Annotated in this window: 115 protein-coding genes, 2 tRNA genes and 4 pseudogenes (2 of these 121 cut by a window edge); 56 read left to right on the top strand and 65 right to left on the bottom strand. The window is 66.7% G+C overall.

Annotated elements, in window-relative coordinates:
• The 12 genes from F6X38_RS05475 to F6X38_RS05420 all read right to left on the bottom strand — a co-directional run.
• Positions 1 to 146, bottom strand: partial view of a baseplate J/gp47 family protein gene (locus tag F6X38_RS05475; RefSeq protein ID WP_150968587.1) — the beginning only. Its footprint begins 2,389 nt before the window's first position; 146 of the gene's 2,535 nt are visible here — the first part of the coding sequence; it begins with the start codon at positions 144 to 146; its stop codon lies beyond the left edge, outside the window.
• Positions 146 to 580, bottom strand: coding sequence for a GPW/gp25 family protein (locus F6X38_RS05470; RefSeq protein WP_150968586.1), 435 nt, complete (start codon positions 578 to 580; stop codon positions 146 to 148). Before F6X38_RS05470 ends, F6X38_RS05475 begins: the two co-directional genes overlap by 1 nt.
• 1 nt (position 581) lies before the next feature.
• Complete coding sequence (locus F6X38_RS05465) at positions 582 to 923, bottom strand: hypothetical protein (protein ID WP_150968585.1); 342 nt, start codon at positions 921 to 923, stop codon at positions 582 to 584.
• A 3-nt stretch (positions 924 to 926) separates the two neighbouring features.
• On the bottom strand, positions 927 to 2,423 hold the full coding sequence (locus F6X38_RS05460) for a phage baseplate assembly protein V (RefSeq protein ID WP_150968584.1): 1,497 nt from the start codon (positions 2,421 to 2,423) through the stop codon (positions 927 to 929).
• Entirely contained in the window at positions 2,420 to 3,214 is a 795-nt protein-coding gene (locus tag F6X38_RS05455) for a CIS tube protein (protein ID WP_150968582.1), read from the bottom strand. Before F6X38_RS05455 ends, F6X38_RS05460 begins: the two co-directional genes overlap by 4 nt.
• Positions 3,202 to 3,336, bottom strand: coding sequence for a hypothetical protein (locus F6X38_RS24075; RefSeq protein ID WP_281353050.1), 135 nt, complete (start codon positions 3,334 to 3,336; stop codon positions 3,202 to 3,204). Before F6X38_RS24075 ends, F6X38_RS05455 begins: the two co-directional genes overlap by 13 nt.
• A 968-nt stretch (positions 3,337 to 4,304) precedes the next feature.
• On the bottom strand, positions 4,305 to 4,763 hold the full coding sequence (locus F6X38_RS05445; protein ID WP_150968580.1) for a phage tail protein: 459 nt from the start codon (positions 4,761 to 4,763) through the stop codon (positions 4,305 to 4,307).
• 16 nt (positions 4,764 to 4,779) lie between these two features.
• The gene (locus F6X38_RS05440) at positions 4,780 to 5,979 is read right to left on the bottom strand and encodes a phage tail sheath family protein (protein ID WP_150968578.1); all 1,200 of its coding nucleotides are present in this window, start codon (positions 5,977 to 5,979) and stop codon (positions 4,780 to 4,782) included.
• Between the two features lie 4 nt (positions 5,980 to 5,983).
• Positions 5,984 to 6,646: a hypothetical protein gene (locus F6X38_RS05435; protein ID WP_150968576.1), complete on the bottom strand. Its 663-nt coding sequence runs from the start codon at positions 6,644 to 6,646 to the stop codon at positions 5,984 to 5,986.
• Between the two features lie 97 nt (positions 6,647 to 6,743).
• Complete coding sequence (locus F6X38_RS05430) at positions 6,744 to 7,097, bottom strand: hypothetical protein (RefSeq protein ID WP_150968574.1); 354 nt, start codon at positions 7,095 to 7,097, stop codon at positions 6,744 to 6,746.
• A gap of 1,236 nt (positions 7,098 to 8,333) precedes the next feature.
• Entirely contained in the window at positions 8,334 to 9,128 is a 795-nt protein-coding gene (locus tag F6X38_RS05425; protein WP_150968572.1) for a hypothetical protein, read from the bottom strand.
• A 258-nt stretch (positions 9,129 to 9,386) separates the two neighbouring features.
• A complete protein-coding gene (locus F6X38_RS05420; RefSeq protein WP_150968570.1) occupies positions 9,387 to 10,007 on the bottom strand; it encodes a recombinase family protein in 621 nt (206 codons plus the stop codon).
• A gap of 302 nt (positions 10,008 to 10,309) precedes the next feature.
• On the opposite strand from F6X38_RS05420, the gene F6X38_RS05415 reads away from it, so the two are divergent.
• The gene (locus F6X38_RS05415; protein WP_150968568.1) at positions 10,310 to 14,893 is read left to right on the top strand and encodes a beta strand repeat-containing protein; all 4,584 of its coding nucleotides are present in this window, start codon (positions 10,310 to 10,312) and stop codon (positions 14,891 to 14,893) included.
• Positions 14,894 to 15,089: 196 nt separating this feature from the next.
• Here the strand turns inward: F6X38_RS05415 and F6X38_RS05410 are convergent, their stop codons facing one another.
• Positions 15,090 to 15,491, bottom strand: coding sequence for a DUF4373 domain-containing protein (locus tag F6X38_RS05410; protein ID WP_150968566.1), 402 nt, complete (start codon positions 15,489 to 15,491; stop codon positions 15,090 to 15,092).
• Between the two features lie 116 nt (positions 15,492 to 15,607).
• On the opposite strand from F6X38_RS05410, the gene F6X38_RS05405 reads away from it, so the two are divergent.
• Positions 15,608 to 15,874, top strand: coding sequence for a helix-turn-helix domain-containing protein (locus F6X38_RS05405; protein WP_150968564.1), 267 nt, complete (start codon positions 15,608 to 15,610; stop codon positions 15,872 to 15,874).
• A 232-nt stretch (positions 15,875 to 16,106) separates the two neighbouring features.
• Positions 16,107 to 16,421, top strand: a pseudogene (locus F6X38_RS05400) (ATP-binding protein); the annotation flags it as partial.
• On the opposite strand, the gene F6X38_RS23645 reads toward F6X38_RS05400, so the two are convergent.
• The 9 genes from F6X38_RS23645 to F6X38_RS05345 form a co-directional block, all read right to left on the bottom strand.
• Positions 16,349 to 16,624 (bottom strand): hypothetical protein, encoded by a 276-nt coding sequence (locus F6X38_RS23645; protein ID WP_202617944.1) that lies wholly within the window; start codon positions 16,622 to 16,624, stop codon positions 16,349 to 16,351. The pseudogene F6X38_RS05400 and the gene F6X38_RS23645 sit on opposite strands and share 73 nt — an antisense overlap.
• 81 nt (positions 16,625 to 16,705) lie before the next feature.
• Complete coding sequence (locus F6X38_RS05395) at positions 16,706 to 17,302, bottom strand: RNA-guided endonuclease InsQ/TnpB family protein (protein ID WP_161992633.1); 597 nt, start codon at positions 17,300 to 17,302, stop codon at positions 16,706 to 16,708.
• Between the two features lie 62 nt (positions 17,303 to 17,364).
• Positions 17,365 to 17,751 carry an HNH endonuclease gene (locus tag F6X38_RS05390; RefSeq protein WP_161992632.1) on the bottom strand — a complete coding sequence of 129 codons (387 nt, stop codon included), beginning with the start codon at positions 17,749 to 17,751 and terminating at the stop codon, positions 17,365 to 17,367.
• Complete coding sequence (locus F6X38_RS23285) at positions 17,748 to 18,257, bottom strand: hypothetical protein (protein WP_161992631.1); 510 nt, start codon at positions 18,255 to 18,257, stop codon at positions 17,748 to 17,750. Before F6X38_RS23285 ends, F6X38_RS05390 begins: the two co-directional genes overlap by 4 nt.
• Positions 18,250 to 19,245 (bottom strand): MarR family transcriptional regulator, encoded by a 996-nt coding sequence (locus F6X38_RS05385; RefSeq protein WP_150968558.1) that lies wholly within the window; start codon positions 19,243 to 19,245, stop codon positions 18,250 to 18,252. Before F6X38_RS05385 ends, F6X38_RS23285 begins: the two co-directional genes overlap by 8 nt.
• The gene (locus tag F6X38_RS24260) at positions 19,242 to 23,498 is read right to left on the bottom strand and encodes a Hint domain-containing protein (protein ID WP_425482822.1); all 4,257 of its coding nucleotides are present in this window, start codon (positions 23,496 to 23,498) and stop codon (positions 19,242 to 19,244) included. Before F6X38_RS24260 ends, F6X38_RS05385 begins: the two co-directional genes overlap by 4 nt.
• A gap of 683 nt (positions 23,499 to 24,181) precedes the next feature.
• Entirely contained in the window at positions 24,182 to 24,517 is a 336-nt protein-coding gene (locus F6X38_RS05355) for a LexA family protein (RefSeq protein WP_150968552.1), read from the bottom strand.
• Complete coding sequence (locus tag F6X38_RS05350) at positions 24,514 to 24,975, bottom strand: hypothetical protein (RefSeq protein ID WP_150968550.1); 462 nt, start codon at positions 24,973 to 24,975, stop codon at positions 24,514 to 24,516. The genes F6X38_RS05355 and F6X38_RS05350 overlap by 4 nt, the downstream gene beginning before the upstream one ends.
• Positions 24,972 to 25,442, bottom strand: coding sequence for a helix-turn-helix domain-containing protein (locus tag F6X38_RS05345; RefSeq protein WP_246191210.1), 471 nt, complete (start codon positions 25,440 to 25,442; stop codon positions 24,972 to 24,974). The genes F6X38_RS05350 and F6X38_RS05345 overlap by 4 nt, the downstream gene beginning before the upstream one ends.
• On the opposite strand from F6X38_RS05345, the pseudogene F6X38_RS05340 reads away from it, so the two are divergent.
• Together F6X38_RS05340 and F6X38_RS05335 are read left to right on the top strand one after the other, a co-directional pair.
• Positions 25,399 to 25,527 (top strand): annotated as a pseudogene (locus tag F6X38_RS05340) (DUF2312 domain-containing protein); the annotation flags it as partial. The gene F6X38_RS05345 and the pseudogene F6X38_RS05340 sit on opposite strands and share 44 nt — an antisense overlap.
• Positions 25,527 to 25,790, top strand: a complete 264-nt coding sequence (locus F6X38_RS05335; protein WP_150968544.1) for a helix-turn-helix domain-containing protein — start codon at positions 25,527 to 25,529, stop codon at positions 25,788 to 25,790. The pseudogene F6X38_RS05340 and the gene F6X38_RS05335, both read left to right, overlap by 1 nt.
• Before the next feature lie 17 nt (positions 25,791 to 25,807).
• Here the strand turns inward: F6X38_RS05335 and F6X38_RS05330 are convergent, their stop codons facing one another.
• Positions 25,808 to 26,284, bottom strand: coding sequence for a hypothetical protein (locus F6X38_RS05330; RefSeq protein WP_150968542.1), 477 nt, complete (start codon positions 26,282 to 26,284; stop codon positions 25,808 to 25,810).
• 191 nt (positions 26,285 to 26,475) lie between these two features.
• Between F6X38_RS05330 and F6X38_RS05325 the strand changes: the two genes are divergently transcribed.
• A complete protein-coding gene (locus F6X38_RS05325) occupies positions 26,476 to 26,700 on the top strand; it encodes a hypothetical protein (RefSeq protein ID WP_150968540.1) in 225 nt (74 codons plus the stop codon).
• Here F6X38_RS05325 and F6X38_RS05320 read toward each other — a convergent pair.
• From F6X38_RS05320 to F6X38_RS23640, 3 genes are all read right to left on the bottom strand, one after another.
• Positions 26,688 to 27,020 (bottom strand): DUF3572 family protein, encoded by a 333-nt coding sequence (locus tag F6X38_RS05320; protein ID WP_150968538.1) that lies wholly within the window; start codon positions 27,018 to 27,020, stop codon positions 26,688 to 26,690. The genes F6X38_RS05325 and F6X38_RS05320 overlap by 13 nt on opposite strands.
• The gene (locus F6X38_RS05315; protein ID WP_150968536.1) at positions 27,017 to 27,211 is read right to left on the bottom strand and encodes a hypothetical protein; all 195 of its coding nucleotides are present in this window, start codon (positions 27,209 to 27,211) and stop codon (positions 27,017 to 27,019) included. The genes F6X38_RS05320 and F6X38_RS05315 overlap by 4 nt, the downstream gene beginning before the upstream one ends.
• 137 nt (positions 27,212 to 27,348) lie before the next feature.
• Entirely contained in the window at positions 27,349 to 28,350 is a 1,002-nt protein-coding gene (locus F6X38_RS23640) for an eCIS core domain-containing protein (RefSeq protein WP_202617936.1), read from the bottom strand.
• 190 nt (positions 28,351 to 28,540) lie between these two features.
• Here F6X38_RS23640 and F6X38_RS05305 point away from each other — a divergent pair, with 190 nt between their 5' ends.
• From F6X38_RS05305 to F6X38_RS05295, 3 genes are all read left to right on the top strand, one after another.
• The gene (locus F6X38_RS05305; protein ID WP_150968534.1) at positions 28,541 to 28,984 is read left to right on the top strand and encodes a LexA family protein; all 444 of its coding nucleotides are present in this window, start codon (positions 28,541 to 28,543) and stop codon (positions 28,982 to 28,984) included.
• 15 nt (positions 28,985 to 28,999) lie between these two features.
• Complete coding sequence (locus F6X38_RS05300; RefSeq protein ID WP_150968532.1) at positions 29,000 to 29,629, top strand: DUF805 domain-containing protein; 630 nt, start codon at positions 29,000 to 29,002, stop codon at positions 29,627 to 29,629.
• A 320-nt stretch (positions 29,630 to 29,949) separates the two neighbouring features.
• Positions 29,950 to 33,045 (top strand): phosphorylase family protein, encoded by a 3,096-nt coding sequence (locus tag F6X38_RS05295; RefSeq protein WP_161992627.1) that lies wholly within the window; start codon positions 29,950 to 29,952, stop codon positions 33,043 to 33,045.
• A gap of 231 nt (positions 33,046 to 33,276) precedes the next feature.
• Here F6X38_RS05295 and F6X38_RS05290 read toward each other — a convergent pair whose 3' ends face one another.
• The 5 genes from F6X38_RS05290 to F6X38_RS05270 all read right to left on the bottom strand — a co-directional run bounded on the left by F6X38_RS05290 (position 33,277) and on the right by F6X38_RS05270 (position 37,169).
• Positions 33,277 to 33,822, bottom strand: coding sequence for a recombinase family protein (locus F6X38_RS05290; protein ID WP_150968528.1), 546 nt, complete (start codon positions 33,820 to 33,822; stop codon positions 33,277 to 33,279).
• Positions 33,823 to 33,984: 162 nt separating this feature from the next.
• Positions 33,985 to 35,016 carry a reverse transcriptase family protein gene (locus tag F6X38_RS05285; RefSeq protein WP_150968526.1) on the bottom strand — a complete coding sequence of 344 codons (1,032 nt, stop codon included), beginning with the start codon at positions 35,014 to 35,016 and terminating at the stop codon, positions 33,985 to 33,987.
• A gap of 481 nt (positions 35,017 to 35,497) precedes the next feature.
• Positions 35,498 to 36,310 (bottom strand): phosphoribosyltransferase-like protein, encoded by an 813-nt coding sequence (locus F6X38_RS05280; protein ID WP_150968524.1) that lies wholly within the window; start codon positions 36,308 to 36,310, stop codon positions 35,498 to 35,500.
• Positions 36,311 to 36,670: 360 nt separating this feature from the next.
• Positions 36,671 to 36,868 (bottom strand): hypothetical protein, encoded by a 198-nt coding sequence (locus tag F6X38_RS05275; protein WP_150968522.1) that lies wholly within the window; start codon positions 36,866 to 36,868, stop codon positions 36,671 to 36,673.
• Positions 36,869 to 37,079: 211 nt separating this feature from the next.
• A tRNA-Ser gene (locus F6X38_RS05270) sits at positions 37,080 to 37,169 on the bottom strand.
• A gap of 438 nt (positions 37,170 to 37,607) precedes the next feature.
• On the opposite strand from F6X38_RS05270, the pseudogene rplU reads away from it, so the two are divergent.
• The 14 genes and pseudogenes from rplU to F6X38_RS05200 form a co-directional block, all read left to right on the top strand.
• A pseudogene (rplU, locus tag F6X38_RS05265) lies at positions 37,608 to 38,000 on the top strand (50S ribosomal protein L21); the annotation flags it as partial.
• Positions 38,001 to 38,254: 254 nt separating this feature from the next.
• Positions 38,255 to 38,524: a 50S ribosomal protein L27 gene (gene rpmA / locus F6X38_RS05260; protein WP_150968519.1), complete on the top strand. Its 270-nt coding sequence runs from the start codon at positions 38,255 to 38,257 to the stop codon at positions 38,522 to 38,524.
• A 142-nt stretch (positions 38,525 to 38,666) separates the two neighbouring features.
• Positions 38,667 to 39,251, top strand: coding sequence for a GNAT family N-acetyltransferase (locus F6X38_RS05255; RefSeq protein WP_150968517.1), 585 nt, complete (start codon positions 38,667 to 38,669; stop codon positions 39,249 to 39,251).
• On the top strand, positions 39,248 to 39,796 hold the full coding sequence (locus F6X38_RS05250) for a DUF3833 family protein (protein WP_161992626.1): 549 nt from the start codon (positions 39,248 to 39,250) through the stop codon (positions 39,794 to 39,796). Before F6X38_RS05255 ends, F6X38_RS05250 begins: the two co-directional genes overlap by 4 nt.
• Before the next feature lie 33 nt (positions 39,797 to 39,829).
• The gene (obgE, locus tag F6X38_RS05245) at positions 39,830 to 40,891 is read left to right on the top strand and encodes a GTPase ObgE (protein WP_150968513.1); all 1,062 of its coding nucleotides are present in this window, start codon (positions 39,830 to 39,832) and stop codon (positions 40,889 to 40,891) included.
• Positions 40,888 to 42,054 carry a glutamate 5-kinase gene (proB, locus tag F6X38_RS05240; RefSeq protein WP_246191209.1) on the top strand — a complete coding sequence of 389 codons (1,167 nt, stop codon included), beginning with the start codon at positions 40,888 to 40,890 and terminating at the stop codon, positions 42,052 to 42,054. Before obgE ends, proB begins: the two co-directional genes overlap by 4 nt.
• A 14-nt stretch (positions 42,055 to 42,068) precedes the next feature.
• Positions 42,069 to 43,343, top strand: a complete 1,275-nt coding sequence (locus tag F6X38_RS05235; protein WP_150968509.1) for a glutamate-5-semialdehyde dehydrogenase — start codon at positions 42,069 to 42,071, stop codon at positions 43,341 to 43,343.
• Positions 43,340 to 43,951 (top strand): nicotinate-nucleotide adenylyltransferase, encoded by a 612-nt coding sequence (locus F6X38_RS05230; RefSeq protein ID WP_202617935.1) that lies wholly within the window; start codon positions 43,340 to 43,342, stop codon positions 43,949 to 43,951. The genes F6X38_RS05235 and F6X38_RS05230 overlap by 4 nt, the downstream gene beginning before the upstream one ends.
• Before the next feature lie 122 nt (positions 43,952 to 44,073).
• Positions 44,074 to 44,505 carry a ribosome silencing factor gene (gene rsfS, locus F6X38_RS05225; protein ID WP_150968507.1) on the top strand — a complete coding sequence of 144 codons (432 nt, stop codon included), beginning with the start codon at positions 44,074 to 44,076 and terminating at the stop codon, positions 44,503 to 44,505.
• Positions 44,506 to 44,539: 34 nt separating this feature from the next.
• Positions 44,540 to 45,022, top strand: a complete 483-nt coding sequence (gene rlmH / locus F6X38_RS05220; RefSeq protein WP_150968505.1) for a 23S rRNA (pseudouridine(1915)-N(3))-methyltransferase RlmH — start codon at positions 44,540 to 44,542, stop codon at positions 45,020 to 45,022.
• A gap of 192 nt (positions 45,023 to 45,214) precedes the next feature.
• A complete protein-coding gene (locus tag F6X38_RS05215) occupies positions 45,215 to 46,753 on the top strand; it encodes a murein hydrolase activator EnvC family protein (protein ID WP_150968503.1) in 1,539 nt (512 codons plus the stop codon).
• Positions 46,743 to 48,086, top strand: a complete 1,344-nt coding sequence (locus F6X38_RS05210; RefSeq protein ID WP_150968501.1) for a S41 family peptidase — start codon at positions 46,743 to 46,745, stop codon at positions 48,084 to 48,086. The genes F6X38_RS05215 and F6X38_RS05210 overlap by 11 nt, the downstream gene beginning before the upstream one ends.
• A gap of 108 nt (positions 48,087 to 48,194) precedes the next feature.
• Complete coding sequence (locus tag F6X38_RS05205) at positions 48,195 to 49,424, top strand: divergent polysaccharide deacetylase family protein (RefSeq protein ID WP_150968499.1); 1,230 nt, start codon at positions 48,195 to 48,197, stop codon at positions 49,422 to 49,424.
• Between the two features lie 68 nt (positions 49,425 to 49,492).
• Positions 49,493 to 50,440: an aminoglycoside phosphotransferase family protein gene (locus tag F6X38_RS05200; RefSeq protein ID WP_150968766.1), complete on the top strand. Its 948-nt coding sequence runs from the start codon at positions 49,493 to 49,495 to the stop codon at positions 50,438 to 50,440.
• 16 nt (positions 50,441 to 50,456) lie between these two features.
• On the opposite strand, the gene F6X38_RS05195 is transcribed toward F6X38_RS05200, so the two are convergent.
• Positions 50,457 to 50,834, bottom strand: a complete 378-nt coding sequence (locus F6X38_RS05195; RefSeq protein WP_150968497.1) for a winged helix-turn-helix transcriptional regulator — start codon at positions 50,832 to 50,834, stop codon at positions 50,457 to 50,459.
• A 95-nt stretch (positions 50,835 to 50,929) separates the two neighbouring features.
• Here F6X38_RS05195 and F6X38_RS05190 point away from each other — a divergent pair, with 95 nt between their 5' ends.
• The gene (locus F6X38_RS05190; RefSeq protein ID WP_150968495.1) at positions 50,930 to 51,793 is read left to right on the top strand and encodes an SDR family oxidoreductase; all 864 of its coding nucleotides are present in this window, start codon (positions 50,930 to 50,932) and stop codon (positions 51,791 to 51,793) included.
• A gap of 73 nt (positions 51,794 to 51,866) precedes the next feature.
• A complete protein-coding gene (locus tag F6X38_RS05185; RefSeq protein ID WP_150968493.1) occupies positions 51,867 to 52,385 on the top strand; it encodes an RNA pyrophosphohydrolase in 519 nt (172 codons plus the stop codon).
• 5 nt (positions 52,386 to 52,390) lie between these two features.
• On the opposite strand, the gene lepB is transcribed toward F6X38_RS05185, so the two are convergent.
• The 10 genes from lepB to F6X38_RS05135 form a co-directional block, all read right to left on the bottom strand.
• Positions 52,391 to 53,101 carry a signal peptidase I gene (lepB, locus tag F6X38_RS05180; protein ID WP_161992625.1) on the bottom strand — a complete coding sequence of 237 codons (711 nt, stop codon included), beginning with the start codon at positions 53,099 to 53,101 and terminating at the stop codon, positions 52,391 to 52,393.
• 13 nt (positions 53,102 to 53,114) lie between these two features.
• Complete coding sequence (locus tag F6X38_RS05175) at positions 53,115 to 53,519, bottom strand: F0F1 ATP synthase subunit epsilon (protein ID WP_150968489.1); 405 nt, start codon at positions 53,517 to 53,519, stop codon at positions 53,115 to 53,117.
• 3 nt (positions 53,520 to 53,522) lie between these two features.
• Positions 53,523 to 54,974 (bottom strand): F0F1 ATP synthase subunit beta, encoded by a 1,452-nt coding sequence (atpD, locus tag F6X38_RS05170; RefSeq protein WP_150968487.1) that lies wholly within the window; start codon positions 54,972 to 54,974, stop codon positions 53,523 to 53,525.
• Positions 54,975 to 54,996: 22 nt separating this feature from the next.
• The gene (locus tag F6X38_RS05165) at positions 54,997 to 55,893 is read right to left on the bottom strand and encodes a F0F1 ATP synthase subunit gamma (RefSeq protein WP_150968485.1); all 897 of its coding nucleotides are present in this window, start codon (positions 55,891 to 55,893) and stop codon (positions 54,997 to 54,999) included.
• 33 nt (positions 55,894 to 55,926) lie between these two features.
• Complete coding sequence (gene atpA, locus F6X38_RS05160) at positions 55,927 to 57,456, bottom strand: F0F1 ATP synthase subunit alpha (protein ID WP_150968483.1); 1,530 nt, start codon at positions 57,454 to 57,456, stop codon at positions 55,927 to 55,929.
• Positions 57,456 to 58,016: a F0F1 ATP synthase subunit delta gene (locus F6X38_RS05155; RefSeq protein ID WP_150968481.1), complete on the bottom strand. Its 561-nt coding sequence runs from the start codon at positions 58,014 to 58,016 to the stop codon at positions 57,456 to 57,458. Before F6X38_RS05155 ends, atpA begins: the two co-directional genes overlap by 1 nt.
• 205 nt (positions 58,017 to 58,221) lie before the next feature.
• Positions 58,222 to 58,617 (bottom strand): AGROH133_08824 family phage infection protein, encoded by a 396-nt coding sequence (locus F6X38_RS05150; protein WP_150968479.1) that lies wholly within the window; start codon positions 58,615 to 58,617, stop codon positions 58,222 to 58,224.
• Between the two features lie 52 nt (positions 58,618 to 58,669).
• Positions 58,670 to 58,978, bottom strand: coding sequence for a type II toxin-antitoxin system RelE/ParE family toxin (locus F6X38_RS05145; protein WP_150968477.1), 309 nt, complete (start codon positions 58,976 to 58,978; stop codon positions 58,670 to 58,672).
• A complete protein-coding gene (locus F6X38_RS05140; RefSeq protein ID WP_150968476.1) occupies positions 58,975 to 59,202 on the bottom strand; it encodes a hypothetical protein in 228 nt (75 codons plus the stop codon). The genes F6X38_RS05145 and F6X38_RS05140 overlap by 4 nt, the downstream gene beginning before the upstream one ends.
• Positions 59,203 to 59,242: 40 nt before the next feature.
• Positions 59,243 to 61,471 carry a primosomal protein N' gene (locus F6X38_RS05135; RefSeq protein WP_150968475.1) on the bottom strand — a complete coding sequence of 743 codons (2,229 nt, stop codon included), beginning with the start codon at positions 61,469 to 61,471 and terminating at the stop codon, positions 59,243 to 59,245.
• A 74-nt stretch (positions 61,472 to 61,545) separates the two neighbouring features.
• Here F6X38_RS05135 and F6X38_RS05130 point away from each other — a divergent pair, with 74 nt between their 5' ends.
• A complete protein-coding gene (locus F6X38_RS05130) occupies positions 61,546 to 62,247 on the top strand; it encodes an SDR family oxidoreductase (RefSeq protein WP_150968474.1) in 702 nt (233 codons plus the stop codon).
• Between the two features lie 3 nt (positions 62,248 to 62,250).
• On the opposite strand, the gene F6X38_RS05125 is transcribed toward F6X38_RS05130, so the two are convergent.
• The gene (locus tag F6X38_RS05125) at positions 62,251 to 63,030 is read right to left on the bottom strand and encodes a succinate dehydrogenase iron-sulfur subunit (protein WP_150968473.1); all 780 of its coding nucleotides are present in this window, start codon (positions 63,028 to 63,030) and stop codon (positions 62,251 to 62,253) included.
• A gap of 165 nt (positions 63,031 to 63,195) precedes the next feature.
• Here F6X38_RS05125 and ade point away from each other — a divergent pair, with 165 nt between their 5' ends.
• Together ade and F6X38_RS05115 are read left to right on the top strand one after the other, a co-directional pair.
• Positions 63,196 to 64,911, top strand: coding sequence for an adenine deaminase (gene ade / locus F6X38_RS05120; RefSeq protein WP_150968472.1), 1,716 nt, complete (start codon positions 63,196 to 63,198; stop codon positions 64,909 to 64,911).
• A gap of 66 nt (positions 64,912 to 64,977) precedes the next feature.
• The gene (locus tag F6X38_RS05115) at positions 64,978 to 66,411 is read left to right on the top strand and encodes an aspartate aminotransferase family protein (RefSeq protein ID WP_246191208.1); all 1,434 of its coding nucleotides are present in this window, start codon (positions 64,978 to 64,980) and stop codon (positions 66,409 to 66,411) included.
• Between the two features lie 11 nt (positions 66,412 to 66,422).
• Here the strand turns inward: F6X38_RS05115 and F6X38_RS05110 are convergent, their stop codons facing one another.
• The 6 genes from F6X38_RS05110 to F6X38_RS05085 form a co-directional block, all read right to left on the bottom strand.
• Positions 66,423 to 66,653: a BrnA antitoxin family protein gene (locus F6X38_RS05110; protein WP_202617934.1), complete on the bottom strand. Its 231-nt coding sequence runs from the start codon at positions 66,651 to 66,653 to the stop codon at positions 66,423 to 66,425.
• A 7-nt stretch (positions 66,654 to 66,660) separates the two neighbouring features.
• Entirely contained in the window at positions 66,661 to 66,942 is a 282-nt protein-coding gene (locus F6X38_RS05105) for a BrnT family toxin (RefSeq protein ID WP_150968470.1), read from the bottom strand.
• 31 nt (positions 66,943 to 66,973) lie between these two features.
• On the bottom strand, positions 66,974 to 68,821 hold the full coding sequence (gene sdhA, locus F6X38_RS05100; protein ID WP_150968469.1) for a succinate dehydrogenase flavoprotein subunit: 1,848 nt from the start codon (positions 68,819 to 68,821) through the stop codon (positions 66,974 to 66,976).
• A 4-nt stretch (positions 68,822 to 68,825) separates the two neighbouring features.
• Complete coding sequence (gene sdhD / locus F6X38_RS05095; RefSeq protein WP_150968468.1) at positions 68,826 to 69,206, bottom strand: succinate dehydrogenase, hydrophobic membrane anchor protein; 381 nt, start codon at positions 69,204 to 69,206, stop codon at positions 68,826 to 68,828.
• A gap of 15 nt (positions 69,207 to 69,221) precedes the next feature.
• Positions 69,222 to 69,620, bottom strand: a complete 399-nt coding sequence (sdhC, locus tag F6X38_RS05090; protein ID WP_150968467.1) for a succinate dehydrogenase, cytochrome b556 subunit — start codon at positions 69,618 to 69,620, stop codon at positions 69,222 to 69,224.
• 154 nt (positions 69,621 to 69,774) lie between these two features.
• A complete protein-coding gene (locus tag F6X38_RS05085; protein WP_150968466.1) occupies positions 69,775 to 70,242 on the bottom strand; it encodes a GNAT family N-acetyltransferase in 468 nt (155 codons plus the stop codon).
• 180 nt (positions 70,243 to 70,422) lie between these two features.
• Here F6X38_RS05085 and F6X38_RS05080 point away from each other — a divergent pair, with 180 nt between their 5' ends.
• Positions 70,423 to 70,866, top strand: a complete 444-nt coding sequence (locus F6X38_RS05080; RefSeq protein ID WP_150968465.1) for a TadE/TadG family type IV pilus assembly protein — start codon at positions 70,423 to 70,425, stop codon at positions 70,864 to 70,866.
• On the top strand, positions 70,863 to 72,509 hold the full coding sequence (locus F6X38_RS05075) for a pilus assembly protein TadG-related protein (RefSeq protein WP_150968464.1): 1,647 nt from the start codon (positions 70,863 to 70,865) through the stop codon (positions 72,507 to 72,509). The genes F6X38_RS05080 and F6X38_RS05075 overlap by 4 nt, the downstream gene beginning before the upstream one ends.
• A gap of 36 nt (positions 72,510 to 72,545) precedes the next feature.
• Here the strand turns inward: F6X38_RS05075 and tal are convergent, their stop codons facing one another.
• The 3 genes from tal to F6X38_RS05060 form a co-directional block, all read right to left on the bottom strand.
• Positions 72,546 to 73,529 carry a transaldolase gene (tal, locus tag F6X38_RS05070; protein WP_150968463.1) on the bottom strand — a complete coding sequence of 328 codons (984 nt, stop codon included), beginning with the start codon at positions 73,527 to 73,529 and terminating at the stop codon, positions 72,546 to 72,548.
• Positions 73,530 to 73,624: 95 nt separating this feature from the next.
• Positions 73,625 to 73,840: a hypothetical protein gene (locus F6X38_RS05065; RefSeq protein WP_150968462.1), complete on the bottom strand. Its 216-nt coding sequence runs from the start codon at positions 73,838 to 73,840 to the stop codon at positions 73,625 to 73,627.
• Between the two features lie 82 nt (positions 73,841 to 73,922).
• Positions 73,923 to 75,728 carry an aminopeptidase P family protein gene (locus F6X38_RS05060; protein WP_150968461.1) on the bottom strand — a complete coding sequence of 602 codons (1,806 nt, stop codon included), beginning with the start codon at positions 75,726 to 75,728 and terminating at the stop codon, positions 73,923 to 73,925.
• 66 nt (positions 75,729 to 75,794) lie between these two features.
• On the opposite strand from F6X38_RS05060, the gene hmuQ reads away from it, so the two are divergent.
• The gene (gene hmuQ, locus F6X38_RS05055) at positions 75,795 to 76,115 is read left to right on the top strand and encodes a heme-degrading protein HmuQ (RefSeq protein ID WP_150968460.1); all 321 of its coding nucleotides are present in this window, start codon (positions 75,795 to 75,797) and stop codon (positions 76,113 to 76,115) included.
• A gap of 6 nt (positions 76,116 to 76,121) precedes the next feature.
• Here the strand turns inward: hmuQ and F6X38_RS05050 are convergent, their stop codons facing one another.
• A complete protein-coding gene (locus F6X38_RS05050; RefSeq protein ID WP_150968459.1) occupies positions 76,122 to 77,153 on the bottom strand; it encodes a glycosyltransferase family 4 protein in 1,032 nt (343 codons plus the stop codon).
• Positions 77,154 to 77,267: 114 nt separating this feature from the next.
• Between F6X38_RS05050 and F6X38_RS05045 the strand changes: the two genes are divergently transcribed.
• From F6X38_RS05045 to F6X38_RS04990, 13 genes and pseudogenes are all read left to right on the top strand, one after another.
• Positions 77,268 to 78,446, top strand: a complete 1,179-nt coding sequence (locus F6X38_RS05045; RefSeq protein WP_150968458.1) for an NAD-dependent epimerase/dehydratase family protein — start codon at positions 77,268 to 77,270, stop codon at positions 78,444 to 78,446.
• A gap of 56 nt (positions 78,447 to 78,502) precedes the next feature.
• Positions 78,503 to 79,033, top strand: a complete 531-nt coding sequence (locus F6X38_RS05040) for a FecR domain-containing protein (protein WP_150968457.1) — start codon at positions 78,503 to 78,505, stop codon at positions 79,031 to 79,033.
• Complete coding sequence (locus F6X38_RS05035) at positions 79,030 to 80,877, top strand: CHASE2 domain-containing protein (protein WP_150968456.1); 1,848 nt, start codon at positions 79,030 to 79,032, stop codon at positions 80,875 to 80,877. Before F6X38_RS05040 ends, F6X38_RS05035 begins: the two co-directional genes overlap by 4 nt.
• A 90-nt stretch (positions 80,878 to 80,967) precedes the next feature.
• Entirely contained in the window at positions 80,968 to 82,440 is a 1,473-nt protein-coding gene (locus tag F6X38_RS05030; RefSeq protein WP_246191207.1) for an alkaline phosphatase D family protein, read from the top strand.
• Positions 82,441 to 82,504: 64 nt separating this feature from the next.
• Positions 82,505 to 82,978, top strand: a complete 474-nt coding sequence (locus F6X38_RS05025) for a CYTH domain-containing protein (RefSeq protein WP_150968455.1) — start codon at positions 82,505 to 82,507, stop codon at positions 82,976 to 82,978.
• Positions 82,975 to 83,877: a CHAD domain-containing protein gene (locus F6X38_RS05020; RefSeq protein ID WP_150968454.1), complete on the top strand. Its 903-nt coding sequence runs from the start codon at positions 82,975 to 82,977 to the stop codon at positions 83,875 to 83,877. Before F6X38_RS05025 ends, F6X38_RS05020 begins: the two co-directional genes overlap by 4 nt.
• Before the next feature lie 25 nt (positions 83,878 to 83,902).
• Positions 83,903 to 85,705: a translation elongation factor 4 gene (gene lepA / locus F6X38_RS05015; RefSeq protein ID WP_150968453.1), complete on the top strand. Its 1,803-nt coding sequence runs from the start codon at positions 83,903 to 83,905 to the stop codon at positions 85,703 to 85,705.
• Positions 85,706 to 85,963: 258 nt separating this feature from the next.
• Positions 85,964 to 86,236 (top strand): annotated as a pseudogene (locus tag F6X38_RS05010) (GIY-YIG nuclease family protein); the annotation flags it as partial.
• Between the two features lie 197 nt (positions 86,237 to 86,433).
• Positions 86,434 to 86,655 (top strand): DUF2283 domain-containing protein, encoded by a 222-nt coding sequence (locus F6X38_RS05005; protein WP_246191206.1) that lies wholly within the window; start codon positions 86,434 to 86,436, stop codon positions 86,653 to 86,655.
• Positions 86,656 to 86,729: 74 nt separating this feature from the next.
• Positions 86,730 to 86,855, top strand: coding sequence for a hypothetical protein (locus F6X38_RS24070; RefSeq protein ID WP_281353049.1), 126 nt, complete (start codon positions 86,730 to 86,732; stop codon positions 86,853 to 86,855).
• A 72-nt stretch (positions 86,856 to 86,927) separates the two neighbouring features.
• Entirely contained in the window at positions 86,928 to 87,059 is a 132-nt protein-coding gene (locus F6X38_RS05000; RefSeq protein WP_150968451.1) for a DUF2283 domain-containing protein, read from the top strand.
• A gap of 84 nt (positions 87,060 to 87,143) precedes the next feature.
• Entirely contained in the window at positions 87,144 to 87,431 is a 288-nt protein-coding gene (locus F6X38_RS04995; RefSeq protein WP_150968450.1) for a type II toxin-antitoxin system RelE/ParE family toxin, read from the top strand.
• Positions 87,431 to 87,733 carry a HigA family addiction module antitoxin gene (locus F6X38_RS04990; protein WP_150968449.1) on the top strand — a complete coding sequence of 101 codons (303 nt, stop codon included), beginning with the start codon at positions 87,431 to 87,433 and terminating at the stop codon, positions 87,731 to 87,733. Before F6X38_RS04995 ends, F6X38_RS04990 begins: the two co-directional genes overlap by 1 nt.
• A 12-nt stretch (positions 87,734 to 87,745) precedes the next feature.
• On the opposite strand, the gene F6X38_RS04985 is transcribed toward F6X38_RS04990, so the two are convergent.
• Positions 87,746 to 88,636 carry a hypothetical protein gene (locus F6X38_RS04985; protein WP_202617933.1) on the bottom strand — a complete coding sequence of 297 codons (891 nt, stop codon included), beginning with the start codon at positions 88,634 to 88,636 and terminating at the stop codon, positions 87,746 to 87,748.
• Positions 88,637 to 88,744: 108 nt separating this feature from the next.
• Between F6X38_RS04985 and F6X38_RS23635 the strand changes: the two genes are divergently transcribed.
• Both F6X38_RS23635 and F6X38_RS04980 read left to right on the top strand, forming a co-directional pair.
• Positions 88,745 to 88,936, top strand: coding sequence for a hypothetical protein (locus F6X38_RS23635; protein WP_202617932.1), 192 nt, complete (start codon positions 88,745 to 88,747; stop codon positions 88,934 to 88,936).
• 627 nt (positions 88,937 to 89,563) lie between these two features.
• Complete coding sequence (locus F6X38_RS04980; protein WP_246191205.1) at positions 89,564 to 90,838, top strand: Hsp70 family protein; 1,275 nt, start codon at positions 89,564 to 89,566, stop codon at positions 90,836 to 90,838.
• A 10-nt stretch (positions 90,839 to 90,848) separates the two neighbouring features.
• On the opposite strand, the gene F6X38_RS04975 is transcribed toward F6X38_RS04980, so the two are convergent.
• On the bottom strand, positions 90,849 to 91,523 hold the full coding sequence (locus F6X38_RS04975) for a DUF7002 family protein (RefSeq protein WP_150968447.1): 675 nt from the start codon (positions 91,521 to 91,523) through the stop codon (positions 90,849 to 90,851).
• A gap of 88 nt (positions 91,524 to 91,611) precedes the next feature.
• Between F6X38_RS04975 and F6X38_RS04970 the strand changes: the two genes are divergently transcribed.
• From F6X38_RS04970 to F6X38_RS04960, 3 genes are all read left to right on the top strand, one after another.
• A complete protein-coding gene (locus F6X38_RS04970) occupies positions 91,612 to 92,037 on the top strand; it encodes a GlcG/HbpS family heme-binding protein (protein ID WP_150968446.1) in 426 nt (141 codons plus the stop codon).
• 170 nt (positions 92,038 to 92,207) lie between these two features.
• A complete protein-coding gene (cysG, locus tag F6X38_RS04965) occupies positions 92,208 to 93,632 on the top strand; it encodes a siroheme synthase CysG (protein WP_150968762.1) in 1,425 nt (474 codons plus the stop codon).
• Between the two features lie 5 nt (positions 93,633 to 93,637).
• A complete protein-coding gene (locus F6X38_RS04960) occupies positions 93,638 to 94,279 on the top strand; it encodes a nucleoside/nucleotide kinase family protein (RefSeq protein WP_150968445.1) in 642 nt (213 codons plus the stop codon).
• Between the two features lie 163 nt (positions 94,280 to 94,442).
• Here F6X38_RS04960 and F6X38_RS04955 read toward each other — a convergent pair whose 3' ends face one another.
• The 3 genes from F6X38_RS04955 to F6X38_RS04945 form a co-directional block, all read right to left on the bottom strand.
• Positions 94,443 to 94,754 carry a plasmid stabilization protein gene (locus F6X38_RS04955; protein WP_150968444.1) on the bottom strand — a complete coding sequence of 104 codons (312 nt, stop codon included), beginning with the start codon at positions 94,752 to 94,754 and terminating at the stop codon, positions 94,443 to 94,445.
• Between the two features lie 17 nt (positions 94,755 to 94,771).
• Complete coding sequence (locus tag F6X38_RS04950; RefSeq protein ID WP_150968443.1) at positions 94,772 to 95,278, bottom strand: YciE/YciF ferroxidase family protein; 507 nt, start codon at positions 95,276 to 95,278, stop codon at positions 94,772 to 94,774.
• Positions 95,279 to 95,386: 108 nt separating this feature from the next.
• Positions 95,387 to 95,812, bottom strand: coding sequence for a winged helix-turn-helix transcriptional regulator (locus F6X38_RS04945; protein ID WP_150968442.1), 426 nt, complete (start codon positions 95,810 to 95,812; stop codon positions 95,387 to 95,389).
• Between the two features lie 56 nt (positions 95,813 to 95,868).
• Here F6X38_RS04945 and F6X38_RS04940 point away from each other — a divergent pair, with 56 nt between their 5' ends.
• On the top strand, positions 95,869 to 96,480 hold the full coding sequence (locus tag F6X38_RS04940) for an FMN-dependent NADH-azoreductase (RefSeq protein ID WP_150968441.1): 612 nt from the start codon (positions 95,869 to 95,871) through the stop codon (positions 96,478 to 96,480).
• A 68-nt stretch (positions 96,481 to 96,548) separates the two neighbouring features.
• Here F6X38_RS04940 and F6X38_RS04935 read toward each other — a convergent pair whose 3' ends face one another.
• From F6X38_RS04935 to F6X38_RS04920, 4 genes are all read right to left on the bottom strand, one after another.
• Complete coding sequence (locus F6X38_RS04935; protein ID WP_150968440.1) at positions 96,549 to 97,493, bottom strand: substrate-binding domain-containing protein; 945 nt, start codon at positions 97,491 to 97,493, stop codon at positions 96,549 to 96,551.
• A gap of 79 nt (positions 97,494 to 97,572) precedes the next feature.
• Positions 97,573 to 98,574, bottom strand: coding sequence for an ABC transporter permease (locus F6X38_RS04930; RefSeq protein WP_150968439.1), 1,002 nt, complete (start codon positions 98,572 to 98,574; stop codon positions 97,573 to 97,575).
• A complete protein-coding gene (locus tag F6X38_RS04925; protein WP_425482825.1) occupies positions 98,571 to 100,124 on the bottom strand; it encodes a sugar ABC transporter ATP-binding protein in 1,554 nt (517 codons plus the stop codon). Before F6X38_RS04925 ends, F6X38_RS04930 begins: the two co-directional genes overlap by 4 nt.
• A 183-nt stretch (positions 100,125 to 100,307) precedes the next feature.
• The gene (locus F6X38_RS04920) at positions 100,308 to 101,138 is read right to left on the bottom strand and encodes an aldo/keto reductase (RefSeq protein WP_150968437.1); all 831 of its coding nucleotides are present in this window, start codon (positions 101,136 to 101,138) and stop codon (positions 100,308 to 100,310) included.
• Between the two features lie 210 nt (positions 101,139 to 101,348).
• Here F6X38_RS04920 and F6X38_RS04915 point away from each other — a divergent pair, with 210 nt between their 5' ends.
• Positions 101,349 to 102,866: an MDR family MFS transporter gene (locus F6X38_RS04915; RefSeq protein WP_150968436.1), complete on the top strand. Its 1,518-nt coding sequence runs from the start codon at positions 101,349 to 101,351 to the stop codon at positions 102,864 to 102,866.
• 378 nt (positions 102,867 to 103,244) lie between these two features.
• On the opposite strand, the gene F6X38_RS04910 is transcribed toward F6X38_RS04915, so the two are convergent.
• Positions 103,245 to 103,320 (bottom strand) — tRNA-Ala (locus tag F6X38_RS04910).
• A gap of 169 nt (positions 103,321 to 103,489) precedes the next feature.
• Between F6X38_RS04910 and F6X38_RS04905 the strand changes: the two genes are divergently transcribed.
• Positions 103,490 to 103,792: a YggT family protein gene (locus tag F6X38_RS04905; RefSeq protein ID WP_150968435.1), complete on the top strand. Its 303-nt coding sequence runs from the start codon at positions 103,490 to 103,492 to the stop codon at positions 103,790 to 103,792.
• A 70-nt stretch (positions 103,793 to 103,862) separates the two neighbouring features.
• Here F6X38_RS04905 and ppa read toward each other — a convergent pair whose 3' ends face one another.
• On the bottom strand, positions 103,863 to 104,414 hold the full coding sequence (gene ppa / locus F6X38_RS04900; protein WP_150968434.1) for an inorganic diphosphatase: 552 nt from the start codon (positions 104,412 to 104,414) through the stop codon (positions 103,863 to 103,865).
• 105 nt (positions 104,415 to 104,519) lie between these two features.
• Here ppa and F6X38_RS04895 point away from each other — a divergent pair, with 105 nt between their 5' ends.
• On the top strand, positions 104,520 to 105,113 hold the full coding sequence (locus F6X38_RS04895) for a DUF2585 domain-containing protein (protein WP_150968761.1): 594 nt from the start codon (positions 104,520 to 104,522) through the stop codon (positions 105,111 to 105,113).
• Between the two features lie 7 nt (positions 105,114 to 105,120).
• Here the strand turns inward: F6X38_RS04895 and F6X38_RS04890 are convergent, their stop codons facing one another.
• A complete protein-coding gene (locus tag F6X38_RS04890) occupies positions 105,121 to 105,627 on the bottom strand; it encodes a GNAT family N-acetyltransferase (protein ID WP_150968433.1) in 507 nt (168 codons plus the stop codon).
• 142 nt (positions 105,628 to 105,769) lie between these two features.
• Here F6X38_RS04890 and F6X38_RS04885 point away from each other — a divergent pair, with 142 nt between their 5' ends.
• The 3 genes in view from F6X38_RS04885 to F6X38_RS04875 are tightly spaced (at most 56 nt apart) and all read left to right on the top strand, a layout consistent with a single transcriptional unit that may run on beyond the window.
• On the top strand, positions 105,770 to 106,744 hold the full coding sequence (locus tag F6X38_RS04885; protein WP_161992623.1) for a sugar ABC transporter substrate-binding protein: 975 nt from the start codon (positions 105,770 to 105,772) through the stop codon (positions 106,742 to 106,744).
• Positions 106,745 to 106,798: 54 nt separating this feature from the next.
• Entirely contained in the window at positions 106,799 to 108,955 is a 2,157-nt protein-coding gene (locus tag F6X38_RS04880) for a methyl-accepting chemotaxis protein (RefSeq protein ID WP_150968431.1), read from the top strand.
• A 56-nt stretch (positions 108,956 to 109,011) separates the two neighbouring features.
• On the top strand, positions 109,012 to 110,376 hold the 5' portion of the coding sequence (locus tag F6X38_RS04875) for a flavin monoamine oxidase family protein (protein WP_150968430.1). 297 nt of this gene lie beyond the right edge of the window; 1,365 of the gene's 1,662 nt are visible here — the first part of the coding sequence; the start codon lies at positions 109,012 to 109,014; the stop codon falls past the right edge of the window.

The raw sequence follows: 110,376 nt of genomic DNA, 5'->3' as shown, positions 1-110,376 counted from the left end.
AAGGCGAAGAGTTCCAGCAGGATGACACCGGGATCGCCGGGCGAGAAATCGTTCCAGGCGGGGCTCCGCTTCTTGATGAGATCGAGAGCCTCGAGCTTCAGGCCTTCGGAGGTGCGATCGTCGAGGGACGGGAGGGGGAGGGGCATCAGCCGCCCTCCGACATCAGATCGAGACTCATCGTCAGCGTTTCGCGCCGCTGGGTGGTGCGGACCCGGTAGTCGAGCCGGATCTCCAGCACGCTGCCCGACGCATCCAGCGCGGAGCGGCCGGCCGCGAGCCTGACGACGTCGATCCGCGGCTCGAAGCGGCGCAGCGCCTGGCCGACGTAATGGATCGCAAGCCCCGCCGTCGTCGCGTCGTTGCCGAGAAAGACCAGCCGGTTGAGCGGGCAGCCGTAATCCGGTCGAATCACCCGCTCGCCGGGTCGCGTCGAGAGCAGCATCACGATGGCCTGCCGGATCGCATCGTCGCCGGTGACCGTCGCGATCCCGCCGGAAGCGACGGGGAACGGACCCGCGGCGAACACCGAGCCCGTTTCCGCTCCCGCACCCAGATTGAGGAAGCGCCAGCCGCTGATCATGCTAGGCCCCGCACGTCACGATATCCTGGCCGGGCTTGGCGACGCTGTAGCGGCCGGTGGCGCCCTGGCTCCAGTCGGTGCTGCCGGCCGTCGTATCGAGGCAAAGTCGCCGTCCGTCGATCGCGACGAACTTCGAGTAGCTTCGGTCGTCGACGCCCGTCGTATGACGGCAGGGCGGCGTCGTCGGCGTCAGCATCGGGCAGGCGGCGATCGTCCGGCCGCGCGGGTCGTCGTCGACGAGAACCGGAACCGCGCCGATCCTCACCCACTCCTGCCGCGCTTTCATGGCGACCACGCCGCCATGGCTGCAGAGGAGAAGCGCTTTCCCGGTCAGCACCAGCATCCCTCAGCCCCGCTCGAAGTTGATGAAGTTGGCGCGGAAGGTGATCGTGCGTCCCGGCGCCTCGATGACGAGGTCGGAGACGGTCGCGAGCCTCGCGCTGCCCGGCATGAGTTCGAGCAGGCTCCCGGCCGAGGTCGCCAGCCGGGCGGTCGCTTCGGTCGACGCGAGCTCCAGCCGCTGGCCGCCGCCGGTCCGCAGGATGAACGGCCGCGGCCGCGCGGCGCGAAAGCCGCGCGGCAGGCCGGCCTCCGCATAGAGGCTGCCGAGGATGATGCCCCGCGCCGGATCGCCGTCCGGCATCAGCACCAGGACCTTGTCGTCCACCTCCGGAAAGGCGGCGAGCCCCCTGCCTTCGCCGGCGCCGGCGGTCACCACCTGCATCCAGGGCGAGTCCGTCCCGCCGAGCGCCGGAAAGGCGACGCGCGCCCGGCCGCGATGCTCCGGATCGGCCGTATCCGTCACGACGCCGAGCGTCGCCGCCGGCTGGCGCGGACGGCTCCTTCGCGCCGGAGGATCGGATGAAAGCTCGGTGAGGTAGCCCGCGTCGGCGCTCACCTTGTGCGTGACGGCGCTCGGCACGTAGCGGCCGGCGACGGGCTCCGCCACCCCGAGCAGCGACACCGGCCGCCCGGGGCAGAGCGCCGGATCGCCGAGAACGGTCGCGCGGATGGACGCCGCGGCGGCGACCGCCCGGTCGAACTCGGCGGCGGCGAGCGCTTCCGTCTCTGCCTCGCCTTCCGCGAGCCGGTTGAGGCTCTGGCGATGCCCGTTCGCGCCTTCGTTCGGCGACGTGTCGCGGAACTCCTGCGCGTCCTGGCGGGACAGCGTCACGGTCTTCGTCGCGGCGCTCGCCGCTGTCGCGTTCCAGGACGCGGCGACCGAGCCGCGCTGGTTGCGGTCGTTGGAAACCGTCGCGACCAGCTCGATCAGTTCGCGCCCGAAGGTCAGCGGGATCTCCGCGCCCTCGCCGTCGAGGGCGACGAGCAGCAGCGTCCCGTCGCGGAGCACCGGGTAGAGCCCGGCCTCGGCGGCCAGATCGGCAAGCAGGTCGAAGTCGCTCTGCTCGTGCTGGACGAGGGCCGGGCGTCGCGGCGGATCGGTGGTGGCGCGCGCCGACAGCCCGAGGTCGGCGGCGAGGCTCGCGGCGAGATCGACCGCCGAGACGTCCTGCAGCAGGCGCGGCCGGAAGCTTTTCCGCAGCCGCTGCAGCCGGTCGTAGGCGCGGATGCGGAAGGCGAGGGCGTGCCCCGGCCCGTAGAGATGCGACAGCGCCGTGACCTCGCCCTCGAAGATCGGCGTTCCGGCCGATCCGACGGCGATCGACAGCGCCGCGCCGATCCGGAAAACCCGGAAAAGCGCCGGATCGGCCACAAGGAAATCGATCTCGGCGAGCGCTGGCGCGGCGAGTTCCTGCCTGACGAGAACCGCGGTGACCAGCCGCGCGAGATCGGTGGCCAGCGGCGCCTGATCGACCTGGATGGCGAGCGCGGCGGCGCTCACGGCAGCGCCACCGGAAACTCCGGCAGGATCAGCACCTGTCCTTCCGCGACGTTGAGCGGGTCCTCGATCTCGTTGAAGGCGAGGACCGCCGCCAGCGGTCCGAGGTCGCCGTAATGGCCTGCGACGATTTCGTCGATCCGCGGGCTCGGTATGCCGAACTCGTCCGGCATCAGGGTAACGCCCGTCGACCGCGCCTCGCCGTCGCGACCGACCGCATCCGGCAGCGGCAGCTCGAACTGCGTGGTGGCCGACAAGGGCGCGGGCGAAGCCGCCTTCTCGCTGTCGACGCGCCGCAGCCTGAGCCTCAGCCAGGAGCGTTGCGGCCGCCCGTCCGGCGCGAAGCGCTCGAACTTCTCGGCGACGCTGATCACGACGCCCGGAATGTTCCAGGCGCGACCCCAGATCAGCCGCACGGCCGGCGGCGCGCCGAAGCCGTCGAACCCTTCCCCGTTCTCGGCGAGGTTCCAGACGGGTCGGGTGAGATTGCGCACATCCGCCAGTTCCAGGTCGAAGGGCGGCGCGGCGACCGAGGCGTCGGTCGCGGCTTCAGCCGCCCGCCGCTTCAGGTCCTGGTCGAGATCGATATCGAAAAGGAGGTCGAGGTCGATCTCCGTCGTCCCGCCGCCGGTCGCGATCAGCGGATCGTCGGTAAGCGCCAGTCCGGTGACCGCGCCGGAGGCGAGCCGCCGCCCGCGGAGCCCGGCGCTTCGCCGCACGACGACCGTTTCCGGATTGAGCAGGCAGAAGATCTGCTCGCCGGTCTTTTCGACCAGAAAGGCTATCCGTTCCATGACCGCTCCACCTGGTCGCGGGCGATCCGGGCCAGCCGCTCGCCGTCGTCCGCGGGCGGCCGCTCGTCGAGCGCGTCGGGCTCCGGCAGGCTCGGCCAGCGATCGGCAGGGAAGTCGCGCATCCCGACAACCGAAAGCGGACGATGCGGCGCCGAGCCGGGCGGCACGAAGCCTGTCCATCCGGGCTTCTCCGCCCTTTCGCCGACGTGGAGAACAGGGCGCTCCGCCGGTGCCGGAAGCGATGCCGACCGACCGGCCGGCGCGGTCCATGCTCGTGTCCCGATCGGCGGCGGCGGCGCGGCGGCGCGCGGCGTGCCTTGGGCGGGAGCAACGACGGCGAGCGGCGAGCGCGGGGAAGCCCCGGGCTTCCGCGCGGATGCGTGGGGTGACCGGGACGACGCCTGCCGTGCCGGTTCGCCCCCCGGCTCCCGCGGCAATCCGGTCGGGAGCCGCGGCGAAACGTCCAGTGGCGGAGCCTCGGCGGACGCTTGTTTCGGCGGCGAGGTGACGATCCGCGGGCGCCCGGACCGTGCCGGCCGGACGCTCGACCACGGCGAGGCGGGATTCCCGGCGATGGCGGTCAACGGAGCGGGATCCGGCAGCGTCCCGGGCCGGCCGGGCGCGGCGGGGAGCCGAACGAAGGGCCGGCCGGCCGGACGCGCCGGGTGATCGGGGAACGCGGCCCGCCGCCCTTCGAGCGCGGGCGGGCGCGGCGCGAATGCCGGAGCCGGCATCCTTTCCCGCGCCGCCGCGGCTTCCGCCCAGGACGGCCTTGGCGAAACGGAAGGCGGCGGGCGCGCCGCATCGCCCGGCGATGCCGGCTCGCGCCGGACTTCGGGCGACCCGTCCCGCTCCGGCTCGACCGCGTCTTGCCGGTCTTCGGGCTCCGGCAGGCCGGCGGCGCTCTCCGCCAGCCGCGCCGCGACATAGGCGAACCAGGCGTCCGGCGCGTCCGGATAGCGTTCGCGCAGCGCCGCGTTCGCGCCTGCCGCGGATGGCGGCACGGGCGCCGGCCGGCCGAGCGCGCCGGCCAGAAATCGGAACACGGCCACGGCGGACACTAGGAGCCGCGCCAGCACGGCCATCGTCGTCAAGCCCGCCCGACGCTGTCGAAGACGAGCTTCACCTGCTCGACCGCGATTTCGCGGCCGAGCGCGTCGAGCGGCGCGCCGCTCCATTCCGACGGCCAGGCGTCGATCAGGTTCCAGCGCAGCGCCTCGTCGACGCCGTTCGGCTCGAGCAGGATGATCGAGACGTTCCGCCGCTCGACGCGGCCGGTGACGCCCTTGCTGAACCAGTCCCAAAGATCGTTCGACCGGGTCACCCCGTAGCTCAGCGTCACCTCGGCATAGTCCACCGGGCCCGGGATCGCGCGCACCACCTGGCTCGTGCCGCCCTCGCGATACCGGATCGGCTGGATGCGCGCGCCCAGCCCCGAGCAGCCGGTGAAATGTCCCTCGATCAAGCCGCGGATCTCGAGCTTGAAGTTGAAGTTGCGGTAGGGATCGGTCACCTGACCGATCGCGGCGGCGGCTTTCTCTTCGGGCATCCTCGCCTCCCCTCGCTCAAACCTGTTCGACCGTCGCGCCGGCGGCCGTCTGGCCGATCCGGAAGATCACGAACTCGGCCGGCTTGACCGGAGCGATGCCGACCAGCGTCGTCACCCGCCCGGCGTCGATCTCCTCCGGCGGATTGGTTTCCTCGTCGCATTTGACGAAGAAGGCCTGCTCCGGCGTCGCGCCCATGAGGGCGCCCTGTCGCCAGAGGGTCGTCAGGAACGCCCCGATGTCGCGCCGTATGCTTTTCCAGAGCGTCCGGTCGTTCGGCTCGAAGACCACCCAGCGCATGCTTCGCTCGATCGATTCCTCGATCATGCTGGCAAGCCGGCGGACGTTGAGGTAGCGCCAGTTGCTCGCCGACGGCGCGATCGTGCGCGCCCCCCAGACGAGCACGCCCTCGCGGGCGAACGAGCGAATCACGTTAACGCCGGCCGGGTTCAGCACGTTCTGCTCGGCTCGGCCGATCGTCTGCGTCAGCCCCAGCGCGCCGTAGATCGCGGTGTTGGCCGGGGCCTTGTGGACGCCGCGCTGCAGGTCCATCCGGGCACAGACCCCGGCGATGTGGCCGGACGGCGGAATGGCGACGAGTTCGGCGCCGGCGAGCGCGTCCTGCCCTTTGATCCAGGGGAAGTAGACGGCGCCGAAGCCACGCTGCGAGTCGCGCGGGCGCAGACCCGACTTCCTTCCCTTGCCGCCCTCGTCGCCGACGACGACCGCCCGCGTCATCTGCTCGACGTCCTCGGCCCGCGCCGGCCCATCGAGGATCGCCACCCGGTCGCCGAGCCGTTCGGCGGATGCGATGAGCGCCTCGTAGCTCGCCGCATCGGTGCGGCCGGGCGCGGCGATCAGCGCGATCTCGTCGATGCTGCCGAGGAGGTCGACATCCTTGCCGGGCGTGCCGATCGGCTGGTCGGCGGGACTGTTGACGACGTAGCAACGCGGGCCGCCGTTCAGGAAGAACCCGTAGACGGCATTGGCCAGGTGATTGCCGGCCGCGAGCGGCGGCGCTCCCGCCTGCGTTCCGCCTTTGGCGAAGATGCGCACGAATTCGGAGAAGTTGTTGATCGCCACCGCGTCGTTCAGCCCCGCGGCGACATCGGGCGCGGTTCCCACGAAGCCCGCGACCGAAGTGCCCACCGCCTCGATCGGCCGCGCGCCAGTGTCCGTTTCCTCGATGTATACGCCGGGGCTCAGATAGTTCGGCATGAGCTTAGTCCTTCACGGCTAGGGTGAGGGTGAGGCGCTCGCCTGGTCGCGCGTTCGCTCGCGCCTCCGCGAGGCTCTTGCGGGCGATCACGGTAAAGGAGCCCAGCCCGGGCAGGCCGGAAAAGCGAAAGCTGCCGTCCGGGCGACTTCTCTGACGCAGTTCCAGCGACGGAATTTCGATCAAGGCGTCGCTGATCGGCGAGCCTTCGCAGGTGGCGACCATCCCCTCGACCGCACCGACATCCGACACCTCGAGGATCATTGGCTTCAGCACCGCCGGACCCGCCGGTACGCGGCGGGCGCGCGCGAGACGCGCCGTCAGGACGAGCGCCGGCGGCTCGCCGTCGCTCACGGGCTTGAGGTCGAGCGGCACGCCCTGACCGCCCTCCAGGACCAGAAGCGGAAGCTCGCTCAGCCCGAAGGCGACCTCGCTCGCCAGGCGGTGCAGCTCCAGCGGATCGGCCGTCTCGATCGTGATCTTGTAGGAGAGGAGCAGCGTCGTCGCACGCCGGTCGGAGGAATCGATGCCAAGACCGATGAGTACGAGCCGAATCCCCGCCCGGCCCGCGTCAACTTCCGTCGAGCCGACCGCGACATCGGCCTCGCCGAAGCGGGCTTCGATCCAAGCCTTGAGACCCCGCGTAACGCTGTCTGCCGCCTGCGCCACAACACCCTCCGCTTGCGCTGGAAAGCTGCCGTCCTTGTCCTGGGAATCGTCTCGAACCTGCCCCTTCTTCGCGAAAGGCTAAGGGCAACCAATCAGCTCAGTCGCTAAATACGAATCGAACGCACATTGTATTGCTACCCTGACGATTGCATCGAATCCAGGGTTCTTCAACAACATTCGGAGCGAGCCATAGACGGCCTGCGCCGATAATGATGATGAAGTCGTCACCGCCGTCCTCGTTGCTCAGCTTCACGGGGCGAAGGTCGATAATGACGCTGCGGTAGGCAAAAGATGTGATCGCATCGCCGGCAGCGTAACGGATCAAGGTGCAGGAAGCGCCGCGACCGATTGTGTCCGGGATCGGATGCACGATACTGCCGGCGGTGCTGGCCGAGTTGGCAACGCAGAACTGCCGGATTGCAGCGAGGTCGATGGCAGTTGATCCCGCCACCCGGCCATTCCAAGAGCGCCGCCTTCGAGCGCTCCGTGCCGGACACAGGCCGATGGAGGCGCCCGTTCACGCCGTGATCGTCGAGATCGCTGGACACGGCGACGCCGGGAAGGTTTGGACCGCTAGCGTCTTCGTCCGGATGGGGAGGAGCATCCAACCCTTCCCCCAATTTTCCCGTGCCCCTCGTTGAGGCTCAAGCTCTTCGAGGTTGAATCCGCCGCTGCTTGGCGAGGCTGCTGGTTCTCGTTCTCCAGATCCGTCGAGCGCCTTACCTCGGTCGAACTCGAGACCGCCGAACTCTTTCCGCCAGCAGGCAGTACATCACCTCGGTCATGCCGACGCGAGGACTGCATCCACCACCAGGCGTCCCGCGGTACCGGACCGTCAACCTGCCGAAGGTCGCGACAATCTCCGAGGCGTTCTGGTGAGAGGATGCCGTTTGTCGCCGATCGGCAGGATACGTTCGCTCGCATCCAGATGGATTTCGCGATGCGCTCTCTATCCGGCTTGGTCCAACCCGCGAGCAGGCGGGTACCAGTTCGGTGCGTGTCGCAGTCGTTTCAACGGTGGTTCGAAGGCTGCGAGCGCCTTCGGAGTCCTTGCCATTTGATGTCGCCGGCAATGCCATCTGTTTCTGCCCGCTACACAACCTTCCCACCAAGTCAGCGAACAGCAGTGACCTTTCGCCAACAGTGCGGACCGCGAATGCGGGGGGAAGTGAGGATAAAACAGCCCACTTCACCGGAAGTGAAAACAATACTTTAAGGATAATACGTGGCGGAAAGGGGGAGATTCCGCTCTGAAAAACAAGATACGTAAATGACTGATTCTATTACACTTAAGAAAGTGCCTCTGCCTTCATTTTGTATCTCTTCCTGTATCGCGAGTCGAGAGGGCGCGCGGGAACATGTAAAAAGAACTGGCGGCAAGAGCCCGCTACCGCTTGGTTCTGCAAGATGCCTTCCTACCGTTCCTCATATGCAATAATTTCCAGAAAGGGTACGCATAGCTTGATCTGATTTGTACTGAGGTGCGACCAACAGCAACAACTTGACGTCGATCTGCGACAACCGTCCGCCCGTAGCAGCGTGGCTGGACAGTGATTTCATCATTTTCGACATTGGTAACGACTGTCGTCTGAGTAACTACGCTATGGTTGAGGCGATCGTGATCTGTGATTTAACGAAGGGCATGGACGTTGCGGAGCCATCGGGGGAGGCTAAAAATCTCTCTACCCTAGCCTTCGCCGATGCGGCCGTGATCATTCACGATATACCAGTCATCTATGCTGTCGATAGGACGAGGGAAATTCCTTTCCGATGAGCGGCTATGCTGCCAACTTTGCGGGTAGAAGGTCTTGGATGCTGGGTAAGCATTGTATGAATAAATCAGCATTGACCTAAAGTGCAGAAATTTGCTGCAACCTTCTCGCATTGCGCCTAAAACTGAATCCGCCATATGATGAAATTGTTGTTCGTTCATTACGCGGATATGTTGCCGTCCCTCGGACAGTTCTACGAAAATATCGTATTCGTGCTTCTGCGCTTCAGCGAACGCATCGACACATCGCCTGTAGCGCGCCTCAGCAACTCGATCGAGAAATTCCAACGACGATTTTACCGCAACACTCCTCATAGCTTGTTCGACGTCTCGCATTTCCTCGAAAGCTGATCGAATGCTGCTTGCCATTCGCGAATACCGTGGACTTGGAAACGTCCTGAAAGTGTCGTCAAGTGGCGACTGATCTGTTTCATTGTCTGTGTCGAAATAATTCCAATCTTTGATTGCAAATTCGGTAAATACGATCTTGTTCTCGTCAAAATTTTTTACAGTATCGACAGCTTCAAGCATCTTCTTATGAACTGGCATAAATTGGAGTGCGATCAATTCCAAATGGCGATCGTCGTTTCGTTTGTCACTGATGCGCATCTGATAAATGGTGGCGTAAGCCGCCACAACAGCAAGCAGTCCGGTAGTCAGCGTCTCCCATTCTTTTGGTACGGGGAGACTGAACCACCAATACTCGAACACCATTAGTACTCCGGCGATGAGGACACTTGATGTGAACAGAATACGCCCGTACTTCCGATTGAGACGTGATGAATGAAATCTCATAAAATTCTGGAGGGCGCCGAGTTTGATCCATAAATCCTTCGAAAAATAGCTTACGCCCTATGTAATCTGGAAGGTACCGAATAATTCGATCGCTGAGCATTGTCGTTTCCAAAATTACGTGCTGGTAACTTGGATCAAATCATCTCGCGTCGGCGAGTATATCAACAATTGTAATCAGCAGATTGAAGGAATTGATCGTTTCGCGATCTTGGCAATAGTCGTACGGCTACACCCTGTCGCGCTTTGTATCTGTGTCCAGGACAACTTCTTAGACAGCATCGCGGCAATAGACGCATTTCGCTTCACGTCTTCGGGGCGTCCTTTATACCGACCTTCCTGCTTCGCCTTCGCTTGTCCCTGCGCTTGGCGACGACGGCGGTCCTCGTAGTCTTTCCGGGCGACTGCGGCGAGGACGTCAAGAAGCATGGCGTTCATCGTGTGGAAGATGCGATCGGTGAACCCGTCCGCGGACGCGGCGAGCATCCACGACGTCGGAAGATCGAGGGCGACCACCCGCACCTGACGAGCATCCAGTTCGGCACGGAGTTTCGTCCAATCCCCGGTGGTCAAACGGGATAAGCGGTCGACCTGTTCGATAAGAAGAATGTCCCCTGGACGGCTGTCGGACAGAAGACGGAACAGTTCAGGGCGTGCGAGCTTCGCCCCGCTCTCGTTCTCACGATACGTTCCAGCGATCCGCAGTCCCCGTTCATCGGCGAAGGCTTCGAGTTGAGTGCGGGCGCGGTCGGCGTCCTGTTCATCGGTACTGGCGCGAAGGTAGAGGCGGGCGAGCATGACCATCGGTTTGGTTGGGATGGTTCATACTACGTCGGTTTATTTTGATTCGTCAAACGGGTTTGTGAACCAACAGAAGTGTGGTTCTCTAAGGGCATAACCAAACTGCACCATTGAGATGGCAATTGGCCCATGCTCGAAGCATGGGGATAAGGTAAAACCAGCGCAGCAGGTTAACGTTGGGTAAGAAATACGTTGCACGCGCCGCCTAGCTTCAGCTAACAGACTGCTCAGCGAGCAATTGGTCGCAGGCCTTTGGGGGGTCTGTTGGCTCAGGGAATGCGTCAGCTAGGGGCATCGTAATGGCGAAAATCCTCGATACCAACGGCGAGTTCAGCAGCGGCACGTCCGCCGAACTGCAGAGCTACGACGTCATCCGTGTCTCGGCGGATGATCCGACGGGCGCTGTGTTCGTTCAAGTGTCGGATGGAGGCACGCTCGATCTGACGAAGGCGCTGGAGGGCAAGCGCGGGGCTTTCGTCTACGCATCGGATGAGGGCAACACGATCACCGGTGGGGCGAAGGACGACGTGCTGCTCGGCGGGGCTGCCGCGGACACGCTGAATGGCGGCGCGGGGAACGACGAATTGCAGAGCTATGGTGTCGGCTCGAGCGACACGGCGGACGACGTCCTGAATGGTGGCGCGGGGAACGATACGATCTTCGACTACGGCGGCAAGGTCGCCATCGACGGAGGCACCGGCAACGATCGCATCTATCTCGATTACGGGGTCACGGGCGGCACGGTGGACGGTGGCGCGGATCGCGACGTCCTAAGCTGGAACGGCCTCGACGACATTTCCAGCCTGACGATCAAGAACGTCGAGGTTCTTGAAACCAGGACTGCAAGCTTCACCGGCACGGCGGCGCAGTTCACGGCCTTCAGCCGCATCGTAACCTACGACGACGGCAGCGCCGAAGCATCGGACGTTTCCCTGCGGCTCAGCGGTAGCGGCGCTCTTAACCTGACGAAGGCGCTGGAGGGCAAGCGGGGGGCGTATGTCTACGCGTCCGACGACGGCAACACGATCACCGGCGGGGCGAAGGACGACCACCTCTACGGCGGAGCCGGCGCTGACACGCTGAACGGTGGGGCGGGTAACGACGAGCTGCAGAGTTACATAGTCGGCTCGAACGACACGGCGGACGACGTTTTGAACGGCGGGGCCGGCGACGACAGGATCTTTGACTACGGCGGCAAGGCCGCGGTCAACGGCGGTGCTGGCAACGACCGCGTCTATCTCGGTAATGCAATTACTGGCGGCACGGTGGACGGCGGTGCGGATCGCGACGTGCTGAGCTGGAATGGCCTGAGCGACATCTCCAACCTGACGATCAAGAACGTCGAGGTTTTGGAGGCGGCCGGAGGCATCACTGCCACGGCGGCGCAACTGCAGGGTTTCAATCGGATCGTCTACTACGACGAGGGTGGCTACGACGGTTACGACGTCACGTTGACACTGAAGGGTGCGGGCTCCCTCGATCTGACCAAGGCGTTGGAGGGTCAACGCGCCGCTTATGTCTACGCGTCCGATGCGGGCAACACGATCACCGGCGGCGCGATAGACGACGATCTCTATGGCGGCGCAAAGGCGGATACGCTGAACGGCGGCGACGGCAACGACACGCTCTACGGCCAGCTCGACACCAGCGAGACCGCGAACGACACGCTGAACGGCGGGGCCGGCGACGACACGATCACCGACTACGGCGGCAAGGCTGCCATTAATGGCGGTGCCGGCAACGACCACATCTATCTCGGTTCCGGCATTACCGGCGGCACGGTGGACGGCGGCGCTGATCGCGACGTCCTACAATGGAATGGCGTCAACGACATCTCCAAGCTGACGATCTCGAACGTCGAGGTGCTGGAAGCGGCCGGCGGCATCACCGCGACGGTCAAGCAGCTGCAGGGATTCGATCGGATCGTCTACTATGACGAGGGCGGCTACGAGGGCTATGATGTCAGCCTGACGATCAAGGATGCCGGCACACTCGACCTTACCAAGGCGCTGGAGGGCCAACGGGGAGCCTACGTCTATGCGTCCGACGCCGGCAACACGATCACCGGCGGGGCGAAGGACGACCATCTCTATGGCGGCACGGGCAGCGACACGCTGAACGGCGGCGACGGCAACGATACGCTCATCGGTTCGGTCTCCAGCATCAACGCCCTGACGGGGGATACGCTGAACGGTGGCGCGGGAAACGACTTACTCAACGGTGCATCCGGCAACGACACCTTGAACGGCGGCGCTGGCGACGACACGATCTACGACTATGCCGGCAAGGCGGCGATCGACGGCGGCACCGGTAACGATCACATCTACCTCGGTTCCGGCATTACTGGCGGCATGGTAGACGGCGGTGCCGACCGTGACGTGCTCGGCTGGAACGGCCTCAGCGACATCTCCAACCTGATGATCAAGAACGTCGAGGTGCTGGAAACAGCTGGCACCATCACGGCGACGGCGGCGCAACTGCAGGGCTTCGACCGGATCGTCTACTACGACGAGGGTGGTTACGACGGCTACGACGTCACGTTGACGCTCAAAGGTGCGGGCGAACTCGACCTGACGAAGGCGTTGGATGGACAGCGGGGCGCCTACGTCTTTGCGTCCGACGCCGGCAACACGATCACTGGTGGGGCGAAGGACGACTATCTCTACGGCCGTGCGGGCAGCGACACGCTAAACGGTGGCGCGGGCAACGACACGCTGGGCAGCGACTGGTCGCAGTCCGAAACGGCGAACGACGTGCTGAACGGCGGCGCTGGCAACGATACGATCTTCGACTTCGGTGGCGAGGCCGCGATCGATGGCGGCACCGGTAACGACCAGATCACTCTTGGTTCCGGCATCACCGGCGGCATGGTCGATGGCGGCGCCGATCGTGACGTGCTCGGCTGGAACGGCCTCAGCGACATCTCCAACCTGACGATCTCGAATGTCGAAGTGCTTGAGGCGGCTGGAGGTATCACTGCCACGGCGTCGCAGCTGCAGAGCTTCGACCGGATCGTATTCTACGACGAAGGCGGCTACGACACCTCCCCCGTCAGCCTGACGATCAAGGGCGCAAGCTCGCTCGATCTGACCAAGGCGCTGGAAGGGCAGCGCGCCGCGGCGATCTACACGTCCGACGTCGGCAACGCGGTCACCGGCGGCGCAAAGGGCGACACCTTCTTCGGCGGCACGGGCAACGACACATTCAAGGGCGCCGGCAGCAACGACGCGCTCTACGGCGGCGACGGCAACGACACGGCGGTCTACGACGGCAACTACGTGAACTACACGCTCAGCGGCAAGCCGGGTGATGTATCGTTCCAGCTGCAGGGCAATGGCACGAGCGCCGGCGACGGGACGGACTTGCTGGTGAACATGGAGTTCATCCGCTTCAAGGACGGCGTGCTCGATCTGGCGACGGGCAAGTTCACGCCTTCGACGGTCTACGACGCACCGAAGGTTGTCTTGTCCGGTGCTGCGGCGGGTGGCACGGGCGGCGTGGCGTTGACGCTGGACGGGCAGGCGGCGGCCGGCAAGACGGTCGACATCTACAACGGTGCGGTGAAGCTTGGCTCGGTCACGGTCGACAACAACGGCCGCTTCAGCGCGACGCTGTCCGAGCTGAAGCTGCCGGCTGGCGCGACCACCGCGGAACTGAAGATCACCGCCAAGGTGAACGACGGCACCATCACCGGCCCGGCCTCCGAGTCGGTGGTAGTCGAGATCGGCACGGGTGCGGGGCTAGCGGCGAAGCTCTCGACCTATGCCGCGACTGCTGGGCTGGCGGCGGTGTTCATCACCGACGGCATGAACCTCGCCTTCGGCTCGAAGGCGGCGCTGGATACGGCGCTCGGCGACTATGCCGCGGTGCTGGCGAAGGTGGTCGGCACCTATACGCTGAGCGTCGAGACGACGGACGCGGCCGGCAAGCACTCCGACCTCTACCTTGCCGATGGAACGCTGCGGAAGAGCGTGCTGGTCGCCCCCGACGGCGCGCTGAAGGCGGCAGGCTACGCGGCGGACGGGGTGACCAAGATCACCGAATACGCGGTGCACGACGGGGTGCGCGAGGAGAAGCACTTCGCCGTCACCGGCAAGGCTTACGCCCGCGAGGAGGCGGTCTACGACGCCAAGACTAACAAGCCGGTCTCGATCGACCGCTACGACGCGAACGGCAAGCACGTCTTCAGCGATGTCTTTGCGGCCGACGGCAGCCACACCGTGACGGAATGGAAGGCGAACGGCGACATGCAGGTGCGCGACTACGACGCCAAGGGCCGGCTGACGGCGGAGAAGCTCACCGACGGCGACAACACGCTGGTTCGCACGCAGGCGATCAGCGCGGACGGTTCGAGCGAGACGCACCGCTACGACCGCGACAGCGGCGTGGAAACGAGCGCAACGCTGCGGGAAGCCGACGGGAGTCGGGTGGAGAAGCTGCTGAACGTTCAGAACAAGGCTTACGTCGAGCAGGACAGCATCTACTCGGCGGGCAACAAGCTGCTTTCCATCGATCAGATGGCGGCAGACGGGAGCCATGCGCAGTTCGCCAAGGCAGCGGGCCAGGTGCTGGTCTCGCATGTGGGTGTGGCGGACGTGTTCACGGCGCTGAAGGGCGGGGCGGACGCCTTTGCCTTCGACAAGGGCTTCGGTAAGGACACCGTGTCGGGCTTCCAGGCGGGCGGCGGTGCCAACCACGACGTCCTGCGGATCGACGACAGCTACGCCTCAAGCTTCGCCGACCTTACAGGCAAGATCACGAAGAGTGGTGCCGACACGCTGATCAGCCTCGCCGCCGGCGACACCATCCTGCTAAAGGGCATCGCCCCCAATGCCCTCACCAGCGACAACTTCCAGTTCATCCATCACGACACGCTGGTCTGATCGTTTCGAGCGATAATCTCAATGCAGTAAGGGCGGCCTGCAAGGGCCGCCCTTCGCACATCAAGGATATGTTTGAGTTGACTGCGATCCGTTCGCCGCGAAATTGACTTCTCAGACAAAGGCCACGATCGAACATATCGACCGATTTCGCGCCGATGCCTCACGCAACGAGGACCCTATGGGGCGTTCGATGAAACTAACCCGGTAGGTATTCCACCATCTGCCCGACTGGATCGAGCTTGATGCGGCTTCGGCCGCCGCGTTGATTCTTGATGCGGAAGGTCAGTTCGTCCAATCGAACGTCGTGCAGCACGAGTTCGCGGCCATCCTCATCCAACCACGTCTGATTGCGCCCTCCGACATCGCGGAAGCCAATCCCTCGAAGAAAACGCGCGTTCGCAGTCTCGATCCGATGCTTGCGCTTCGTCTGACCCTGCTGAACGGCCTCGTCCACGAACTCCTCCACGTCTTCCTTTTCCAACCCATACGCAGACGCGAAGAGGGCGTAGACATCGTCCTTCCACCGCTCGACGGCGCTGGTTGGAGGTGAGCCGGTGGAAGCCTTCGATTTGCGGGAGAAGAGCGAGAACAGACCCATGCGGACGGCAGCCTCGGAAGGGAGGCGGTCGAATCGTGGACTGCAGAAGAATGATACCCCAGTTCCTCTGTCTGTTGCCAGTGGAACTATAAACAGACGAATGGTCGCGTTCGCCGATGAACGGACGCGAGCTTCTGGCGTGGAATCTTCGCAAGCTGCGGGTCGAACGAGGGCTCGCACAAGACAAGCTGGCCGCCGATGCGGGCGTCGACCGCGCCTATGTCGGTAACATCGAACGTCAGGTCGTGAACCCGACGATCGATCTGGTGGATCGCTTGTGCGCCGCGTTAGCGGTCGACTTCGCTGATCTGTTCCGTCGACCAGAACCAAGCGAGCTTCCGCCGAAGACGATTAGGCCGGGTCCATCGAAGCCGGCATCGTAGGTGCGTTCAGGACGGTCTTCCTCAATCCGAGGAATTCAGACGATGCAGGAACTGACCGAGTAGAACGGCCTCGTCAGGCGTCCGTCGCCAGCCTGTAGAAGTGATGCTCGTCGCCATCCTTAAGGTAGCCGTAGCGAGTCGCCAGCATCTTCATAAGATCGAAGGCGTAGCGATCGTAGATGGGTTTCTTGCGTTCGGTGTTGGCCGCGAACCGGAAGCTGAACGGTCGCTCTCGGGCAAAACGTATCTGGCGATTGCCATCGGCGCAAACTGCGTGCGCGAACGGGAAGCACGAGTGCGCTTCTTCAACACGGTCGATCTCGTCAACCAGCTGGAGGCGGAAGCGCGGGCCGGCAAGACCGGACGCTTGGCGACGTAGCTGGCGCGCACCGATCTCGTGATCCTCGACGAGCTGGGCTACCTGCCGTTCCCGCGGGCCAGCGGGCAGATGCTGTTCCACCTGATCAGCCGGCTCTACGAGCGCACCTCGGTGATCGTGACGACGAACCTGCCGTTTGGAGAATGGCCGAGCGTGTTCGGCGACGCTTCGGCCGGGATAGCGGGCTGGAGGCCGGCGGCGCGGAGGCGAGCGGCGAGGTCGCGGGCCTGAACGCAGTGCGCGTTGAGGACAAGTCGCATTCCCGGCTTCGCCACGTCACTGGCGCGGGATGCGATCTCGTCCAGCACGCTCAGCACCTCGTCCAGTCCGACGCCCTGGCCGTTGGGATCGATCGGTTGGGTTTGGGTCATGCTGCCTCTCCCCTGAGAGCGGATCGGGCCGGGGTGGGTGATCTCTCAACCTGATCTTCAGGCGATCTTTCTGCGCACATCTCAAACACTCCTGAGATTAAGTGCGCTGGGGACGATCACGCCCCCAAGCCTTGCAATGTTCAGCGAAGCATTGAAGTCGGCATTCACATTGTGACCGCAGCCCACGCATAGGAACTGCGATTGCGATTGCCGCGAGGCCGCGTCGATTACACCGCAGACCGAACACGTCTGGCTCGTGTAACGCGGATCGACCTCAATCAACTCCCCACCGGCTCTTTCGGCCTTGTAACGGAGTAGTTCTCGGAGCCGGCCGAAGGCGGCATCCTGAATGGAACGGTTGAGCCCGGATTTTGCCCTGACGTTCTTGCCGGGCTCTTCTACGGTGCCCTTCGCTGATCGCGTCATATTGCGAACAGCAGCCGGGGCAAGCGCGCCCTTCTCGACCGCGTAGGCCATGAACTTCTCGACCTTCGCCTGCTTGGCGTCGATCGCATCGCAGTCCAGCTGCCAGAAGTTCGGGCGAGGCACGACGCGGAGATCCGCGAGCATGTCCCAGACGGCGAGCAGATCGAGCAGTTCGCCATGCAGGCGCTCGGCATTCGTGAGGGTCTGGCCGGGCTGGACTTCGTCGACGCCGAACCGGAGCGCCTTCGACACTCGCTGGCCTACCTCCGTCGCCTCCTCTGCCAGGCAGCAGAGGAGATGTTCTTGTCGGTTCATCATGCATCACCTCGAGCATGGCGAGGCACGACGCCGCCGCCGATCTTGCGTTTGAAAGGGGAGTTGCGCGCGCCGGCCATGCGGCTCGGCTTTTTCACGCCGTTGTCAGCGTCCCAGCGCCGCTTCGCTTCCGCGATCCGCGGCGCGTCGACCTTGTCCGTCTTGAACCGATGGCAGGCACGGCAGATAGCCGCGCAGTTTTCGAGCGTCGGTTCGCCGCCGAGCTGGTCCGGCACGACATGGTCGAACTCGACGCCGTGCGCGAAGTCGCCGGTGCAGCGGATGCCGGCGGAGAGACCGTAGTCCGTGCCGACCGCCTCGCAGCGAGCGCCGGCCCGGCGCCGGGCGGCACGGATCACCTTCATCGGGAAGTGGCGGCGGGTCACAACGCACCCCCGAACTTCTTGCGCCAGTCGGCGAGCTTGGCCACGCCGGCCGGGGACAGTGTCGCCTCTTCGGCCTGCTCGACCGGCCGCCCCAGCAGGACCTCCAGCCGGCGCGCCGCGAACGACCATTCCGCCGCGATGTCGCGCGCCAGCCCGGCGAACTCCGGCACCTTCGGCATGAAGCTGCGGGACATGCCCTTCGCCGCGCCCTGCGTGAACCGGTCGTAGGCCGCCTCGATCGCCGCCGCCGGCACTCCGACCAGCGCCTTCGTCCAGACTTCGGTGACGGCAGCGCTCTCCTGCGGCGAAACCTGCTGGTGCATCGCGACGTGCAGCATCATCACGACCGTGCCGATCGACGGATCGCCGTCGACGGCGAGCTCGTTGAGGTCGGCGCGAAGGACGGCGATCGCCCGAAGCGCCTCGGTCCGCTCGACATCCGTAGGGCCGCCGCCGGCCGGGAAGATGTAGAACCCCCGTTCGTCGCGAAAGCAGCGGCTATCCATCGCCGTCGCCAGCTGCTGGGCCCTGTCGGCGAGCGAAGGCGCTGGCGAGGGCCGAGAGACCTGCGACCCGCTTCTCGGCGGCTGTTCGATGAGGCTGCCCATGGTGGCTTCCGTGTGCGGTGGCTGTGGTGCTGTTCGTCGGCTCGGGGGTGCCGGCGCGGGGCGGGGCACGGGGTAGGGCGGCCGCGAGGCGACGTTCGCGCGCCTCCTTCACGGCATCGCCGAAGTAGCCCCAGGACCGAATCGGCCGGCCGCGGTGGCGCGCAGCGAGGCTCGCGACCACCGGCACGATGTCGAGATCGAGATCGCAGCCGCCGGCGAGCCAGCCGAGCGGCTCGGACAGGATCCGCATGTTCGGCGAGGCCGTGTCGATGGCGAGGCCGGCCGCGTCGCGGAGACGGTCCTCCAGCGCGTCGAGTTCGGCTTTAGTCGGATGATCGTTCGCAGGACGCAGCGGCTCCCGCGCGGCTGCTGCGGTATCGCAGGGGGACGTTTCTTGAAGGGGTCGTTCCTTATGGGTGCCTCTCCCAGGTGAGGCAGGGGGTGCCTCATCTAGGTGAGGCAGGGGGTGCCTCACTGGTGAGGCAGGGGTGTGCTTGTCGATGGATGGCGCAGGTCGCTTTGCCGGCCGCGCCTTCCGGGTCGCCTCGTCGTCCTCGCCGAAGAACATCTCGATCTGGTCGGCACGGGCGGCGTCATCCAGGACGACCCGGTAGCTGTTCGCCGCCTGCCCACCGTCGCGCCGCTTCTCGTGCCGCACCTCGACGTAGCCCGCATCAACGAGCCGACCGAGCGAGCGCTGGAGCGCGCCGCGCGCGATCTCCATCTCGGCCGCCATCCGCCCTTGCGTGCGCGTGCACCAGCCCTTGCCGTCGATGTGGCGGCCGAGCAGCGCGAGTGCGCGAAGGTCATCCTTGCCGATGAGCCGCTTGTCGGTGACGGCATCGGCGGGGATTATCGCGTAGCGGGGACCGGCACGTTTCGTCATCGCCGTGGTGCTCCACTGGTGATGCGTAAAATATGCGTATCGTCCCTTGCAACATCGGCTGTTTTTACGTATATATTACGTATTGAAAGCGGATGTCGATGAGCCCGAAGCGACAAGTCGAAAGCCCGAAGGACATTGCCAAGCGGCTCATCGCCGAGGGCTGGACCAAGCGGAAGGGCAAGGGCGACCACCGCAACTTCGTCAAGGACGGCCGGCTCGTCACCCTCGACATGGGCCGCCGCGAAATACCGATCGGAACGCTCCGGTCGGTCTACCGACAGGCGGGCTGGGAATGGTGATCTCAGCCCCGAACGATGAGAGGTGAACCAATGGTCGACGTCGTCGCCCTGATCCACGGCAAGGCCGGTGCTTACGGCATCAGCTTTCCCGACTTCCCCGGCGTTGCGAGCGGCGGCGACACGATCGCCGACACCTTGGCGCGCGGTCGTGAGGCACTCGCGTTCCATGTCGAAGGATTGTTCGAAGAAGGCATCGCTGTTCCAGCTGTGCGCAGCTTCGAAGCTGTCAGCACCGATCCCGAGCACGCCGAAGCGTTCGGCGACGCCGCGATCGTCGCAGCGCTGGAAGTCGACCTTCCCGGCCGCTCCAAGCCCTACACGATCTCGATGGACGAGCGGCTGATGGGCCGGATCGATGCACGAGCGAAGGCGGCCGGCGAGAGCCGCTCGGGCTTCCTCGCGGCGGCGGCGCGGCGGCGGCTGGCGGAAGAGGCGTGAGCAGAGTTGAGGACGCTTACTGCCTTCATCGCGGGTATCTGTGTGCTGCCCGCGATTTCTCTCTTCCTTCAGTTTGCTGACTTGGCTCCAGAAGCAATCTGGGACTTCCACCGGCTGGCGTGTCAGCCGGATGAGCCAGGAATTGCCTGCGGACGGGAATGGGCTGGCGCAATCGCTTCCGTCGCTGGAGCGGCCACGATCGTTTTCCTGATCAAACAGCTTATCGATGCCGGTAATGCAAGGCGAAGCGAAGACAGATGGAACCGTGAAATCGCGACGCTGCAGACTTTGGAAGTTCGATCGACGATTGATGCGATAAGCATTATCCTTGGCCGTCTTCGATCCGCGCGGAGAGATTTGCGGCGGAACTTGGATTTTCTCGATGCTTCTCCGCGGGAAAGCAGGCGACTCAACGTTTTCAGGCAGTACGCGACAGACCTCTATCGTGTGGGCGTAATTCTGCATGATCCCGTGTGGGAGCGACTGTTTGCGATCGATGGAGAGGCGCGGGATCGTCTTTTGAATGCCCGGTTCCAATGGACTTTCGCCCTGGACATTCCTTTCGAACAACACGGAACGGCAATCTTGAACACGAACGTTCCGCTGGCCAACTTCATCCACTACGACAACTTGGACTTGTTGGAGCGAACTAGTGCCGACAGACTGCTTCATGCCGTCGGTGATGCAATCGCTGAAACGGAAGAATTGATCGCTGCCGTTACGCATTTTCGGACGGCGAGTTACTTTCGCGAGCGCGCGGCAAGTCGCGCTGTCGAGAACCAGATGGCGGACGAGGGGTGATCCGTTCACAGCATCAGCGGCTGCACCGAGCCGTCCCTGAACACGCTGTCGAGCGGGGTGTCCGCCGTCGGCTCGTCGCCGTCCCAGCCCTGCGGCCACGTTTCGGCGGCGATCAGCGCGCGGACGCGCGCCTCTTCCTCGGTGTTGAGGATGTCGATGTGCAGCCGGCCGAGCCGGTCGGCGGCTTCGTTGCAGGCACCCTGGATCGTCAGGACGCGGTCGAGGGCCATCAGCCGGGCCGCAAAGGTCAGCGGGCCCATCCTCGAGGACGAAGGGCGTCTTTCGCCGACCGTCCCAGCGGTGGTCGAACGAAAGGATCCACTCCTGCTGGGTTTGGACTGTCCGCCCTTCGATGACCGCCGCTCCTGCCGGCCGGCCAGGACGCAGATTGGCGACCGCCCCAAAGACGCGTTGCGCCAGCATCCCCATTCCGAGCAGCAGCGCCCGCGAGACCGAAGTCGCCATCCACGTCCCGCGCTCCGGCACGAGGTGGCCGTCGCCGGCGAGGTAGCCCTGGAGGAGCGCCTTCGCCTTGGCCGTTGGAAGCGAAAGGAGGCGAACCGGCACCTGCTTCCCAGCCGCCCCGTGGCCGGCATAGGAGAGCGCTGCGGCCATCGACCGCGACAAGCTCTTGAGCCGCACCTGTACGGCCGTTCGGATCGACTGCGAGCCAGCGTGTTCCCCGGCGCGCTCCAAGAACTCGGCGAGTTTGGCCGGTCCGACACTGACGATATAATCGCCTCGCGTTCCGACGTGCCCATCGGCCAGCCAGCGCCCGATCAGCCAGCATTCTTGTTCGGAGAGGTCGCAGTCCTCTTCCGGCGGAAGCTTCAGATTGACGTAGCCGCCGACCGTTTCGTCCGCGCGAAGCCAGTCGGGTTGGGCGCGGAGCGCGCCGTCGCGAGCGCGAGCCCAGTCGCTCTTGCGCGCCCAGAGCTTGTGGTCGGGTGTCAGCGTCAGCGCGGCAACGCCCTGTGCCCGCAGATCAACAACCGGGGAATAGCCGGTCCGCGCCGCGACAAGCACGCGGCGCCAGCGCCCCTTGTGCGTCAGAACCTCGTCGCCGACCGAAACCGTCTCGATCGGGAGATAGCCGCGCCGGGTCAGCACCAGCGAACCGCGCGCGAGGCATACATGCTTCTCGCGCCCGCGCGCTGCCTGCTCGCCGTTCAGTGTGCGCATCCGCACGACATCGTGCCAGACGTCCGGGTCGGCGCTGCCCGGCGCCAGCGCCATGAACTTCGTCGGAAGCGCGCCGCGATCGCCGAGCGCCTCGCCGACGGCGACGTGCTCGCGGTAGTCGTAGACGCCTTTCAGCGTCTCCTTCGGGAAGATGCGGGCGAGGACGTCGGTCGGCATCCGCGCCAGCTCGGCGGCCGTCAGCATCCGGTCGCCCGACGAACGCCAGAAGGCGTGCGCGTCGATCTGCCAGCGGGCGAGCGAATAGTCCTCCCGCTCCTTCGCGACGCGTTTGTCGGCGTAGCCCTTCGAGCGGTCGGTCTGCGGCTTGAAGAAGAGGAGAACGTATTCGGGCGAGCCGACGCCCATCTTGGAGCTGTCCTTCAGCATCTCGGAGAAGGACAGGCGGTAGGTGCCGTTGTTCTCGAACACGACGTCGGTGACGACCGTGATCATGCCGCAGTAGACGAGGCCGTGTTTCAGGCCGTGGAAGATGCCCTCGGCGTGGAACGGCGAGACGCTCGGCCGGCCGAAGCCGGTGACGTTGCCGAACAGGATCCGGTCCTTAACGTGCAGCGCCGCGATCCGGCCGGGCGCCAGCACCCGCACCAGCTCCGGCGTCAGGAAATCCATCTGCCGCCAGAAGTGGTCGTTGTTCTCGGTGTGGCCGAAGTCGTTGTAGCTCGGCGTGTACTCGTAATGGTTGGCGAACGGGATCGAGGTGACGATCAGGTCGACCGAGCCGTCCGGCATCGCCTTCGTCTCGTCGACGCAGTCGTTGTTCGCGACGCGCCAGCCGTCGCCGGACGCCTCGCGCCGCGTGACGCCGATCGCCCGCCGCATCTCGTCCGCCATGTTCAGCTGTTCGAGCCCGAAGGTACGGATGATCTCGGACATGACGGCCGCCTTCTCGTCGTGGCTCGCCCACTTCGCCCGCAGGATGTCGACGGTGCCGCGCTCCTGGTCGGTGTGGACGATGTCGATCCGGACGTCGGCGGTCTGGCCGAAGCGCTGGATCCGGTGGATGGCTTGGATGAAGTCGTTGAACTTGGCGGTGACGCCGGCGAACACGGCGCGGTGGCAGTGGTGCTGCAGGTTCGTGCCCGAGCCGAGCATGATCGGCTTCGCGCCGATGTGCTGGAGCCGGCCGGCCGAGAAGTCGGCGACGATCTCCTCGCGCAGCTCCAGATCCTGCGCGCCGAAGACGGACCGGACGCCCGGCACCGCCTTGTCGATGGCGCGGCGCTCGTCCTCGAGGTCGTGCCAGAGGATGAAGTGCGCTGCCGGATCCTCGGCGACGAGTTCGGCGACCTTGGCGACCCGAAGCTCGATCGTGTCGCGCTTCTCGCGCGCCGCGGCGACGAGATCGGTGCCCTCGTCGCGGATCAGGATGCCCTGGCCGTCGCGCTCGAACGAGCCGTCGTAGAGCCGCGTCGCGACCTCATGGTACCGGACGTCGAGCGGCGGCAGATCGTAGCCTTCGTCCGAGAAGCCGAGGTCGGACGGTCGTTGCAGGAACACCGCCCAGGTGTTCACCCAGAGCCAGAATTCCCGCTCCTTGTGCGGATAGAGCGTCAGGTTGTTCGCCCGCTCGCTGTCGCGTTGGAACCAGCGGGTCAGCGCCTGGCCGGTATCCATGATGCCGAGGAAGCCGGCGTAGTGGATCAGCTCCTTCGTGCGGTTCGGGTCCGGCGTGGCCGTGGCGACGAAGCGGTACGGCACGGCGTCGAACAGCGGCAGGAACGTCTGGTAGGTCTTCGAGCCGTAGGAGCGTAAGACCGACGCCTCGTCGAGGCTGACCGCGGCGAATAGCGCCGGATCGAGCCGGCCGTCGCGGACCGTCTCGTAGTTCGTCAGGTAGATCCGGCAGGTCGAGCGATCGATCTCGGCCGCCGAGCGGATGAAGCGGACCGGGATACCGAGGCTCGCCGCCGCTGCAACGAACTCGGCGCGCACACCGTAGGGCAGGACGACGAGCGCGATCGCGTCGTCGGCGCAATGCTCCAGCGTTTCCCGCAGGACCTCGAGCTGCATCCAGGTCTTGCCGAGCCCGAAGGCCGAAAAGATCGCGTAGCGGCCGGCCTGGACGGCGCGGCGGCAGATGGCGCGCTGATGGTCCTTCAGCTCGGGATGGAAGGCGCGGTAATCGACCTCGAACCCGAGCGTCGGCGCGACAACGGCTTTCGCCTCCAGGAACTCGCGATAGGTGAGGGGCGCCGTCATGCCGCCCTCGCCACGATCTCGATCGAGCGGGCGCGGCGGGACTGCCGGCGAATGAAGCCGCGCTCCTCCAGCGCCTCGACCAGCCGGTGGACGCTCGACTTCGTCCGCAGGTCGAGCGCGTCGCGCATTTCGAGGAACGACGGCGAAGTGCCGTGCGCCGCGACATGGCGCTCGATGAAGCGGAAGACGCGCAGTTGCTGAGGTGTCAGGCCGCCGCGCCGGACGTCCAGGGCCGCTCCCGCTTCGAGGCGGCGATAGGCCTCGCGCACGTCGTCCGGATACTGGAGGAGGGCGCGCACCCGCACCTCGTCGAAGGCGGCGGCGCCGGTCATGCGGAGATCCTCCCCGCCTCGGCATCGAGAAGCCGCAGGATCGAAGCGGCGTCGGCGACCGGGTCGACGGTGTCGTTGTCGTTCGCCGGTCGTGCGCCGAGGAGGTGAGCGGTGTAGGCCCGCAGCGTCGCGACGAGAACGGCGTTGGCCGGATCGACCGCGAGGCCGACGAAGGGCCGCTCGCCGCCGCGCGCCGTCCACAGGCTCGCCATCGCGATCCGGGCGCCGCCGAACCGGCTGTCGAAGGTGAGGCGCGCGTCCGGCAAGACATTCACCTGCAGGTCGACCGCACCGGTGAGGTTGCCGACGAGGCCGCGCGAGTGCCGCAGCAGATTGTCGTCCGAGTCGAAATCGGGCTGCGCGAACAGCCAGCGCAGGAGATCGGTCTCGAGCGCGGCATTCAGCGTCGACTGGCCGGACCGCGCGATCTCGAGGCGGGAGCAGAGAACCCGGATCATGCCACGGCCTCCGCGCCGGCGGCCTGGCTTCGGTCGAGGTCCTCGACGATGATCGACAGGACGCGCCAGGTGATGCCGAGCTCGTCGGCGATCCGAGTCAGCGGCAGGCCCTTCGCCTGCAGGGATTTCACGAGGGCGTGGTCGCCGAGCTGCGGCACCGTCCGGACGCCGCCGGCGGTGCGCACCGCGCGGTCGGTCCGGCGGGCCGCGGCCGCCTCGGGCGTTTCCAGCACGAGGTAGTAGCCGCTGCCCCACTGCGAGACGATCGACAGGCCGAGCGGCGCGAGCGGCCCGCGCAACTGCGAGACCATCACCTTCAGGACGGACGAAACCTTGTCCTCGGCGCGGTGGCCCCAGACGACCTCGAACAAGTCCGGCGTGTAGACGACGCGGCCCGCCTCGGACGCCAGCCATTCGACCAGCGCGAAGGGCAACGGCTTCGACACGAAGGTGCTTCGCAAGGTCATCGCCATGCGGAAGCAGGATCAAAACGAGCGCGCCGAACAGGACGCGGTCCTCGACCTCTACATGCAAGCGCTGGGAATGGCCTGATGACGAAGAAGCTCGAAGACGAATGCCTCGGCGCCGCGATCCGCAAGCGCCGGCTGGCCGCGAAGCAGACGCAGGAGCAACTCGGCTCTTCCGTCCAGATGAGCTACCAGCAGATCCAGAAGTACGAGACCGGCGCCAACAGGGTCGCGTTCTCGACGCTGCTCGGATTGGCGAAGGGGCTCCATTGCAGGGCGGCCGAACTGATCGCCGATGCGGAGGGCGAGATCAGCGACCGGCAACGCGGTATCAGTCGGGCGGCCTGATCGCTGTTCGCGTAATTTCAAGCGTCCGCGTGATCCTCGATGATGCGGAAGAATAAGGTGTGCAGCCAGCCTGGGTTTACAGCGGCTCCATCGAACTTTTGGTTCAAGCTATCAACGGCCCCGAATTCGTTCTGGACTTGCCCTTGCCCTGATCGGTCAAGTTCGAAGGTTAGTGCTGCGCTTGTCTCCATGCCGTCTATAAGAAGTTGGACGGTTATCTCGCGCCTAGCGGCGCTGTTCGTGAGGTCTAGAATGTTCCGAGACGAAGACACCAGCGTGCGCTTCGTTCCATGCATTTCCTGATTGAAGTAGAGCACAGCCTCGTCCACGCAGCGCTCAAACGCCTTCCAAGCCCTTCGCCCGTTCTCGTCTCGCGCTTCCTGCGCAGCTTCCTCAGCAATCCGTTCGCGCTCTGCAGCTTTACTACGCTCGTCTGCAGCCTGAAATCGTCGACGCAAATTTTGGAACCGTTGGTCGTTGGCGTCGCTAGCCATAATCTAATCCCCGATGCACATCCGACGATTGTAGGAGCATTATAGTGTCTGGCGAATCCTCCGCAGCTATCACACCACTATCTGCACCTGCCGGCGCTCGACGCGCGGCAGCCACCATCCTCCACCGCTGAATTGAAGAGCGGCTGATAAGTCGCACTCGCGCCGTTTTCATATCGCGCCATCCTGCAGCGATGCGCACCCAGCTCTTCGTACAGGTCTACGAATGCGCGGAGGGGCAGCGCCGGGCGACGCACAAACTGCCGGTCGGCCGGTTCATGCAGTTCGCCATCGAGCGCCTGTCGCCGATGGAGATCCTGCAACTGCGCAACGACTTGACCATCCTCGGGCACTCGCGCATCGGCGCAACGGATGGCCGCTGGTACGAATACGTGCTGACCAGCGATCAGCTCGGATAGTTCTCACCCGGCATCCCGACGCTGACGGCGAGCGTGTTCCGCAGCGGCCCGATCTCGCGCGGTGCCCGGTTCACGACGCCGGCGAATTCGATCACGTCGTTCTCGTTCGCCAAGAGGAAGTCGAGGACGCCGACGAGAAATGTCGGCTTCTGCGCCTCGGTCCGGATCTGCCCGGCTTCCAGCCCCGTCACGTCGAGGAAGCGTCGCACCAGCTCGTCGCGGCTGGCCACGAAGGCCAGAGCGTCGATGCCGAGCCGTTCCCCCTCGTCGATCGACACGGCCGCTCGGCTTGATGGTTTCGGAAACGCCAGCACGGTCATAGCCCCTTCCTTCTGACGTAGCCGGTCGAGACGCTGCCGGCATAGGCTTCCATCAACGAGCGCTGGCCGAGGATGAGGGCGCGCACCGCGACCACCGGATCGTCGTCGCACAGCAGCAGCACCTTGCGCACGCTCTCCTCGATGTCGTCGTAGAGCGGCAGCTCGAAAACCCGTTCGGATAGCCTCGACATCCTGCGTCCTTGATGATTCGCCGGCTGATGATGCCGGAAACAACCGCAGCGGTCGAGATTTTGTTCCTGCTTTGTTCGTGTGACGTCTCCGGTAGCTGGATGATGCCAACGTTATTGGGAAACGCAGTCTCGCAGGACTAACGGGCTTCACCTGCGTATGCCAAAGCAGCGGTACAGCTCTCCCAGTAACCCGGATTGTCTATAAATGAGGTTTTACAAGAAAATACTACCGCCTCGGTCTCAAGCTGATTGACTGGATTGCCGCTCGGGTGAAAGCCGGTTTCTTCTGCTACGTATCGAGACGCAAATCCCTGCAATCCAAGGTCGGCATATTGCTTAGTATGCCAAAGCTCGTGTGCCCATAAGTTCTTTCCCTCAGGGTTTCCCACGTCCGGTATTGCAGAAAATACGATCACGTCGATCAACGTTATAGCGTTGGCTTTCCCAAGATGCTTCAAGGCAACTGATGGAATATTGATGTTCCCGGGGACAGCGGAGTACGCCATGCATCTAACGTGTTGGCCATACGGCCTGATAATTTCTGGCATCACCGAAAGAACGCCATCTTCGATTGGGTGGGCAAGATCCCAAAGTGTGTTTCGAGCGTGCTGGATTTCGCCGGCGATGAGCACAACGAATGGTGAAAGTGCGTTCAGGTCACCGGTTTCGATAAACTGCTCAATACCTCTCAGGACGCCTGCTTGAGCCTCCGATGGAAGCGGGTTCAGCACGCGTGTGATATCGCTCACCAAGCTGGCGGCATCTTCGCCCCCAATCCGTGCCGCCAGCGAGACAGGTATCGACTGTATTGATGCCTGAACCGCAGCAGCAAGGTCCACACCCGCCGTTATCGGTCTTACCGAACTGCTGATCGTCTCCTTGATGACGTCGTCTAGCGGACGGCCGCTGATCACGTCGATCACCGCCTTTGTTGGCGCCGTAGTCTGAGCAACCACTGCCTCCGTGACCTTGCCGGCTGCCTCAGCGACTGGGTTATCGCCGATATTCTCGATCGCCTCTTTCGGCGACTTACCCCCAACTACATCAATGACAACCTTTGTTGGCGCTGTAACTATCGTAACAGCGCCCTTCACTACCTTACCCGCTGCTTTCTTAAGCTTCTCCAATTCGCTCGCCATGGATGTGACCCCGTTGTGGCTTCGTAGTTTCTATCGGTACGTGTATTTTCGACATGTTGGAAGAGCATTCCGTTAGGTGATGGCGGCAAGCGCTTATCGCGCGCGCTCGCGGCCTTCTATTCAATTGACCGGAACCTAGGATTATGTTCCTGCTTTGTTCCCATCGGTTGCATGCGGTGGGAATGATTCGATGCTGGCACGGGTGGTCGTCGGACCGGAGATCCCGCTTCCCCAGTTTCTGCACGGGCTCTGCGCCGGCTTTCCCAGTCCCGCCGACGACTTTCTCGACGAGAGCATCGACCTTTCGCGACTGTTGATCCGCAACGCGCCAGCGACGTTTCTCTGGAAGGTCGACGGCTCGTCCTGCATCGAGTTCGGTATCTTCGACGGCGACCTCCTCGTCGTCGACCGCAGCCACGACCCGCGCAACGGCGACGTCGTGGTAGCGATCGTCAACGGCGAGCGCAGCCTGAAGAAGCTGATCCTCGAGCCGGGCCGGCCGCTGCAGCTGGCGATGGGCAACCGTGACATGGGCAGCTACGAGCTGCCGGCCGTCGCCGAGGTCGAGATCTGGGGCGTCGTCACCTTCAACGTCCACTGGCTGCGGCAGCCGGTGGCGCGGCGGTCGGCATGATCCTGGCACTGATCGATGCCAACTCGTTCTACTGCTCGTGCGAGCGCGTCGCGCGCCGAGTTCTGGAGCTTCTACGTCGTGTTCATCGGCATGGCGCTGATCGTCGTCGTGCTCGACCAGACCTACTTCGGCACGAACCGCGAGAGTTCCGGCATCATCAGCCTGCTATTCGCCTGCGTCCACATCCTACCGGGTATGGCAGTTCAGGTGCGCCGGCTGCACGACATCGACTGGTCGGGGTGGTGGATCCTGCTGAACGTGGTGCCGCTCGCCAACGTGTTCGTTTTGGCAGTTGCCTTTTTGTCCGGCACGAGCGGACCGAACCGCTTCGGACCGGAACCTAATGGCCGCTTCGCCGCCATGCCAGCGCGACCGGCCCGGCAGGCCGATGCTTGGCCCGAACTCGAAACGGCCTTCGCCAGCCTTCACAGCCCCGTCAGCGCCGGTGCTGAACTCGTCAGCACCCGAGGTAGCCACATCGCACCGAACGTCGCTGCGTCCGCCTTGCAGGACTCGCATCGACCGAACGCCAGTCGCGATCCCATCGCTGACATCGAGCGCTTAGCTAAGCTGCGCGATAACGGCAGCATTACCGAAATCGAGTTTATGGCGATGAAGGCGAAGGCGCTGGCCACCTCGGACTGATAACTTAGACATTGCCTACATCGGCGGGACGAAACCTACTCTACCCGCCTATTGCATCGCCAGCATCCCTCTAGCCGTCCCGTTGCGACCGAACTGCATCGGTTGAAGCCCGACACGGAGAGTCAACGCCAGCACAATGAAGAAGGGCGCTGCGCGGAAACAGGCGCGTGAACGCCAATTTCCTGATGGCGACGTCGCCCCTCACGCGGAACAGGCGGGCACCAGCTGCTGCACATTCAACTCTAAATATCAGAGCACCTTTTCAACTCTCGGATGTGATGTCATACCGTAAATAGCTGAGACCGAACGGGCGACCGACTTTGACCAAACCGTACTTCGACATTGGCTTGATCGTACCGCTTCGCGAAGAACTCGAGGCTTTGACATCAACCTTTCCGGTTTCATCCGAGAAAGTAGATAACGGGCGGTATTTCGCTGAGATCGTATTGCCCGATCCCGATATTAAAGCTGTAGCTGTATTACAAGACGATATGGGAAAGTCCGCTGCCACTAGAGCGGCAGATTGCTTGCTTGAGCAATATGATCTTGGGATAATTATAATCATCGGCATCGCCGGCGGAATAAGCGGCGATGTCGGTCTGGGCGATGTTGTGTTCAGTGGTGTGATCGCGGATGTACTCGACAACGCCAAAATCACTGACAAGTCAAAGCGGGGTATGAGCATCGAGCTCTCAAGCCAATTTTACAGCACAGATCGTCTCTTGGAATTCGCTATCGAGTATATCTCCATTGCAAAAAGTGTGAGAAGTAGCTTTGAGGAATGGCAGCTAGCACAGTTGTACAAGGCGGAAACTGCAATACCGGGTGAGTTCATCGGAAGGAGCAATAAAAACGAGAAGGTTAACCTTCCGAGAATACATGGAGGCGCAATTGTCTGCGGAGCTGTTTCAAAAAGCGAAATATATAAAAGTACGCTGAAACAAATCGACCGTAAGCTTTTGGCAGTTGAAACTGAATCAGGAGGCGTATTTAGATCGGCCGAAGACGCGCATGTACCCGCGATCACGATTCGAGGGATCTGCGATTTTTCAGATAACAATAAAAATAAGCTGGAAGAGCAGACCAATTCTAACGGGCGAAAGGTAGCTGCCGATAACGCCGTAAGCTTTTTCAAGCTTCAGTTTTCCAATCCCCAGTTTCTACTCTACTTGAGGCAGCGACGGCAAACGGCACTCGCACTGAGTGATATGCATAATGCGGCAGAGGATGATTCAACGCTTGTAACCCGACTTCTAAATAGCGCGCGGAAGGAGATCCACGAACGGCTTACTGAGTTGTCTCCCGACTACCGCAGCAAGCCGATAGGCTACCGTTTGCCGCTACCCCGGATCAAACCAGCGGCCTCAAACGCTACCGCAAGCCCCCTACTGCATGAGCAACAGCCAATCGACATTCTTGAGTCAATTGTTCGAAACCAGTTGACAGTCGTGAACGTGCCTAAAAGCTACCCCGATAATGCTCTTCCATGGATTATTGCGGGAGAACTTCTGCTGATTGAAATCGATGGGAAGCAAGCCATTCCACTGCACATTGATGGTGGAAGCATTCGTCCTCCTAATGGCACGTTCGCGCGAGTTGCGAATATAGATTTATCGAAATTATATCTGCGAGAAGACGCGCGGCCTGTTATCGTTATCACCGATTTTGAAGCACTTTCTCCGACACGCGTGGCTTTTCTACGTGAACAAATTGATGCCTTCCCTGAGGCTCGTGTCGTAATGATCAATAGAGACAGTGGCGACGTTGCCCAGAATACCGAAATGGTTTCAACAGGCGGAGCGTTATGCTACGACGTGTGCGCAATCTCATTTATTCAGATTTCCGAATTCTTCCGAAGAACATTTCAGCTTGCGGAACAAGAGGCAACAGTTATCGCTCTCAGATTATCGGAAATGTTTAGAAAGTTTAGCTTGAATGCTCACCCAAGCTATTTTTCGAACGTGGCGAGCGAAGTTATCGGCTCTTTGCTTCGCGCTAACAGGAGAGCTGAGTTACTTCAAATTGCCGTAAGCGCTTTCCTTAGTTTTATAGTCGCGAATGATAAAACCCCTGTGGTTCTCAGCCGCACCACGAGAGAAACGTTTCTAAGGAAATTGGCATTTGAAAAAAAGGTAAATCTTCGTAATTTCACTAGAACTCAGCTAATTGCTTTTGTCGAAGAATTTGCAGGTGAAAAAGATTTCGAGATAGATCCAATTAAATTCATTTCATCCTTCCAAGATCGCGGCATCATACATTTTGAGAACAAGCATGTGCAAATTTCACTTCCATTTATCGAGTCATATTTGCTTTCGTCAGAGTTGGTTAATCGACCAGATGACGCAAAGAGATACTTCGATCTTTCGAACACTAATTTTGATTTTGTCTCATTCGATATATACTCTGAGATCGGGCCATCTGATGCAATTGTGGACTCGATCCTCACCAAGCTGAAGGGAATGGTGGAGAACTTAGCGGCTAAGCAGACGTCTGAACATATTCTGCTGACCAATACGCTTCGGCCTGCGCTACTCGAAAAAACTACAAGGCTGAAGGCGCTCGATAAGCGAATCCAAGATGCCTACGAAGACGTCAACAGCGGACGTTCGAATAGCCTTGAGAAGCAACGTCTTTTGGATTTGGCAACACGTGTTGAGGGGTCAGCTAGGGATGCTCAGAATGAGATCCGAAGGGAGCACTCGTCCGAAGAGACTACTGCCTATAGCAGGGCACATGATGAGTTCCGCCTTTGGGGTATAAGCACTACCTTGCTGGGCTCAGCATCTGAACGCTTGAATAAGGAGCCTAAGCGTTCGCTCGCAAAATACATCGTAGCGGCGATGTCTTTGCTATTAGATCAACATTTGCGTGCTTTTCCAGCTGTCGAGTTTCAACGTTTCAAAACTCAGTTTCAGAGTGAGAAAGTGATAAGAGAGATTTTTGATGTCCCGGACGCCGACACCGTGGATGAAGGGCTGAAAGATTTTGTTTCCGTAGTAGTTGATGCATATGAATTCTCATTGTTAGGGTCCCCGATTAGGTCCATGTTCGGCCAACTAGGTAATGTCGCCGCTCATACGGTTTTGCGCACTAGTATAAGTAGCATTGAAACAGGCGGGAAATTCGAGGAGTTGATTGCGAAGGTTTGGGCGGCCGAGATCGAAGCTGTTGAAGTTAAGAATGAATTGATAAAAGCCATTGACTCTCTACCGATAGCGCCATTCCTTCGGGTAACGCTATCGACGTATTTTATGACGAGGGTTTATTGGACACAGTGGGAAAAGCAGAAGCGGTTCGCGCTGCTCGATGCTGCGGAAGCAACTATTAAACCGCTTAATAGGTCATTCGATAAAGGGCAGTTGCGTCGCATGATACTGCGCGAGGATGATTCGGCGGACCGAATTCGGAAAGAGTAAAGAGTCGTCGGGAGCAATTTGAGTTCGCGCATCGTAGAATCGAGAGCGGTTTCCGGCCGGGTTGATCCGTCGTCATCGCCCTTCGGGGGGCCGGCTTCGCGGCAAGGCGCTTTCGGCTTAGGCGGCGGCGACCCTCGTCGGTCATGATGCGATGGCATCGCTCCTTCCTCGCGCCTTGCCCCGAACCGAAACCCCTTCCGCGCCGACGATCCAACCCGGTCGGAAACCGCTCTAAACTTTTTGAAGGATCCGGTAGATATGTATGCGGGAGCACTTAAGCGACTGCGCGATCTCGGTTGGCCCTAGACCGCCATCGCGCATCGCTTTGACACGCTCATAATCAAGCTTTCGCTTGCCGCCTTTATAAACGCCGGCCGCCTTCGCGCGTTCAATGCCCTCGCGCTGGCGCGCTCGAATGAAGCGGCGCTCCATGGTGGCTACCATGCCGAGCACAGTGATTACGACGTGCCCCAGCTCCCCTCGGGTTGAAACATGGGGATCGAGCACGGTGACCGACGCACCACGTTGTTCCGCCTCGTGGATGAGGTTAAGAACGTCACGCGTGTCGCGCCCAAGGCGGTCGAGGCGTGTCACGACGAGTTCGTCGCCCGGTCGCAAGAACTCCATGACCGTAGCCAATTCGGTCCGGCCATCTCGCGAGCCACCAGACACCTTCTCTGATCGAATGATTGCGCAGCCCTCGGTTTTTAGTCGGGCGAGCTGCCCGTCGAAATCCTGATCAATGGTGCTGACGCGGGCGTAGCCGATGCGGGCCATGTGTCACCTCCGGGTTTAGGCCCGAGGTGAGTAGCGTAACGCCGAATAGGCCGGTCAACCCAGATGTGACGCGCAATGAGGCTTGAACCGAACGGCTCGGCAGGGTGTACCCCAATGTTACATCACCGCAGAGGTACAGCGCACGCTTGAAACGAGAGCCCTCTACTGCATGGCCTTTTTTAGTGCGCTGAGGTATCTTATCTCCTGAGAGTACCTCTTATCCTTCGTAACAAATAACGCAAATGTTAGCCGGCCGATGAGCTTATCAACATAATACGGGGCCTCGACCTTACTCCATCGTATATGGCCCTCGATGCCGTATTTCTTAATATAAAACATTTCTTGACGCAAAGACCGGCGTTCTGTTTTTAAGATGTTTGGTTTTACATTTACGACAATACCATTTACATATTTGCGGGAGCCGCGTCGGGATACGTTCGTTTTCCGCGGATTAATTCTCAAGCCGACATTTGACAGCTGCGTCCTCACAACCGGGATTATCTCTACGACGTTATCTTCTTTCGAGGAAAAGGTCATATCGTCTGCATATCGGGTGTAGAAAAGACCTCGAACGACGCAATGATCGAATATGGCCTTATCGGCTTGATAAAGAACTAGATTCGAAAGAAGAGGACTAGTAGGTGCGCCTTGCGGCAAGCCATCATGCAACGTGCATAGGCCCGTGATTAATCGCGAAATCTGCTTCGTATACCCTAGCTTTAAAAGCGCTTGAAAAACTTGATACTGATTGATACTCGGAAAAAAATCCTGGACATCAAGTGTTAACATATACGGACGGCCACGGTGTATTATTGCTCCACCGCGAAGTGTGTGATTCTTTCGGTATCCTCTGGCAGCCTTGTGCAAACGAACGCCGTCAAGCAATTCAGCTAAGATGAACCGTTGAATCATTTTTAACGTCGGCAGGGGCTCATTAATTACACGCCGCCCACCAGATCGTTTGAGAACCGTATATTCTCTATAGTATTTATTTGAAGCGGCAGATATTGAGAATAACAATTCCTGTGAAAAGCCCAGAAGACGTGAAAGGTGCTCGGTGTCAAAAATAACCGCAGCGCCGTTTTCTAGGATTATCCTAGAATACTCTGCAACAATGACCTCTCGATTTTCATTCTTGAAGCTATCAAATAAATCGAGTTGCTGTAGGTCTTTATCGAATGCGAAGGTGGACATCGAGCATTCCGGTTACCAAAGAAGCCATATACCGTAAGGTATAAGCGCCTTTAGGCGCTTTGATTGGAATGACGTTTGACACTCCGTGGAGAACTCGTTCCAATCAAGGGCCTAAAGTCATGTTCACGCCAGATGAACGACTCGCTCATCCTGCGACGTCAGTCGCTAGGGTCTAACCTTTGCTCGAATTTGAGCGAACGTTCGATGTCCGATCACATACTGATCCGTCTTAGACATTTTTTCAATCGCAAACTCGTCTAACGGCTCAAGTTTAACCGGGTGCCTTTTTCGGGTTTCGGCTGGTAGGTTTCCGGGAGCAAGCACGAACTTAGATCCCTGTCTGACTAGTGCGCCATTAAGCAGCAAATGTTGTATCGCTGATGATATTTGAACAGCAGTGAAGCCATAGCGTTCGACGTCTGAAACGCTGCCTTTCCTCGCTATAGCTGAGATTATCAACTTGCCCAAATATGGATTCATGTTAGCGCCTTGGGAATATCGCCGGCCAATCCGTACCGTCGGACGCCTTTTTTTGCCAAAATACCGGCAGTGTGTTGTTCGGTGTTTTTTTTAGGGTCACCAATGACTCTGACTTTAGATATCCTCTCTTGTAATTTTTCCCCACACCCAACCTACTCTCAAGGAGCTTGTAAGTTTCTAACTTGTTTATACGTCCCGATAAAATTGGATCGTCAGAAAGCGAGCGTTGGAACTTAAACATTGAGAAATAAGATCCACAAAAGTCTTGCACACGCGATACAGCTCTTTGCATCATTACAATTGCATATAGATGTAAATGGTCTACCTTAACCCCATTTTCCCGGACTGTTTTCTTAGAAAAACTTCTGAATTGCGTACCACTACCGATGAAGTCATCAACAGCTATTATCGAATATTCTTTGATCCCTTGTTGGAGTCCGACGATAGACTCGCGTATTTGAAATGTCTCGAATTTGTTCGAGTCTATGAATCTCGTTAAATCGTACGCTACTGAGTGGCCACTTTTGATTTTCTGACTCTCGTCGGAAACGGGAATGATTACGACTTTTCTGCCAGAAAACTCATGTTCGATACGCTGCGACATTGACCAGCAATGCTCGTCGTAATCTGTGCATAGGAAATACTCTCCCAAAAGATGTTTAATAAGTTCATACTGATCGTCATTATCAATCTTTGCTGCGAGCTCTAAAGCAACTTCTCGGACATTCTGACCAACGTTATTCCGTCTGTGAGTCCATTGTTTTTGAGATATCAATTCGTCTATTTCGAAGAGTCTCTCGAACGAGTCGGGCATCTTTCGTTCACGTTGAACAATGCAGATTTCGGTCAGTCAAACTGCTTGACGCTTTGAGGTGCGTCAAGGCCCTATCGTTTCGTGAATGCTTCTCAGGGCTGGTGCGCGATTTCGTCGTACTCATGCGGAGAACTGATATATTCCTCCGCCCCTGCTATCCCGCGGCGTCAATTGATTGAAGCTTATCAAGACCCGTTGCGGATGCAGGGCGATATCGCGTGCTTCGTTCGTCGTCACGGTCCCGGCCTTGAGCGTGATGCGAAGCACCCATAGTTCACTCTCGCGTCGCAGGTCCTGCCGGCGTAGCTGCGTCATCTCACCAACGCGCGTGCCGCTGACGGCGCAGAGCCATGGCACCCATCACTTCGCTGCCGTCGTGCGCGTCCTTTCACGGTGCGGGAAGTAGTGTAGGGCGGCCGAAAGGATGGCGTGCACTTCAGCCTCAACAAAGCCCTTCTCCTGCAGACGCTGCCGCTTGTCAGCCTTGATCGTCAGCCGAGCCGCTAGGTTCACCGGCAGCTTGCGGTTAATCGCCGCCGATCCGAACAGCGTCTTCAACGCAGCGAGATCGCTCCACAGAAACGCTCGGCCCAGCTACGAACCTCGATACCATGGACTAGTACTATCACGGCCCGAACATCGCGGCATACATCCGGCAAAGTCCCACAGCGATTGCTACAAACCGCCTAACGATGTGGGTTGAAATGAGGGCTGGATCTTGAACGCAACCCCAAAAATATAGACAAAACAGAAACTTAGATGAATAGGGTGGCGGAAAGGGGGGGATTCGAACCCCCGATACGGTTGCCCGTATGCCGCATTTCGAGTGCGGTGCGATCGACCACTCCGCCACCTTTCCAAGGCGGACGTATGGTCGAAACCAATCGCGATGTCCAGATGCTTCCTCCATAGGAAATCGATCTCGAAGCCATCCGGTTGATCGGCAACGCCGAGCCGGAACTCTTCGCCCGAACGCCTCGCCAGGACATGCGGTGACGAAACACCTGATACGCGAAGCGGGAGCGGGGTTTGGTGTCGGAGTCGGATGGCACCGCCGCGACTTGGTTCTCGGCGTTGCCGCCGCGCATCGCCTCGAACCGCTCCTTGATCGGCCGCCGGTTCGGGACGAAGGCCGGCCGCGTTGACCTTTCGGCACGCCTGCGCTATCGCACCGGGAGGCTCGGGCGCTCGCGGCGTCCGGTCGCGCCGATGTCATGCGTCGGCGAACCCAAGAACCATAAGAAGACCGTCCGCGGCCGTCCAGCTGCGAGAGCGCGTCGCGCGAAGGACCGAACCGATGTTCGCAGTGATCAAGACCGGCGGCAAGCAATACCGCGTCGCCGCCAACGACGAATTCACGGTGGAGCGCCTGCCCGGCGCCGCGGGCGACCGCGTCACCTTCGCCGAGGTGCTGATGGTCGACGCCACCGTCGGCGCGCCGTTCGTCTCGGGCGCCAGCGTCGTCGCCGAGATCGTCGAGCAGACCCGCGGCCCGAAGGTCATCTCGTTCAAGAAGCGCCGCCGCCAGAATTCCAAGCGCACGCGCGGCCACCGCCAGGACCTGACCCTGATCCGCATCGGTGAAATCCTGACCGATGGCCGGCAGCCATCCGAAGCGGCCGCTGATCCCGCCACGGCCGAGGAAAAGCCGAAGCGCGCCTCCCGCGCCGCCAAGGCCGAGACCGCCGAGCCGAGCGTCGCGGAAACCGCGGAAGCTCCCGTCGCCGGCGCCACCAGCGAGCCGACCACTGCGGCCGAGACCGCCGACGCCCCGGCGAAGCCGAAGGCGGCCCGCAAGCCGAAGGCTGAGAAGGCCGCGAAGGAATAAGCTTCGCCACTTGGCGAAACCGCCCGGAGAGCCGATCTTCGGGCAGCAGGCAAACCAGGATTTGAACGAACCCGCGCAGCGCCGAACCGGCGTTCCAGGTTCGAAGGAGAAGCGAGATGGCACACAAGAAGGCAGGCGGCTCGTCCCGCAACGGCCGCGACTCGGAATCGAAGCGCCTCGGCGTGAAGAAGTTCGGCGGCGAGAGCGTCGTTCCCGGCAACATCCTGGTGCGCCAGCGCGGCACGCGCTGGCATCCGGGCGTCGGCGTCGGCATCGGCAAGGACCACACCCTCTTCGCGACCGCCGAGGGCACCGTCACGTTCCGCGAAAAGGCGTCGCGAACCTATATTTCGATCACGCCGAAGGCGGCGATCGCCGCCGAGTGACAGCCGGAGCTCGCTCAGCGCCGGTGTCCCGACGACCCGGCGCCTGAGACGAGAAGCGGGTCACCGCCTCGGAAGGGAAGCGAAGGGGAGACGGGCCGCCAACCCTCTCCCCTTCTCTCTTTGTCCGAAAGGCCGGGCGGCCATGGAACACGAACTGGGCAAGCTCCTGGCGGGACCGCTGGAGCCGATCCGCACGGCGCGGCTCGTCCTCCGGCCGCCGCGGGCCGATGATGCCCCGGCGATCGCCGCGCTCGCGAACGACTTCGGCGTCGCCGAGATGCTGGCGCACGTGCCCCATCCCTACATGCTCGCCGATGCCGAGGACTTTCTCGGCGTCGCCGGATCGGGCGTCGTCTTCGCGGTGACGCGCGGCGGGGACGGGGTCTTCATGGGCGTCTGCGGCCTCCGGCCGACGCCGCGGCCCGCCGTCGCCGATCTCGGCTACTGGCTCGGCCGCCCGTTCTGGGGCCGAGGCTATGCGACGGAAGCGGCGCACGCGGTTGTGGATCTCGCCTTCCGCCTGGAGGGCATCACCTCCGTTCTGGCCGGCTGCCGCGCGGTGAACGGCCGCTCGCGGCGCGTCCTGGAGAAATGCGGCTTCCAGTTCCGCGGCACCGGCACCTTCGTATCGCGCGCGGCGGGCCGCGTTTCCAGCGAGAATTTCGGGCTGGAGCGGCGGACCTGGATGGCGCTGCGGAGCTGGGGTCGCGAGGGAGCCGAAGCGTGACGGTGAGGGCGCTCCTTGCGGCCGCGCTCGGCGCGGTCCTTGCGGCTTGCGCGTCGCATCCGCCGAAGGCTGCCGGCGCGCCGTTCGATGCGGCCGCCTTCTTCGATGGGCGGGCGGCGAGCCGCGGCACGGTCACGACGGCGCTCGTCTTCGCAGAGGACTTCACGGCGGAGTTCGAGGGGCGGCGGGAGGGTGGCGCGCTCCTTCTCGATGAGCGCTTTCGCTTCCCGGAAGGGCGGCGCCTGCAGCGCTGGCGGCTCGTGCCGGACGGCAACGGCGGCTATCAGGGAACGGTGGAGACCGAAGGCGGGAACGGCGCGCTCCACGCGCCCGTGCCGGTGACGGGCCGGCCGACGGCGGAGGGCGGGCTGGAACTTGCCTATCGCGGCTACGCGCCGGGCGGCGACTTGGCCCTCGGCTTCCGGCACCGGATGGTGCCGCAGCCGGACGGCACGGTGCTGAACCGCGTCCGCGTCTCGAAGTTCGGGATCCCGGTGGCCGGAGCGCGCGTCGTGTTCCAACGGGTGCCTGCGCCCGCGAAATGAGCTAAGGCGGAAACGCCCAAGAAAGTTTTTGCGATGAAGTTCCTTGATCAGGCCAAGGTCTATGTCCGGTCCGGCGACGGCGGCGCGGGCTGCGTCTCGTTCCGCCGCGAGAAGTTCATCGAGTTCGGTGGGCCGGACGGCGGCGACGGCGGCCGCGGCGGCGACGTCTTCGTGGAGGCGGTGTCCGGCCTCAACACCCTCATCGACTACCGTTACCAGCAGCACTACCGCGCCAAGACCGGCACGCACGGCATGGGGCGCAACCGCACCGGCGCGAAGGGCGCCGACGTGACGCTCCGGGTGCCGGCGGGCACGCAGGTCTTCGCCGAGGACAACGAGACGCTCGTCTGCGACCTGACTGAAGTCGGGCAGCGCGAGCGCATCGCCGCCGGCGGCAACGGCGGCTTCGGCAACGCCTATTTCCGCTCCTCGGTGAACCAGGCGCCGCGCCGCGCCAATCCGGGCCTCGAAGGCGAGGAACTGACGATCTGGCTCCGGCTGAAGCTCATCGCGGATGCCGGCGTCGTCGGGCTGCCGAATGCCGGCAAGTCCACGTTCCTCGCCTCCGTCACGGAGGCGCGGCCGAAGATCGCCGACTATCCGTTCACGACGCTCCACCCCAATCTCGGCGTCGCCACCGTCGACGCGGCGGAATTCGTCATCGCCGACATTCCGGGCCTCATCGAGGGCGCGCACGAAGGCGTCGGCATCGGCGACCGCTTTCTCGGCCATGTCGAGCGCACCCGCGTGCTGCTGCACCTCGTCTCGGCGACGGAAGAGGACGTGGGAGAGGCCTATCGCGTCGTGCGCGGCGAACTCGAAGCCTACGGCGCCGGCTTGACCGACAAGCCCGAGATCGTCGCCCTGTCGAAGACGGATACGCTCGACCCGGAGGAGAAGACGGCGAAACTCCGTGCGCTCGGCGAAGCCGCTGGCGGCGCGCCGGTGCTGGCGCTGTCCGCCGTCAGCCGCGAGGGCATGACGGAAGCGCTCCGGGCGCTGCGGGCGGCGATCGACAGCGAGGCTGCCTCGGAAGCCGAGCCGGCCGAGCCCGATCCGCGCTGGCAGCGCGTGAGCGCCGAGGGCGGGCGGTGACGGGCGGCGCGGCGGAAGCTCTCGCGAAGGCGAAGCGGATCGTCGTCAAGGTCGGTTCGGCGCTGCTGGTCGATCGGCGGAGCGGTCTCAACGCCGACTGGCTGGAAGGCCTCGTCGCCGACGTCGCGACGCTTGCGGGCGAGGGGCGCGAGGTGATGCTCGTCTCCTCCGGCGCGATCGCGCTCGGGCGCAGCGTCCTGAAGCTGCCGCCCGGCCTCCTGAAGCTGGAGGAAAGCCAGGCGGCGGCGGCCGTCGGCCAGATCGCGCTGGCGAAGGCCTATGCCGACGCGCTCGGCAGCCGCGGCCTGACCGCCGGCCAGATCCTCCTCACCCTCGGCGACACGGAGGAGCGGCGGCGCTATCTCAACGCCCGGGCGACCGTCGCGACGCTCTTCAGGCTCGGCGCGGTGCCGGTGATCAACGAGAACGACACCGTCGCCACCACCGAGATCCGCTACGGCGACAACGACCGGCTGGCGGCGCGCGTCGCGGCGATGATGTCGGCCGACCTCCTCGTGCTGCTGTCGGATGTCGACGGCCTCTACACCGCGCCGCCGGCTCTGGATCCGGACGCCCGGCACATTCCGGTGGTGGAGCGCATCACGCCGGAGATCGAGGCGATGGCCGGGGCGGCGGCGTCGGAATATTCGCGCGGCGGCATGCGCACCAAGATAGAGGCCGGCAAGATCGCGACGGAGGCCGGTGCGGCGATGGTGATCGCGCGCGGCGACCGGTTGAATCCGCTGGCGGCGATCGGCGAGGGCGCGCCGGCGACGCTGTTCGCGGCGCAGCCGAGCCCGGTGATGGCGCGCAAGCGCTGGATCGCCGGGCACCTGAACACCGCCGGCCGCGTCACGGTGGATGCCGGGGCGGTCCGGGCGCTCCGTTTCGGCAAGAGCCTGCTGCCGGCGGGGGTGAAGGCGATCGCGGGCGAGTTCATGCGCGGCGACACGATCCTCGTTCTGGACGAGGACGGCCGGGAGGTCGCGCGCGGCCTCGTTTCCTACGATGCCGCGGAAGCGCGGGCGATCATGGGGCTGAAGTCGGCCGCGATCGAGGCGGTGCTCGGCCACGGGCCCCGCACCGCGATGATCCACCGCGACGATCTGGTGATGGCGCGGCACCTCGCCGGCGCCGCCGACGCGCCGGACGAGGCGGCCTGAAGGAGGCGGACGGGATGCTGGACAAGGTGGATGCCGTCGCGGACCTGATGGCCGATCTCGGGCGCCGGGCCCGCGCCGCCGCCCGCAGGCTGGCGCTGTGTTCCTCGACGCAGAAGGACGCCGCGCTCCGCGCCATGGCGGACGCGGTGGAGGCCGATGTCGACGCCATCCTCGCCGCCAACGCCGCCGACCTCGAACGGGCGCGAAGCGCTGGTCTCGCGGGTTCCTTCATGGACCGTCTGCGGCTCGACGCCGGCCGCGTCGCGGCGATCGCGGGCGCGCTGCGGGACGTGGGGGCGCTGCCCGATCCGGTCGGCGCGGTCGTCGCCGAATGGGAACGGCCGAACGGCCTGCGCATCTCCCGCGTCAGGACGCCGCTCGGCGTCGTCGGCGTCGTCTACGAGAGCCGGCCGAACGTCACGGCGGATGCCGGCGCGCTCTGCCTCAAGGCCGGCAACGCGGTGATTCTGCGCGGCGGCTCGGACTCGGCCGCGTCCTCTGCCGCCATTTACGGCTGCCTGCGCAAGGGCCTCGTCGCCGCCGGGCTGCCGGCCGACGCGATCTTGGCTGTGCCGACCTCGGATCGCGCCGCCGTCGGGCATATGCTCGCCGGCCTCGACGGGTCGATCGACGTGATCGTGCCGCGCGGCGGCCGCTCGCTGGTGGAGCGGGTGCAGCGGGAAGCGCGCGTGCCGGTTTTCGCCCATCTCGAAGGCCTCTGCCACGTCTATGTCGACCGCGCCGCCGATCTCGGCATGGCGGTGCGGCTCGTGGTCAATTCCAAGCTCAGGCGAACCGGCGTCTGCGGCGCGGCGGAAACGCTGCTGGTCGACCGTGCCGCCGCCGCGACGCATCTCGCGCCGATTCTCGCCGCGCTGGCGGAGGGGGGCTGCGAGATCCGCGGCGACGCGGACGTGGTCGACCTCTACCCGTCCGCCGTGCCGGCAACGGAGGCGGACTGGCGCACCGAGTATCTCGATGCGATCATCTCGGTCGCGCTCGTCGACGGCGTCGAGGGGGCGATAGAGCATATCGAGCGCTGGTCCTCGCACCATACGGAGGCGATCGTAACGGAGGATTCGGCCGCCGCGGTGCGCTTCCTGACGGGCATCGACTCCGCCATCCTCCTCCACAACGCCTCGACGCAGTTCGCCGACGGCGGCGAGTTCGGCTTCGGCGGCGAGATCGGCATCGCCACCGGCAAGATGCACGCGCGCGGCCCCGTCGGCGTCGAGCAGTTGACGAGCTTCAACTACCGCGTCTCCGGCTCCGGCCAGACGCGGCCTTGAACCTTGTCGCCGCCGATCTTCGCATCCCGGTCCTGCCGGCCGGAAGCACGGTCGGCCTGTTCGGCGGCTCGTTCGATCCGCCGCATGCCGGCCATCTCCTCGTCGCGCAAGCCGCGCTGCGGCGGCTCCGGCTCGACCGGCTCTGGTGGCTCGTCTCGCCGGGCAATCCGCTGAAGCGCCACGACGGCCTCGCGCCGCTGGCGAGGCGCATCGCCCTGTCGCGGCAGATCGCCCGCGACCCGCGCATCACCGTCACCGCCTTCGAGGCGGCGCACGCCTTGCGCTACACCGCCGATCTCGTCGCGCTTCTGCGCCTGCGGCGGCCGAACCTTCGCTTCGTCTGGATCATGGGCGCCGACAGCCTCGGCACCTTCCACCTCTGGCAGGACTGGCGGCGGATCGGAACCCAAGTCCCGATCGCGGTGGTGGACCGGCCCGGCGCGACGCTTCGCTCTCTCCGTTCCCCGGCCGCGCTCGCGCTCGGTAAGGCCCGCATCCGCGAGAGCGAGGCCCCGCTCCTCGCCCGCCGCGACCCGCCGGCCTGGGTCTTCCTGCACGGCCCGCGCTCGCCGCTCTCCTCGACCCGGCTGCGAGGCTCGCCGAGGTAGCCGCCGTTAATTCTTTCCGCGTTTTCCGAAGCTTCTGTGACATCCCGGTTCTTGAAACCGTCACCGGCCCCGACCTATGTTGACGGCAGTGGGAGAGGGCATCCCGCCCTTGGTCCCATCGCTTGGGAAAAGGAAACACCCTGCTCAGAACGGCCCTCAAAGCGGATCAGGCGCCGACCAGCCCTGCCGCATCCGAGACCACCGCGGCCGGAACCGGCCCGACGCTCATCGACACGGTCCTTCGCAGCCTCGACGACTCCAAGGCCGAGGACGTCTTCTCCATCGATCTGACCGGCAAGTCGCCGCTCGCCGACCACATGGTGGTCGTGTCGGGTCGATCGAACCGCCACGTCACCGCCGTCGCCGACCACCTCCTGCGCGACCTGAAGGACGCCGGCTACGGCACGGCCCGCGTCGAAGGGTTGCAAGGCGGCGACTGGGTGCTGATCGACATCGGCGACGTCATCGTCCACGTCTTCCGCCCGGAAGTCCGCGCCTTCTACAACCTCGAGAAGATGTGGTCGGTCGGCGAGGCCGAGTCGACCGTGCATTGATCGCCCGCGCGGCCGCCGGCACGAGGCCGCCGGGGTGAGGTTGTCGATCGCCGCCGTCGGGCGGATGAAGGCAGGTCCGGAGCGCGAGCTCGCGGCGCGCTATCTCGACCGGCTGCGGCAGGCGGGCCGTCCGATCGGCCTCGACTATGCCGGCCTCGCCGAGGAGGCGGAAGGGCGCGGCACCGGCGCGCCGGAGCGCAAGCGCGACGAGGCGGCGCGGCTCCTGTCACATGTACCGGATCGCGGCGCGATCGTGCTCCTCGACGAAGGCGGCAAGGTCTTCGCCTCGCAAGGCTTCGCCGAGCGACTGGGAAGCCTTCGCGACGAGGGCCTGCGCGATCTCGTCTTCCTGATCGGTGGCCCGGACGGCCTCGATCCGGACCTGAAGACGCAGAGCCGCTTCACGCTCGCCCTCGGCGCGATGACCTGGCCGCACCAGATCGCCCGCATCCTCCTCGCCGAACAGCTCTACCGCGCCGTCACCATCCTCTCCGGTCACCCCTACCACCGCGAGTAGACCTGTGGTGCCTGCGCCACTCGGCCTATATCTTGGCATCGAGGCGCTTCGCGGCCTTGTCCGCGCCATGACCAGCCTCGAACAAGCCTCGCGCGTTCCGCTGTGCCGATGGTTGAAGGGTTGTTAAGGCGGGACCGCTAGATGACATGCGGGACATTCCCGCATCGGGGGCGGGAAGAGGGTTCGGAAGACTTGCCGATCGCGACAGGAGCCGTTTCTCGGAGCCCGGCGAAGGGCGGCGCGGCGCGCGGCCTCGCCGCGCTGCTCGCGCTCGCCTGCCTCGTCTCGTCGCTCGGCTCCTCCGCTGCCGCGCCGTCGCAGCAGGGCGATGACCCGATCGCGCAGAGCATCCTCATCGAGAAGGAGCGCCAGCGCACCGCCGACGAGCTGGCCGCGATCGCCTCCACCATCACGCTGACCAAGGAAGGCATCGCGAAGCTCGACGGCGAGATCGCCGGCCTTGCCGCCGACCGCAACCGCATCAGCCAGGCCATGATCGATGCCGCCGACGTGCAGAAGCGGATCGCGCGCGATGTCGCGGCGACCGAAGAGCGCATCGATGCGCTGGCCGGCGACGAGGCCGGCCTCAAGGCTTCGCTGCGTTCGCGTCGCGGCCTTCTCGCCGAAGTGCTGGCGGCGCTGGAGCGCATGGGCCGCAAGCCGCCGCCGGCGCTCCTCGTGAAGCCCGACGACGCGCTGGGTTCGGTGCGCAGCGCCATCCTCCTCGGCGCGGTGGTGCCCGGAATCCGCTCGGAGACGGAGAAGCTGGCCGGCGACCTCGAACGCCTCGCCGGCGTCAAGCGCTCGATCGCGGCCGAGAAGGAGCGCTTCGCCGCGCAGCTTGGCGAGAAGCGCGAGGAGGAGGCACGCCTGTCGCGGCTCTTCGCCGAGAAGGAGAAGCTCGAAGCCGACAGCCGCGAGGCGCGTGCCGCGGCGGCCGTGCGCGCCGCCGAACTCGCCGCCAAGGCGACGAACCTCCAGGATCTCATCGCGACGCTCGACGCCGACGCGTCGAAGGCGAGGGCGGCCGAGGAAGCGGCGCGGATCGCCGCGGCCGAAGCCGCCCGGCGCGCCGAGGAACAGCGTGTAGCGGAAGCGGAAAAGGCGCGGCAGCAGACGCTCGCCGCAGCGGCGAACATGCCGCGCGGTCCGGACGAACGCGAGACCGGCGCGCCACCCGCGGTGGCTGCCGCCGCTCCGGAACGAGAGGCGGCGCCGGCCGAGCCGGCCTACGACGTTGCGTCACTTCGCCGTGACATGGCGCGCATCGAACCCGCCGCCGCATTTTCGACAATGAAGGGTCGTCTCACCCCTCCGGTGGCGGGCGAGGTCAAGGTGAGGTTCGGGGAAAGCGACGGCATCGGCAAACCGGCCTCGGGCGTGACCTTCGCGGCGCATGCCGGCGACGTCGTGACGGCGCCGGGCGATGCCCGCGTGCTCTATGCCGGCCCCTTCCGTTCCTACGGCGAACTCTTGATCCTCGACGCCGGCGATGGCTATCATGTCGTGTTGGCAGGGATGAGCCGCTCGAACGTGGAGGTCGGGCAGTTCGTTCTGGCGGGCGAGCCGGTGGCGGCGATGGGCGCGAAACGGGTCGCGAGCGCCGCCAGGGCGGATTTCGAGGCGACGGAACCCTCGCTCTACGTGGAATTTCGCAAGGACGGGAAACCGGTCGATCCCACGCCCTTCTGGGCGGGCAGGCCTTCTGGAAGGACCAGGAATGATTCGTAAGCTCTCGCTCCTCTTCGCCGGGGCCCTGATGGGGGCGACGGCGATGACGGTCATCGCCGGGCAGCAGGCCGGGGTCGCCAACGCCGCCGGGTCCGACACCTACCGCCAGCTCGCCATCTTCGGCGACGTGTTCGAGCGCGTGCGCGCGCAGTACGTCTCCGTGCCGGACGACGAGAAGCTGGTCGAGAACGCCATCAACGGCATGCTGACCTCGCTCGATCCGCATTCGAGCTACATGAACGCCAAGGAAGCGGCGGACATGCGCACCGAGACGCGCGGCCAGTTCGGCGGCCTCGGCATCGAGGTGACGATGCAGGACGAGCTGGTGAAGGTTATCTCGCCCTTCGAGGGCACGCCCGCCGACAAGGCCGGCGTCCTCGCGGGCGACCTCATCGCCGAGATCAACGGCGAGCAGGTGAAGGGCCTCACCCTTTCCGAGGCGGTCGAGAAGATGAAGGGCGATATCGGCTCCACCGTGACGCTCACCATCGTGCGCGACGGCGCGACGAAGCCGATCCGGCTGTCGATCAAGCGCGACGAGATCAAGGTGCCCTCCGTCCGCCACGAGGTGAAGAACGACGTTGGCTACATCAAGCTGATCAAGTTCAACGAGCAGACCACGGTCGGCATGGAGGAAGCCATCGCCGACATCGAGAAGCAGGTGCCGGGCGACAAGCTGAAGGGCTTCGTTCTCGATCTCCGTCGCAATCCGGGCGGCCTCCTCGACGAGGCGGTGTCGGTCTCCGACGCCTTCCTGGAGAACGGCGAGGTCGTCTCGACGCGCGGCCGCAACCCCGAGGAGACGCGCCGCTACAACGCGCGTTCCGGCGACGACATCCACGGCAAGCCGTTGGTGGTGCTCGTCAACGGCGGTTCGGCCTCGGCCTCCGAGATCGTCGCCGGCGCACTGCAGGATCAGCGCCGCGCGACCGTGGTCGGCACGCGCTCGTTCGGCAAGGGCTCGGTGCAGACCATCATCCCGCTCGGCGCGAACGGCGCGCTGCGCCTGACGACGGCGCTCTACTACACGCCGTCCGGCCGCTCGATCCAGGGCCGCGGCATCGATCCGGACATCGTGGTCGAGCAGCCGCTGCCGGACGACATCAAGAAGCAGATGGGCCTCGACGCCGCCGACGAGGTGGCGAAGGGCGAATCCTCGCTGCGCGGCCACATCACCGGCAAGGAGGAGAACTCCGAAGGGTCCGGCTCGCTCGACTACATCCCGCCGGACGCAAAGGACGACATCCAGCTCAACTACGCGGTGGACCTTCTGCGCGGCGTGAAGACCGACGCCGCCTTCCCGCCGCAGCCGGAGAAGCGCGCCTCGAAGTAAGGCGCGGCACACCACGCGATCCGAGACCCCGGCTGGGCCGCCGACCGCGCCGGGGTTTTTTTTGGCTTGAGCCACGGATCAGCTTCGCCGGTTAGCGTCCCGTCCCGCATGGACACGCTCTACCGACCGCTGGGGCTCGATCTCGGCCGCCGCAAGCCACGGCGCCGCGGCCGCTCGGCCATACCGGCGCTGGCCGGCACGCTTTGTTTCGCGCTCCTCGTCGGCGGGTCGCTCGCCGTCAGCCTGACGCAGCCGCGCTTTCGCGACGTGGACGTGTTCGCGACGCATCCGGCACCGCCGGAGCCGCTCGCGGTCGCCGCGGCGAACCCGCCGCCCGCTTCCCCTCCGGCCGCCGGACCCGCCGTCACCGCCGCGCCGCTGCAGCCGCTCGGGCGCACCAGCGCCGGAGCCGACGATGCGGCCGTCGCTGCCGCCGATCCCGACGCACCGACGATCGTCTATCCGCCGGGCGCTGAAGGCGGCTACGGCAAGGCGCTTTCGATGCGCGACCCGGGCTCGCTGCGCCAGGCGGCCAGCGAAGCCGCCGAGCCCGACGCGGCGCTCCTGGAGCACGGCGCAGAAGGCCTGCTGCCCATCCGCGCCGCCGACGGGCGCCGGCCTTTCGACGTTTACAGCATCGCGCCGGCGAGCGATCTCGGCACCCGCGTCGCGATCGTGGTCGGAGGCCTCGGCATCTCGCAGACCGGCACGATGAAGGCCGTCCGCGAGCTCGATCCCGCCGTGACGCTCGCCTTCGCGCCGGCCGGCAACAGCCTGGAGCGCTGGATGCGGGAAGCCCGGCACGCCGGCCACGAGCTGCTGCTGCAGCTCCCGATGGAGCCGGTCGGCTATCCGAACGTCTCGCCGGGCGAGCACACGCTCACCGCCGGCGATGCCGCCGCCGGGCGCTTCGACGATCTGCGCTGGGCGCTCGGCCGGCTGACCAACTATGTCGGCGTCGCGAACTACATGGGCGCCCGGCTCACCGGCGACGAGCCGGCGATGCGCGCGCTCGCCGCCGAGCTGTCCCGGCGCGGCCTCCTCTATCTCGACGACGGCACCTCGGCGCGCAGCCTGGCGAAGTCCGCGGCCCGCGAGGCCGGCGGCGTCTATGCCGGCGCCGACGTGGTGCTCGATACCACCCAGGACCCGGCCGAGATCCGCAAGCGGCTCGACACGCTGGAGCGCGCCGCGCGCGCCAAGGGCCAGGCGATCGGCGTCGCCTCCGCCTTCGACATGTCGGTCGCCGCCATCGCCGCTTGGATGAGCGAGGCGGAAGCGCGCGGCATCAAGGTCGTGCCCGTCTCCGCCCTCGCCGACGACCCGGAAGCGCAATAGGCGGGATAGCGCCTGCCTCGGAAGGCGCCGGGTTGGCAGCGTCGCCTGCGCAGCCTATCAACCGGGGCATGTCGCGCGAAACGCAGAGTCCGGTCGTCGACGCAACCCTCGTGCGCCGGTTGGTGGCCGCGCAGTTTCCGGCATGGGCGCACCTGCCGGTCGAGCCGGTGGAGCCCGGCGGCTGGGACAACCGGACGTTCCGGCTCGGCAACACGATGTCCGTCCGTCTGCCGAGCGCGGCCGGCTATGTCCCACAGGTCGAGAAGGAGCAGCGCTGGCTGCCGCGGCTCGCCCCGCATCTGCCGCTGCCGATCCCCGCGCCGTTGGCGCGGGGCGCGCCGGGCGAGAACTATCCCTGGTCCTGGTCGATCTACCGCTGGCTGGACGGCGAGCCGGCGACGGAGGACACGGTCGCCGACCCGGCCCGGTTCGCGCGGGACGTTGCTGGCTTCCTCCGGGCGCTGCACCGCATCGACGCGGCGGACGGCCCGCGGGCGGGCGACCACAACTTCCACCGCGGCGGCGACCTCGCCGTCTACGACGCCGAAGCCCGGGTCGCGCTGGCCGCGCTCCACGACCGTATCGACCATGCGGCGGCTGCCGAGGTCTGGGAAGCGGCGCTCGCGTCGCGGTGGGAAAGGACGCCGGTCTGGGTCCACGGCGATATCGCCTGGGGCAATCTCCTCGTGCAGGGCGGCGAACTCGCCGCCGTCATCGACTTCGGATCGTCCGGCGTCGGCGACCCCGCCTCGGATCTCCCGATCGCCTGGACGACGTTTTCCGGGACGGGTCGCCAGGCGTTCCGCGAGGCTTTGGCGCTCGACAGCGAGACATGGGCGCGGGGACGCGGCTGGGCGCTCTGGAAGGCGCTGATCACCGCAGCCGGACAGGATGCCAACCAGCGCGAAGCGGACCGGTCCTGGCGCGTGATCGACCGCGTCCTCGCCGAGCACCGGGAACTCCGCCGGCCCGCGGCGACGGCGACCGCCGTGCCCACGCGACAGGCGCGACCGTAACCGTCCCGTCGCCGGCTTAGCGCCCGGCGTCGATCTCCGGCATGCGGGTCTCGATCCAGTCGGCCAGCGCGGCGACCTTCTCGGCCGCTTCCCGTCCGAGGGCGGTGAGCGTGTAGTCGGTGTGCGGCGGCACGACGTCGTAGGAGCGCCGAACCACCAGCCGGTCCTCCTCCAGCCAGCGCAGCGTCTGGGCCAGCATCCGCTCGCTGACCCCCGAGACGCGCCGCCGAAGCGTGCTGAAGCGCATCGTGCCGTCCTGCAGGGCGATCAGGATCAGGACGCCCCAGCTCGAGGTGACGTGCCGCATCACTTGCCGCGACCGGCATTCGGGCTCGAAGACATCGCCGCGCCGCAGGCGGTCGGCGATCGGAGGAACGGTGTTGATCGTGCTCATGACGCATACTTACCCGAACGTGCGTACTTATCAAACGTAAGCGCGAGGCGTATCGACGCCGCACGCCACTCGGCGCGGACAGGAGATCGAACCGCATGTATGCCGTAACCGCAGCCACCGGCCAGCTCGGTCGCCTCGTCGTCGCCGAACTGCTGGAGAGCGGCGTGCCCGCCGGCCGGATCGTCGCCGCCGTGCGCGATCCCGCCAAGGCCGCCGACCTCGCCGCGAAGGGCGTCGAGGTGCGCGAGGCCGATTACGACCGGCCGGAAACGCTCCGAACCGCGTTCGAGGGCGTGCGCCGCGTGCTGCTCATCTCGTCCAGCGCGGTCGGCGTCCGCGTGCCGCAGCACCAGGCCGCGATCGATGCGGCGAAGGCGGCCGGCGTCGAACTCCTCGCCTATACGAGCATCCTCCACGCCGACACGACGCCGGCGCAGCTCGCGGAGGAGCACAAGGCGACGGAAGCCGCGATCGGGGGCTCCGGCCTGCCGGCGGCGATCCTGCGCAACGGCTGGTACACGGAGAACCACCTGATGGCCCTCAAGCCGGTGCTGGAGCATGGCGCGATGGTCGGCGCGGCCGGCGAGGGCCGCTTCTCCTCGGCAACGCGCGCCGACTACGCTGCCGCCGCCGCGAAGGTGCTGACGGCCGACGACCAGGCCGGCAAGGTCTACGAGCTCGCCGGCGATGACGGCTACACCTATGCCGAGTTCGCCGCGGAGCTGTCGCGCCGTGCGGGCAAGGAGATCGCCTACCGCGACCTTTCCGAAGCCGACTACAAGGAAGTCCTCGTGTCCGCCGGCCTGCCGGAGGGCTTCGCCGCGATCCTCGCCGATGCGGACGAGGCGGCGCGCGGCGGCGCGCTCCACGACAGCAGCCGCACGCTCAGCCGCCTCATCGGCCGACCGACGACGCCGATGCCGCAAACGGTCGAGGCGGCGGTGAAGGCCGCCGGCTGAAGGCGGCCGCCGGCGGTTGCCTTTGGCGCCCCGCGCGCGATAACCGCTGGCGAACCGCCACCGGACCCGCTCCATGACCGCGCCGATCGACTTCGAGAACCTGCCCTATCGCCCCTGCGTCGGCATCATGGTACTGAACGGGGAGGGGAATGTCTGGGTCGGCCGGCGCCTCGTCGAGCCGAAGGGCGAGATGGCGGGCGCGGCGGCGCTCTGGCAGATGCCGCAGGGCGGCATCGACGACGACGAGGACCCGCTCGCCGCCGCCCGGCGCGAGCTCTTCGAGGAAACCGGCATCGAGACCGTGTCGCTGCTGGGGACAAGCCCCGACTGGGTCACCTACGAGCTGCCGCCCGAACTCGTCGGCATCGCGCTGAAGGGCCGTTATCGCGGCCAGAAGCAGAAGTGGTTCGCCTTCCGCTTCGAGGGAGCCGAAAGCGAGATCCGTATCGACCCGCCGCCCGGCGGCCATTCGGCCGAGTTCGACGAATGGGCCTGGCGGCCGATGGACGAGGTGCTGAGCGGCGTCGTGCCGTTCAAGCGCGCCGTCTACGAGACGGTGATCGGGGCTTTCCGCCGCTTCGAGCTGGTGTAGGCCGCCTACTTCGCGTTCGGAAAGCCCTGCAGCCGTTCGGCGGCAGGCGGCTCGCTCCGCGGGCTGGCGACGATCCGCGCGATCCGGCCGATCAGCGCGCTGCGGGGCACGGTGCCGAACATTCCGAAGTCGCTCGTTCCGAAACGGCTGTCGTTCGAGTTGTCGCGGTTGTCGCCCAGCATGAAGAACCGGTCCGGCGGCACCAGGAATTCCTCGGTGTCGTCGCCGGGAGAATCGGCTTGCATGTCGACGGTGACGTAGTTCGCGCCTTCCGGCAGCGTCTCGCGGAAGAAGGTGCAGGAAACGGCCCTTTCCGGGCATCCCGCCTCGATCGCCCCGATCGGTGCGGCCGCGACGGCGGTGCCGTTGAGGAACAGGCGTCCGCCCCGCATCTGCACACGGTCGCCGCCGAGCCCGACGATGCGCTTGACGAAGACGGGTTGGCCGGCAAGCTGAAAGGCCACGATGTCGCCGCGCTGCGGCTGGAAATCCGGCTTCTCGCCCGCCTTCGGATCGAACGGCTTGCCGGCGGCGAGCGCGGCGTAGTCGACGCCGTAGAACTCCGCCGTCACGATGTCGCCGACGCCGAGCGTCGGCAGCATTGAGGTCGAGGGTATGCTGAGGTTCCTGAACGCGAAGGCGGGCGGAACGCCGGTCGCAGGGAGGAAGGCCAGCGACAGGAGGAGGCGCCGCGCCGCGATTCCCGGCCGCCGCATTCCGCGAACGGTCTCAGAGCCCGAGGGCGGCCCGCGCATCGCGAAGGTCGGCGAGCCGGCGCTCCGCCTTGCGCTTCGTCTCATCGTCCTTCGCGTCCGCGACATCCTCCTCGGCGTCGCGGATGTTCTGGTCGAGCTTGGCGGCGTCGAGTTCCTCGACCGGCGTCGCGTGCTCGGCGAGCAGCGTGAAGCCGTCCGGCGAGATGTCGGCGAAGCCGCCTTGCACGAAGAACTTTCGCTCCGAACCGGAGGCGAGCGTCGCCACGACGACGCCGGGCCGCAGCGTCGCCATCAGCGGCGCGTGCCGCGCCATCACCGTCATGTAGCCCTCGGACGCCGGCGCGACGACCGCCGTGACGGCTTCCGAGACGAGCAGGCGCTCGGGCGAAACGAGCTCGAAGGGAAAGCTGTCGGCCATCGCTTACGCGGCGTCCGCCAGCTTCTTGGCCTTCTCGATCGCCATGTCGATGCCGCCGACCATGTAGAAGGCGGCTTCCGGCAGGTGGTCGTACTCGCCGGCGACGAGGCCCTTGAAGCTCTTGATCGTGTCCTCCAGCGGCACGAGCTGGCCGGGCGAGCCGGTGAAGACCTCGGCGACGAAGAAGGGCTGGCTGAGGAAGCGTTCCACCTTCCGGGCGCGCGCGACCGTCAGCTTGTCCTCTTCCGACAGCTCGTCCATGCCGAGGATGGCGATTATGTCCTGCAGCGACTTGTAGCGCTGCAGCGTCTGCTGCACCTGCCGCGCGACCTGGTAGTGCTCCTCGCCGAGGATCATCGGCGACAGCATGCGCGAGGTGGAGTCGAGCGGATCCACCGCCGGGTAGATGCCCTTTTCGGAGATCGCGCGGTTGAGCACGGTCGTGGCATCCAGGTGGGCGAAGGACGTCGCCGGCGCCGGGTCGGTCAGGTCGTCGGCCGGCACGTAGATCGCCTGCACCGAGGTGATCGAGCCCTTGGTGGTGGTGGTGATGCGCTCCTGCATCGCGCCCATGTCGGTGGCGAGCGTCGGCTGGTAGCCCACCGCCGAGGGGATGCGACCGAGGAGCGCCGACACTTCCGAGCCGGCCTGCGTGAAGCGGAAGATGTTGTCGACGAAGAACAAGACGTCCTGGCCCTGGTCGCGGAAGTGCTCGGCGATGGTGAGGCCGGTCAGCGCGACGCGGGCTCTGGCGCCCGGCGGCTCATTCATCTGCCCGTAGACGAGCGCGGCCTTGGAGCCCGCCGCCGAGCCGTTGTGCTCGTGCGGGTCCTTGTTCACGCCCGACTCGATCATCTCGTGGTAGAGATCGTTGCCCTCGCGGGTGCGCTCGCCGACGCCGGCGAAGACGGAATAGCCGCCGTGCGCCTTCGCGACGTTGTTGATGAGTTCCTGGATCAAGACGGTCTTGCCGACGCCGGCGCCGCCGAACAGGCCGATCTTGCCGCCGCGCGCGTAGGGAGCGAGAAGGTCAATAACCTTGATGCCGGTGACGAGAATCTGCGATTCCGGCGACTGCTCGATATAGGGCGGCGCTGGCTGGTGGATGGCGCGCTTCGATTCGAACTGGATCGGGCCGACCTCGTCGATCGGCTCGCCGATGACATTCATGATGCGGCCGAGCGTGCCGTCGCCGACCGGCACCTCGATCGGCGCGCCGGTGTCGAAGACTTCCTGGCCGCGCACCAGACCTTCCGAGAGGTCCATCGCGATGGTGCGGACGGTGTTCTCGCCGAGATGCTGGGCGACTTCCAGCACCAGCCGGTTGCCGTTGTTGTTCGTTTCCAGCGCGTTCAGGATCGGCGGCAGATGCTCGTCGAACTCGACGTCGACGACGGCGCCGATGACCTGCGCGACGCGGCCCTTGAGATGCGGAGCGGTGTTCGTGTCGGACATGGGGAGGTTCTCCTGCCTCTCGTCAGAGCGCTTCCGCGCCCGCGATGATTTCGATGAGTTCGGTCGTGATCTGCGCCTGGCGCTGACGGTTGTAGCTGATCGTCAGGCGGCTGATCATCTCGCCGGCGTTGCGCGTCGCCGAATCCATCGCGCTCATCCGGGCGCCCTGCTCGGAGGCGGCGTTCTCGAGCAGCGCGCGCAGCACCTGCACCTTGACGTTGCGGGGCGCGAGGTCGGCGAGGATCTCGGCCGGTTCCGGCTCGTATTCGTAGACGTAGTTGGCGCCCTCAGGCTGCTGCGCTTCGGGCTTCCGCTCGCCCGTCCCTTCCGCCGCCACGGCCGGGATGACGCGGCGCGCGGTCGGGACCTGCGTGATGACGTTCTTGAACTCGGAGAAGAAGATCGTCGCGACATCGAACTCGCCCGCCGCGTAGCGCTCGATCACCTTCTCGGCGATCTCCTCGGCGTTCGCGAAGCCGACCTGCTTCACGTCGCGCAGTTCCACGCGGTCGACGATCTTCGCGCCGTGGTCGCGGCGCAGGATGTCGTAGCCCTTGCGGCCGACGGTCATGAGCTTGACCGTCCTGCCCTCGCTCTCCAGCCGGCGGATGTGCTCGCGCGCCAGACGCGCGATCTGCGCGTTGAAGCCGCCCGCGAGGCCTCGGTCGGAGGTGAAGACGACGAGGAGGTGCCTGTCTTCCTTGCCCGTCCCCGCCATCAGCGGCGGCGCGTCGCCCTCGGCGGCGGTCGAGATGTTGGCGATCACCGAGGCCAGGCGGTCCGAATAGGGCCGCGCCGCTTCCGCCGCCTCCTGCGCGCGGCGGAGTTTCGCCGCCGCGACCATCTGCATGGCCTTGGTGATCTTCTGCGTCGCCTTCACGGAGGCGATGCGGTTGCGCAGGTCCTTCAGCGAAGGCATCGGTGGCTGTTCTCCGGTGTCTTCGTTGGGGTTTTAAGCGAAGGACTTCGCGAAGGAATCCAGCGCCGACTTCAGCTTGGCCCTCGTGTCGTCGGAAAGCTGCTTCTCGCGGGCGATGGTGTCGAGGATGTCCTTGTGCTCCGTGCGCAGCGACGAGAGCAGTCCCTGCTCGAAGGCGCCGACCTGGTTCACCTGCAGCTTGTCGAGATAGCCCTGCGTGCCCGCGAAGATCACCGCCACCTGCTCCTCGGTCTTCAGCGGCGAGAACTGCGGCTGCTTCAGGAGCTCGGTGAGGCGCGCGCCGCGGTTGAGGAGGCGCTGCGTCGCCGCGTCGAGGTCCGAGCCGAACTGCGCGAAGGCGGCCATCTCGCGGTACTGCGCGAGCTCGCCCTTGATCGAGCCGGCCACCTGCTTCATCGCCTTGATCTGGGCGGCGGAGCCGACGCGCGACACCGACAGGCCGACGTTCACCGCCGGGCGGATGCCCTGGTAGAACAGGTTGGTTTCGAGGAAGATCTGGCCGTCGGTGATCGAGATCACGTTGGTCGGGATGTAGGCGGACACGTCGTTCGCCTGCGTCTCGATGACGGGGAGGGCGGTCAGCGAGCCGGCGCCGAGGTCGTCGTTCAGCTTCGCCGCGCGCTCCAAGAGGCGCGAATGCAGGTAGAACACGTCGCCCGGATAGGCCTCGCGGCCCGGCGGACGGCGGAGCAGCAGCGACATCTGGCGGTAGGCGACGGCCTGCTTCGACAGGTCGTCGTAGGCGATCACGGCGTGCATGCCGTTGTCGCGGAAGAACTCGCCCATCGCGCAGCCGGTGAAGGGCGCGATGTACTGCATCGGCGCGGGATCCGAGGCGGTCGCGGCGACGACGATGGAATAGGCCATCGCGCCGCGCTCCTCCAGCGTGCGGACGAACTGCGCGACGGTGGAGCGCTTCTGCCCGACCGCGACGTAGATGCAGTAGAGCCGCTCCTTCTCTTCGCCGGCGTCGTGGCCGGGCTTCTGGTTGAGGAAGGTGTCGAGCAGGATCGCGGTCTTGCCGGTCTGGCGGTCGCCGATGACGAGCTCGCGCTGGCCGCGGCCGATCGGGATCAGCGCGTCGATGGCCTTCAGACCCGTCGACATCGGCTCGTGCACGCTCTTCCGCGGGATGATGCCCGGCGCCTTCACGTCGACGCGGCGGCGCTCGGCGCCCTCGATCGGGCCCTTGCCGTCGATCGGGTTGCCGAGACCGTCGACCACGCGCCCGAGCAGGCCCTTGCCGACCGGCACTTCCACGATGGCGCCGGTGCGGCGCACCGTATCGCCTTCCTTGATCTCGCGGTCGGAGCCGAACACGACGACGCCGACATTGTCGTGTTCGAGGTTCAGCGCCATGCCCTGCACGCCGCCGGGGAACTCGACCATCTCGCCGGCCTGGCAGTTGTCGAGACCGTAGACGCGGGCGATGCCGTCGCCGACCGAAAGCACCGTGCCGACTTCCGAGACTTCCGCTTCCGAGCCGAAGTTCTTGATCTGGTTCTTCAGGATTGCGGAGATTTCCGCGGCGCGGATTTCCATCAGCGGGCCTCTTTCAGCGCGAGCTTCAGCGAATTGAGTTTGGTGCGCAGCGACGTGTCGATCTGCCGGGAGCCGATCTTGACGATCAGGCCGCCGAGGATCGCGGGATCGACGCTTTCGCGCATGGTGACGGTCTTCTTGGCGTAGGATCCGAGCGTCTCGGCGAGCTGCCGGCGCTGGTCGTCGTCGAGCGCGTGGGCGGAGGTGACCTCGGCTTCCACTTCGCCGCGATGCGCGGCCGCCATCTGGCGGAAGCCGCGGATCATGCCGGAAAGGGCGAAGAGCCGGCGGTTCGCCGCGACGACCTTCAGGAAATTGCCGGTGAGCGGGCTGGGCCGCACCTCGTTCACGATCGCGGAAACGGCGGCGACCTGACTCTCGGAGGAGTGGAGGGGGCTCGTCACGAAGTGCCGGAAATCGGCGTCTTCCTCGATCAGCCTGGCGAACTGGTTCAGCTCGGATTCGACGGTGTCGATCTGGCCCTCGTCGCGGGCGAGCTCGAACAGGGACAGGGCGTAGCGTTCTGCGACTCCGGAGACCGGAGAGGATGATTGGGCCACGTCGACGCGCTTCTCTTCTCGCTCAAGGCCAGGATTCGGCGGCGATGATGGGCCGCAAATCGCTGAAACCGTTCGATGATCCTCCCAGCCGATTGGTGTCGTCGCCGGCTGTCCCTGGTCAGGGGCAGGGACCCTCTAGCATAGGGTTTTCGGCCTATCAACGGCGCGCGGCCATGCTTTCGCCGCGAATCCGGGGGCGGCTCCTTCAGTTCGGAACGAGTCCGAACGCGCTCGCGAGCGGCATCGCGGCAAGCGCGAGCTGCAGGACGAGCGCTGCCGCATTGAAGACGGTGCCGCCCTTGTCGGACAGGATCGAGACAAGCCGCCCGAAGGCCGCCAGCGCCCAGGCGCCCCCGAGCATGATCTGCACCACCGGCTGGTCGAAGAGCAGCACCGTCATCAGGCCGGTACCGATATAGAAGCCGCCGATGGTGGAGCGCCCCTCCGCCACCGCCTCGGGGCGCACCGGCAGCGCCTGCAGCTTCAGGATGCGCAGGAGCAGCTTCGGCGCGAACAGGCCGACGAGGCCGACCAGCAGCGTCACCGCCCCGGCGACGAACGGCAGCCAGTCGGCATTGGTCTCGGGCAGGGCGAATTCCATCGGCGGCAGGTTCCGGCTGGCTAGGGGCAGCGGTCCCTACAGCGAAGCGTCCTCACGGTAAATCCGTGTTCTCCCCTCCCGGCATCGATCCCGGATCGCGGGCCGCATGGCGGATGCCGACGATGACGACTTCAGTCTCGCCGATCCGGTAGAACAGGATGTACGGGTAAGGCTGGAGGCCGAGGCGTCGAACCGGCTGAATATCGGTCGCTTGTCCGAGATACGGATGGTCCCGCAAGGAGTCCGCGATCTTTTCGAGTCGATCGCGCACCTTGCCGGCACCTCGCGGCGACCGGCTCCCGATGCCGGTCAGGATCTCATCGATCTCGGCGAGAGCAGGCGGAGTGAAACGAAGTCTCAACCGCTATGCTTCGCCCAGATCGCTTCCACTTCCTCGTCGGACGCGAACTCGCCGCGCTCCGCCTGAGCGATCGAAGCTGCAAGCGATGCCTTTTCCGCCGGCGTCAGCACGTAGACGTCCTCGTCCGTCGCGGCCATTTCGAGGAGGACCTGCGCGATCTCCTCCTGCCGCTCGGGAGGCAGGGCGCGGACCTGTTCGATGGCGATTTCCAGAAGCGCGTTCATGGCCGCGAATATGCGCGCCTGCCGCTTGCTAGGGAAGGCCTCACAAGAAGCTCTGCGGGTCGATGTCGACCTGGACGTGCACCGAGCCGCGCGGGGCCGGGGCCTCGGCCAGGGTCGCGCGCAGGAACGCCTGGATGCGCGCCTGCCGTCCGCCCATCACGAGAAGGCGGAAGCGGTGCCGGCCGCGCACCAAGGCGAGCGGCGCTTCGGCAGGCCCCAGCACCTCCACCGCATCGTCCGGCGGCGCGGCGCGGCGCAGCGCCCGCGCATGGTCCTCCGCCTCGCGCCGCGTGTCGGCCGAGACGATCAGCGCGGCGAGGCGGCCGAAGGGCGGCAGCCCCGCCCGCTCGCGCTCCGCCGCTTCCCGCTCGTAGAACCGCTCCGCTGAACCGGACGCGATCGCCTGCATCACCGGATGCTCCGGTTGGAAGGTCTGGATCAGCCCGCGGCTGGCGAGGCCGGAGCGCCCGGCGCGGCCTGTCACCTGATGCAGGAGCTGGAAGGTGCGCTCGGCGGCGCGCGGGTCGCCGTTGGCGAGGCCGAGATCGGCGTCGACCGCGCCGACCAGCGTCATCTTCGGGAAGTGGTGGCCTTTCGCCACCAGTTGCGTGCCGATCACGATGTCGGCCTGCCCGTCCGCCACCGCGTCGAGCTCGCGCCGGAGCCGCTTCGGGCCGCCGACGAGGTCGGACGAGAGGAGGATCGTGCGCGCGTCCGGAAACGTCTCCAGCATCTCCTCGGCGATGCGCTCGACGCCGGGGCCGCAGGCGACCATGTGGTCGAACGTACCGCATTCCGGGCAGCTTTGCGGGCGCGGGCGCGCGAAGCCGCAATGGTGGCACTGGAGCACGCCGCGCAGCCGGTGGTCGACGAGCCAAGTCGAGCAGTCGGCGCACTGGATGCGGTGGCCGCAGGAGCGGCAGAGCGTCAGCGGCGCGTAGCCGCGGCGGTTGAGGAACAGCAGCGCCTGCTCGCCTCTGAGCACGGTGTCGCGGATCGCCGCGATGAGCACCGGCGAAACGAAGCGCCCCTTCTCCGGCGGGTGGTTGCGCATGTCGACGAGTTCGAGGTCCGGCAGTGCCGCCTCGCGGAAGCGGCTGGCGAGCTTCAGGTGCGCGTAGCGGCTGGCTTTGGCGTTCACCCGCGACTCCAACGAAGGCGTCGCGGAGGCGAGCACGGCCGGAAAGCCGCCGATCCGAGCGCGCACCACCCCCATGTCGCGCGCATGGTAGAAGGTGCGGTCCTCCTGCTTGTAGGCGGGGTCGTGCTCCTCGTCGACGACGAGAAGGCCGAGTTCGCGGAACGGCAGGAACAGCGCCGAGCGCGCGCCGGCGACGACCCGCACCCGGCCCTCCGCCACCTGCCGCCAGACGCGCTCGCGCGTCTTCGGGGGCAGGTCCGAATGCCATTGTGCCGGCTCGGTGCCGAAACGCTGCCCGAACCGGTCGATGAAGCTCTGCGTCAGCGCGATCTCCGGCAAGAGGATGAGAACCTGCTTGCCCGCATCCAGCGCCGCCGCCACCGCCTCGAAATAGACCTCGGTCTTGCCTGATCCCGTGACGCCTTCGAGCAGTGTCACCGAGAAGCCGCCCGCCGCGACGGAGGCTTTCAGCGGCTCGGCGGCGGCGACCTGCGCAGCCGAGAGGCGCGCGCGCTCGTGGCCCGTGTCCGGCGCGGCCACCACCGGCGGCGGCGGAATGCGCACGGTGTTGAAGGCTCCGAGCTTCGCGAGGCCGTCCACGACGGACGAAGTGACGCCGGCCGCCTTCGCCAGTCCCGAGCGCGACCAGCTTTCGCTCTTTCCGGCGACGTCCAGCACGCGCTCGCGCGCCGCGGTCAGCTTCGTCGGCCGGGTGCCGGACAGCGCCAGGCCTTCGATCCACGGTTCCGGGTCGAAGGCGGAAGGGGCGCGCAGCGCCATCCGCACCACGAGGCCGGTCGGCGACAGCGTGTAGTCCGCCACCCAGTCGACGAAGCGCCGCATGTCGGCGGAAAGCGGCGGGCAGTCGAAAGCATGGACGATGGGTCTCAGCTTCTTCGGGTCGAGCGTTGCCTCCGGCGGCCCGCCATCCGGCTCGTCCCACACGACCCCGGCCACCTGCCGGGGCCCGAGCGGCACCTGCACGATCGAGCCCGGCTCCACCTGCATCCCCTCCGGCACGACGTAGGAATAGGGCCGCTCGGTCGGCAGCGGCACCAGCACCGGCACGATGCGGGCCGGACCGAACAGGTCGTCGGCGAAGGAGGGCGGTTTCGTCTCGATGTTCACGTCGCGCTCGCCTGGCCTAGTTGCCGAAGTGCCGCTGACACGAACCCCTCATACCAGAACAAAGGGAGAAGGAAATGCCCCTCAAGGTCGCCCTGATCGTCGGCGGAGGCAGCGGCATGGGCGCCGAGGCCGCGCGCAAGCTGCGCGAGGACGGCTTCGAGGTGGGAATCCTGTCCTCGTCCGGCAAGGGCGAAGCGTTGGGGCGCGAACTCGGCGGCTTCGGCGTCACCGGCACGAACCGCTCCGATGCCGACATCTCCAAGCTGATCGACGGGGCGCTGGAGCGCTGGGGTCGGATCGACGCGCTGGTCAACAGCGCCGGCCATGGGCCACGTGGCGCGCTCGCCGGCCTTTCCGACGCCGACTGGCACGAGGGGCTCGACACCTATCTCCTGCCGATGATCCGCGCCGCCCGGCTCGTCCTACCCGCGATGGAGGCGCAGAAGGCCGGTTCCATCGTCAACGTCTCGACCTACGCCGCCTTCGAGCCGGACCCCGCCTTTCCGACCTCCGCCGTGTTCCGCGCCGGGCTCGCCTCCTTCGCCAAGCTCTTCGCCGACAAGCATGCCGAGGCCGGCATCCGCATGAACAACGTCCTGCCGGGCTTCATCGACAGCTTCCCGGCGAACGAGGAACGGGTGCACCAGATCCCGATGCGGCGCTACGGCCGGGTCGCCGAGGTGGCGGAGCTGATCGCCTTCCTCGCCTCCGACAAGTCGTCCTACATCACCGGCCAGAACATCCGCATCGACGGCGGCATCACGCGCTCGGTCTGACGATCAGACCCGCCGTTCCACCATCATCTTCTTCACCTCGGCGATGGCTTTGGCCGGGTTGAGACCCTTCGGGCAGGCCTGCGTGCAGTTCATGATCGTGTGGCAGCGGTAGAGCTTGAACGGATCCTCCAGCGCGTCCAGCCGGTCGCCCGTCGCCTCGTCGCGCGAATCGATCAGCCAGCGATAGGCCTGGAGCAGGATCGCGGGGCCGAGATACTTCTCGCCGTTCCACCAGTAGGAGGGACAGGAGGTCTGGCAGCAGAAGCACAGGATACACTCGTAGAGCCCGTCCAGCTTCTCGCGGTCCTGGCGCGCCTGCCGCCATTCCTTTTCCGGCTCCGGCGTCTCGGTCTTCAGCCAGGGCTCGATGGAGCGGAGCTGTGCGAAGGGCACCGACAGGTCCGGCACGAGATCCTTGATCACCGGCATGTGCGGCAGGGGATAGATCCTGATGGTACCTTTGATCTCGTCCATGCCCTTCGTGCAGGCGAGCGTGTTCGCACCGTCGATGTTCATCGCGCAGGAGCCGCAGATGCCCTCGCGGCACGAGCGGCGCAGCGTCAGCGTCGAGTCGACGTTGTTCTTGATCCAGAGCAGGGCGTCGAGCACCATCGGCCCGCAGTCCTCGGTGTCGACGAAGAACGTGTCGAGCCGCGGGTTCTCGGCATCGTCCGGCGACCAGCGATAGATGCCGAACTCGCGCAGCTTCGCGGCGCCGGCCGGTTTCTCCCAGGTCTTCCCCTTGGTGATGCGGGAATTCTTGGGAAGGGTGAGTTCGACCATCGGGGGCTGGACCGGCTGTCAGTTTGGAACGGTTCTTGACATAGAAGGGTGCAACGCAAAACGAAAGCGTCAAACAAACGCAGCTCATGCCGCGAATCGGTTGAAACTTTCGGTATGTTTCCGCGGCAGGCCCCGCGGAACGGCGAACGGCCGGAAGGACGGACGATGAGCGAGACGATGGAATTCCTGAAACGCGCCATCGACGCCGGGCAGGGCAGCGCGCCGGCCGACCTCGTCCTGAAGAACGGCCGCTTCCTCGACCTCGTCACGGGCGAGTTCGTCGCCTCCGACGTCGCCGTGGTGGGAGACCGCATCGCCGGCACCTTTTCGACCGACTACCGCGGCGCGCGGGAGATCGATGCGAGCGGCAAGGTGATCGTGCCGGGCTTCGTCGACACGCATTTCCACGTCGAGTCCTCGCTGATGCCGCCGCAGGAGTTCGAGCGCTGCGTCCTGCCGCGCGGCGTCACCACCGGCATCTGCGACCCGCACGAGATGGCGAACGTGCTCGGGACCCCCGCCTTCGACTGGTTCCTGGCGAACGCGGAAACCATGGCGATGGACCTCTACGTCCAGCTTTCCTCCTGCGTCCCCGCGACCGACCATTTGGAGACCTCCGGCGCGCGCATCGCCGCCGCCGATCTCACGCCCTTCATGGATCACCCGAAGACCCTCGGCCTCGCCGAGTTCATGAACTTTCCCGGCGTCCTCGGCCACGACGAGGGCGCGCTGGCGAAGCTCGAACTCTTTCGCGGCCGACACATCGACGGCCACGCTCCGCTGCTGCGGGGCAAGGCGCTGAACGGCTACATCGCCGCTGGCATCCGCACCGAGCACGAGGCGACGACGGCGGACGAGGCCATGGAGAAGCTTCGGAAAGGCATGACCGTGCTGATCCGCGAGGGCTCGGTCTCGAAGGATCTTCACGCCCTCAGCTCTGTCCTCACCGAGCGGACCTCGCCCTTCCTCGCCTTCTGCACCGACGACCGCAATCCGCTCGACATCGCGGAGGAGGGGCATTTCGACTTCATCATCCGCACGGCGATCGGACTGGGCGCCCCGCCGCTCGCGGCCTATCGCGCGGCATCCTGGTCGGCGGCGCGCGCCTTCGGGCTGCGGGACCGCGGTCTCGTCGCGCCAGGCATGCGCGCCGACCTCGTCCTCCTCGACGATCTGGACGATTGCCGGGTCGCATCGGTAATCGCGGGCGGACGGATAGTGGACGACGCGCTCTTCGCCGCCAGAATCCCGGTCGAGCCGATCGGGCGCGACAGCGTCAAGGCGCGGCGCGTCTCGGCGGACGACTTCCGCGCACCCGGCTCCGGCCCGTCGACGCCGGTGATCGGCGTCGTGCCGGGCAAGATCATCACGCTCCGCCACGACATGCAGCTTCCCTACGACAATGGCGAGCGGCGGGTCGACCTCTCCCAGGACGCCGTGAAGGTCGCGGTGGTGGAGCGTCATGGCGTGAACGGCAATGTCGGCGTCGGCTTCGTCCACGGCTTCGGGATGCAACGCGGCGCGATCGCCTCCTCGGTCGGGCACGACTCGCACAACATCACCGTGGTGGGCGCCAGCGAGGCCGACATGGCGGTGGCGGTCAACGCGCTCGGCGAGATGGAGGGCGGCTTCGTCGTGGCGGAGGGCGGCCGGGTGCTCGCCTCGATCGCGCTTCCCGTCGCCGGACTGATGAGCCTGCAGCCGTACGAGGCGATCACCGCGACATTGCTCGAACTCAGGTCCGCGGCGAAAAGCCTCGGCGTCGTACTGCCGGAGCCTTTCCTGCAGGTCGCCTTCCTGCCGCTGCCGGTGATCCCGCACCTGAAGATCACCGACCGGGGTCTCGTCGACGTCGACCGCTTCGAACTCGTCGCCGCCTGAATAGAAATTCCCTTTGGACCGTATATGCTTGGCGCGCACGGTGCGCGTCTGGGGGAGTTGCGTCGCATGCGGACGGTCGGGATGGACGAAACGGGCGCAGCGGGTCCGGCCGCGTTCGATCTCGCGGCGCTCGTCGCCGCGCGCGAGAGCGAGCGCTATTCGCTCCACGCCGGCCATCTGAACGAGATGATGGTCAGGATGCTGCAGACGATCGGCTACGACGTCGGCTTCCGCGAGGGGCGGGGGCAGTACCTCTTCGACCGGGACGGCGCGCGCTACCTCGACTGCTTGAGCGGCTGGGGCGTGTTCGGCGTCGGGCGCAACCATCCGACGCTCCGCGCGGCGCTCCGGCAGGTGCTCGATACCGACATGGCGAACCTCGTCCAGATGGACGTCTCGGTGCTGGCCGGCCTTCTCGCCGAGAAGCTCCTCGGCAACGCGCCCTATCTCGACAAGGTGTTCTTCGCCAATTCCGGTGCGGAGGCCGTGGAGGCGGCGGTGAAGTTCGCGCGTTCCGCCACCGGCCGGCCCGGCATCCTCTGCTGCGACCACGCCTTCCACGGCCTCACCTACGGCGCGCTGTCGCTGAACGGCGACGCGATCTTCCGCGACGGCTTCGGGCCGCTGCTGCCGTCCTGCGGAACCGTCCCCTTCGACGACCTCGCCGCGCTGGAACGGGCGCTCGCCCGCCGCGACGTCGCGGCCTTCATCGTCGAGCCGATCCAGGGCAAGGGCGTCCACGTGCCGTCCGACGATTACCTGCGCGAGGCCGCGGCGCTCTGCCGGCGCCACGGCACGCTGTTCGTCGCCGACGAGATCCAGACCGGGCTCGGCCGCACCGGGCGATTCCTCGCCAGCGAGCACTGGGGCGTCGAGCCGGACATGGTGCTCCTTGCGAAAGCCCTGTCCGGCGGGCACGTGCCGGTCGGCGCGGTGCTGGCGCGCAAGGGCATCTTCGAGAAGGTGTTCAACCGCATGGACCGCGCCGTGGTGCACGGCTCGACCTTCGCCAAGAACGACCTCGCCATGGCGGCCGGCCTCGCCACGCTCCACGTGATCGAGGCGGAGAAGCTGGTGGAGAACGCCGCCCGGTTCGGCGAGCGGCTGATCGCAGCCTTCACAGCGATGCGCGACCGGTTCGAGCTGGTCAAGGACGTGCGAGGCCGGGGCTTGATGATCGGCCTGGAGTTCGGCGCGCCCCGTTCGCTGAAGCTCCGCGCCGCGTGGAGCCTCCTGGAAACGGTGAATGCCGGCCTGTTCTGCCAGCTCGTCACCATCCCGCTGTTCAAGGAACACAAGGTCGTGGCGCAGGTCGCGGGCCACCGGAGCCACGTCGTGAAGCTCCTGCCGTCGCTCGTGATCACGGACGCCGACTGCGACTGGATCGAGCGGAGCTTCGAGGCGGTGATCGCCGAAAGCCACCGCGTGCCGGGCGCGGTCTGGGACCTCGGCCGCACCCTCGCCGACCACGCGATGAAGGCGCGCCGCGCGGCGGGGTAGGGCGAAGAATTCTAGCCCTGATCGCGGATGGCGTTCTTGAGCGCTTCGTTGATGCGGGCTTGCCAGCCAGCCCCGCCGGCCTTGAAGTGCTCGACGATCACGCGATCTAGGCGCACGCTCACGCTATCGGCCGGCGACGGGTCGGCCGGCACCCTTCGCGCATCGATCGCGGCGGCAAGTTCCGGATGCATTTCCGCGAAAGGCCGCATCCGCCCCATGTCCTCGCGGGTCAGTTCGCGCACCTCGCCGTCAGCGTCGGTCAGAGGTTTCCTGCTCATATCGGCGAACCTCCCGAGAGTTGGCCTTGCGAAACGAAATGATCCGGATGCCGCCCGATATCGGAGTGTAGCACAGCACGAACAAGCGGTCGCCGATATATCCCGTCGCCACGAAGCGCGACTCGGGATAGTCCTTCCGCTCGTCGCGCAGCGTCATGGCCGAAGCGAAGTCGAACGCTTCCGCCATCGAGAACGGTAGGCCGCGCTCCGCTTCGTTGCGCGTGCTCTTGGCGGGATCGAACTCGATCCTCACCGCATGGAAGATTGCATCGCCGGAAGCAGCGTCAATACACCCGCTTCTTCGGCTTGATGTACTCCATCTGGTTCGACAGCGTGTAGGTGTGCACCGGGCGGTCGTCGAGCGTCACGGTCTTCGCGCTCACGTCGCAAAAACTGAGCGTGTGCTTCATCCAGTTCCCGTCGTCGCGCTCGGGGAAGTCCTCGCGGGCATGCGCGCCGCGCGATTCCTGCCGGGCCAGCGCCGAGTCCATCGTCACCACGGCCTGCGCGATGAGGTTGTCGTATTCCATCGTCTCGATGAGGTCGGAGTTCCAGACCAGCGAGCGGTCCTTCACGCCGACGTCCTCCGAGCCCTGCCAGACCTCGTGGATCTTCCCGTGGCCCTCTTCCAGCACCTCGCCAGTGCGGAACACGGCGCAGTTCGACTGCATGGTGCGCTGCATCCGGTCGCGCAGCACCGCTGTCGGCGTCGAGCCCTTCGCGTAACGGAAGCGGTCGAGGCGTGCTAGCGAGTTCTCGCCGGCGTTCGCGGGCAGCGGCTCGTGCCCTTGTCCGGGCGTCACCGTCTCGGCGCAGCGCAGCGCCGCCGCGCGGCCGAACACCACGAGATCGATCAGCGAGTTGCTTCCGAGCCGGTTCGCGCCGTGGACGGAGACGCAGGCCGCCTCGCCGACCGCCATCAGGCCGGGCACCACGGCGTCCGGGTCGCCGTTCTTCTTGGTAAGCACCTCGCCGTGATAGTTCGTCGGGATGCCGCCCATGTTGTAGTGCACCGTCGGCAGCACCGGGATCGGCTCCCGCGTCACGTCGACCCCCGCGAAGATCCGCGCCGATTCCGAGATGCCCGGCAGCCGCTCGTGCAGGATCTTCGGGTCGAGATGGTCGAGGTGCAGGAAGATGTGGTCCTTGTTCTTGCCGACCCCGCGCCCGTCGCGGATCTCCATCGTCATCGAGCGCGAGACGACGTCGCGGCTGGCGAGGTCCTTGGCGGAGGGCGCGTAGCGCTCCATGAAGCGCTCGCCTTCCGAGTTCGTCAGATAGCCGCCTTCGCCGCGCGCGCCTTCCGTGATCAGGCAGCCCGCGCCGTAGATGCCGGTCGGGTGGAACTGCACGAACTCCATGTCCTGCAAGGGCAGCCCCGCGCGCAGCACCATAGCGTTGCCGTCGCCGGTGCAGGTGTGGGCGGAGGTCGCCGAGAAATAGGCGCGGCCGTAGCCGCCGGTGGCCAGAATCGTCTTCTTCGCCCGGAAGCGGTGGATCGAGCCGTCGTCCATCGAGAGCGCGACGACGCCGCGGCAGGCGCCCTCCTCGTCCATGATCAGGTCGATCGCGAAGAACTCGATGAAGAATTCCGAGGAATAGCGGAGCGACTGGCCGTAGAGCGTGTGGAGGATCGCGTGGCCGGTGCGGTCGGCGGCGGCGCAGGTGCGCTGCGCGGCCGGCCCCTCGCCGAACTCCGTCGTCATGCCGCCGAACGGCCGCTGGTAGATGCGCCCGTCCTCGGTGCGCGAGAACGGCACGCCGAAGTGCTCCAGCTCGTAGACGGCGGCCGGGGCCTCGCGCACCAGATACTCGATCGCGTCCTGGTCGCCGAGCCAGTCCGACCCCTTCACGGTGTCGTACATGTGCCAGCGCCAGTCGTCCTTGCCCATGTTGCCGAGCGAGGCGGCGACGCCGCCTTGCGCGGCGACCGTGTGCGAGCGCGTCGGGAAGACCTTGGTGATGCAGGCGGTGCGAAGCCCGGCCTGCGCCGCCCCGAGCGTCGCGCGAAGCCCCGCGCCGCCCGCGCCCACCACCACGACGTCGAATGTGTGGTCGACGAACTCGTAGGCCTTGCCGTTCTGCGCCGGCGCGGTGCGGAGCGGCTGGCCGGTCTCGGTCGCGTTGCTCATGACCTTACGCTCCGAAGCTCAGTTTCAGGATCGCGAAGAGGCTCGCCACGGCGACCACGATCGCGAAGAAGTTCGAGAGGATCTGCATCGGCAGGCGCGTATGGCCGTGCGCGTAGTCCTCGATGATCGTCTGCATGCCGAGCCGCATGTGCACGGTGGCGGAGACGATCGTCAGCGCCATCACGATGCCGACGAGCGGGTTGTGGAAGGCGGCGCGGACCGTGGCGTAGTCCTTGTCGTGCAGATGGACGAGGAGGATCACGAACGAGGTCAGGAGCACGACGTTCGCGATGCCCGTCAGCCGCTGCTGCCAGAAGTGGTCGGTGCCGGTGCCCGTCGCGCCGGTGCCGCGGGCGCGCGAGAGATCGGTGCGCATCTTGGCCATGACGATGGTTCCGTTTCAGAGCGCTGCGACGACGATCCAGAGGATCAGCGTGAGGAGGATCGAGCCGGCGAGGTTGGCGAGCGCGAGCTTGGTGGAGGTCTCCTTCTGGAGCCCGTGGCCGGTGTCCCAGACGAAGTGCCGGATGCCGCCGAGCATGTGGTGGATCAGCGCCCACGAATAGCCGAACAGCACGAGCCGCCCGAGGATGGAGCCGAAGAACCACGCCGCCCAGCCGAAGGCGGCCGGGCCGCTCGCCGCCGCGACCAGCCACCAGACGACGAGCACCGTGCCGAAGTAGAGCGCCGCGCCGGTGATGCGATGCAGGATCGACATCGCCATGGTCGGTTGGAACCGGTAGACGGTCAGGTGCGGGGACAGCGGGCGCACGACCTTGGTGGGTGCGGCATCGGACATCGGCGACTCCTTCGGGTCCGCCGCGAAGATCGTGCCGCGGCGGTTTCCCGATCCGAGGTTAAGAGGTCATCGGCGGCGCGAATGCAAGAGCCTGGAATCGGTCAAAGGAGCGCGCCCCGCCCCAAAATCGATTAGCACGTCGCGCCGGCCGCGTTCAGCGCTCGATGAAGCGGATGACGTAGCTCGACCAGTCGGCCGGAACCGCGATCCGGTCGTAGAACTGCCGGTTCGCGGCCGAGCCGCGCGGCGCGTGCAGCACCAGCTTCGACCATCCCCGCGTGTCGGCCTCCTCGGCGAGAAGGTCGACCATCGCCCGCGCGATGCCCTTCCGCCGATGCGTGTGGTGGACGTAGATGTGCTCGGCAAGGCCCGAGCGCATGCCGGTCCAGGGATCGGGCAGGTCGTAGAACATCAGGAAGCCGACCAGCGCGCCGTCGAGCCGCGCGCCCAGCACCTCGGCCGTGCGGTCCTGCAGCAGCTGCTCGGCATAGACCTTGTCCGGCGCGCCCGGCGCGCCGCGGAACATCGCCTGGTTGTAGTTCGCGATCAGCGGCGCGAACTCGCGGGCGTCCTTCAGCCGGAGAAGCCTGATCTCGATGTCGGGATGCGGCAGCGGTTCCATGGCCCATCCCTTCCCCCGGAATCGAACAACAATCAAGCGGCCGACAGGCCCGGCCGGACGCGCGGAAACCGATCGTCAACCACGATCCGATTTCCAGTCTTCGGCAGGGAACCCGGCACTTCCAAAAACCTGAGGTTGCATGCACCATAAAATGCAATCAAAGATGGTTCGGGGTCACTCATGCAATTTTGCCCATTGCCTCGATGCGCGGCGCTTCGTCTCGCCGCCCGCCTCGCGCGCTGCCGTGCCGGCGGCGGCGCCGTCGAGTTCGCCATGTTGGCTCCCGTGCTCCTGGTGCTCCTGTTCGGCATCCTGCAGGGCGGCCTCCTCCTCGGCATCGCCCATTCGGTCGAGCAGCTCTCGGCGGATGCCGGCCGCTACGCGGCGACGGGGCTCGACGCCGACGAGCGGCAAATGCTGGCCGCGCGCTGGCTGGCGCGCCAGGCTCCGACCTATCCGCTGATCCGCCCCGGCCTGATCGCCGCCCGGACGACGGAGGCCGATGGCGCGCTCACCGTCACCGTCGATTACGACGCCTCCTACCTGCCGCGGATTCCGATCCTCGACGCCGTCTTCCGGCTGCCGACCGCGATCGAGCGCTCCGCGACGCTGATGGTGCCATGACCGCGGCGCTCCGCCGTTTCACGGTGGCGAGGAACGGTTCCGCCCTCGTCGGCTTCGCGCTGGCGCTGCCGGTTCTTCTTGGCGCCGCGGCCTTCGGCGTCGACACCGGCGTGCTGTTCCTCGAACGGCGCGCCCTGCAGAAGGCGGTGGACGCCGCCGCGCTCGCCGCCGTCCTGCAGCCCTCAGGCGAGGCGCCGGGCGTCGTGCGGCGCGTCATGGCGGCGAACGGCGCGGCGGACGCGGCGTTCGAATTGCGCTTCGGCCGCTGGGAGGGCGATCGCGGCCGCGACCCCGACGCCCGCTTCGGCCATGCCGGCGAGGTGAACGCCGTCTCGCTGGAGGCCTCGCGCCGGGTGCCGACGCTGTTCGCCCGCATCTTCGGCCAGCTGGAGAAGCCGATCGGGGCGCGGGCGCGGGCCGTCGCGCTGCCGGCCGTGTCCTTCGCGCTCGGCAGCCGGCTCGCCTCCGTCGATCCGCCGCTGGCGGACGCGGTGCTGGAGCCGCTCGTCGGCTCCGGCCTCGGCCTCACAGTCATGGACTATCGCGACCTCGCGCGCTCGACGGTTCGCACGGACGGGTTCCTGCGCATGCTCGCCGGCGCGACGGGCCTGCCGTCGTCGTCAAGGGCCCGCGAAGTCCTGGCGCGCCCGGTGTCGTTGTCGGTCATGCTCTCGGTCGCGGCGGGAGAGCTCGCTCGCGACGGCGATCGGGCCGGTGCGGCGACGATGCGCAAGGCGAGCCGCCACGTGGCGGACGGCGCGGCCACCGTCGTGCCGGCCGACCTTCTCGGCCTCGACCCGGACTTCGCCGACCTGCGGCTGGACTATCCGAACCGCGCGCTCGCGGCGCGCCTGTCCGTCCTGTCGCTCCTGTCGGCGGCGCTCACTGAGCGGGGCATCGGCAACGCCGCGACGGCACGCTTCGGTCTGCCCGGTATAGCGGAAGCCAAAGCACTCCTTCTTCTCGGCGAAGCGGAGTCCGGCGCCCGTGCGCTCTCCCTCGGCGGCGCCGCTGCCTCGGCCGAGACCGCGCAACTGAAGGCGCGGCTGCTGCTCACCGCCGGCGCGGGCGTGGCGGGCGCGACGCTGGACGTGCCGGTGGAACTCGTCGCGGCGGGCGCGCGTGCCGAAGTCGTGGCCGCGACCTGCTCGGCCGACCCGGCGAAGCGGGAGGTGAAGCTCGCCGTGCAGCCGGGCGTCGTCCGTCTGTCGCTCGGGAATTCATCTCCGACCTTGGGAGAGCTCTCGATCACCGGCAAGCCTCTGCCGGCGAGGCTCGTCGACGCGCCGCTCGTCACGGTCGAAGGCTCGGCGACGGCGACGCTGCGCCAGACCGCGCCGACCGTCGTCAGCTTCCGCGGCGCCGAGATCGGCAGCGGCGCGACGAAGACCGTCCGGACGCGGACGCTCGCCTCCAGCCTCGTCGCCGGATTGTTCGACGATGCGGATCTGCACGTGAGGGCCGGGGCGCTCGGCCTCGCCTTCCCGCTCGCCGCCGCGCCGGTGCGCGCCGCGCTGGCGACCCTCGCCGAGCCGACCGACGAGGTGCTGGACGCGCTCCTCGCCGTCGCCGGCATCGGGCTTGGCGAAGCGGACGTCCGCGTCGACGATCTCGTCTGCTCGAACGCCCGCATCGTCGGCTGACGGCGATAAGCCGCCGTCGGCCGGATTTCCGGTGGCTTATTCGGCCGCTTCGCGCACGCCCGACCCGAGCCGCTCGCTGATGAGCTGGCGCATCTTGATGAGGTCGGCGTTGAACTGGCGGATGCCCTCGGCAAGCTTCTCCGTCGCCATCGCGTCCTCGTTCATCGCCCAGCGGAAGCTCTTCTCATCGTAGCGGACGCGCTCCGGCTTGGCGCCACCGCTGGATTCGGGCGAGAGCTTGCGCTCCAGCTTGCCCTGGTCCTTGTCGAGCTCGTCGAGCAGCGCCGGCGAGATGGTCAGGCGGTCGCAACCGGCCAGTTCCTCGATCTCGCCGGTGTTGCGGAAGGAAGCGCCCATCACCACGGTTTCGATGCCGTGCGCCTTATAGGTGCGGTAGATGTCCTGCACCGACAGGACGCCCGGGTCCTCGGTGGCCGTGAACGTCTTGCCGCTCGCCTTCGCGTGCCAGTCGAGGATGCGGCCGACGAAGGGCGAGATCAGGAACGCGCCCGCATCCGCCGCGGCCATCGCCTGCGCCTTGTTGAAAATCAGCGTCATGTTGCAGTCGATGCCGGCCTTCTGCAGCTGCTCCGCCGCGCGGATGCCTTCCCATGTGGAGCCGAGCTTGACGAGGATGCGATCCTTCGAGACGCCGCGCGCCTCGTATTCCTCGATGATCTCGTGCGCCTTCTTCACCGAGCCTTCGGTATCGAAGGAGAGGTCCGCGTCGACCTCGGTGGAGACGCGGCCCTTGACCAGCTTGGTCAGTTCGGTGCCGACCGAGATGGCGAGGCGGTCGCCGATCTTCACGACGCGCTGCGTCTCGTCGAGGTTCTGCGAGCGGCCCCAGTCCAGCGCCTCGTCGAACTTCTCGGCGAAGAGCGGCAGGCCGACCGCCTTCAGGACGAGCGAGGGGTTGGTGGTGCAGTCCACCGGCTTCAGGCGCTTCACGGCTTCGATGTCGCCGGAATCGGCGACGACGAGCGTCATCTCGCGCAATTGCTCGAGCTTGCTGGGCATGGTGATTCTCCCCGTGCTTACGATCCGGAACTCCGCTTACATATAGGCGGTTCCGGCCGCAAAGCCGAGAGCGGGCGGCAGCTTTCGCAGCGACCTTACGAGCTTGTGGACGCGCGGTCCGACGCTGCTTCGGGCCCGAGCTGGTGCTTCAAGCTGTCGACCACCTGCCGGACCTCGCTCGCCGCCTGCTGCGACCCGCCGATCGACAGGGCCTTCGCCGCGTCGCCGACGAGTTCGGCGAGATCCTCGGAACCGCCGTGGAATTCCGGCTCGAGCATCATGGCCCGCAGCCGGCTTTGGTTCGATGACATGCCGGCATCCTAGCCGATCCCGACCGGCACGCCACCCCTCATCCCGGCCGACGGCGGCGAACCGCTGCGGCGATTGCGCCCATCAGGCGGCGGCAAGCGGCTCCGTCGCGCGGATCAGCCAGTCCCGGTCCGCGGCTTCGAGATCGCCTTCGAGGCGCTCGCGCACGCTGGCGTGGTACTCGTCCACGAAACGGCGCTCCTCCGTGGTCAGCAGCGCGACGTCGATCAGCCGCCGGTCGTAGGGCACGAAGGTCAGTGTCTCGAAACCGAGCGTCCGGCGCTCCGCCCCCGCCGGCTGCGGGTCGAGCTCCACCACCGCGAGAAGGTTCTCGATGCGGATGCCGAACGCGCCTTCCTTGTAGTAGCCGGGCTCGTTCGACACGATCATGCCGGGCTGGAGCGGCGTCTCGGTGCCGCGTTTCGACAGGCTCTGCGGCCCCTCGTGCACCGAGAGATAGGCGCCGACGCCGTGCCCGGTGCCGTGGTCGTAGTCGACGCCGGATGCCCAGAGGAACTGCCGGGCGAGCGTGTCGATCTGCGCGCCGGTGACGCCTTGCGGGAAGCGGGCCCGGCTGACCGCGATATGGCCCTTCAGGACTTGCGTATACCGCCGCCGCATCTCGTCGCTGGGCGTGCCCGTCGCGAGCGTGCGGGTGATGTCGGTCGTGCCGTCGAGATACTGCGCGCCGGAATCGACGAGATAGATCGCGTCGGACCCGAGCCGGGCGGCGGATGCCTCGTCGGCATGGTAGTGCGCCTGCGCGGCGTTGCCGGCGAAGGCCGAGATCGTCGCGAAGCTCGGGCCGCGGTGGCGGTTGCCGCCCGCCCGGAACGTTTCCAGCTTCTCGGCCGCCGTCCATTCGGTGAGCGTCGACGGGTCCTCGCCGTCGAACCAGTTGAGGAAACGCACCACCGCCTTCGCGTCGCGCCGGTGCGCCTCGCGCGCGCCGGAAAGCTCGGCCTCCGACTTCACCGCCTTCATCAGCGAGATCGGGTCGGGACCGACATCGGCCGTCGCCCCCGCCGCCTCCAGCGCCTGGATGATCGCGACGCCGGCCGTCGCGCGGTCGACCCGCACCCGCCGGTCCTTCAGCCCGTCGAGCGCGTGCGCGAACTCGGCCGGCTCCCGGATGTCGATGCCGCCGTCCGCCGTCGCGATCGCGCTCCGCACTTGCGGAGAAAGCTTCTCCGGCGCCATGAATAAGGTGCCGGTGCCGTCCGCCATCAGGATGGCGGTGCCGAAGGCGATCGGCAGCATCGCGACGTCCTCGCCCCTGATGTTGAAGGCCCAGGCGAGGTTGTCGGGGGCCGAGACCACCAGCGCGTCGAGGTGCTTCTCGGTGAGCTCCGCCGCGATCCGGCCGCGTTTCGCCGCCGCCGATTCGCCCGCGAACTCCTCCGGCCAGAGCTCGACCGCGCCTTGCGGTTCGGCCGGCCGGTCCCGCCAGACGCGGTCGACGAGGTTGCCCTCGGTCGGCACCAGCCGCAGCCCCTGGCTCCCGAGCGCCGCTTCCATCTGCCGGATCTGCCCCGGCGTGTGGAGCCGCGGGTCGTAGCCGATCCGCTCGCCGCGCGCGAGGTTTGCCGCCGCCCAGCCCTCGATCGGCTCGTCGATGAGATGCCGGTATTCCCAGAAGCTTAGCAGCGCCTGCCGCCGCACCTGGATCGTGTAGCGTCCGTCGACGAACAGCGCCGCCCGCTCCCGGCCCACCGCGGCCATGCCCGCCGAGCCGGTGAAGCCGGACACGAAGCGCAGCCGCTCGGACGAGGGCGCGACGTATTCGCCCTGCACCTCGTCGGCGCGCGGCACGATCAGGGCCGCTAGATCCTCGCGCCGCATCTCGCTGCGCAGCGTCTCGAGGCGTTGCGCCTGCTCGCTCTCGTTCATCGCCGCCGTCCCTTTCCCCGCTCGAACTTCGATGCCACATAGGCGCAAATCACCGCGGAGGCACGCATGTTCATCGCCATGAACCGCTTCAAGGTCGTCAAGGATGGAGCGGAGGAGTTCGAGGAACTCTGGCGCACGCGCACCACGAACCTGCGCGGCCTGCCCGGCTTCGTCGAGTTCCACATGCTGAAAGGTCCCGAGCGCGACGACCACCGGCTCTACTCCTCCCATACGGTCTGGGAGTCGAAGGCGCATTTCGAGGACTGGACGCTCTCGGAAGCTTTCCGCGCCAGCCACGCCAAGGCCGGCGGCACCCGCCCTCTCTATCTCGGCCACCCAGAATTCGAGGGCTTCGAGGTCATCCAGACTGTCTCGAACGAAAGCTGAGCCGGCTTACTTCCAAGCTGTCGGCTCGATCGGCACGAGGTTCGCCGCGAACTGCCGCGTGCAGCTCTCCCACGAGAAGCCTTCCGCGAAGCGCCGGCAGGCGGCGCGGTCGAGCCGCAGCGCGTTGAGCGCAGCCGACGCCAGATCCTCCGACAGGACGCCGACGCCCGAGCCGTCGCCGAGGATGTCCAGCGGCCCCGGCACCGGCAGCGCCGCCACCGGCGTGCCGCAGGCCAGCGCCTCCAGCACCACGAGGCCGAAGGTCTCGAACCTGGACGGCAGCACGAACACGTCGGCGGCCGCGAAATGCCGCGCCAGCTCGTCGCCGTGGCGATAGCCGAGAAAGCGTACCGCCGGCCACTTCCCGCGATATTCGCCGAGCTGCGGCCCGTCGCCGACGACCAGCTTCGTGCCCGGCAGGTCGAGCCCGAAGAAGGCTTCGAGGTTCTTCTCCCGCGCGACGCGCCCGACATAGAGGAAGATCGGCCGGGGCAGCCCGAGGAAATCCGGATCGAAGTCGGGCCGGTCGCGCCACGGCCGGAACGCCGCCGTATCCACCGCCCGGCCCCAGCGGCGGATGCGGCGGAACCCGTAGCCGCCGAGTTGCCGCTCCAGCGAATCCGTCTGCACCATGAACGCGGCGCCCGCGTCGTGGAACCAGCGCTGCATCCGGTAGAGGTGCCGGCGGTCGATGCCGAGCCGCGCCTCGAAATAATCGCCGAACCGCGTGTGGAACGAGGTCGTGAACGGCACGCCGCGCCTGACGCACCACGCCCGCGCCGCCAGTCCGATCGGCCCTTCCACCGGCACGTGGATCGCGTCCGGCCGGAACCGCTCGATCATCCGCCCGATGCGCCAGGGGAGGGCGAGCCGCACTTCCGGGTAGCTCGGGGCCGGCATACCCAAGCGGAAGCGGTCCGGGCCGATCACCTCCACCGCGTGCCCCATCGCCCGGAGCAGGTCGACCGTGGTCTCGAACACGCGCACCACGCCGTTCACCTGCGGCTGCCAGGCATCGGTCGCGATCAGGATGCGCATGGGCAAAATCGTATCCCGTCCATTGGGAGCGGAGGTTTCATGTCCTCCATTACGATGTTAGTTGAGAAAAAGCTGTCGCGCCGCGGCGGTCGGGGGGAGATGCTGTCAAGAGTCATGAGAGTCATTGTCCTCGGCGGCGACGGGTTCTGCGGCTGGCCGACCTCGCTCCACCTGTCCGCGAACGGTCATCGGGTCACGATCGTCGACAACCTCGTGCGCCGACGCACCGACGCCGAGCTCGGCGCGTCCAGCCTCACGCCGATCCGCTCGATCGAGGAGCGGCTGCAGGCCTGGCGCGAGACCCGCAACTCGCCGATCGACTTCGCCGAGATCGACGTCGCCCACGATTACGACGCGCTGGAGGAGCTGTTCCGCGAGGTGCGGCCGGACGCGATCGTCCATTTCGCCGAGCAGCGCGCCGCGCCCTATTCGATGAAGTCGCCGCGCCACAAGCGCTATACGGTCGACAACAACGTCAACGCGACGAACGCCGTGCTCTGCGCGATGGTGGAGGCCGCGCCCGACGCCCACCTCGTTCATCTCGGCACGATGGGCGTCTACGGCTACGGCAAGACCAAGGGCATGCAGATCCCGGAAGGCTACATCGACGCGACCTTGCGTTCCGGCGGCGTCTCGGCCGACGTCGAGATCCTCTACCCGGCCGATCCCGGCTCGATCTACCACATGACGAAGACGCTGGATCAGCTCCTGTTCTTCTACTACGCCAAGAACGACGGGCTCCGGATCACCGACCTTCACCAGGGCATCGTCTGGGGCACGGCGACGCCGGAAACCCTCCTCGACGAGCGCCTCGTCAACCGCTTCGACTACGACGGCGACTACGGCACCGTCCTCAACCGTTTCCTGATGCAGGCGGCGATCGGCCATCCGCTGACCGTCCACGGCTCGGGCGGCCAGACCCGCGCCTTCATCCATATCCGCGATACCGTCCAGTGCATCGAGAAGGCCGCTTCCACCCCGCCGAAGCGCGGCGAGCGGGTGCGGATCATCAACCAGATGACCGAGACGCACCGCGTGCGCGACCTCGCATCCATGATCTCCGGCATGACCGGGGTGCCGGTCGAGCACCAGCACAATCCGCGGAAGGAGGCGGCCGAGAACGATCTCGTGGTCGCCAACGACACGCTGATCAAGCTCGGTCTCCAGCCGACGCGGCTGTCGGACGGGTTGATGACGGAGGTCGTGGAGGTGGCGCGCCGCTACGCCTCGCGCTGCGATCCGGCGAAGATCGTCTCGCAGAGCCGCTGGGTGCGCGCCGAGGCGGCCGAATAGACCGCCCCCGCCACACGTAATTGGCACGGGCCGGGCGCAGCGCTAATCGTATAGCCATGACCGAATCGCTGCGACGTCCCGCCCTCGCCTTTCTCGCCGTCCTCGGCGGCCTCCTCTGGTTCGGTCCGGGCGCTTCCGCGCAGCAGCTCGCGGGCTGCACGCGCGACGTGGCGGAGAACCCGCGCCGCTTCGTCTTCCGCTGCCCGGGCGGCCTCACCGTCGAGGCCGAGCCGGGCTCCGGCGCAGCCGTCGCCAGCGCCGCGCCGGACGGCACGCCCCGCGCCGTTTCCGTTCGAGCCAAGGCGGTGCTCGTCGACCTCGAACCCCGCCAGGGCCGGCGCTTCGAGATCCGCGCGCCGCAGGCGATCGCCTCCGTGCGCGGCACGGTCTACGCGGTCGACGTGTCGCGCGGCCAGTCCTCCGTCTTCGTGGTCGAGGGCCGGGTGCGCGTCGCCGGCCGGGCGGGGCAGGGGGCGGTGACGCTTTCCCCCGGCGAAGGCGTCGACGTCCGCGCCGGCGCGCCGCTCACCGTCCGGCGCTGGCCGCAGCCGCGCGCCAGCGCGCTGCTCGCCCGGTTCGGCAGGTGACCACCAGCCGCTGGCGGCCGGCGCGCCTTTCGCTCCGGCTGGCCCTGCCGCTGATCCTCCTCGGCCTCGCCTTCGCCGGCGCGCTGGGCCGTGCGCATCTCGCCGGCGAGGGCAGCGTGCTCGACCGGGTGGAGGCGACGCTCGCCGACATCCGCCTTCTCGCCGCAGGCCCGCGGCCGGCGCCGCGGAACATCGCGATCGTCGCGATCGACGACCGGACGGTCGCGGCGGAAGGCGGCTATCCGCTGCCGCGCGCCCGGCTCGCCGATCTCGTGTCGCGCATCGGCGCCATGCGGCCGAAGGCTCTGGCGCTCGACATCCTTCTCGCCGATCCCGGCGACCCCGCGGCGGATGCGGCCCTCGCCGCGGCCTTCGCTCGCTTGCCACACGTCCTCGCCGCGGCCGGCACCTTCGACCGGCGCCCCGACCAGCCGCGCCCCGACATCCCCGCGACGGCGGGCGAACTCTGGCCGGCCGCGCCCTTCTTCGATCCGGATGCCGTCGGCCTCGTCAACGTCGCGACCGACCCGTCCGGCGCTCCGCGCTTCTTTCCGCTCGTCTTCGAGACCTCGCGCGGCTTCGTGCCGAGCTTCGTGCTCCGGGCGGCGAGCCTTCTGCGCGGCACGGATCCGGTTCTGTCGCCGGAGGGGCTCCGTTTCGGCCCGGAGATCGTCCCGCTCGACCTCGGCCGGCATCTTCCCGTCCGCTCGCTCGGCCCCGGCGGCACGGTGGAAACGATCAGCGCGCGCGACGTTCTGGCCGGCGCGGTCGCGCCGGACCGCCTCGCCGGCCGCCTCGTGCTCGTCGGCGTCACCGCGACCGCGATCGGCGACACCTTCGGCACGGCCTTCGATGCGGTCGTGCCCGGCGTCGAGGTGCTGGCCGGCGGCGTCGCCTCGCTCGCCCGCGGCGAGGGGCTCCGCCGCGACGCCACGGTCCGCCGTCTCGACGCCGCCGCGACGCTCGTCGCCGCCGGCGTCGGCGCGGCGCTCGTCGCGTTCGCGCCGCTCCTCCTCGCCGTGTCCCTGTCGGCGACCGTTCTCGCGCTCTGGCTCGGCGCGGCGGTCGTCCTCTACGGCGAGGGCGTCTGGATCTCGATGACGCTGCCGCTCGCCGGCGTCCTGCCGCCGCTCCTCGTCGTCTTCGCGGCGCGCCAGCTCGCGCAGCGGCGGAGCGTCGCCGCCCTCGCGCGGATGGAAAGCGAGTTCCGCCGCTTCCAGCCGCCGGCCTTCGCGGCGCGCCTCGCCAGCGACCCGAACTTCCTCCGCGCCCCGGCCGAGCGGGACGCCGGCATCCTCTTCGTCGATCTCGCCGGCTTCACCCGCCTGTCCGAGACGCTCGGCTCGGCGCGCATCCACGACTTCCTCCGCCGCTACCATTCGCTGATCGAGGGCACGGGCGAGGCCCACGGCGGCGCGGTGATGAACTTCATGGGCGACGGCGCGATGGTGCTGTTCGGCGTGCCGGACCCGACCGGCGACGACGCGGCGCGCACGCTCGCCGCCACCTTCGCGCTGCGCGCGGCGGTGGAAGACTGGATCGCCGAAACGGGTCTCGGCCGCGGCTTCCTCGGCGTCCGGCTCGGCGCGCATTTCGGCCGGATCACCCTGTCGCGGCTCGGAGCCGAGGCGCACCAGCAGATCACCAGCAGCGGCGACAACGTCAACGTCGCGGCGCGCCTGATGGAGGTCGCCAAGCAGCAGCGCGCCGTGGTCGTCGCCTCGCGCGATCTCCTGGACGCCGCCGGCCCGGCGGCCGAGGGACGCGTGCCGCCCCCGACCGGCGCGTTCGACGCCGCGATCCGCGGCCGGGAAGGCACGAAGGGCGTCGCCTTCTGGCGCTAGCCGCGCCGCCGGCCCTGTTTCCGATCGGAGGCGTCCCTACATGTCGGCCGCCGCGCCCGCGGCTTCGACCCATCGCGAGACCACCCCTTCTTGCCGGACGCCGTTCCCGATCCCGCCGCGCCGCTGGATGCGAAGCTCCCGCCCGTGATCGGGCCCATCCTGTTCGCGCGCGGCAGCGGCGAGGAGGCATGCCGGCTCGCCGCGCTGGCCGTCGTCCCGTCCTGGAACCGGCCGCCGCCGCTCGTCGCGGAGGGCGGCGAGGTCGCGCCCGCCCGCCTCGCCGAGCTCTTCGGCTGGACCGCCTGGGGCTACGACTTCGCGCTGCCGGCGCGGCCGGATGCATCCTACGAGTTCGCCGGCCGCTGCTTTCCCGTCCGCACCGACCTTTCCGGCGACGTCGCGCTCGCCTTCGTCTCCTGCAACGGCCAGGAGACCGGCGACGAGGCGCGCCAGGCGGAGAGCCGCAACCTGATGTGGCGGCGGCTCCAGGGCGAGCACGAGCGGCGGCCCTTCGCGCTCCTCCTCCACGGCGGCGACCAGCTCTATGCCGACGAGGCGCTGGACAGCCATCCCGAAGTGGCGCGCTGGGCGAAGCTGCCGCCGCGCCGGCGGCCCGGCATCCGCTGGACGCCTGAGATGGAGGAGGCCGTCCGGCGCTGGTTCGCCGCCCGCTACCTGACGCTCCTCGCCGAGCCGGCGATGGCGGCGCTGCTGTCGCAGGTACCCTCCCTGATGATGTGGGACGACCACGACATCATGGACGGCTGGGGCAGCCACCCGAGCGGCGTTCAGGAAAGCCCGGTCGGGGAGGGGATCTTCCGCATCGCCCGCGAGATGTTCGCGCTGTTCCAGCAGGGCGTCGCGCCGGACGCCGTGCCGCCGCTGGCCCCCGATCCCGCCGGCGTGTCGCTGACGCTGGGCGCCGCCTTTCCGGGCTTTCGCGTCGTTGCGCCGGACCTTCGCTCCGAGCGGACGCAGACCCGCGTCATGGGGCCGAACGGCTGGCAGAGCTTCGAGCGGCTGCTGCGGACGGTGCGCGAGGGCGAGCGGGTCCTCGTCGTCTCCTCCGTCCCGGCGCTCGGGCCGCGCCTGTCGCTGCTGGAGCGCATCCTCGACCGCCTGCTGGGCACGCAACGGCACGAGGACGACCTCCGCGACCAGTGGCAGAGCTTCGCGCACCGGCTCGAATGGCAGCGCTTCCTTTCCTGCCTCGCGAAGCTGGCGACGGCGCGCGGCGCAGCGGTCACGGCGCTTTCCGGCGAGATCCATCTCGCGGCGCGCGGCACCATGCCGCTCGGCCCCGGCGGCGTCCTGCACCAGCTCGTCGCCTCCGGCATCTCGCACCCCGCGCCCTCGCGCTTCTACGCCCGCGCGCTCGGCGGCCTCGCCCGCCTCGGCCACCGGCCGCTGAAAGACATGCCGATCCGCATGCATCCGCTGCCCGGCCGGCGCGGCCTCTACGCGGCCGAGCGCAACTACCTCGTTCTCACGCGCGAAGCCGGGCGCTGGACCGCCGAATGGGAGCTGGAAGCCGGCGGCCGCACCCCGCCGCTGACGATCTGACGGCCTGCCCAAAAAATCCGCCCCGACGCTCGATTGTGACAGCCGGACCTGTCATCGAACCGTCATGGGAGTGGAAATCGAGCGCAAGTTCCTAGTCGCGGGCGACCGCTGGCGAAGCGGCGACCATCCCTCGCAAGGCTTCCGCCAGTTCTATCTGGCGCGGGCCGACGGCTTCTCGGCGCGGGTGCGCATCGTCGACGAGGCGCAAGCCTTCCTGACGCTGAAGACCGGGCGCGGTCGCTCGCGCGGCGAGTTCGAGTACCCGATCCCGCTCCGCGACGCCCACGATCTCGAAGCCGCCCGCACCGGCGAGCTGATCGCGAAGCGCCGCCACCGCATCGCCCACGGTCGCCACGTCATCGAGGTCGACGTCTTCGAGGACGCTCTCCATCCGCTCGTCGTCGCCGAGATCGAGCTGGAAACGGAGGAGGACGATGTCGCGTTGCCGGACTGGTTCGGCCGCGAGGTGACGGACGACCCGGCCTTTTCCAACGCAGCGCTCGCCGCCGACGGCCTGCCCGAGGAGTTTCGATCTTGAGTTTCCGCATCGATCCCACGAAACCCCTCGCCGAGGAGGTCCGCCGCATCGCCGCCGACCAGATCGGCAAGGCCGTCGCCGAGCTGGAAACTCCGGCGATCGACCGGCACGAGGCGATCCACGACGTCCGGAAACGCGCCAAGAAGCTGCGCGCGCTGCTCCGCCTCGTGCGCTCGGGCGACGAATCCCTCTACAAGGCGGAGAACGCGCGCCTGCGCGATCTCGCCCGCCGCCTGTCCGGCACTAGAGATCGCACCGCGCTGATCGAGGCGGCGGACGGCCTCGCCGCGGCGGTCGGCGGCGAGGGCGCGCCGCTGCGTCCGCTTCGCGAGGCGCTGGCGAAGCGCCGCGACGCGGCGCTCGCCGCCGAGGGCGACCAGGACGCGCTCGTCGCCGAGACGGTGGCGGAGCTGCAGCGCGCGGCCGAGGCGATCGACAAGCTCTCCTTCGCCGGCTCGGACGCGAAGATCGTCGCCCGCGGCGTCGCCCTCAACCACGCGAGAGCCCGCCGCGCCCTGAAGCGGGCGCGAGGCTCCGGCGATCCGGCGCGCTTCCACGAGCTCCGCAAGCGCGCGAAATACCAGATGCACCACCTCCGCCTCCTCCGCGACCTCTGGCCGGAAGCGCTGAAGCCCGTCCACGACGCGGCGGAGGCGGTCGCGGAAGACCTCGGCCGCGACCACGACTACGCGGTGCTGACCGCCGAGATGGAAGCCGACCCCGACGCTTTCGGCTCGCACGATGAGCGCGACACCGCGCTCGGCCTCGTCGCGGAGCATTCGGCGGATCTGCGCGCGAAATCGCTGCCCGTCTGCGCCCGGCTCTACGCCGAGCCGCCGCGGCTCGCCCGCGAGCGCGTCCGCGCCCTCTGGCGCGCCGCCGCAAGCCCTTCCGTTTGAGGTGGAATTCTATAAGAGCGGGGCCATGACGACCCCGCTCTCGCATATCCGCAACTTCTCGATCGTGGCCCATATCGACCACGGCAAGTCGACCCTCGCCGACCGCCTCATCCAGATGACGGGCGGGCTGGAGGCGCGCGACATGAAGGAGCAGGTGCTCGACTCGATGGATATCGAGCGCGAGCGCGGCATCACCATCAAGGCGCAGACCGTGCGGCTGCGCTACCGCGCCCGCAACGGCGAGGATTACGTCCTCAACCTCATCGACACGCCCGGCCATGTCGACTTCGCCTACGAGGTCTCGCGCTCGCTTTCGGCCTGCGAGGGCGCGCTGCTCGTCGTCGACGCCGCGCAGGGGGTCGAGGCGCAGACCCTCGCCAACGTCTATCTGGCGATCGACAACGACCTCGACATCGTCCCCGTCCTCAACAAGATCGACCTCCCCGCCGCCGAGCCGGACCGCGTCAAGGAGCAGATCGAGGAGGTGATCGGCATCGACGCCTCGAATGCGGTGATGATCTCGGCGAAGGCCGGCATCGGCATCGACGAGGTGCTCGAAGCCATCGTCACCCGCCTGCCGGCCCCCGCGAACGGCGACCGTAAGGCGCCCTTGAAGGCCATGCTCGTCGATTCGTGGTACGACGCCTATCTCGGCGTCGTCGTCCTCGTCCGCGTCATCGACGGCGAACTCAAGAAAGGCCAGACCATCCGCATGATGGGGACGGACGCGAAGTACCCGGTGGACCGGGTCGGCGTCTTCACCCCGAAGATGGTGAACCAGGATTCGCTCGGCCCCGGCGAGCTCGGCTTCATCACCGCCTCGATCAAGGAGGTGGCCGACACCCGCGTCGGCGACACGATCACCGAGGACCGCCGCCCGACGAGCGACATGCTGCCGGGCTTCAAGCCGGCGCAGCCCGTCGTCTTCTGCGGCCTGTTCCCGGTCGACGCCGCCGATTTCGACGATCTTCGCGCCGCGATGGGCAAGCTCCGCCTCAACGACGCGTCGTTCTCCTTCGAGATGGAGAGTTCCGCCGCGCTCGGCTTCGGCTTCCGCTGCGGCTTCCTCGGCCTCCTGCACCTCGAGATCATCCAGGAGCGCTTGTCCCGCGAGTTCGACCTCGACCTCATCGCGACGGCCCCTTCCGTCGTCTACAAAATCCACCTCACCGACGGCGAGGTGATGGAGCTGCACAACCCGGCCGACATGCCGGACGTGGTGCGGATCGATCATATCGAGGAGCCGTGGATCAAGGCGACGATCCTCACCCCCGACGACTATCTCGGCAACATCCTGCAGCTCTGCCAGGAGCGGCGCGGCGTCCAGACCGACCTCTCCTATGTCGGCAAACGCGCGATGGTCGCCTACGAGCTGCCGCTGAACGAGGTGGTGTTCGACTTCTACGACCGCTTGAAGTCGATCTCGAAGGGCTACGCCTCCTTCGACTACCAGCTCACCGACTACCGCGAGGGCGACCTCGTGAAGATGGGTATCCTCGTCAACGCCGAGCCGGTCGACGCCCTGTCGATGCTCGTCCACCGCACGCAGGCCGAGCGGCGCGGCCGCACCATGTGCGAGAAGCTGAAGGAGCTGATCCCGCAGCACCTCTTCAAGATTCCGATCCAGGCGGCGATCGGCGGCAAGGTCATCGCCCGCGAGACCATCTCGGCGCTGCGCAAGGACGTCACCGCCAAATGCTACGGCGGCGACGCCACGAGAAAGCGCAAGCTCCTCGACAAGCAGAAGGAAGGCAAGAAGCGCATGCGCCAGTTCGGCAAGGTGGAGATCCCACAGGAGGCGTTCATCGCGGCGCTGAAGATGGAGTAGCACCGCCGCACCACGCTCTCCAACTCCCCCTTTATCGTAGCGACTCTTAGAACTCGTGAGGCTGATTGGCGGGCTTCGGCCGCGAGATCGCGGCCTCCGGTTTTCGTGAGCGCTTCCCCTTTTCCCTCATGCTAAGCCTGTCGAAGCACGAGGGAAAAGCTCCAGTGGACATGAGCGCGGTGCCGTCCCTCGACCCTTCGACAAGCTCAGGGTGAGGGATTACCGTGACGGCCTTTCCTCTGCCGGGCCCTCAACATGCTGGAAGCCACCGTCTACATCCTGCGATGCGCGGACGGCTCCTACTATACCGGCCTGACGAAACAGCCGATCGAATCCCGCGTATGGGAACACAACGAAGGCATCTACGAAGGCTTCACCAAGCGCCGGCGCCCGGTCACGCTCGTCTTCACCGAAACCTATGACCGCATGCTCGACGCCATCGCGCGCGAAAAGCAGATCAAGGGCTGGTCCCGCGCGAAGAAGGAAGCGCTGATCGCCCTCGACTACAAAGCCCTGCCGGCCCTGTCCCGCAACCGGCAGGAGCAAGCCGTCAGCACCGCGCCGTCACCTTTCCCTCATGCTGAGCTTGTCGAAGCATCGGGAAAGGTTCCAGCGTACTCCGATACGCAACACGCCTCGCGCGTCGACCCCTCGACAGGCTCGGGGTGAGGGCGGTGGGCGATTTCGAGGCCGCGACATCGCACCGCTTTGAACCGGAGGCGCAAACCATGATCGACATCACCTACGATCCGGAAGCCGACGCCGCCTATTTCCGCATCGGCGAGGGCAAGATCGTCGAGACCGAGGAAACCGGCCCATTCATCTGCGACGTGGACGCCGAAGGCCGCGTGATCGGCATCGAAATCCTTGGCGCCAGCCGAACGCTCGCGCCGGGACCTTGGCGGGATGCGCGCATTCCCGGTACACACCGCGCAGACGCAGCGGAATAGGGGAATCCTTCTGCGAAAGCTTCACCAAGCGCCGCCATCGGGTCACGGTTGTCTTCACTGAAACCCACGACCGTATGCTCGACGCCATCGTGTGGGAAAAGCAGATCGAGGTCTGGTCGCGCGCAAAGAAGGAAGCCCTGATCGCTCTGACCACGAAGCCCTGCCGGCTCTATTGCGCAACCGTCAGGACAATGTGCTGACCGGCTCCGTGACTGTCGACCTTTCGACAGGCTCAGGATGGAGGGCGGCGCTCCAAACCGGAAGTGTAAGCCATGATCGGCATCGCCTACGATCCGGAATCCGACACCGCCTATTTCCGCATGGGCAAGGGCAGGATCGTGGAGGCTCAAGAAGCCGGCTCCCTCATCTACGATGTGGACGCCGCCCTTTGCTCCACCGCCTGATCACCGACTGCAGTTCGGCTTGACGCAAGTGGAAAGCGTCAAGCGACGCTTGACACTACGGGCTTGCTGCCTTCATCTGTTCTCGTGGAAATCGAGAGCATCCGGCACAAGGCGCTTCGCGGTTTCGCGGAAGACGGAAAGGCCAAGGGTCTGCCCGGCGATCTCGTTGGAAGGCTGCGCAACATGCTCGCCTACCTTGTCGCCGTTGACGACGTCGAAGAATTGAGGGCGCCGCCGAACTTCGGAGCCCACCAACTGACCGGTGATCGCGCTGGAACTTGGGCGCTGACGCTGACACGCAACTGGCGGCTGACCTTTCGCGTGAACGGCGCCGGTGCGATTGAGGACATGGATCTGGAGGACTACCACTGATGCCCATCAAGCTGCATCCGAGCCTTGCGGTTCATCCGGGCGAATGGCTGAAGACGGAGATCGTGGAGCCGTACGGCCTTAGCGTCACCGTCGCGGCGGAAAAGCTCGGCGTCACCCGTCAGGCGATGAGCGGTCTCCTGAACGGCCGCGTCGGCCTGTCCGCCGAGATGGCGCTCCGCTTCGAGAAGGCCTTCGGCCTCAGCGCGGATACGCTGCTGCGAATGCAGGCGGCGCACGATCTGGCTGAAGCACGCACTAGAAGAAACTCAATCAATGTTTCCCGTATTTCACCGTTCATATAAGTAGGCGTACTACTATAAACTGACAGACAAGTTCGGAAAATAGTTGGATATTGGCGTATCAACTACATGATCGGCTTCTAAGGCGCGCCGAACTTGGTTGGCTACTTCAGCACGGTAAGAGTCTATGCGAGGCACTAGAGAGTAAATATCAGTCGTGTCGATTTGGATCGTCCGCATTTGATTTACGTCGAAAGGTACGCGATCATTTGTCCGAATAAGTTGTACGATTGGGAGCTTGATAGTATGGCGTAATGCTAACTCGTAAAAAACGTTTGGATTATGGAATGAAAGGTCAGCAATTACAAGCCTAGATCTCATAATATAGTCGATTATCTGTCGAGTTATAATTCCGGGTTTGTCTATAGAGTCTGCTCTGATTACCTTGAGCTGAAATTGTTCCAGAGCAGGCTCGACGATGGATCCAAGGAACAGATCCGAATGCTTCCGTGGTTCTGACCCTTCTGTTCCGATCGGAGCTATATAAAAACAGGTCGACTCGAACTGCGCGTGTTCAGATGTAATAATGCTAGTGCTAATACGGCTCTGGAGCGTAGAGGGCTGTATGGTCGATGCTGCAGGGAGTTCTCCGAGCAGCATATCGAGCGATATGATACGTTCGGCTCCAGAAAGCGTGCGCAATAACCCGGTAAAGCGTAAGTTGACAACCAGTGTGTCGATCGCTTCCGATGCGTGTTCGGGCTCTATCCCAACATCCTTGGCTGCATCAATAAGGACTGCATGCGCTGGTAGCTTATTCCCTACAAATTTTTCATACAATTTTTGAAAGGGTTCAATTCCAAGAATTGCCAGCTCACACTTGATCCGAACTTGTTCGCGATTGGAAATCTGTTCATCTACAGATTTCTGGCCCTCTGTTGTAAGCTCAACGTTTTCTGCCTGCATTCCACCCTTTGTTAATCCGTACTTGCCAGCGTTGATGATGAGCTGTCTTGAGCCGCTACTTTCCGGGGATTTTCCAAGCTGGTCAAACAGCGTAAGTCGTTTAACGGGTTGACCGCCACCTATCCTAAAAATGGCTTTGCGAAATCAAGCGGCTCTTCAAATGTCGAGGCAGGAAACGAGCGCTGCGATCGCTTTCTCTTGAGTGCAACTTCGATTTTTGAAGGTGTCTCCTTCGGCTTGCTTTCAATTTCAGATGGCTTCTTCGGCATCGCACGCATTCCTCAATGCCCAGAAGATTGAACTGGTGGAGTGTTCAGAAACAACGTGGCTGCACCCTTTGGTTCATAGTTATCCCCATCCTTCGCACCCATGCGATCCTCCCCCTACCGCCGACCCATTCGAATGGGCGCGAATGATCACCGGGATCGTTCGGAAGGGTCGGCGGGCGGGTCCGGGTGTCGAGCTTCTTCCGGAGAAGCGGGGCGCCCTGGGCAGCGTGAACCATGGCCGGTCTGCAGCAATGCAGTCCGGGAGCAAGCCGAGGAACCCGAACGGCTGTGTAGCCGAGGACAATGTTCGGATCACGCCCTTGAGGCGAGGTGAGCCACCTCGCCGAAGGTCATGGGGACGCCGGCGGGGCAGCCGGCGGCAAGCGTTGCGAGCAGCCTGCGCGGGCGCCGAAGGCAGGCCGCATTGACGAATAGCATACGTCGGAAGGCTCTGCCTTCGGCGCCCGCCGCCCTCGCATCGAGGGCGGAACGAGACCACCCCGGCATGCCCCGGCGCCGATCGGCGCGCGGGATCGCGCCCCCGCGCCTTTGACCGCACGCGCTTCCATTCGCTATACGACCCGTCCCTCACCGAACCGGACCCGAACGCCGCTTGGGCCTCCCCAAGGCGGGGAGGGCCGTTCGTTTCGCCATACCCATGCGGGAACGCCTCGCCATGCTCCACGCCGGCCTCGACTTCGGCACCACCAATTCGACGCTCGGGGTCTGCGGCGAGGGCGGCGGCGCGCCCCGGCTCCTCGCCCTCGAAGGCGAGCACCGGACGATCCCCTCGGCACTGTTCTTCAGCCTGGAGGACGGGCGCACCTATTTCGGCCGCGCCGCCGTCCACGAATATGTCGACGGGGCGGAAGGCCGTTTCATGCGGGCGCTGAAAAGCATCCTCGGCACGCGGCTGATGGGGGAGACGACGCTGGTCGGGCGCGAGCGGCTCGGCTTCGAGGCGCTGATCGGCCGTTTCCTCGCCCACCTGAAGGGGAAGCTCGAAGCCGAGACCGGCGCGCCCGCCGGCGCGTGCGTCTTCGGCCGCCCCGTCCGCTTCGTCGACGAGGACGACGCCGCGGACGCCAAGGCCGAGGCGCAGCTCGCCAGCGCGGCGAGGGCGCAAGGCTTCACCCATGTCGAGTTCCAGTTCGAGCCGGTCGCCGCCGCGCTCTACTACGAGAGCCGGATCGCCGAGGAGCGCCTCGCCCTCGTGGTCGATATCGGCGGCGGCACGTCGGACTTCACCGTGGTGCGCCTGTCGCCGGAGCGCGCCCGTCATCCCGACCGGCGCGACGACCTCCTCGCCTCGACCGGCGTCCATGTCGGCGGCACGGATTTCGACCGCCTCCTCAACATCGCGACCCTGCAGCCGCTGCTCGGCCTCGGCTCCGCCACCGCCGACGGCAAGCGGCAAATGCCCGTCTGGTACTTCAACGACCTCGCGACCTGGCACCGCGTCAACTTCCTCTACACGCCGAAGGTCGCCCGCGACGCCGCCGACCTGAAGCGCGAGGCGGCCGAGCCGGAGAAGCTGGGGCGCTTCGCCCACGTCATCCGCCACCGCTCCGGCCACCGCCTCGCCGGCGCGGTGGAAACGGCGAAGATCGCCCTGACCGACGCGGCCGAGACCGCGATCCGCCACCGCGAGCCCGGCCTTGCGCTGGAGACAGCGGTCTCGCGCGAAGACTTCGAGCGCGCCACCGCCGAACTCGTCGCGAGGATCGAGGCCGCGATCGACGCGGCGCTCGCTGCGGCCGGCGTGAAACCGGACGCGATCGAGACGGTCATCCTCACCGGCGGCGGCGCGCAGGTGCCGGCGGTGTTTCGCGCCGCGACCGGCCGCTTTCCCGCAGCCGAGATCGCCCGTTCCGACGCCTTCGGCTCGGTCGGCCTCGGCCTCGCCCTCGACGCCCGACGGCGTTTCGGGTGAGCGCGAAGCTTCAGGTAAGCGGCACCGCCTCGTCCGGCTCGCCCGCCCCCATCCGCACCACCGACAGCACGAAGCGCGAAACGTCCGCCACACCGCCCGTCACCGCCAGCTCCACCACCCGTTCGCCCTTCGCGCGCTTCTTGCGCCACTCCGCGTACGGATAGTCTGCGATGGAGCGAAACGTCTCGGCCCCGCGCGGCGCGGGAAAGCGGTTTGTCGCGCCGCTGTTGATCGGCGAAAACGTGATCCGGCCGCGATGCGCCTCCACCAGCGCCCGCGCATCCAGCATGAGGATGTCGTGGCGCTGCGTGCGATAGCTGCCGGCCTCGAGGAGCTTGCGCAGCCGCTTCTCCGACAGCCAGAAGAACACTCGGGCGTTGAGGATGCGGTACCATTCCGCCGGCTGCATCCCGCCGGTCAGCGCTTTCGCCAAGCTCGCATCGTTCATCGGCTTGTTGTCGCGGATGACGAAGCGCTCGCCGTCCGGCCCGTCCAGCACCACGCTTTTCGCCCGCCGCGCCGCCTCCACCGGCTCCCGCGCCGCGCCCGCGACGCCGCAAAGGTCGAGGAGGCTGGAGGTCGAAAGCAGCCCGTGCCGCCGGATCGTCGGCCAACTGCCGAGTTCCGCCATGTGGAACAGGTGCGGACAGTCGGAGAGCAGTTCGTCCAGCTCGGCCTCGGTCATCTTGTCCTCGCCAGTGCGTTCGGCGCTAACGTGCATGCCGGCCCGAATCCGGCTAGAGCGGCGAAACGCTGCAACAGGGGAGACCACCATGCCGCTCGATCTCGATACCGCCCGCCGCATCGTCGCGGCCGCCCGCGCCAAGGGCCGCGAGCTGGGCTTGAAGCCGCTCACCGTCGCCGTCCTGGATGCCGGCGGCGATCTCCTCTCGCTGGAGCGGGAGGACGGCGCCAGTCCGCTCCGCCCGGCGATCGCGATCGGCAAGGCCAACGGCGCGGTCCAGATGGGTCTCAACTCGCGGGCGCTGATGGCGCGGGCGGAGCAGCAGCCCTTCTTCATCCAGTCGATGAATGCGCTGGCGGGCGGCTCGCTGGTTCCCGTTCCCGGCGGCGTCCTCGTGCGCGAGGGGGGCCGGATCCTCGGCGCGGTCGGCATCACCGGCGACACTTCCGACAACGACGAGGCGGCGGCCCTCGCCGGCATCGAGGCGGTGAACCTCGAAGCCGACAAGGGCTAGATTCGGTTTCCACCGATGGCCGCCGCCGCGCAAAGCCCGTGCTGGACAGGCGGCGCCGCAGCGGCGACATAGAGGCGACGAACCCCGGAAGCTTGGCAGCAGCGATGCAGGACGATCGGCCGACGGACGACGATTTCGAGAAGGCAGGCGGGGCGGCCGACGCGCCCCGCATGGCCGCACTTGCCGTGCTGCCCGTCTTCCTCGACTTGGCAGGCAAGCGCGCCGTTCTCGCCGGCGGCACAGCCGCGGCCGCCTGGAAGGCGGAGCTGCTGGCGGCCGCCGGCGCGCGCGTCGACGTCTACGCGCCAGGGGCCGAGCTGTCCGACGAGATGCGGGACCTTTTCGTCAGGGGCGCGGCCGCCGGCTCGCTCCGCCACCATGATCGCCCGTGGGATGAGGCCTCGCTCCGCGGCGCGGCCGTCGCGGTTCTCGACTGCGAAGGCGAGGGGGAGGCGCAGGCCTTCGCCTGTGCGGCGCGCGAAGCGGGCGTCCCGTGGAACGTCGTCGACAAGCCGCGCTTCTGCGCCTTCTCCTTCGGCTCGGTGGTGAACCGCTCACCGGTCGTCGTCGGCATCTCGACCGCCGGCGCCGCGCCGATCCTCGGCCAGGCGGTGCGGCGGCGGATCGAGACGCTGCTGCCGCCCTCGCTCAGCGCCTGGGGCCGCATCGCCGCGAAGCTGCGTGCCGAGGTGATGGCACGCCTAGCCCCCGGCCTCGCGCGCCGCGCCTTCTGGGAGCGCTTCGCCGATGCCGCCTTCACCCGCCGCAGCCACGGCGAGGACGGCGAGACCGAGATGCGCGCCTTCGTCGGCGAACTCGCGCACGACGCTTCGCCGAGCGGGCGCGTGACGCTGGTCGGCGCAGGGCCCGGCAACGCCGAGCTCCTGACGCTCGCCGCCGTCCGCGCCCTGCAGGGAGCGGACGTGATCCTGTTCGACGACCTCGTGTCTGACGACGTGCTCGAACTCGCCCGGCGTGAGGCGAAGCGCATGCTGGTCGGCAAACGCGGCGGGCGCGAATCCTGCCGGCAGGAGGACATCAACGCCATGATGGTGCGCTTCGCCACGGCCGGCCGCAACGTCGTGCGGCTGAAGTCCGGCGACGTCGCGGTGTTCGGCCGGGCTGGCGAGGAGATCGCCGAACTGGAGCGCCACGGCATTCCGGTTTCCATCGTGCCCGGCATCACGGCGGCCTCCGCCATGGCCGCGGCCTTCGGCCTGTCGCTGACGCATCGCGACCACGCGAGCGAGCTGCGCTTCGTCACCGGCCATTCCCGCCACGGGGTGCTGCCGGAAAACGTCGACTGGCCGCGGCTGGCGGGTCCTGGCGCGACCACGATCTTCTACATGGGCGGCCGCATGGCGGGGCGCATCGCCGAGCGCCTCGCGGCCGAGGGCATGGCGGCGGACATGCCGGTCGCGGTGGCGGCGAACCTGACGCGACCCGACGAGACGCGCCGCGCCGGCCGGCTTGGCGATCTGGCCCGCATCGTCGCCGAGGTCGGGGTGGACCGCCCGGTGCTGATCGGCGTCGGACGGGTGTTCGAGGCGTCGGTCGAGGCCGCCGAGCGCGAGCCGGTGGCGAAGGTGGGCTGACGCGCATGGCCGAGACCGTCACGCTGCCCGAACTCGCCGAGCGGCTTCTCGCGGAAGCCGGCGACGCGCGCCGCTTGGTCGCGCTGGCCGGCCCCCCCGGCGCCGGCAAGACCACGGCGGCCGACCGCCTGAAGGAATTGCTCAACGAACGCCGGCCGGGCGTCGCCGATATCCTGCCGATGGACGGCTACCACTTCGACGATCTGGTGCTGAACGCGCGTGGGCACCGCCCGCGCAAGGGTGCGCCGCACACCTTCGATCTCCTCGGCTTCCGCGCGATGGTCGAACGGCTGCGGGCCGACGACGGCACCGACATCGCCGTGCCCGTCTTCGACCGCGATCTCGAGATCGCCCGCGCCGGGGCGCGGATCGTCGCGGCCGGAACGCGCATCGTCGTGGTGGAAGGCAACTACCTGCTTCTCGACGAACCCGGCTGGCGCGACCTGAAGCCTTTGTTCCACCGGACCGCGAAGCTCGTCGCGAGCGAAGCGGTGCTGGAAGCGCGCCTGACGCGGCGCTGGGAAGGCTACGGCTACCAGGGCGCGCGAATGGTGGAAAAGATGGAGGGCAACGACCTGCCCAACATGCGCCTCGTCCTCGCCCGCAGCCTCGACGCCGACTACGACATCCGTTCGGACGGGGAGTGATGGGGCGCCTGCGCCACTCCGTCATCTGAGCGGTCGTCTTTCTCGGGATGGGCTCGAGAATGACGGGAGGGAAACGGCGGTAGGGAACGGCGTCGAATCTAGCGCCCGGACGAGAACGGGGCGGCGGAAGATATCCACCGCCCCGGTGCCTCGTGCTAACCGGTCATTGCTGCGCGGCGTGTTCCTTGCGCGTCGCAGCTGCCTTCCTGGCGGAAGCCGAACGGTCGGCGGCCGAGCGCTTGGCGGAAGCGGCGCCGCCGAGCTTGCCGCCACGCTTCGCCGGCTCATGGTCCTTCGGCGTTCCATGGCCGGAGCCGCCGGGCTTGTTGCCGCCGCCGTCCTGCTTGTTGACGGTCGCCCAGGCGCGGCGCTCGGCTTCCTTCTCGGGCAGGCCACGCGCCTCGTAGCCGTCCGCGATATACTCGGCTTCGCGCTTCTGCTTGTCGGTGTACTTGCGCTTGTCGCCCTGCGGCATCTCGCGAGCCCTCCGCCTCAGGCGGCTGCCTGACGGTTCACCGAACCGCCCGCGAGCTGCGAGAGCTTGCCGTCGGTGGCCTTCTCCTCGTCCAGCGTCTCATGAAGAAGGCGCGCGCAGTCCTCGCGGCCGAGCTGCTTCGCCCAGGCGACGAGCGTGCCGTAACGCGAGATTTCGTAGTGCTCCACCGCCTGCGCCGAAGCGAGCATCGCGGCGTCCAGCACTTCCGGATCGGCGACCTCGCCCATCACGCTCTTGGCTTCGGCGAGGAGGCCGTCAGTCGCCTCGCAGGTGACGCCCTTCACCTCCGTGCCGTGCATGCGGAACACCTCCTCCAGCCGCTTGATCTGGCCTTCGGTTTCCTTGAGATGCGTCTGGAAAGCCTGCTTGAGCTGCGGGTTCGTCGCCTTCTCCGCCATCTTCGGCAGCGCCTTCACGATCTGGTTCTCGGCGTAGTAGATGTCCTGCAGCGTATGAACGAAGAGATCGTTCATCGTCTTGATGTCCTTGGTGAAGAGGCCCATCGGTCGACTCCCTTGTCAGGTTTGCTCGGCGGCGGTTGCCGCCTTCCAGTGCCCTAAAGGGTGCGACAATCGCTCCCGTTCCACCCGGATGCGTAGTCGCGAAACGCTCTATCCGCCCGCTCCCCCGTCGAAGCGGTGCCGCGCCTCGACCATGGCGGGACGGTTGGCGAGCGCCCAGTCGCCGAGCGCCTTCACGGGACCGACGAGTGAGCGGCCGAGGTCGGTCAGCTCGTAGTCGACGCGCGGTGGGATCGTCGGAAACACCGTCCGCGTCACGAGGCCGTCGCGTTCGAGGCCGCGCAGCGTCAGGGTCAGCATGCGCTGCGAGATGCCGCCGACGGTCCGCTTCAGTTCGTTGAAGCGGCGCGGCCCGTCGCCGAGCGTCATGACGATCAGGACGCTCCATTTGTCGCCGACCCGGGCCAGCACCTCGCTGACGCCCTTGCAGCTTTCCGGCGAATGTCGCCGTGCGGGGGCAGGGGCGGGCACATCGCTGTGCCCCCGTCTCACCAATGTGCCTTCTTGCGCGCTCATCGGATAGGTACTTATTGGGTGCCGGTCACAAAACCATACCAGCACCGGTGTTCCAGATGAACCTCCTCCACGTCGATTCCAGCATCCTCGGCGGCAACTCCGTCAGCCGCACCCTGTCGGCGGCGGCGGTCGAGCGGCTGCGCGCCGCCTCGCCGGACGTGTCCGTCACCTATCGCGACCTCGCCGCCTCGCCGATCCCGCATCTCAGCGGCGCCTATCTCGCCGGCCAGAGCCCGGACGTGCAGCACGATCAGGCGATGCAGGAGGATCTGGCGCTGGGTGGCAAGGTGCTGGACGAGTTCCTTGCCGCCGACACGGTGGTGATCGGCGTAGCGCTCTACAACTTCACGATCCCGAGCCAGTTGAAGGCCTGGATCGACCGCATCCTCGTCGCCGGCAAGACCTTCCGCTACGGCGCGAACGGCGCCGAAGGGCTGGCGGGAGACAAGCGCGTCATCCTCGCCGTGTCGCGCGGCGGTTTCTACGGGTCGGGAACGCCGCACCAGTCCTTCGAGCATGCCGAGACGTACCTTCGCTCGGCCTTCGCCTTCATCGGCGTCGCGAACCCGGAAGTCGTCGTCGCCGAAGGGGTCGCGCGCGGCCTGGACCAGCGCGAGGCATCCGTGGCGAAGGCGCTGGATGAGATCGGCGGGCTGAAGGCGGCTTGACGGCCTCGAAAAGCAAAAGGGGCGCCTCGCGGCGCCCCTCCGACGATGCCGAAACCCGTCGTCGCCGCTCAGAACGGCGAGTCGGCGTAGTAGAACTCCTCGGCGTTCTCCTTCGTGACGAGGGTCGCGTCGAGGATGTAGTTCCCGCGGATCGGGTTCTGGTCGTAGAAGTTCGCCGCCGTCAGCTCCATCGCGGTGGCGATCATCGCCGGCGGGTAGAGCACGTCGACCGGAACCATCTTGTCGCCGTCCTGCACCTTCTTGATCATGTCCTTCATGCCGGCGCCGCCGACCACGAACTTGATGTCCGTGCGGTTGGCCTGGCTGATGGCCTCGAGCACGCCGACCGCCATGTCGTCGTCCTGACACCAGACGGCGTCGATCTTCGGGTATTTCGTCAGGTAGTCCTGCATGACCTTGAAGGCGTCGTCGCGCGACCAGTTGCCGAACTGCTTCTCCAGCACCTTGATGTTCGAGCCGGCGATCGCCTCGTCGAAGCCCTTCTGCCGCTCCTCGTCGATGACGATCGGCAGGCCGCGGATCACCACGACATCGCCGCTCTTCAGCGTGTCCACCATGTACTTGCCGGCGACGCGGCCGAGTTCCGGATTGTTGCCGGCGACGTAGAGGTCCTGGATCGTGTTGTCCGAGAGCGCCCGGTCCACCACGGTGACGAAGGTGCCCTTCTCCTTCACCTGCCGGATCGGGTCGGTCAGCTCGTCGGAATTGTGCGGCAGCGTGACGAGCGCGTCCATGCCCTGCGCCGACAGGTCCTCCAAGGCGTTCGCCTGCGAAGCGCCGTCCGGCGAGGTCTTCACCGTGATCTTCAGGCCCGGATAGCGCTTCTCCAGCATCTCCTTGGCGCGGGTCGCGTGGTACACGACGCCGCCCGTCCAGCCGTGGTCGGCGGCGGGGATCGACACCGCCATGTTGACCGTCTTGTCCTGCGCTCCGGCCGCCCCCGCCAGCGCGGTCGCGACGAGGGCCGCCAGCCCGATAACCGTCTTCCTCACGTCCATCCTCCCAAACGCCGAGACACCGTTGCCTGAAGACGCCCGCGCGGCCTCGGCGCCGCGCGGAGCCCTTGTCCGCCTATCGGCGGGCGAGCGAGCGCTGGATCAGCATCGCCACGATGATGATCGCGCCCTGCACCGCGCCGATGAGATATTCGCTGACGAGGCTCGACAGCACCATGATGTTGCCGACGACCTCGAGGATCAGCGCCCCGCAGATCGTGCCCCAGACCCGTCCGACGCCGCCGCGCAGCGCCGTGCCGCCGATGACGACGGCGGTGATCGCCTGCAGCTCCCAGAGGATGCCCGTCGTCGCGGTCGCGGCTCCCAGGCGCGGCACGTAGACGAGGACGGCGATCGCGACGCAGACCCCCTGGATGACGTAGGTGATCGTCCGGACCCGGTCGACGCGGATGCCGGAATAGCGCGCGACGTCCTCGTTCGAGCCGACCGCCATGACGTGCCGGCCGAACTTGGTGCGATAGAGCACGAAGGCGCCGATCGCCGCGACCGCGAGGATGACGAGCACCGGGATCGGGATACCGAAGACCGTGCCGAAATAGACCGGGCGATAGGCGGCGCGAAGGTCCTGCGCCTTCATCGCGATGGAGCCGCCCTCGGCGAGCCAGACGGTCAGCGCCCGGAAGATGCCCATCGTGCCGAGCGTTACGATGAAGGGCTCGATCCGGCCGAGCGTGGTCATGAGGCCGTTGGCGAGGCCGCAGAGCCCGCCGGTGAGGAGGGCGAGTCCCATCGCGGCGGCGATCACCGCCGGGCCGCCGCCGCCGAGCGCGCCGGCATTCATGAACAGGATCATCGTGCCGGCGACGAAGGCCGACATCGAGCCGACGGACAGGTCGAGGCCGCCGGCGGCGATGACGAAGGTCGCGCCGACCGCGATCACCGCGATGAAGGCGGAGCGCGTCGCGACGTTCGCGAGGTTGTCGAGGCCGATGAAGGCCGGGTTGACCAGCGCGCCGAAGACGAGGAGGGCGGCGAGCGCCGCGAAGGGCGCGACGGCGCGAAGGTCGAGGGTGCGGGGGGAACGGGCGGGCAGCGCGGGGCCGGCGGCGTCGGTCATTCAGTCTCCACGGCGAGCGCCGCCTCCTTTTCGCTGGAGCCGGTGGCGAGCATCACGATCCGGCGCTCGTTCATCGCCTCGCCCGTCACCTCGCCGGCGATCGTGCCTTCCCGCATCACGAGGATGCGGTCGCAGAGCCCGATCAGTTCCGGCATCTCGGAGGAGATGACGATCACCGAGCGGCCTTCCGCCGCGAGATCGGCGATCGTCCGGTAGATCTGTTCCTTCGTGCCGATGTCGATGCCGCGTGTCGGCTCGTCGATCACGACGATGCGGGGTTCGAGCAGCATCATCTTGGCGATCAGCAGCTTCTGCTGGTTGCCGCCCGAAAGCTGGCCGGCGAGAAGGTCGCGTCGGCGGGTGCGGATGTCGAAGTCGCGCACCGCGCCGGTCAGCGCCTCCTCCTCGCGGGCGGGCTTCAGGAGCGGCCCGTCCGTGAAGCGGCTGAGCGCGGCGAGCGTCAGGTTGGTGCGCAGGCTCTGGTCGAGGAGGAGGCCTTTGCCCTTCCGGTCCTCGCTGAGATAGACGATGCCGGCATCCATGCTGTCGCGCGCGTCGCGGAAGCGCACCGGCTTGCCGTCCAGCGTCACGCTGCCGCCGCTCATCGGGCGAAGGCCGAGGATGCCCTCCATCAGCTCGGTGCGGCCGGCGCCGACCAGCCCGGCGAAGCCGAGGATCTCGCCGCGCCGCAGCTCGAACGAGGCCTCCCGCACGAAGCCCGGCACCGCCACGTTTGTTGCCGCCAGGACTGCCGCCGCGCCGCGCGTGCTGGCGTTGTCGCGGTCCGGGTAGAGCTTCGAGACGTCGCGGCCGACCATCAGCCGCGCCATGTCGGCCGGCTCCAGCCCGGCGACGCCTTGCGTCGTCACGTGCTGGCCGTCGCGCAGGACCGTGACGCGGCTGGCGATCGCCTTCACCTCCGGCAGCCGGTGCGAGATGTAGAGGACGGCGACGCCCCGCTCTCGGATGGACGCGATGATCCGGAGCAGCGCCTCGGTCTCGTGCGGCGTCAGCGAGGCGGTCGGCTCGTCGAAGATCACGGCGCGGTGCGGCACGAGCAGCGCCCGGGCGATCTGCACGAGCTGGCGCTGCGCGATCGACAGGCGGTTCACTGGCGTCTTCGGATCGATCGTCTCCGCGCCGAGCCGCGCCAGCGCCTCGCCCGCCGACGCGTTCATCCCGCGGTCGTCGAGCGCGATGCCGCGCGTCCGCTCGCGCCCGAGATGGATGTTGGCGGCGACGGAAAGGTCCGGGGCGAGCAGGATTTCCTGATGGACGAGCACGATGCCGCGCTCCTCGGCCTCCTGCGGGCCGGACAGGCGGACATGCTGCCCTTCGATGCCGAGCGTGCCGCCTGTCGGCTGCAGATGGCCGGCGATGATCTTCATCAGCGTCGACTTGCCGGCGCCGTTCTCGCCGATCACGGCGTGCACTTCGCCCGGCAGGAGGTCGAGGCGGATGTCCTTCAGCACCTGCACCGGCCCGAAGGATTTCGAGACGCCCTCCACCGAGAGGAACGGCGCGGCTCCCCGCTCGGACGGAACGGCCAGCGCGCTCATCGACGCGCCGTCCGGCGCGCGTCACCGCGCGAAGCCGGCCGCCGACCCCTCGAAAGCGCCTCCGTCGCCATTCCGAATTCCTCCCGCGCGAAGCTTTACGCAGTCGGGGCGGCGTGGGGAAGAGGTCCTAAACGTTGAACTTTCGCGGAATCGGTGGTCGGCGAGGTACGTGCCTCAGAATTTCGCGGTCAAGGGATCGGGACCGATGCGTCCGCCGCCGGAATCCATCGCGTCGATCGCCGCGCGATCCTCCGCGTCGAGCTGGAAACCGAAGACGTCGAAATTCGATTCGATGCGGCTCGGCGTCACGGATTTCGGGATCACCACGAGGCCGTTGTCGAGATGCCAGCGGATGATCACCTGCGCCGGCGTCCGGCCGTGCTTCTCGGCGATCCTGCCGATCGCGGCGTCCTGGAGAAGACCGCCCTGGCCGAGCGGGCTCCAGGATTCGGTGACGATGTCGCGCTTCGCGTCCGCCGCGCGCATCTCGCGCTGCTGGAAGCGCGGATGCAGTTCGATCTGGTTCAGGACCGGCACCACGCCGGTCTCGCCGACGATCCGCTCCAGATGCTCGTCCGTGAAGTTCGACACGCCGATCGACCGGGCGCGCCCCTCTTCCCGCAACCGCACGAACGCCTTCCACGTCTCGACATACTTGCCCCGCCAGGGCGACGGCCAGTGGACGAGGTAGAGGTCGACCGCGTCCAGGCCGAGCTCGCCGAGGCTGCGGTCGAAGGCGCGCAGCGTGGAATCGAAGCCCTGGTCCTCGTTCTTCAGCTTCGTGGTGACGAAGACCTCGTTCCGCTCGATCCCGGACCGGCTGAGGCCCTCGCCGACGCCGCGCTCGTTCTCGTAGCCGGCGGCCGTGTCGATGTGGCGGTAGCCCGCTTTCAGGGCCGTCGCCACGACCTCCGCCGCGTCGGCATCGGGCGTCTGCCAGACGCCGAGGCCGATCTGCGGAATCGCGCGTCCGTCGTGGAACGTGATGGTGGGTTGCTGGCTCATGCACCGGGTTTCCATGCGAAGGGGGATCGGCAGCCACATAGCGCGGCGAGGCGCATTGCCACCGCCATCGAACGGCCTAGTTCGATTTCGTCATCCTCCATCGGACACTCTCCCAAGCGAAGGCGCCGCCCTTCCGGCCCGCCCTTTCCCGTCCCGAGCGGCCCTCGTATCACCGAGCGAGCCGCCCGCCAGCCTTTCCGATCGGCCGCAATGCTCACGACGCCCAAGTCCCGCCGTCCCCTGGTTCTCGCCACCGTCATCGCCTCGATGGCGATGATCGCGATCGAGGCGACCATCGTCTCGACCGCGATGCCGCAGATCGCCGGCCAGCTTGGCGACCTCCACCTCTACTCCTGGGTGTTCTCGTCCTTCCTTCTGGCGCAGACGGCGCTGACCGTCGCCTTCGGCAAGCTTGCCGATCTCTACGGGCGCAAGCCCGTGCTCCTGTTCGGTATCGCGGTCTTCCTGATCGGTTCGCTGCTCTGCGGCTTCGCCTGGTCGATGCCCTCGCTGATCGTCTTCCGGCTGCTCCAGGGCGTCGGGGCCGGCGCGATCCAGCCGGTCGGGCTTACCGTCGTCGGCGATCTCTATTCGGTCGAGGAGCGGGGCAAGATCCAGGGCTGGCTCGCCAGCATCTGGGGCGTGTCGTCGGTGGTCGGGCCCTTCGCCGGCGGCCTCATCGTGCAGAACGTCAGCTGGGCCTGGGTGTTCTGGATCAACCTGCCGGTCGGGGTCGCGGCGGCGGCGGGCTACCTCCTGTTCCTGAAGGAGAACGTCTCGGCCGCGGAGCGGCGCGTCGACTATGCGGGCGCCGCGCTCTTCACCCTGTCGGTGGCGGCGCTGATGGTGGCGCTGACCGAGATCGGCGAGAGCGGCGCTGGCGGGATCGCCCTCGTCGCGGCAGTCGTCTGCCTCGCGGCGGCGGTGCTCTTCGCCGCGGTCGAGCGGCGCGCGCCGGACCCGATGCTGGACGTCCGCCTCTGGGCGCGCCGGACGCTCGCGATCGTCAACCTCGTGACGCTGCTCGCCGGCATGTCGGTGATCGGACTGACGACGTTCCTGCCGATGTACGTTCAGGGCGTGCTCGGCCAGTCGGCGCTCGTCGCCGGCTTCACGCTGACGGTGATGGTGCTCGGCTGGCCGGTCGGCGCGACGATCTCGGCGAAGGTCTTCCCGCGCTTCGGCCTCCGCGCGACGCTGCTCTTCGGGGCCGCGCTCCTGCCGCTCGGCGCGATCCCGTTCCTGCTGCTGCAGCCCGGCGTCTCGCCGCTCGTCGCCGGGCTCGGCTCGGTCGTCATGGGCTTCGGCATGGGTTTCCTGTCGACGAGCGCGATCGTGATCGTCCAGAGCAGCGTCGGCTGGAAGGAGCGAGGGGCGGGAACGGCCTCGAACATCTTCGCCCGCAACCTCGGGTCGACACTCGGTGCGGCGGCGCTCGGCGCCGTGTTCAATCTCGGCCTCGCGAACTTCGCGGCCTCCGGCGGTAGCGTCGACTACGAGCGCATCCGGCGGTTCCTGGAATCGAGCGCCGCGGCGCCCGCGGCCGCCGACGATGCGACGCGGGCAGCCCTCGGCTTTTCGCTGCACATCACCTTCTGGGGCATCCTCCTGATCGCGGTCGCGACGCTGGCGCTTGCGGTGCTGGTGCCCCAGATCCCTCGCGCCCCCACCCCCGCCGCCGCGGTTCCGGACGTCGAAGGCGAAGCCTCCGCAGCGATCGGGCACTGAGTCCGCCCGCCGCCGGGCACCCGCATCCGATCAACGCGCTTTGGCCGGAAGATCTGCCGCCGGAAATTTAATGACGTAAGGTATTCTTTGGCGGCGAAATCGGTCGCGTCACGGCTATCGATGTGTCGGCTGCATAGATAGCCAAACTTTTGGCGCGCTTGGCGGGAGCACCGCCGACGACATCCCCTTCCGACACCACGACATTCCGGGCTGACCGGGTGGAACAGCGATCGAGGAAACCTGGGCGGCCGGAACCGGCTGCCCTTGCCGTTTGGCAGGCGAGCCTCCGCGCACGACGACAGGACAGTTCACCGCACGGCACGACCGCCGGTCGGGCCCTCGGATAACTTCAGCAAGTGTGGAGAAACCGGGAAACGCTGGTGGAGCTGAGCGGGATCGAACCGCTGACCTCGTCATTGCGAACGACGCGCTCTCCCAACTGAGCTACAGCCCCGTCCACCGGTGACGGGCTTGTAAGTCGCCGGCCCGGACCCTGTCAAGCAGATCGAAACCATGTTCCGCGTCCGTCGGTCAGGCTCGGACAAGCCGGATGCCGGCTTCTTGCGGCCAGTCCCGCCCGTCGCTACATCACGGCCACCCGAACGAGGCCCAGAAGACCGCCGATGCTCGCCGTCCTCCAAGTCATCCTGCTGGTTCTCGACATCGTCTGGTGGCTGGTGATCGTCTCGGCGATCCTGTCCTGGCTCTTCGCCTTCAACGTCGTGAACGCCCGCAACCCCGTGGTCGATTCGATCGGCAACTTCCTCTACCGCGCCACCGAGCCGCTTTATCGCCCGATCCGCCGCGTCCTGCCCGATCTCGGCGGCATCGACCTGTCGCCGCTCGTCGTCCTCCTGCTGATCTTCTTCATCCAGCAGGTGATCGTGCTCTACCTGATCCCGGCGGTCTACAGGGCCGGCGTCTAGCCGGGGCTCCCGGCCGAGTTCGGAGGAGCCGGCGGCGACGCGTCTCGCGCCCCGCCGCCGGTTCGCCGGATCACTCCCGAACGCCGCCCTTCTTCTCGCGCTCCGCGCGCTCGACGGCAGCATTGATCAGCTGCTTCGCCATCTCCGAGTCGCCCCAGTCGCCGATCTTCACCCATTTGCCGGGTTCGAGATCCTTGTAGTGCTCGAAGAAGTGCTCGATCTGCTTCAGCGTGATCTCGGGGAGCTGGTCGAAGTTCGTGACGTTCTCGTAGCGGCGCGTCAGTTCGGGCGAGGGCACCGCGATCACCTTCTCGTCCTGCCCCTTGTTGTCCTCCATCACGAGGACGCCGATCGGGCGGCAGTTGATCACGCAGCCCGGAAACAGCGGCCGCGTGTTCACCACGAGGACGTCGATCGGGTCGCCGTCGTCCGACAGAGTGTGGGGCACGAAGCCGTAGTTTCCCGGATAGGTCATCGGCGTGTAAAGGAAGCGGTCGACGAAGAGCGCGCCGGCTTCCTTGTCCATCTCGTACTTGATCGGATGGCCGCCGACCGGCACCTCGATGATGACGTTGATGTCTTCGGGCGGGTTCTTGCCGCGCGGGATCGCGTCGATGCGCATGGGACGGGCTTTCCGGTTGCTTCTTCTCCCTCGCTGCTCTAGCCGCAACAGCCCGCCGCGGCAATCTGGCGCCCTCGGGCATCGGGAGGTTCGGTGAATCGGCGCGTGGAAACCGTCGGCAATCCCGGACGCGGCCGGGGTTCACGCTTGCCGCTCGCGCTGATCGCGGCGGGCGCCGTGGTGGCCGCGACGGCCCTGACCCTTCTCGCGATGGGCCGCGTGCCGATCTGCACCTGCGGGGTCGTGAAGCTCTGGGAAGGCGACCCCGCCGGTCCCGGCAACTCGCAGCACCTGTCGGACTGGTACACGCCCTCGCACCTGATCCACGGCTTCCTGTTCTACGCCGCCACGCACCTGATCTTGCGGACGCGCCCGGTCGGCGTCCGCTTCCTCGCGGCGACGCTGATCGAATGCCTCTGGGAGATCGTCGAGAACACCGATGCCGTGATCGGGCGCTACCGCACCGCAACCGTCTCGCTGCACTACTACGGCGACAGCGTCCTCAACTCGGCGAGCGATATCGGCGCGATGATGCTCGGCTTCCTCGTCGCCGCACGGCTGCCGGTCTGGCTGACAGTGCTGCTCGCGATCGGCTTCGAACTCGCGACCGCGATCGCGATCCGGGACAACATGACGCTGAACGTCCTGATGCTGATCTATCCGTTGGATGCCGTCCGCGCCTGGCAGGCGGGCGGCTGAGGGATCGTCAGTTCCAGCGGAAGGCGACCTTGCGGATGGTCCGTGCCTCGAAGGTTTCGCTGCCTTCCGCGATGTCGACGCCGCCCATCGCGGCGTAGAAGGCGCCGGCCTGCTCGTTCTCAGCCAGCGCCCAGACCACGAGGCCCTTCAGGCCGCGCTCGCGCAGGAGTTCGCGCGCCGCGCCGAACAGCCGGCGGCCGAAGCCGAGCCCCTGATATTCGGGCAGGAGGTAGATCTCGTAGATCTCGCCGGAGGCCTCGATCGCGCGCGTCCGGTTGCGCCCCAGCGTCGCGTAGCCGATCGGCCGGCCAGCGAACTCGATCACCAGGATCGCGGCCTGCCGCTCCAGCGCCGCCTGCCACCAGTCCACCCCCCGCCGGCGGATCATTCCGCCCAGCGATCGGAAGGGGATGATGCCGGTATAAGCGCTCCGCCAGGCCGCCGCATGGATGTCGGCCAGAGACGCCGCGTCGGACGGTTCCGCGAATCGGATATCGGAGGCGAGCGTCTTCATTTCGCCTTAACCCTAAACGCCCTTTCGCGATCCGTCACGGCCGAAAGAAATCGGCGGCGCCCGCCCGTTAGCCGCGCATTAAATGCAGCGGCGCAACTTGGCGTCCCGGCATAGACGTATCGGACGGCTGAAACCGACTGCCATGACTTCGATTTCGCCCGCTCTCCTGGCACTGGCTCTCGCCGCTTTGTCATGCACCACCACCGCCACGGCCGCGGAACGATGCCCCGACAGGAAGCCGCCGGCGAACAGCCGGGTCCGGTCGAGCCAGCTCGACGACCTGTTCGGCAAGGTCGCTCCCGCCGACCGGCCGCTGCGCTTCGTCGTCGTGCCGCCCGCCGCGCCGGATGCGGAAGCGCGCCACAGTCTCGAAGGACTCGCCGCCGAGGCGAAGCGCTTCGACGTCGCGCTGACGACGCTGCCGCGGGAAGCGGCTCTCGCCGCGTCGCCCGACGCGCTGCTCTTCGCGCCGGACGGCGGCGACTGGAAAGGCATCCTTGCAGACGCGGCGAAGCGCGGCATCCCGACCGTCGCGGTCGGCGCGCAAGGCCCCGGCGCAAGGCTTTCCGTCGCGGCGGACCAGCCGCTGTTCGGCGCGATGGCGGCCGAGTACCTGCACGAGCTGTTCCCGCTCGGCGCCGGCGTCGCGCAACTTTCCGGGCCGGCCGGCGCGCCGGAGAACGCGGCGCGGGCCGCGGGCTTCGCGAAGGAGATCGGCCAGTACCCGACCCTGCAACTCGCCGACAGCGTCGCGACCGACGGCACCAAGGACCGGGCGCGGGACGCGGTGACGGCGCTGATGGCGGCCCACCCGGACATCAAGGCAATCTACGCCGGCAACGACGACATGGCCGCCGGCGCGGTCGAGGCGCTGAAAGGCCTGAAGCTTTTCGACGTCGTGGTGGTCGGCACCGGCGGCACGGATGCGGGGCGCGCGGCGCTGGCGCAGCGCGCCACCAAGGGCACGGTCGCGCGCTTCCCGGAAAAGGAAGGCGGCATCGCCGTCCAGGCGGCGCTGCGGCTGCTCGCCTGCCAGACGCTGCCGGCCTGGATCGTCTCGCCGCAGGTGACGATGACGCCGAAGAGCCTCGAGGACTTCGCGTCGGCCACCCAATGATGACGCCGCCGAACGCATCCCTTCCTCTCATCGACCTCCGGTTCGAGCTCCCGCATGAAATCGCCTCGGCTTAACTTCGGCATCGGCACCCGGCTGTTTCTCGGCTTCGGGGCGCTGCTTCTGGTTCTCGTCGCGATGGCGGCGCATTCCACCGGGCGGTTCGCCGTCCTGAAGGACAGCTTCGCCGGCTTCGGCGAACGGGCGGCGAACGCGTCCGAAGCGGACGAACTCGCGAGCCGACTGCTCGGGCTCCGGCTGGCCGTTTCGCAGCTCGTCGCCGTCGGCAGCGACGCGAACCGGCGCGGGGTCGACGAGGCCTACGGGCGCGTCAAGGCGAGCCTCGACGGCGTCGTCGCGAATGCTTCCGGCGATCCGGCGCGGGAAGCGGCCTGGAAGGCGTTCCGCGACCAGATCGTCGGCGGCTACGACCGGACGCTGAAGGGCGACGCTGGCATCGAGGCGGCGCAGGCCGCGGCCGACAAGGCGGGGGCGCTCGCCGGTTCCGCCGTCGCCAAGGTGGTCGAGACCGTCGGGGCGATGATCCGCCGCAACGGCGAGTTCGACGACGCCTACGCGGTATCCGTCATCCAGGACCGGGTGCTCTCCGCCAGGATGCTGCTGCGCTCGTTCATCGCCGAGGGCTCGGAGGACGACATCTTCGAGGCGCAGGTCGCGCTTCGCGACGCCGAGCGCAAGTTCGACCAGTTCCGGCGCGTGGAAACGCTCGCCGGCCACCCGCTCGTCAACGACGGGCGCAAGAACCTGACGGCGCTGTTCACGTCGATCAAGTCGACCCGCGCGGCGGTCGAGCGCCGGACGGCGGCGCTCGTGCAGCAGCGGGAGCTCGACGCCGCGGTCGACGCGCGCATCGCCGCGATGCGCGCCGATGAGCTGGCGCGGATGGAGGACACCAAGCGCGCCGCCGGCGAGGTGGCCGACGACGCGCGTCGGACGGCGATGATCGTCGCCGGCGCGGCGCTCCTGTTCGGCGCGGCGGTCGCCTTCCTGATCGGCCGCGGTATCGTCGGGCCGGTGCGGGCGATGACGCAGGCGATGCGCCGCCTGTCGGACGGCGACCTCGCCGTCGAGGTGCCCGGCACGAAGCGGCGCGACGAGATCGGCGGCATGGCCGGCGCGATGCAGGTGTTCCGCACCGCCGCGATCGAACGGCGCGACCTCGCGGCTCGCCTGGAGGAGGAGCGGCTCGCCGACGAGGCCGAGCGGCGCCGGGCGGAAGCTGAAGCCGCCGCCCGGGCGATTGCCGAGGAGCGCGCCTTCGTCGCCGCCAAGCTCGGCGCCGGCCTGAAGGCGCTCGCCGACGGCGACCTGACCCTGCGGCTCGAAGAGGCGATGCCCGGCGAGTACGAGCGGCTGCGCGCCGACTTCAACGACGCGATGGCGAGCCTCTCGGACGCGATGGCCGGCGTCGCGGCCGGGGCCGGCGGCATCGCCGGCGGCTCGACCGAGATCGGGCAGGCTTCGCACGACCTGTCGCGCCGCACGGAAGCCCAGGCCGCGACGCTGGAGGAGACCGCCGCGGCGCTGAGCGCGGTCACGCAGGCGATCCGCGTCACCTCGCAGAGCGCCGCCGCCGCGCACGACGCCGCCGCAGCGGCGAAGCGCGACGTCGACGCGTCGGGCCTCGTGGTCGGCAAGGCCATCGAGGCGATGGGCGACATCGAGCGCTCCTCGGCCGAAATCCGCAAGATCATCTCGGTGATCGACGAGATCGCCTTCCAGACCAACCTTCTGGCCCTCAATGCCGGGGTCGAGGCGGCGCGGGCCGGCGAGTCCGGCCGTGGCTTCGCGGTGGTGGCGCAGGAGGTGCGCGGCTTGGCGCAGCGCTCGGCGGAGGCGGCGAAGGAGATCAAGGGTCTGATCGCCACCGCCTCGCGCGGCGTCGATTCCGGCGTCACCCTCGTCGCCGAGGCCGGCGAGGCGCTGTCCCGGATCGCGGCGAAGGTGGTGCAGGTCGACGCGATGGTCGCCGGCATCGCCGAGTCGGCGCGCGAGCAGGCCGGCGGTCTCGCCGGGCTTAACGACGCCGTCGGCAGCATGGACAAGGTCACCCAGCAGAACGCTGCGATGGTGGAGGAGACTACGGCCGCGAGCCGTGCCCTGATGGAGGAGGCGCGGCACCTGACGGAGATGATCGGCCGCTTCCGCGTCGTCGACGAGGTCGAACCGGCCGCCTACGCGCGGGCGGCCTGACCCTCGTCAGCGGCGGCCGTGTTGTTTGCCGCCGCCGGAGCCGGTAAGCCCGCTCCATGGCGGTTATCAGCGAACCGGGCACGGGTTTCGGCCCGGACTTCCCCTTCTCCTTCGACGGCTGGCTGAAGCATCCGGCCGGGCTCGGCACCGTTCCCGCCGAGGCGCACGGTGCGCCGGTCGCGGTGATCGGAGCGGGCATCTCCGGCCTCGTCGCGGCCTACGAGCTGATGCGCCTCGGCCTCCGGCCGGTGGTCTACGAGGCCGGCCATCTCGGCGGACGCCTGCGCTCGCAGCCCTTCGAGGGGGCGGAAGGGGTGGTCGCCGAGCTCGGCGGCATGCGCTTTCCGCGCTCCTCGGCCGCCTTCTTCGCCTATGTCGACGCGCTCGGGCTCGATACGCGCCCCTTCCCGAACCCGCTGACGCCGGCCGCCGGCTCGACCGTGATCGACCTCGAAGGCGAGACGACCTACGCCGAGTCCGTCCGCGACCTTCCCGCCCTGTTCCTCGAAGTCGCGGAAGCCTACGAGGCGGCGCTGGAGGAGGCCTTCTCGTTCAAGGCCATGCAGGGGGCGATCCGCGCCCGCGACGCGAGCGCCGTGCGGGCGCTCTGGGAGCCGCTGGTAAAGCTCTGGGACGAGCGGACCTTCTACGACTTCGTCACCACCTCCGCGCCGTTCCAGCACCTGTCGTTCCGCCACCGCGAGGTGTTCGGGCAGGTCGGCTTCGGTACGGGGGGCTGGGACTCGGATTTTCCGAACTCGATGCTGGAGATCCTGCGCGTCAACGCGCTCGAATTCGACAGCGACCAGCATCTCGTGGTCGGCGGCGTTGAACAGGTGCCGCAGGGCCTCTGGCGCCGCGAGCCGGAGCAACCCGCGCACTGGCCGGCGGGGACCTCGCTGGCCAGTCTCCATGCCGGCGCGCCGCGTCCCGGCGTCGCGGCGCTCGACCGCAACCGCGACGGCACGATCCGCGTCACCGACCGCTGGGGGCGGGTCGAGGATTTCGAGGCGGTCGTCGCGACGTGCCAGACCTGGCTCCTCACCACCTCGATCCGCACCGACGAGTCGCTGTTCAGCCAGAAGCTCTGGATGGCGCTCGACCGCACCCGCTACATGCAGGCCTCGAAGACCTTCGTGATGGTCGACCGGCCGTTCTGGCGCGACCGCGACCCCGCCACCGGCCGGCATCTCATGTCGATGACGCTGACCGACCGGCTGACGCGCGGCACCTATCTCTTCGACAACGGCGAGGGGAAGCCCGGCGTCGTCTGCCTCACCTATTCCTGGATGTCGGACGCGCTGAAGATGCTGCCGCTCCCCGTCGACCAGCGGGTGCGGCTGTCGCTGGAAGCTCTCGCCAAGATCTATCCCGGCCTCGACATCGCGAGCCACATCATCGGCGATCCGATCACGGTGTCG

It is taken from the genome of Plantimonas leprariae (assembly GCF_008802405.1).
GTDB lineage: Bacteria > Pseudomonadota > Alphaproteobacteria > Rhizobiales > Rhizobiaceae > Plantimonas > Plantimonas leprariae.
The sequence above is the reverse complement of the archived record's forward strand: the minus strand, read 5'-3'. Positions and strand labels throughout refer to the sequence as shown.

Excerpts from the sequence above, each read along its gene's own strand:
- F6X38_RS04975 (WP_150968447.1), bottom strand. The coding sequence starts at position 91,523 with ATGACCGAGGCCGAGCTGGACGAACTGCTCTCCGACTGTCCGCACCTG.
- rpmA (WP_150968519.1), top strand. The coding sequence starts at position 38,255 with ATGGCACACAAGAAGGCAGGCGGCTCGTCCCGCAACGGCCGCGACTCG.
- F6X38_RS05045 (WP_150968458.1), top strand. The coding sequence starts at position 77,268 with ATGAGAGTCATTGTCCTCGGCGGCGACGGGTTCTGCGGCTGGCCGACC.
- cysG (WP_150968762.1), top strand. The coding sequence starts at position 92,208 with ATGGCCGCACTTGCCGTGCTGCCCGTCTTCCTCGACTTGGCAGGCAAG.
- F6X38_RS05200 (WP_150968766.1), top strand. The coding sequence starts at position 49,493 with ATGTCGCGCGAAACGCAGAGTCCGGTCGTCGACGCAACCCTCGTGCGC.
- hmuQ (WP_150968460.1), top strand. The coding sequence starts at position 75,795 with ATGTTCATCGCCATGAACCGCTTCAAGGTCGTCAAGGATGGAGCGGAG.
- F6X38_RS04880 (WP_150968431.1), top strand. The coding sequence starts at position 106,799 with ATGAAATCGCCTCGGCTTAACTTCGGCATCGGCACCCGGCTGTTTCTC.
- F6X38_RS05005 (WP_246191206.1), top strand. The coding sequence starts at position 86,434 with ATGATCGACATCACCTACGATCCGGAAGCCGACGCCGCCTATTTCCGC.
- sdhC (WP_150968467.1), bottom strand. The coding sequence starts at position 69,620 with ATGTCCGATGCCGCACCCACCAAGGTCGTGCGCCCGCTGTCCCCGCAC.
- F6X38_RS05040 (WP_150968457.1), top strand. The coding sequence starts at position 78,503 with ATGACCGAATCGCTGCGACGTCCCGCCCTCGCCTTTCTCGCCGTCCTC.
- F6X38_RS05290 (WP_150968528.1), bottom strand. The coding sequence starts at position 33,822 with ATGGCCCGCATCGGCTACGCCCGCGTCAGCACCATTGATCAGGATTTC.
- F6X38_RS05355 (WP_150968552.1), bottom strand. The coding sequence starts at position 24,517 with ATGACCGGCGCCGCCGCCTTCGACGAGGTGCGGGTGCGCGCCCTCCTC.
- F6X38_RS05325 (WP_150968540.1), top strand. The coding sequence starts at position 26,476 with ATGCGCACCCAGCTCTTCGTACAGGTCTACGAATGCGCGGAGGGGCAG.
- F6X38_RS05210 (WP_150968501.1), top strand. The coding sequence starts at position 46,743 with ATGATTCGTAAGCTCTCGCTCCTCTTCGCCGGGGCCCTGATGGGGGCG.
- F6X38_RS04885 (WP_161992623.1), top strand. The coding sequence starts at position 105,770 with ATGACTTCGATTTCGCCCGCTCTCCTGGCACTGGCTCTCGCCGCTTTG.
- F6X38_RS05255 (WP_150968517.1), top strand. The coding sequence starts at position 38,667 with ATGGAACACGAACTGGGCAAGCTCCTGGCGGGACCGCTGGAGCCGATC.
- F6X38_RS04945 (WP_150968442.1), bottom strand. The coding sequence starts at position 95,812 with ATGAGCGCGCAAGAAGGCACATTGGTGAGACGGGGGCACAGCGATGTG.
- F6X38_RS05060 (WP_150968461.1), bottom strand. The coding sequence starts at position 75,728 with ATGAACGAGAGCGAGCAGGCGCAACGCCTCGAGACGCTGCGCAGCGAG.
- obgE (WP_150968513.1), top strand. The coding sequence starts at position 39,830 with ATGAAGTTCCTTGATCAGGCCAAGGTCTATGTCCGGTCCGGCGACGGC.
- F6X38_RS05440 (WP_150968578.1), bottom strand. The coding sequence starts at position 5,979 with ATGCCGAACTATCTGAGCCCCGGCGTATACATCGAGGAAACGGACACT.
- F6X38_RS05175 (WP_150968489.1), bottom strand. The coding sequence starts at position 53,519 with ATGGCCGACAGCTTTCCCTTCGAGCTCGTTTCGCCCGAGCGCCTGCTC.
- F6X38_RS05320 (WP_150968538.1), bottom strand. The coding sequence starts at position 27,020 with ATGACCGTGCTGGCGTTTCCGAAACCATCAAGCCGAGCGGCCGTGTCG.
- F6X38_RS04915 (WP_150968436.1), top strand. The coding sequence starts at position 101,349 with ATGCTCACGACGCCCAAGTCCCGCCGTCCCCTGGTTCTCGCCACCGTC.
- F6X38_RS05410 (WP_150968566.1), bottom strand. The coding sequence starts at position 15,491 with ATGGGTCTGTTCTCGCTCTTCTCCCGCAAATCGAAGGCTTCCACCGGC.
- F6X38_RS05350 (WP_150968550.1), bottom strand. The coding sequence starts at position 24,975 with ATGATCCGGGTTCTCTGCTCCCGCCTCGAGATCGCGCGGTCCGGCCAG.
- F6X38_RS04930 (WP_150968439.1), bottom strand. The coding sequence starts at position 98,574 with ATGACCGACGCCGCCGGCCCCGCGCTGCCCGCCCGTTCCCCCCGCACC.
- F6X38_RS23640 (WP_202617936.1), bottom strand. The coding sequence starts at position 28,350 with ATGGCGAGCGAATTGGAGAAGCTTAAGAAAGCAGCGGGTAAGGTAGTG.
- F6X38_RS05000 (WP_150968451.1), top strand. The coding sequence starts at position 86,928 with ATGATCGGCATCGCCTACGATCCGGAATCCGACACCGCCTATTTCCGC.
- F6X38_RS04890 (WP_150968433.1), bottom strand. The coding sequence starts at position 105,627 with ATGAAGACGCTCGCCTCCGATATCCGATTCGCGGAACCGTCCGACGCG.
- F6X38_RS05335 (WP_150968544.1), top strand. The coding sequence starts at position 25,527 with ATGACGAAGAAGCTCGAAGACGAATGCCTCGGCGCCGCGATCCGCAAG.
- tal (WP_150968463.1), bottom strand. The coding sequence starts at position 73,529 with ATGCCCAGCAAGCTCGAGCAATTGCGCGAGATGACGCTCGTCGTCGCC.
- lepA (WP_150968453.1), top strand. The coding sequence starts at position 83,903 with ATGACGACCCCGCTCTCGCATATCCGCAACTTCTCGATCGTGGCCCAT.
- F6X38_RS05165 (WP_150968485.1), bottom strand. The coding sequence starts at position 55,893 with ATGCCTTCGCTGAAGGACCTGCGCAACCGCATCGCCTCCGTGAAGGCG.
- F6X38_RS05075 (WP_150968464.1), top strand. The coding sequence starts at position 70,863 with ATGACCGCGGCGCTCCGCCGTTTCACGGTGGCGAGGAACGGTTCCGCC.
- F6X38_RS23285 (WP_161992631.1), bottom strand. The coding sequence starts at position 18,257 with ATGGATAGCCGCTGCTTTCGCGACGAACGGGGGTTCTACATCTTCCCG.
- F6X38_RS05405 (WP_150968564.1), top strand. The coding sequence starts at position 15,608 with ATGAACGGACGCGAGCTTCTGGCGTGGAATCTTCGCAAGCTGCGGGTC.
- F6X38_RS05140 (WP_150968476.1), bottom strand. The coding sequence starts at position 59,202 with ATGAACGCGCTTCTGGAAATCGCCATCGAACAGGTCCGCGCCCTGCCT.
- F6X38_RS04950 (WP_150968443.1), bottom strand. The coding sequence starts at position 95,278 with ATGGGCCTCTTCACCAAGGACATCAAGACGATGAACGATCTCTTCGTT.
- F6X38_RS05305 (WP_150968534.1), top strand. The coding sequence starts at position 28,541 with ATGCTGGCACGGGTGGTCGTCGGACCGGAGATCCCGCTTCCCCAGTTT.
- F6X38_RS05300 (WP_150968532.1), top strand. The coding sequence starts at position 29,000 with ATGCCAACTCGTTCTACTGCTCGTGCGAGCGCGTCGCGCGCCGAGTTC.
- F6X38_RS05415 (WP_150968568.1), top strand. The coding sequence starts at position 10,310 with ATGGCGAAAATCCTCGATACCAACGGCGAGTTCAGCAGCGGCACGTCC.
- atpA (WP_150968483.1), bottom strand. The coding sequence starts at position 57,456 with ATGGAAATCCGCGCCGCGGAAATCTCCGCAATCCTGAAGAACCAGATC.
- F6X38_RS04980 (WP_246191205.1), top strand. The coding sequence starts at position 89,564 with ATGCGGGAACGCCTCGCCATGCTCCACGCCGGCCTCGACTTCGGCACC.
- F6X38_RS04960 (WP_150968445.1), top strand. The coding sequence starts at position 93,638 with ATGGCCGAGACCGTCACGCTGCCCGAACTCGCCGAGCGGCTTCTCGCG.
- F6X38_RS05465 (WP_150968585.1), bottom strand. The coding sequence starts at position 923 with ATGCTGGTGCTGACCGGGAAAGCGCTTCTCCTCTGCAGCCATGGCGGC.
- F6X38_RS05385 (WP_150968558.1), bottom strand. The coding sequence starts at position 19,245 with ATGACGAAACGTGCCGGTCCCCGCTACGCGATAATCCCCGCCGATGCC.
- lepB (WP_161992625.1), bottom strand. The coding sequence starts at position 53,101 with ATGCGGCGGCCGGGAATCGCGGCGCGGCGCCTCCTCCTGTCGCTGGCC.
- atpD (WP_150968487.1), bottom strand. The coding sequence starts at position 54,974 with ATGTCCGACACGAACACCGCTCCGCATCTCAAGGGCCGCGTCGCGCAG.
- F6X38_RS05080 (WP_150968465.1), top strand. The coding sequence starts at position 70,423 with ATGCAATTTTGCCCATTGCCTCGATGCGCGGCGCTTCGTCTCGCCGCC.
- F6X38_RS05025 (WP_150968455.1), top strand. The coding sequence starts at position 82,505 with ATGGGAGTGGAAATCGAGCGCAAGTTCCTAGTCGCGGGCGACCGCTGG.
- F6X38_RS05445 (WP_150968580.1), bottom strand. The coding sequence starts at position 4,763 with ATGCCCGAAGAGAAAGCCGCCGCCGCGATCGGTCAGGTGACCGATCCC.
- F6X38_RS05470 (WP_150968586.1), bottom strand. The coding sequence starts at position 580 with ATGATCAGCGGCTGGCGCTTCCTCAATCTGGGTGCGGGAGCGGAAACG.
- ade (WP_150968472.1), top strand. The coding sequence starts at position 63,196 with ATGAGCGAGACGATGGAATTCCTGAAACGCGCCATCGACGCCGGGCAG.
- F6X38_RS05190 (WP_150968495.1), top strand. The coding sequence starts at position 50,930 with ATGTATGCCGTAACCGCAGCCACCGGCCAGCTCGGTCGCCTCGTCGTC.
- F6X38_RS05065 (WP_150968462.1), bottom strand. The coding sequence starts at position 73,840 with ATGTCATCGAACCAAAGCCGGCTGCGGGCCATGATGCTCGAGCCGGAA.
- F6X38_RS05185 (WP_150968493.1), top strand. The coding sequence starts at position 51,867 with ATGACCGCGCCGATCGACTTCGAGAACCTGCCCTATCGCCCCTGCGTC.
- F6X38_RS24075 (WP_281353050.1), bottom strand. The coding sequence starts at position 3,336 with ATGCGCGACTTCCCTGCCGATCGCTGGCCGAGCCTGCCGGAGCCCGAC.
- F6X38_RS04985 (WP_202617933.1), bottom strand. The coding sequence starts at position 88,636 with ATGCAGGCAGAAAACGTTGAGCTTACAACAGAGGGCCAGAAATCTGTA.
- F6X38_RS05115 (WP_246191208.1), top strand. The coding sequence starts at position 64,978 with ATGCGGACGGTCGGGATGGACGAAACGGGCGCAGCGGGTCCGGCCGCG.
- F6X38_RS05130 (WP_150968474.1), top strand. The coding sequence starts at position 61,546 with ATGCCCCTCAAGGTCGCCCTGATCGTCGGCGGAGGCAGCGGCATGGGC.
- F6X38_RS05315 (WP_150968536.1), bottom strand. The coding sequence starts at position 27,211 with ATGTCGAGGCTATCCGAACGGGTTTTCGAGCTGCCGCTCTACGACGAC.
- F6X38_RS23645 (WP_202617944.1), bottom strand. The coding sequence starts at position 16,624 with ATGACCCAAACCCAACCGATCGATCCCAACGGCCAGGGCGTCGGACTG.
- F6X38_RS05205 (WP_150968499.1), top strand. The coding sequence starts at position 48,195 with ATGGACACGCTCTACCGACCGCTGGGGCTCGATCTCGGCCGCCGCAAG.
- F6X38_RS05125 (WP_150968473.1), bottom strand. The coding sequence starts at position 63,030 with ATGGTCGAACTCACCCTTCCCAAGAATTCCCGCATCACCAAGGGGAAG.
- F6X38_RS05345 (WP_246191210.1), bottom strand. The coding sequence starts at position 25,442 with ATGACCTTGCGAAGCACCTTCGTGTCGAAGCCGTTGCCCTTCGCGCTG.
- F6X38_RS04970 (WP_150968446.1), top strand. The coding sequence starts at position 91,612 with ATGCCGCTCGATCTCGATACCGCCCGCCGCATCGTCGCGGCCGCCCGC.
- F6X38_RS05455 (WP_150968582.1), bottom strand. The coding sequence starts at position 3,214 with ATGGAACGGATAGCCTTTCTGGTCGAAAAGACCGGCGAGCAGATCTTC.
- sdhA (WP_150968469.1), bottom strand. The coding sequence starts at position 68,821 with ATGAGCAACGCGACCGAGACCGGCCAGCCGCTCCGCACCGCGCCGGCG.
- F6X38_RS04905 (WP_150968435.1), top strand. The coding sequence starts at position 103,490 with ATGCTCGCCGTCCTCCAAGTCATCCTGCTGGTTCTCGACATCGTCTGG.
- F6X38_RS04990 (WP_150968449.1), top strand. The coding sequence starts at position 87,431 with ATGCCCATCAAGCTGCATCCGAGCCTTGCGGTTCATCCGGGCGAATGG.
- F6X38_RS24070 (WP_281353049.1), top strand. The coding sequence starts at position 86,730 with ATGCTCGACGCCATCGTGTGGGAAAAGCAGATCGAGGTCTGGTCGCGC.
- F6X38_RS04955 (WP_150968444.1), bottom strand. The coding sequence starts at position 94,754 with ATGCCGCAGGGCGACAAGCGCAAGTACACCGACAAGCAGAAGCGCGAA.
- F6X38_RS04940 (WP_150968441.1), top strand. The coding sequence starts at position 95,869 with ATGAACCTCCTCCACGTCGATTCCAGCATCCTCGGCGGCAACTCCGTC.
- F6X38_RS05150 (WP_150968479.1), bottom strand. The coding sequence starts at position 58,617 with ATGGAATTCGCCCTGCCCGAGACCAATGCCGACTGGCTGCCGTTCGTC.
- F6X38_RS05330 (WP_150968542.1), bottom strand. The coding sequence starts at position 26,284 with ATGGCTAGCGACGCCAACGACCAACGGTTCCAAAATTTGCGTCGACGA.
- F6X38_RS05195 (WP_150968497.1), bottom strand. The coding sequence starts at position 50,834 with ATGAGCACGATCAACACCGTTCCTCCGATCGCCGACCGCCTGCGGCGC.
- F6X38_RS05285 (WP_150968526.1), bottom strand. The coding sequence starts at position 35,016 with ATGTCCACCTTCGCATTCGATAAAGACCTACAGCAACTCGATTTATTT.
- F6X38_RS05085 (WP_150968466.1), bottom strand. The coding sequence starts at position 70,242 with ATGGAACCGCTGCCGCATCCCGACATCGAGATCAGGCTTCTCCGGCTG.
- ppa (WP_150968434.1), bottom strand. The coding sequence starts at position 104,414 with ATGCGCATCGACGCGATCCCGCGCGGCAAGAACCCGCCCGAAGACATC.
- F6X38_RS05050 (WP_150968459.1), bottom strand. The coding sequence starts at position 77,153 with ATGCGCATCCTGATCGCGACCGATGCCTGGCAGCCGCAGGTGAACGGC.
- F6X38_RS04920 (WP_150968437.1), bottom strand. The coding sequence starts at position 101,138 with ATGAGCCAGCAACCCACCATCACGTTCCACGACGGACGCGCGATTCCG.
- F6X38_RS05280 (WP_150968524.1), bottom strand. The coding sequence starts at position 36,310 with ATGCCCGACTCGTTCGAGAGACTCTTCGAAATAGACGAATTGATATCT.
- sdhD (WP_150968468.1), bottom strand. The coding sequence starts at position 69,206 with ATGGCCAAGATGCGCACCGATCTCTCGCGCGCCCGCGGCACCGGCGCG.
- F6X38_RS05420 (WP_150968570.1), bottom strand. The coding sequence starts at position 10,007 with ATGCTCGCCCGCCTCTACCTTCGCGCCAGTACCGATGAACAGGACGCC.
- F6X38_RS05235 (WP_150968509.1), top strand. The coding sequence starts at position 42,069 with ATGCTGGACAAGGTGGATGCCGTCGCGGACCTGATGGCCGATCTCGGG.